Annotated in this window: 95 protein-coding genes and 2 pseudogenes (1 of these 97 only partly in view); 55 read left to right on the top strand and 42 right to left on the bottom strand. The window is 63.2% G+C overall.

The features are described 5' to 3' along the window. The first annotated feature begins 151 nt into the window (after window positions 1–151). Both A4C63_RS17330 and A4C63_RS17325 read left to right on the top strand, forming a co-directional pair. Window positions 152–397 (top strand): type II toxin-antitoxin system Phd/YefM family antitoxin, encoded by a 246-nt coding sequence (locus A4C63_RS17330; RefSeq protein ID WP_063913757.1) that lies wholly within the window; start codon window positions 152–154, stop codon window positions 395–397. After that, window positions 387–668 carry a type II toxin-antitoxin system RelE/ParE family toxin gene (locus tag A4C63_RS17325; RefSeq protein WP_063913756.1) on the top strand — a complete coding sequence of 94 codons (282 nt, stop codon included), beginning with the start codon at window positions 387–389 and terminating at the stop codon, window positions 666–668. The genes A4C63_RS17330 and A4C63_RS17325 overlap by 11 nt, the downstream gene beginning before the upstream one ends. Window positions 669–740: 72 nt before the next feature. Here the strand turns inward: A4C63_RS17325 and A4C63_RS17320 are convergent, their stop codons facing one another. Both A4C63_RS17320 and A4C63_RS17315 read right to left on the bottom strand, forming a co-directional pair. Next, window positions 741–1136, bottom strand: coding sequence for a hypothetical protein (locus tag A4C63_RS17320; protein ID WP_063913755.1), 396 nt, complete (start codon window positions 1134–1136; stop codon window positions 741–743). Between the two features lie 88 nt (window positions 1137–1224). Beyond that, window positions 1225–2133, bottom strand: coding sequence for a LysR family transcriptional regulator (locus A4C63_RS17315; RefSeq protein WP_063913754.1), 909 nt, complete (start codon window positions 2131–2133; stop codon window positions 1225–1227). A 291-nt stretch (window positions 2134–2424) separates the two neighbouring features. Here A4C63_RS17315 and A4C63_RS17310 point away from each other — a divergent pair, with 291 nt between their 5' ends. The 3 genes from A4C63_RS17310 to A4C63_RS17300 are packed head-to-tail and all read left to right on the top strand — an operon-like array spanning window position 2425 to window position 6022. Continuing rightward, window positions 2425–3729 (top strand): MFS transporter, encoded by a 1305-nt coding sequence (locus A4C63_RS17310; RefSeq protein ID WP_063913753.1) that lies wholly within the window; start codon window positions 2425–2427, stop codon window positions 3727–3729. Between the two features lie 29 nt (window positions 3730–3758). After that, the gene (locus tag A4C63_RS17305) at window positions 3759–5000 is read left to right on the top strand and encodes a Zn-dependent hydrolase (protein WP_063913787.1); all 1242 of its coding nucleotides are present in this window, start codon (window positions 3759–3761) and stop codon (window positions 4998–5000) included. Further along, window positions 5000–6022 (top strand): histone deacetylase family protein, encoded by a 1023-nt coding sequence (locus A4C63_RS17300; protein ID WP_063913752.1) that lies wholly within the window; start codon window positions 5000–5002, stop codon window positions 6020–6022. The genes A4C63_RS17305 and A4C63_RS17300 overlap by 1 nt, the downstream gene beginning before the upstream one ends. Before the next feature lie 101 nt (window positions 6023–6123). Here A4C63_RS17300 and A4C63_RS25850 read toward each other — a convergent pair whose 3' ends face one another. From A4C63_RS25850 to A4C63_RS17290, 3 genes are all read right to left on the bottom strand, one after another. Beyond that, entirely contained in the window at window positions 6124–6390 is a 267-nt protein-coding gene (locus A4C63_RS25850) for a hypothetical protein (protein ID WP_082888361.1), read from the bottom strand. Then, window positions 6387–8123 (bottom strand): S-type pyocin domain-containing protein, encoded by a 1737-nt coding sequence (locus A4C63_RS25845; RefSeq protein ID WP_156510890.1) that lies wholly within the window; start codon window positions 8121–8123, stop codon window positions 6387–6389. Before A4C63_RS25845 ends, A4C63_RS25850 begins: the two co-directional genes overlap by 4 nt. 571 nt (window positions 8124–8694) lie before the next feature. After that, window positions 8695–10119, bottom strand: coding sequence for a PLP-dependent aminotransferase family protein (locus A4C63_RS17290; protein ID WP_063913751.1), 1425 nt, complete (start codon window positions 10117–10119; stop codon window positions 8695–8697). 323 nt (window positions 10120–10442) lie between these two features. Between A4C63_RS17290 and A4C63_RS17285 the strand changes: the two genes are divergently transcribed. Both A4C63_RS17285 and tam read left to right on the top strand, forming a co-directional pair. Beyond that, window positions 10443–11852 carry an amino acid permease gene (locus A4C63_RS17285; protein ID WP_025338600.1) on the top strand — a complete coding sequence of 470 codons (1410 nt, stop codon included), beginning with the start codon at window positions 10443–10445 and terminating at the stop codon, window positions 11850–11852. 174 nt (window positions 11853–12026) lie between these two features. After that, entirely contained in the window at window positions 12027–12803 is a 777-nt protein-coding gene (gene tam, locus A4C63_RS17280; protein WP_063913750.1) for a trans-aconitate 2-methyltransferase, read from the top strand. On the opposite strand, the gene A4C63_RS17275 is transcribed toward tam, so the two are convergent. Both A4C63_RS17275 and A4C63_RS17270 read right to left on the bottom strand, forming a co-directional pair. Beyond that, entirely contained in the window at window positions 12793–13164 is a 372-nt protein-coding gene (locus A4C63_RS17275; protein ID WP_063913749.1) for a DUF2784 domain-containing protein, read from the bottom strand. The two genes, tam and A4C63_RS17275, sit on opposite strands and share 11 nt — an antisense overlap. Before the next feature lie 157 nt (window positions 13165–13321). Further along, on the bottom strand, window positions 13322–14191 hold the full coding sequence (locus A4C63_RS17270; RefSeq protein WP_063913748.1) for a LysR substrate-binding domain-containing protein: 870 nt from the start codon (window positions 14189–14191) through the stop codon (window positions 13322–13324). Window positions 14192–14434: 243 nt separating this feature from the next. On the opposite strand from A4C63_RS17270, the gene A4C63_RS17265 reads away from it, so the two are divergent. The 5 genes from A4C63_RS17265 to A4C63_RS17245 all read left to right on the top strand — a co-directional run bounded on the left by A4C63_RS17265 (window position 14435) and on the right by A4C63_RS17245 (window position 20644). Continuing rightward, window positions 14435–15751, top strand: coding sequence for an MFS transporter (locus tag A4C63_RS17265; protein ID WP_063913747.1), 1317 nt, complete (start codon window positions 14435–14437; stop codon window positions 15749–15751). 15 nt (window positions 15752–15766) lie between these two features. Then, a complete protein-coding gene (locus tag A4C63_RS17260) occupies window positions 15767–17158 on the top strand; it encodes an FAD-dependent oxidoreductase (protein ID WP_063913746.1) in 1392 nt (463 codons plus the stop codon). A 97-nt stretch (window positions 17159–17255) separates the two neighbouring features. Then, window positions 17256–17966: a YebC/PmpR family DNA-binding transcriptional regulator gene (locus A4C63_RS17255; protein ID WP_063913745.1), complete on the top strand. Its 711-nt coding sequence runs from the start codon at window positions 17256–17258 to the stop codon at window positions 17964–17966. 139 nt (window positions 17967–18105) lie between these two features. After that, window positions 18106–19050, top strand: coding sequence for a LysR family transcriptional regulator (locus A4C63_RS17250; protein ID WP_063913744.1), 945 nt, complete (start codon window positions 18106–18108; stop codon window positions 19048–19050). 181 nt (window positions 19051–19231) lie between these two features. Beyond that, complete coding sequence (locus A4C63_RS17245) at window positions 19232–20644, top strand: DOPA decarboxylase (protein ID WP_063913743.1); 1413 nt, start codon at window positions 19232–19234, stop codon at window positions 20642–20644. Between the two features lie 136 nt (window positions 20645–20780). On the opposite strand, the gene A4C63_RS17240 is transcribed toward A4C63_RS17245, so the two are convergent. After that, entirely contained in the window at window positions 20781–22154 is a 1374-nt protein-coding gene (locus tag A4C63_RS17240) for an MFS transporter (RefSeq protein WP_063913742.1), read from the bottom strand. A gap of 288 nt (window positions 22155–22442) precedes the next feature. Here A4C63_RS17240 and quiC point away from each other — a divergent pair, with 288 nt between their 5' ends. Then, window positions 22443–24350: a 3-dehydroshikimate dehydratase QuiC gene (quiC, locus tag A4C63_RS17235; RefSeq protein WP_063913741.1), complete on the top strand. Its 1908-nt coding sequence runs from the start codon at window positions 22443–22445 to the stop codon at window positions 24348–24350. A 69-nt stretch (window positions 24351–24419) separates the two neighbouring features. Here quiC and A4C63_RS17230 read toward each other — a convergent pair whose 3' ends face one another. The 5 genes from A4C63_RS17230 to A4C63_RS17210 all read right to left on the bottom strand — a co-directional run bounded on the left by A4C63_RS17230 (window position 24420) and on the right by A4C63_RS17210 (window position 30695). Then, on the bottom strand, window positions 24420–25088 hold the full coding sequence (locus A4C63_RS17230) for a bifunctional 2-polyprenyl-6-hydroxyphenol methylase/3-demethylubiquinol 3-O-methyltransferase UbiG (protein ID WP_063913740.1): 669 nt from the start codon (window positions 25086–25088) through the stop codon (window positions 24420–24422). A 45-nt stretch (window positions 25089–25133) separates the two neighbouring features. Continuing rightward, window positions 25134–25997 (bottom strand): sensor domain-containing diguanylate cyclase, encoded by an 864-nt coding sequence (locus tag A4C63_RS17225; protein ID WP_063913739.1) that lies wholly within the window; start codon window positions 25995–25997, stop codon window positions 25134–25136. A gap of 285 nt (window positions 25998–26282) precedes the next feature. Beyond that, window positions 26283–27611 carry a TolC family outer membrane protein gene (locus A4C63_RS17220; RefSeq protein WP_063913738.1) on the bottom strand — a complete coding sequence of 443 codons (1329 nt, stop codon included), beginning with the start codon at window positions 27609–27611 and terminating at the stop codon, window positions 26283–26285. Beyond that, window positions 27612–28952 (bottom strand): HlyD family type I secretion periplasmic adaptor subunit, encoded by a 1341-nt coding sequence (locus tag A4C63_RS17215; RefSeq protein WP_063913737.1) that lies wholly within the window; start codon window positions 28950–28952, stop codon window positions 27612–27614. A gap of 6 nt (window positions 28953–28958) precedes the next feature. Then, window positions 28959–30695: a type I secretion system permease/ATPase gene (locus A4C63_RS17210; protein ID WP_063913736.1), complete on the bottom strand. Its 1737-nt coding sequence runs from the start codon at window positions 30693–30695 to the stop codon at window positions 28959–28961. A gap of 545 nt (window positions 30696–31240) precedes the next feature. Between A4C63_RS17210 and A4C63_RS17205 the strand changes: the two are divergent. Further along, window positions 31241–41925: pseudogene (locus A4C63_RS17205) on the top strand (peroxidase family protein). A 153-nt stretch (window positions 41926–42078) separates the two neighbouring features. Here A4C63_RS17205 and ttdB read toward each other — a convergent pair. Genes ttdB through A4C63_RS17190 form a run of 3 tightly spaced genes read right to left on the bottom strand, consistent with a single transcriptional unit; the run spans window position 42079 to window position 44968 of the window. After that, window positions 42079–42687 carry a L(+)-tartrate dehydratase subunit beta gene (gene ttdB, locus A4C63_RS17200; RefSeq protein WP_019097988.1) on the bottom strand — a complete coding sequence of 203 codons (609 nt, stop codon included), beginning with the start codon at window positions 42685–42687 and terminating at the stop codon, window positions 42079–42081. Continuing rightward, window positions 42684–43583: a L(+)-tartrate dehydratase subunit alpha gene (gene ttdA / locus A4C63_RS17195; protein ID WP_082888357.1), complete on the bottom strand. Its 900-nt coding sequence runs from the start codon at window positions 43581–43583 to the stop codon at window positions 42684–42686. Before ttdA ends, ttdB begins: the two co-directional genes overlap by 4 nt. Window positions 43584–43636: 53 nt before the next feature. Next, window positions 43637–44968, bottom strand: coding sequence for a dicarboxylate/amino acid:cation symporter (locus tag A4C63_RS17190; protein ID WP_063913735.1), 1332 nt, complete (start codon window positions 44966–44968; stop codon window positions 43637–43639). A 196-nt stretch (window positions 44969–45164) separates the two neighbouring features. Here A4C63_RS17190 and A4C63_RS17185 point away from each other — a divergent pair, with 196 nt between their 5' ends. Further along, a complete protein-coding gene (locus tag A4C63_RS17185; protein ID WP_063913734.1) occupies window positions 45165–46076 on the top strand; it encodes a LysR substrate-binding domain-containing protein in 912 nt (303 codons plus the stop codon). 38 nt (window positions 46077–46114) lie between these two features. Here the strand turns inward: A4C63_RS17185 and A4C63_RS17180 are convergent, their stop codons facing one another. From A4C63_RS17180 to A4C63_RS17155, 6 genes are all read right to left on the bottom strand, one after another. Next, window positions 46115–47020, bottom strand: coding sequence for a MurR/RpiR family transcriptional regulator (locus A4C63_RS17180; protein WP_046613995.1), 906 nt, complete (start codon window positions 47018–47020; stop codon window positions 46115–46117). Window positions 47021–47099: 79 nt separating this feature from the next. Next, the gene (locus A4C63_RS17175) at window positions 47100–47864 is read right to left on the bottom strand and encodes an ABC transporter ATP-binding protein (RefSeq protein ID WP_063913733.1); all 765 of its coding nucleotides are present in this window, start codon (window positions 47862–47864) and stop codon (window positions 47100–47102) included. 19 nt (window positions 47865–47883) lie between these two features. After that, complete coding sequence (locus A4C63_RS17170) at window positions 47884–48996, bottom strand: succinylglutamate desuccinylase/aspartoacylase family protein (RefSeq protein WP_063913732.1); 1113 nt, start codon at window positions 48994–48996, stop codon at window positions 47884–47886. A 9-nt stretch (window positions 48997–49005) separates the two neighbouring features. Then, window positions 49006–49704: an ABC transporter permease gene (locus tag A4C63_RS17165; RefSeq protein WP_063913731.1), complete on the bottom strand. Its 699-nt coding sequence runs from the start codon at window positions 49702–49704 to the stop codon at window positions 49006–49008. A 13-nt stretch (window positions 49705–49717) separates the two neighbouring features. Further along, window positions 49718–50407, bottom strand: a complete 690-nt coding sequence (locus tag A4C63_RS17160) for an ABC transporter permease (RefSeq protein ID WP_063913730.1) — start codon at window positions 50405–50407, stop codon at window positions 49718–49720. A 25-nt stretch (window positions 50408–50432) separates the two neighbouring features. After that, window positions 50433–51209, bottom strand: a complete 777-nt coding sequence (locus tag A4C63_RS17155) for an ABC transporter substrate-binding protein (RefSeq protein WP_063913729.1) — start codon at window positions 51207–51209, stop codon at window positions 50433–50435. A gap of 284 nt (window positions 51210–51493) precedes the next feature. Here A4C63_RS17155 and A4C63_RS17150 point away from each other — a divergent pair, with 284 nt between their 5' ends. Next, window positions 51494–51979 carry an isochorismatase family cysteine hydrolase gene (locus tag A4C63_RS17150; RefSeq protein WP_063913728.1) on the top strand — a complete coding sequence of 162 codons (486 nt, stop codon included), beginning with the start codon at window positions 51494–51496 and terminating at the stop codon, window positions 51977–51979. 426 nt (window positions 51980–52405) lie between these two features. On the opposite strand, the gene catA is transcribed toward A4C63_RS17150, so the two are convergent. Together catA and A4C63_RS17140 are read right to left on the bottom strand one after the other, a co-directional pair. Continuing rightward, complete coding sequence (gene catA / locus A4C63_RS17145) at window positions 52406–53305, bottom strand: catechol 1,2-dioxygenase (RefSeq protein ID WP_063913727.1); 900 nt, start codon at window positions 53303–53305, stop codon at window positions 52406–52408. Between the two features lie 166 nt (window positions 53306–53471). Further along, window positions 53472–55175: a sigma-54-dependent Fis family transcriptional regulator gene (locus A4C63_RS17140; RefSeq protein ID WP_063913726.1), complete on the bottom strand. Its 1704-nt coding sequence runs from the start codon at window positions 55173–55175 to the stop codon at window positions 53472–53474. Window positions 55176–55548: 373 nt separating this feature from the next. Here A4C63_RS17140 and A4C63_RS17135 point away from each other — a divergent pair, with 373 nt between their 5' ends. The 7 genes from A4C63_RS17135 to A4C63_RS17105 all read left to right on the top strand — a co-directional run bounded on the left by A4C63_RS17135 (window position 55549) and on the right by A4C63_RS17105 (window position 61144). Then, complete coding sequence (locus tag A4C63_RS17135; RefSeq protein WP_063913725.1) at window positions 55549–55806, top strand: phenol hydroxylase subunit; 258 nt, start codon at window positions 55549–55551, stop codon at window positions 55804–55806. A gap of 55 nt (window positions 55807–55861) precedes the next feature. Continuing rightward, on the top strand, window positions 55862–56857 hold the full coding sequence (locus tag A4C63_RS17130; protein WP_063913724.1) for an aromatic/alkene monooxygenase hydroxylase subunit beta: 996 nt from the start codon (window positions 55862–55864) through the stop codon (window positions 56855–56857). After that, window positions 56854–57123: an MmoB/DmpM family protein gene (locus tag A4C63_RS17125; RefSeq protein ID WP_019097310.1), complete on the top strand. Its 270-nt coding sequence runs from the start codon at window positions 56854–56856 to the stop codon at window positions 57121–57123. The genes A4C63_RS17130 and A4C63_RS17125 overlap by 4 nt, the downstream gene beginning before the upstream one ends. A 31-nt stretch (window positions 57124–57154) precedes the next feature. After that, a complete protein-coding gene (locus A4C63_RS17120) occupies window positions 57155–58669 on the top strand; it encodes an aromatic/alkene/methane monooxygenase hydroxylase/oxygenase subunit alpha (RefSeq protein WP_063913723.1) in 1515 nt (504 codons plus the stop codon). A gap of 65 nt (window positions 58670–58734) precedes the next feature. Then, the gene (locus tag A4C63_RS17115; protein ID WP_063913722.1) at window positions 58735–59094 is read left to right on the top strand and encodes a phenol hydroxylase subunit P4; all 360 of its coding nucleotides are present in this window, start codon (window positions 58735–58737) and stop codon (window positions 59092–59094) included. Window positions 59095–59105: 11 nt separating this feature from the next. Beyond that, the gene (locus A4C63_RS17110) at window positions 59106–60167 is read left to right on the top strand and encodes an NADH:ubiquinone reductase (Na(+)-transporting) subunit F (protein WP_063913721.1); all 1062 of its coding nucleotides are present in this window, start codon (window positions 59106–59108) and stop codon (window positions 60165–60167) included. A 77-nt stretch (window positions 60168–60244) separates the two neighbouring features. Next, window positions 60245–61144: a transporter gene (locus A4C63_RS17105; RefSeq protein ID WP_063913720.1), complete on the top strand. Its 900-nt coding sequence runs from the start codon at window positions 60245–60247 to the stop codon at window positions 61142–61144. A gap of 175 nt (window positions 61145–61319) precedes the next feature. Here A4C63_RS17105 and A4C63_RS17100 read toward each other — a convergent pair whose 3' ends face one another. Next, window positions 61320–62018, bottom strand: coding sequence for a pirin family protein (locus A4C63_RS17100; protein ID WP_063913719.1), 699 nt, complete (start codon window positions 62016–62018; stop codon window positions 61320–61322). Between the two features lie 175 nt (window positions 62019–62193). On the opposite strand from A4C63_RS17100, the gene A4C63_RS17095 reads away from it, so the two are divergent. After that, window positions 62194–64710: a UvrD-helicase domain-containing protein gene (locus tag A4C63_RS17095; protein WP_063913718.1), complete on the top strand. Its 2517-nt coding sequence runs from the start codon at window positions 62194–62196 to the stop codon at window positions 64708–64710. 7 nt (window positions 64711–64717) lie between these two features. Here A4C63_RS17095 and A4C63_RS17090 read toward each other — a convergent pair whose 3' ends face one another. Then, a complete protein-coding gene (locus A4C63_RS17090; protein WP_371106081.1) occupies window positions 64718–69592 on the bottom strand; it encodes an NEL-type E3 ubiquitin ligase domain-containing protein in 4875 nt (1624 codons plus the stop codon). A 253-nt stretch (window positions 69593–69845) separates the two neighbouring features. Between A4C63_RS17090 and A4C63_RS17085 the strand changes: the two genes are divergently transcribed. From A4C63_RS17085 to A4C63_RS17070, 4 genes are all read left to right on the top strand, one after another. After that, window positions 69846–70772: an alpha/beta fold hydrolase gene (locus tag A4C63_RS17085; RefSeq protein ID WP_063913717.1), complete on the top strand. Its 927-nt coding sequence runs from the start codon at window positions 69846–69848 to the stop codon at window positions 70770–70772. A gap of 227 nt (window positions 70773–70999) precedes the next feature. Further along, a complete protein-coding gene (locus A4C63_RS17080) occupies window positions 71000–71425 on the top strand; it encodes a VOC family protein (protein ID WP_063913716.1) in 426 nt (141 codons plus the stop codon). Then, a complete protein-coding gene (locus tag A4C63_RS17075) occupies window positions 71422–72201 on the top strand; it encodes an alpha/beta fold hydrolase (RefSeq protein ID WP_063913715.1) in 780 nt (259 codons plus the stop codon). The genes A4C63_RS17080 and A4C63_RS17075 overlap by 4 nt, the downstream gene beginning before the upstream one ends. Window positions 72202–72324: 123 nt before the next feature. Then, complete coding sequence (locus tag A4C63_RS17070) at window positions 72325–73206, top strand: sterol desaturase family protein (protein ID WP_063913714.1); 882 nt, start codon at window positions 72325–72327, stop codon at window positions 73204–73206. Here the strand turns inward: A4C63_RS17070 and A4C63_RS17065 are convergent. After that, window positions 73189–73875: an AraC family transcriptional regulator gene (locus tag A4C63_RS17065; protein ID WP_063913713.1), complete on the bottom strand. Its 687-nt coding sequence runs from the start codon at window positions 73873–73875 to the stop codon at window positions 73189–73191. The genes A4C63_RS17070 and A4C63_RS17065 overlap by 18 nt on opposite strands. 197 nt (window positions 73876–74072) lie before the next feature. On the opposite strand from A4C63_RS17065, the gene A4C63_RS17060 reads away from it, so the two are divergent. After that, on the top strand, window positions 74073–75749 hold the full coding sequence (locus A4C63_RS17060) for an MFS transporter (RefSeq protein ID WP_063913712.1): 1677 nt from the start codon (window positions 74073–74075) through the stop codon (window positions 75747–75749). A gap of 128 nt (window positions 75750–75877) precedes the next feature. Here A4C63_RS17060 and A4C63_RS17055 read toward each other — a convergent pair whose 3' ends face one another. Then, complete coding sequence (locus A4C63_RS17055; protein WP_063913711.1) at window positions 75878–76447, bottom strand: hypothetical protein; 570 nt, start codon at window positions 76445–76447, stop codon at window positions 75878–75880. 111 nt (window positions 76448–76558) lie between these two features. On the opposite strand from A4C63_RS17055, the gene A4C63_RS17050 reads away from it, so the two are divergent. From A4C63_RS17050 to A4C63_RS17020, 7 genes are read left to right on the top strand one after another with little or no spacing between them, the layout of a single operon-like run. Then, a complete protein-coding gene (locus A4C63_RS17050) occupies window positions 76559–77236 on the top strand; it encodes a thermostable hemolysin (protein ID WP_063913710.1) in 678 nt (225 codons plus the stop codon). After that, window positions 77226–78686 carry an AMP-binding protein gene (locus A4C63_RS17045; protein ID WP_063913709.1) on the top strand — a complete coding sequence of 487 codons (1461 nt, stop codon included), beginning with the start codon at window positions 77226–77228 and terminating at the stop codon, window positions 78684–78686. Before A4C63_RS17050 ends, A4C63_RS17045 begins: the two co-directional genes overlap by 11 nt. A 14-nt stretch (window positions 78687–78700) precedes the next feature. Then, on the top strand, window positions 78701–79381 hold the full coding sequence (locus A4C63_RS17040) for a TenA family transcriptional regulator (RefSeq protein ID WP_063913708.1): 681 nt from the start codon (window positions 78701–78703) through the stop codon (window positions 79379–79381). Further along, on the top strand, window positions 79368–80174 hold the full coding sequence (locus tag A4C63_RS17035; RefSeq protein ID WP_063913707.1) for an SDR family oxidoreductase: 807 nt from the start codon (window positions 79368–79370) through the stop codon (window positions 80172–80174). The genes A4C63_RS17040 and A4C63_RS17035 overlap by 14 nt, the downstream gene beginning before the upstream one ends. Beyond that, on the top strand, window positions 80171–80812 hold the full coding sequence (locus A4C63_RS17030) for a tetratricopeptide repeat protein (RefSeq protein ID WP_063913706.1): 642 nt from the start codon (window positions 80171–80173) through the stop codon (window positions 80810–80812). Before A4C63_RS17035 ends, A4C63_RS17030 begins: the two co-directional genes overlap by 4 nt. 2 nt (window positions 80813–80814) lie before the next feature. Then, window positions 80815–81477: a response regulator gene (locus A4C63_RS17025; RefSeq protein WP_063913705.1), complete on the top strand. Its 663-nt coding sequence runs from the start codon at window positions 80815–80817 to the stop codon at window positions 81475–81477. Beyond that, window positions 81474–82841, top strand: a complete 1368-nt coding sequence (locus tag A4C63_RS17020) for a sensor histidine kinase (RefSeq protein WP_063913704.1) — start codon at window positions 81474–81476, stop codon at window positions 82839–82841. Before A4C63_RS17025 ends, A4C63_RS17020 begins: the two co-directional genes overlap by 4 nt. 8 nt (window positions 82842–82849) lie before the next feature. On the opposite strand, the gene A4C63_RS17015 is transcribed toward A4C63_RS17020, so the two are convergent. After that, window positions 82850–83236 carry a VOC family protein gene (locus A4C63_RS17015; RefSeq protein ID WP_063913703.1) on the bottom strand — a complete coding sequence of 129 codons (387 nt, stop codon included), beginning with the start codon at window positions 83234–83236 and terminating at the stop codon, window positions 82850–82852. 227 nt (window positions 83237–83463) lie between these two features. Here A4C63_RS17015 and A4C63_RS17010 point away from each other — a divergent pair, with 227 nt between their 5' ends. Further along, window positions 83464–83649 (top strand): hypothetical protein, encoded by a 186-nt coding sequence (locus A4C63_RS17010; RefSeq protein WP_063913702.1) that lies wholly within the window; start codon window positions 83464–83466, stop codon window positions 83647–83649. A gap of 150 nt (window positions 83650–83799) precedes the next feature. Next, a complete protein-coding gene (locus A4C63_RS17005; protein ID WP_063913701.1) occupies window positions 83800–84705 on the top strand; it encodes a LysR family transcriptional regulator in 906 nt (301 codons plus the stop codon). Window positions 84706–84752: 47 nt separating this feature from the next. Here the strand turns inward: A4C63_RS17005 and A4C63_RS17000 are convergent, their stop codons facing one another. Beyond that, window positions 84753–85226, bottom strand: a complete 474-nt coding sequence (locus tag A4C63_RS17000) for a YMGG-like glycine zipper-containing protein (protein WP_063913700.1) — start codon at window positions 85224–85226, stop codon at window positions 84753–84755. A 151-nt stretch (window positions 85227–85377) separates the two neighbouring features. On the opposite strand from A4C63_RS17000, the gene A4C63_RS16995 reads away from it, so the two are divergent. Genes A4C63_RS16995 through A4C63_RS16980 form a run of 4 tightly spaced genes read left to right on the top strand, consistent with a single transcriptional unit; the run spans window position 85378 to window position 88787 of the window. Further along, a complete protein-coding gene (locus tag A4C63_RS16995; protein ID WP_063913699.1) occupies window positions 85378–85974 on the top strand; it encodes a paraquat-inducible protein A in 597 nt (198 codons plus the stop codon). Then, window positions 85971–86615 (top strand): paraquat-inducible protein A, encoded by a 645-nt coding sequence (locus A4C63_RS16990; RefSeq protein WP_063913698.1) that lies wholly within the window; start codon window positions 85971–85973, stop codon window positions 86613–86615. The genes A4C63_RS16995 and A4C63_RS16990 overlap by 4 nt, the downstream gene beginning before the upstream one ends. Then, window positions 86599–88239: an intermembrane transport protein PqiB gene (locus tag A4C63_RS16985; protein ID WP_063913697.1), complete on the top strand. Its 1641-nt coding sequence runs from the start codon at window positions 86599–86601 to the stop codon at window positions 88237–88239. Before A4C63_RS16990 ends, A4C63_RS16985 begins: the two co-directional genes overlap by 17 nt. An 11-nt stretch (window positions 88240–88250) precedes the next feature. After that, on the top strand, window positions 88251–88787 hold the full coding sequence (locus A4C63_RS16980) for a membrane integrity-associated transporter subunit PqiC (protein WP_063913696.1): 537 nt from the start codon (window positions 88251–88253) through the stop codon (window positions 88785–88787). Between the two features lie 89 nt (window positions 88788–88876). Here the strand turns inward: A4C63_RS16980 and A4C63_RS16975 are convergent, their stop codons facing one another. Then, on the bottom strand, window positions 88877–90655 hold the full coding sequence (locus tag A4C63_RS16975; protein ID WP_082888355.1) for a phosphoethanolamine transferase CptA: 1779 nt from the start codon (window positions 90653–90655) through the stop codon (window positions 88877–88879). Between the two features lie 154 nt (window positions 90656–90809). On the opposite strand from A4C63_RS16975, the gene A4C63_RS25100 reads away from it, so the two are divergent. Continuing rightward, entirely contained in the window at window positions 90810–90968 is a 159-nt protein-coding gene (locus A4C63_RS25100; RefSeq protein ID WP_064506462.1) for a DUF2986 domain-containing protein, read from the top strand. A gap of 160 nt (window positions 90969–91128) precedes the next feature. On the opposite strand, the gene A4C63_RS16970 is transcribed toward A4C63_RS25100, so the two are convergent. From A4C63_RS16970 to A4C63_RS16965, 3 genes are all read right to left on the bottom strand, one after another. After that, window positions 91129–91479: a hypothetical protein gene (locus A4C63_RS16970; RefSeq protein WP_063913694.1), complete on the bottom strand. Its 351-nt coding sequence runs from the start codon at window positions 91477–91479 to the stop codon at window positions 91129–91131. A 208-nt stretch (window positions 91480–91687) separates the two neighbouring features. Then, window positions 91688–91948, bottom strand: coding sequence for a hypothetical protein (locus tag A4C63_RS26370; RefSeq protein WP_156510889.1), 261 nt, complete (start codon window positions 91946–91948; stop codon window positions 91688–91690). Between the two features lie 40 nt (window positions 91949–91988). Then, window positions 91989–93395, bottom strand: coding sequence for a PLP-dependent aminotransferase family protein (locus A4C63_RS16965; protein ID WP_063913693.1), 1407 nt, complete (start codon window positions 93393–93395; stop codon window positions 91989–91991). 168 nt (window positions 93396–93563) lie between these two features. Here A4C63_RS16965 and A4C63_RS16960 point away from each other — a divergent pair, with 168 nt between their 5' ends. The 5 genes from A4C63_RS16960 (at window position 93564) to pssA (ending at window position 99953) form a co-directional block, all read left to right on the top strand. After that, the gene (locus A4C63_RS16960) at window positions 93564–95576 is read left to right on the top strand and encodes a DUF2849 domain-containing protein (protein ID WP_063913692.1); all 2013 of its coding nucleotides are present in this window, start codon (window positions 93564–93566) and stop codon (window positions 95574–95576) included. After that, window positions 95566–96042: a DUF934 domain-containing protein gene (locus A4C63_RS16955; protein WP_063913691.1), complete on the top strand. Its 477-nt coding sequence runs from the start codon at window positions 95566–95568 to the stop codon at window positions 96040–96042. The genes A4C63_RS16960 and A4C63_RS16955 overlap by 11 nt, the downstream gene beginning before the upstream one ends. 2 nt (window positions 96043–96044) lie before the next feature. After that, entirely contained in the window at window positions 96045–97466 is a 1422-nt protein-coding gene (locus A4C63_RS16950; protein ID WP_063913690.1) for a cytochrome ubiquinol oxidase subunit I, read from the top strand. Window positions 97467–97480: 14 nt separating this feature from the next. Further along, on the top strand, window positions 97481–98488 hold the full coding sequence (gene cydB, locus A4C63_RS16945; RefSeq protein ID WP_063913689.1) for a cytochrome d ubiquinol oxidase subunit II: 1008 nt from the start codon (window positions 97481–97483) through the stop codon (window positions 98486–98488). 136 nt (window positions 98489–98624) lie between these two features. Further along, window positions 98625–99953 (top strand): CDP-diacylglycerol--serine O-phosphatidyltransferase, encoded by a 1329-nt coding sequence (gene pssA, locus A4C63_RS16940; protein WP_082888354.1) that lies wholly within the window; start codon window positions 98625–98627, stop codon window positions 99951–99953. Window positions 99954–100175: 222 nt separating this feature from the next. On the opposite strand, the gene A4C63_RS16935 is transcribed toward pssA, so the two are convergent. Further along, window positions 100176–101135: a DMT family transporter gene (locus A4C63_RS16935; RefSeq protein ID WP_063913688.1), complete on the bottom strand. Its 960-nt coding sequence runs from the start codon at window positions 101133–101135 to the stop codon at window positions 100176–100178. A 102-nt stretch (window positions 101136–101237) separates the two neighbouring features. On the opposite strand from A4C63_RS16935, the gene A4C63_RS16930 reads away from it, so the two are divergent. Then, the gene (locus A4C63_RS16930; RefSeq protein WP_063913687.1) at window positions 101238–102179 is read left to right on the top strand and encodes a LysR substrate-binding domain-containing protein; all 942 of its coding nucleotides are present in this window, start codon (window positions 101238–101240) and stop codon (window positions 102177–102179) included. Here the strand turns inward: A4C63_RS16930 and A4C63_RS16925 are convergent. Then, window positions 102124–102471 (bottom strand): hypothetical protein, encoded by a 348-nt coding sequence (locus A4C63_RS16925; RefSeq protein WP_063913782.1) that lies wholly within the window; start codon window positions 102469–102471, stop codon window positions 102124–102126. The two genes, A4C63_RS16930 and A4C63_RS16925, sit on opposite strands and share 56 nt — an antisense overlap. 307 nt (window positions 102472–102778) lie before the next feature. Between A4C63_RS16925 and A4C63_RS16920 the strand changes: the two genes are divergently transcribed. Then, on the top strand, window positions 102779–103924 hold the full coding sequence (locus tag A4C63_RS16920; protein WP_063913686.1) for a GGDEF domain-containing protein: 1146 nt from the start codon (window positions 102779–102781) through the stop codon (window positions 103922–103924). A 177-nt stretch (window positions 103925–104101) separates the two neighbouring features. On the opposite strand, the gene ppnN is transcribed toward A4C63_RS16920, so the two are convergent. Together ppnN and A4C63_RS16910 are read right to left on the bottom strand one after the other, a co-directional pair. Next, entirely contained in the window at window positions 104102–105475 is a 1374-nt protein-coding gene (ppnN, locus tag A4C63_RS16915) for a nucleotide 5'-monophosphate nucleosidase PpnN (protein ID WP_063913685.1), read from the bottom strand. Window positions 105476–105623: 148 nt separating this feature from the next. Next, on the bottom strand, window positions 105624–106685 hold the full coding sequence (locus A4C63_RS16910; protein WP_063913684.1) for a YeiH family protein: 1062 nt from the start codon (window positions 106683–106685) through the stop codon (window positions 105624–105626). 111 nt (window positions 106686–106796) lie between these two features. On the opposite strand from A4C63_RS16910, the gene A4C63_RS16905 reads away from it, so the two are divergent. Then, window positions 106797–107684, top strand: a complete 888-nt coding sequence (locus tag A4C63_RS16905; RefSeq protein WP_063913683.1) for a LysR family transcriptional regulator — start codon at window positions 106797–106799, stop codon at window positions 107682–107684. 132 nt (window positions 107685–107816) lie between these two features. Then, complete coding sequence (locus A4C63_RS16900; RefSeq protein WP_063913682.1) at window positions 107817–109295, top strand: S41 family peptidase; 1479 nt, start codon at window positions 107817–107819, stop codon at window positions 109293–109295. A gap of 27 nt (window positions 109296–109322) precedes the next feature. On the opposite strand, the gene pncB is transcribed toward A4C63_RS16900, so the two are convergent. Together pncB and A4C63_RS16890 are read right to left on the bottom strand one after the other, a co-directional pair. After that, window positions 109323–110522, bottom strand: coding sequence for a nicotinate phosphoribosyltransferase (gene pncB, locus A4C63_RS16895; RefSeq protein ID WP_063913681.1), 1200 nt, complete (start codon window positions 110520–110522; stop codon window positions 109323–109325). Next, window positions 110519–111169, bottom strand: a complete 651-nt coding sequence (locus A4C63_RS16890; protein WP_063913680.1) for an isochorismatase family protein — start codon at window positions 111167–111169, stop codon at window positions 110519–110521. Before A4C63_RS16890 ends, pncB begins: the two co-directional genes overlap by 4 nt. 141 nt (window positions 111170–111310) lie before the next feature. On the opposite strand from A4C63_RS16890, the gene A4C63_RS16885 reads away from it, so the two are divergent. Together A4C63_RS16885 and A4C63_RS25825 are read left to right on the top strand one after the other, a co-directional pair. Then, window positions 111311–112015, top strand: coding sequence for an NUDIX domain-containing protein (locus tag A4C63_RS16885; RefSeq protein ID WP_063913679.1), 705 nt, complete (start codon window positions 111311–111313; stop codon window positions 112013–112015). A gap of 157 nt (window positions 112016–112172) precedes the next feature. Further along, window positions 112173–113063, top strand: a complete 891-nt coding sequence (locus A4C63_RS25825; RefSeq protein WP_082888352.1) for an RHS repeat-associated core domain-containing protein — start codon at window positions 112173–112175, stop codon at window positions 113061–113063. Between the two features lie 87 nt (window positions 113064–113150). On the opposite strand, the pseudogene A4C63_RS16880 reads toward A4C63_RS25825, so the two are convergent. Together A4C63_RS16880 and A4C63_RS16875 are read right to left on the bottom strand one after the other, a co-directional pair. Further along, window positions 113151–113486: pseudogene (locus A4C63_RS16880) on the bottom strand (EamA family transporter); the annotation flags it as partial. Window positions 113487–113736: 250 nt separating this feature from the next. Continuing rightward, window positions 113737–114330, bottom strand: coding sequence for a cupin domain-containing protein (locus tag A4C63_RS16875; protein WP_025338781.1), 594 nt, complete (start codon window positions 114328–114330; stop codon window positions 113737–113739). Between the two features lie 346 nt (window positions 114331–114676). Here A4C63_RS16875 and glnT point away from each other — a divergent pair, with 346 nt between their 5' ends. Next, window positions 114677–115343 carry the 5' end (the start) of a type III glutamate--ammonia ligase gene (glnT, locus tag A4C63_RS16870; RefSeq protein ID WP_063913677.1) on the top strand. The gene runs 668 nt beyond the window's last position, so 667 of the gene's 1335 nt are visible here — the first part of the coding sequence; its start codon is at window positions 114677–114679; its stop codon lies off the right edge, out of view.

Here is a 115343-nt window from a genome sequence, read left to right as displayed (position 1 = left end):
ACAAGCCTTCGCGCGGACTTTTGCAGGGGCGGCCTTGTGCCGCGAAGGCCCGCAACGCGGCCCCGGCGATGTCAGTGCGAAGCTGCAATCGAGGTGCTTGTTTGTGTCCTATATATGAACCAAAATATGGCTCTCTATTGAGGGTGCAAACATGCAAAACATATTCGCTGACGTGGCTGTAAGCGTGTCGGAACTGAAAAAGAACCCATCCGCGGTGATGACCGGCGCTGCGGGTATGCCCGTCGCCGTGCTCAATCACAACCGCGTGATGGGTTACATGGTGCCGGCCGAACTGTACGAGGCCATGATGGAACGCTTGGAAGATCTCGAATTGAGCGAACTGGCAAAGTCGAGGTTGGGTGAACAAGGCGTACCGGTATCCCTGGATGACCTATAAACTCGAATTCCTGCCTTCGGCAATGAAAGAGTGGGGCAAGCTAGGCCACACCGTGCGCGAACAGATCAAGAAAAAACTCGCCGAGCGCCTGCAGTCACCCAAGGTACAGGCCGACGCGCTGTGTGACCTGCCGAACCACTACAAAATCAAGCTCAAGGCCTCTGGATATCGCCTCGTCTATCGAGTCGAGGACGAGCGTATCGTTGTAGTGGTGGTATCGGTTGGCAAGCGCGAGCGTAGCGAGGTGTATCGATCCGCTCAGAAGCGGTAAACATCATCAGTGGTGTAGCCATCCTGCAAACGCCGCGCGCTACGAATGCGCTTCGCTTACCGTTCCTCGTTGCTATTCCATCAGCATCACAGCGTTGGCGTATTTTTCCTGGTCCGGTGTGAACGTTGTCAGCATGCCGGTGTGATTACAGGTCAGGGTGAGCTCTGTTCGCGTATCGATGAACAGATCCTCGCCGCGAAGGCCCTGCCATTGCGCCAGGTACTTGAACGAACCGTACTTCATCGGTTTCTTCAATGCGCGATCATGGCCACCTTTCCAACCTAGCACCGGGAGTGCGCCATCGGCGCAGTGCCGGGCAAGTTCTGGTTGGGCCAACGCCCGCTCACGGCCAATCTCCCAGCAGCGGATCAAGCCCTCGTCGGGTCCTTTCCATGCTTCTTCCCAGGTGATCAAGGGGCGGATGGGGTGATGAATAGGGCGCTTGATGATCCCGGTAGTTCGATCCATGACTGAGATTGTCCGTAATGTTCAGTTGGCCTGGATGCTACTAATTGGCCATCATTGTGTCCAGTGCTGGCCCGCCTCACCTCTGTGTTCAGTCAAGGCTTTGCTGCAACGCCTCGATAAACACCTCTTCCGCGCGGCTGAAGCGCTGCTCCCTGTTCCACAACAGGTGGATATCCACATCGGCAATCCCTTCCTGCGGCGGCAGCTTCCACAGCAACCCGGCGTCTACATCCGGTGCCACCACATGCTCGGGCAGGCAACCTATGCCAAACCCGGCAATCACCAGCCGGCGCACTTCTTCAAGGCTGGGGGACGAGGCCACGATCCGCCCGGCAAACCCTTGCTGGTCGCGGAAAATGGTCAGTGGCGACAGCATGCCGCCAATCTGGTCACTGGTGAAACTGACGAAGTTCTCCCGCTGCAGGTCGCCTTCGTCCTGGCCGAACAGGGCATGGTGCTTGCCACAGAAGAACGCATAGCGCTGGCGCAGGAATAATCGTTGCTCTAGCCGTGGCTGCGCACGCCGGTTCAGGCTGAGGCCTGCCGTGGCGGTTTTTTCCTGCAGGGCGGCGACGATGTCGGAGCTGCGCATCACGTCGATCTCCAGCTCCACCCGCGGGTGCTGGCGGTGGAAGTCGGCGAGGAAGTCGTCGAAGCGTTCATTGACGATGCGGCTGATCATCAGCAGGCGTACCTTGCCCACCAGTTCGTCCGCCGGCTGCTCCAGCAAGCCGCCGATCTGCGACATCTGCCCATAGACCTCGCCGGCCAGCTGGAACAGCTGCTCGCCCATTTCGGTCAGAACGAAACGCGGCCCGCGGCGCGCGATAAGCTGGCGGCCGAGCTGCTCTTCCAGGCGCTTGAGTGCCTGGCTCACTGCCGGCTGGGTGAGGTGCAGGCGGGCGGCGGCGCGGCTGATGGACAGCTCCTGGCCGATGACCCGGAAGGTGCGCAGCAGGTTCCAGTCGAGGCGGTCGTTGAGCAGGCGGTCGGGCATGGCGGGGCTCGATAATAAGCAAGGCTAATAGTGCGAATAATAAATAGAAAATTGACTAATCATAGCCCCGAGCCGATAAATCGCAGGTATTGAGGCCTGTTGCATCGGTGCTGGCTTCTTCGCGGGTAAACCCGCTCCCACAGGTACTGCAGCGCTTGCAGACCTTGTGCAATCCCTGTGGGAGCGGGTTTACCCGCGAAGAAGCCAACACCAGACCAGCAGGCCAAGCGCCACAAGAGCGCCACCGTGCCCCCGACAACTCCTGCCAGAACAACAAGCAAAGGAGCCCCCATGAAGCCCACCGCTTCCCCCCAACCACGCCGTGCCGCCGCCGCCGCATTCATCGGCACCATGATCGAGTGGTACGACTTCTACATCTACGCCACTGCCGCCGCCCTGGTGTTCGGCGCGCTGTTCTTCCCCTCCGACAACAGCCTGTTCAGCACCATGGCCGCGTTCGGCACCTTCGCCGTCGGCTTCTTCGCCCGGCCGCTGGGTGGCATCGTCTTTGGCCATGTGGGTGACCGTATCGGCCGCAAGAAGTCGCTGGTCATCACCTTGCTGATGATGGGCATCGTCACCGTGGGCATCGGCCTGCTGCCGACCTACGCGCAAATCGGCGCCACCGCGCCGGTACTGCTGATCCTGCTGCGCATCGTCCAGGGCATTGCCGTGGGCGGCGAATGGGGCGGGGCGGTGCTGATGGCCGGCGAGCATGCGCCCAAGGGCCGGCGCAACTTCTTTGCCTCGTTCGCCCAGTTGGGCAGCCCGGCGGGCCTGATCCTGTCGCTGCTGGCCTTCGGCGCGGTCACCCGCCTGCCGGAAGCAGACCTGATGAGCTGGGGCTGGCGTGTGCCGTTCCTGGCTAGCGCGCTGTTGCTGCTGGTGGGCCTGGCAATCCGCCTGGGGGTGAACGAATCGCCCGAGTTCATCGCCAGCCGCGAGCAGGCGCAAAAGGCCCGGCGCAAGGAGCAGGCTCCGGCATTCGAAGTGCTGCGCACGGCCTGGCGCCCGCTGTTGCTGTGCATCGGTGCCAATACCCTGGGCATTGCCGGGGTCTACTTCACCAACACCTTCATGATCAGTTACACCACCCAGCAATTGCACCTGGAGCGTTCGTTGATCCTGGAGTGCCTGTTCTTCGTGGCGATCATCCAGTTCTGCGTGCAGCCGCTGGCCGCGTGGTTGTCGGAAAAGATCGGCGCTACCCGCTTCCTGGCCTTGGTCGCGTTGCTGGCCATGGCCTCGCCATACCCGATGTTCGTGCTGGTCAGCTCTGGCAAAGGCCCGCTGATCGTGCTCGGCATCGCCCTGGCAGCCGCGTGCATGGCGTCGTTCTACGCGGTAATCGCCGGCTACGTCAGCGGCATGTTCGACACCCGCGTGCGCTACACCGCCATTTCCCTGGCCTACCAGATCTGCGGCGCCATCGCTGGCGGCCTGACCCCGCTGATCGGCACCTGGTTGGCCCACACCTTCAGCGGTCAGTGGTGGCCGATGGCGCTGTTCTACACCCTGATCGCCACTATCTCGTTGGTTTGCGTGCTCGCCCTGGCGCGCCAGTACGCCCGTAGCCAGCGCCTGGAACTGGCTTGATCGAACCGTTTATTCTGGAGTACCCGCACATGTTGAAAAGCAATGGCGAACGCCTGTGGGCGAGCCTGATGGACATGGCCGAAATTGGCGCCACCGCCCGTGGCGGCAGCTGTCGCCTGGCTCTGAGCGACCAGGACAAGGCTGGCCGTGAACTGTTCAGCCACTGGTGCCGCGAAGCCGGCCTGACGCTGGCTGTGGATGCCATCGGCAACCTGTTCGCTCGCCGTGCTGGCAGCGACCCGGATGCAGCACCGGTGATGATGGGCAGCCACCTCGACACCCAACCTGAGGGCGGCCGTTTCGATGGTGTCTACGGTGTGCTGGCAGGGCTCGAAGTTGTACGCCGGCTCAATGACCTGAACATCCGGACGCGCAAACCGCTGGAAATCGCCGTATGGACCAACGAGGAGGGCGCCCGCTTCACCCCGGCCATGTTCGGTTCGGCGGTGTTCACCGGCGCCCTCGCGCTGGACGAAGCGCTGGCCATTCGCGACGCTGATGGCATCAGTGTCGCCGACGAGCTGAAACGCACCGGTTACGCCGGCCAGCGCCCGCTGGGTGGCCAGGTCGATGCCTATTTCGAGGCGCATATCGAGCAAGGCCCGATCCTCGAAGACAACGCCAAGGCCATTGGCGTTGTCAGCGGCGGGCAGGCCATCCGTTGGCTGGACGTGACCGTCGAGGGCATGGCGGCGCACGCCGGTACCACGCCGATGCCGCTGCGCAAGGATGCCCTGTACGGCACCGCACAGATGATCCAGGCCGTCGAGCAACTGGCCGCCGACTTCGCGCCGCAAGGCCTGACCACCGTGGGCGAACTCTCCATCGCCAAGTCCTCGCGCAATACCATCCCCGGCGTGCTGCGCTTCACGGTCGACCTGCGTCACCACCGCGATGAAGCTATCGAGGCCATGGAGCGTGACCTGACCCTGAAGCTGCAAGCCATCGCCAACCAGCGCGGCCTGCAGGTGCGTATCGAGCGCCACTGGGTCAGCCCGGCCACGCCGTTCGACGCTGACTGCGTAGCCGCCGTGCAGCAGGCGGTGGATGGTCTCGGTTATGCCCAGCAGTCGATCATCAGCGGCGCCGGCCACGACGCCATCCTGCTGGCCCGCTACTGCCCGACCGCCATGGTGTTCATCCCCTGTGTCGGCGGCCTGAGCCACAACGAAGCCGAAGACGTACTGCCCGACGACGCCCGCCAGGGTGCCGATGTACTGCTCAACGCCGTGCTGGCCCGCGCGGGCCGTATCGAACAAGGAGATGCCTGATGCGTTGCTACTTCCACCCCGAACAACTGATGCACCACCCACGCAGCTACTACTCGCGTGGTGCCATGCGCACTCCGCAGGAGGTGCCCGAGCGTGCCCAGCGCCTGCTGCAGGCGGCCAAGGACCTCGGCTTCGACATCCGCCAGCCCGACGATGCCGGTCTGGCGCCGCTCAAGGCAGTGCATGGCGAGGCCTACCTGGCCTTCCTCGAAGAAGCCCATGCGCGCTGGAAGGAAGTGCCCGAGGAGTGGGGCGACGAGGTCATGTCGAACATCTTCGTGCGTGAACCCAACGCCCTGCGCGGCATCCTCGCCCAGGCAGGGCGCTACCTGGCTGATGGTAGTTGCCCTGTCGGTGAAAACACCTGGCGTTCGGCCTATTGGTCTGCGCAAAGCGCGGTGGCCGGGGCAAAGGCCATTCTTGATGGGGAACCGGCGGCCTACGCCCTGTGCCGGCCTCCTGGGCACCATGCGCGGTTCGATGCTGCGGGTGGTTTCTGCTACATCAACAATGCTGCCGTTGCTGCCCAGGCCTTGCGCAGCCGCTACAGCCGCGTGGCCATTCTCGATACCGACATGCACCATGGGCAGGGGATTCAGGAGATCTTCTACGACCGCCGTGATGTGCTGTATGTGTCGGTGCATGGTGACCCGACCAACTTTTACCCGGGTGTGGCCGGGTTCGAGGATGAGCGTGGCAGTGGTGCGGGGGAGGGGTACAACCTGAACTTGCCGATGGCGCATGGCGCTAGCGAAGCGGACTTCATGAGCCAGTTGGAGATCGCGCTGGCAGCGGTGAAGGACTTTGGCGCCGAGGTGCTGGTGTTGTCGCTGGGGTTCGATATCTACGAACTGGACCCGCAGAGCAAGGTGGCGGTGACGACGGAAGGGTTTGCGGTATTGGGCGAGCGGATTCGGGCGTTGCGCTTGCCGTGTCTGATCGTGCAGGAAGGGGGGTATCACCTGGAGAGCCTGGAGGCGAATGCGCAGGCGTTTTTTGCTGATAAAGCAGATTGGCGATAAGTGCTATATGCCGGCAGCTGTGTTGTCGCTGCCGGCGTCTGTGATGATACTCGGTCTCGGTGAACGAGGATGTACGTGCTGGGCTGTGGAATCAGTTCTGCTTATAGCTCATATCTTTTTTGGGTCAAAAATTCAGGCTCTCGCCAGTTTGGACCTTTGATATAGCCATTTCCACCACGCTGTATCAAACCTTCGTCACTCATTTTCTTAATCAGGTTAATGAGTTGTAGGCAGTCGCCAATGTTCACCCATCCATTTCGATTGTATAGATTGTCGAGCCGTGGATGAGAAATGCCATTTTGCCTGACAAGCCACAGAATGATATCGGCGGGGCTTTCGTTGGTGATTATTTCGCTAATAGTGTTCATCTGTTCTCTCGCGCGATCTGCTGGTCATCTGCTTCAATTGCTTCTGGTGTGTAAAGCAGTTCGGGCTCCGAGGTGAGTTGGTAGTCTTCCAGTGTTGCGGCGTGTGTATTGTTCCATGCTTCACCATCATCGTTCGGCCTGATTTTATCTGGTATTTCAAGGCTGCGGAAGCGCTCCAACTCCCTTATCTCATGTGTGTAAAAGCGCTTGTCGGTGTCCGTTTCTTGCAACTTGCCCTGTAGGATTTTTTCCAGCCTGTCGATCATGATGTCATTTGCATCGGAAGGGTCGAAGCGGCTTGTGTGTAATTTGACTAATTCGATGCCTGTCGCTGTGATTTTGACCTCGCGCCAATCAAGTCGCTCGATAGGTCCTCCCGCTTTGTCTGGATTATAAGGTCGCCCGCTATAAGTGCCTATGGTTGTTGCGTCGGGATAGGGAGAATTGAAAACTACGTACAGTGGTGGCAGACCAGATTCTGGCGGGAAGCAGTAAATACAGTCTTTATAATTTGGTGGTTCATAGGCAGGGAGCGGTGTCGCTTCTATCCATGCGGGTCTGAGATTGACACCCTCATAGGGGTCCGACGGTATCGGGTCACTGGGGGTTGTAGTTGACGACCCGTTCTCGGTATGAATGGGGAAGCTGAGCCTGATTGGAAAATCACTCGATGGAATCGATGTGTAGCTATTGCTTGCTTTGTCCATGATCAGAGGGCGTACGGGTACCTCTTGTTCCGCATGTGTAGCATGTGCATTTCCCGTAAGTGTGTACGTATCGAGATCGGCATGAATCCGGAGCGGGGATTCGAAAGTCCCGTGTTTAAGCGCAATGTCATGAATGTTGGCAGGTAGATCAGGAATGAGTAGTTCAGCAGGCACGCTCAGGGCTGATTCATGATACAAATCTGCGTTCCCTAGTTCAGCTGAATAAAAAAACGTCCCAATGCCCAGTCTGAAAATTGGGGTTGCAGTAAGGCCAAACCTTTTGAGTGCCTGTATTCCGCTAAATAGTGCGCTTTCAAGGTATTCGGTTGTTGAAAGGTTGGTTAATGTGGAGCTCAGTTGTATTGTGGGCTTAAGGTTTAAGGTGATGGATTTGCTGTTGTTGTCTTTGGTGCGATTTTCTTGCAAACTTTTTATTGCTCCAGGGTGGAACTCTTTGAATTCCTTTTGGACCTTCTCAAGGCAGCGTCTTAGTATTATTTCAATTTGCGCTGCGGTAGCGGCGCTCATTAGGGTGTATAGGTCTTCCTCAACTAAATAGAAATATTCTTCATCCTTGATTAATTCGTCTATGCCAGTTTCAAAATACAGGGCTGCGTCATCGACACTTGGGGTGTAGATGTCTTGTGCCCTGTACCGATTAAGGGGGTGTGGTATTCGTTTTTCGATTTTATTATAAAGGAATAGTAGAAATTTCTTTTTGGAATAAAGTTTGTTCGTTTGGTCTTGGTGGGATTGATTTATAACTGAGTAGTTTTTGATCAGATATTTCTCGAGTCCAGGGGTGCCGGCTGGGCGAGTGGCCTCGATTTCGTTTATTGCGTTTATCGCAATGGTCGCTGCGTTGGCTAAAAGCACTTCTTTTGAAAGCGAGGCTATGTTTGGCGGTGCTATAGGCAGTGTGCATGGAAGGCCCCATGAAAGGATGTTTTCGAAGTCATAGGTGAACGGTGCGGCAGAGTATATTTCCTGCAACTCAGCGCTCGTTAAGGTTTTTCGAGTGGTCACGTCTATTTCCAATGTGGCAGATCTGAGACGGAAAGTATTGGAGCGTTCGCCGTAGGGGCAGCAGATGGAATTAATGCAGGGCTACCGGCCTGCGTTAGAGCCTTTGACTACAAGAAGCAGGTGCAGGAAAGTGAATGGTGTGGGGAGCGGGTTTGAACTGTGTGATCAAAGAAGTTAAGAAAAAGTGTCGTGCCAGAGCGCCAAGTGTCAGGGAGACTTGGGGACGAGAGGAGCAAGCGTGAAAGGGTGATGGAGCTAACAGGTGCATGCCACAACATCTTCAGCGCCTGTGAGACCGAGCGCCGCCCGCGCGGCGCATCGCGAGCGAAGCTCGCTCCTACATTTGTTTCGGGCCAGTCATGCCTGTGATGGCGGCGCGCGACCGCCTTGTTTGTACCCTTTGATATCGAGCCATGCGCCAAGGCGGTCGCGCGCGCTTGGCACAGGATTCATTGGCCCGAAACAAATGTAGGAGCGAGCTTCGCTCGCGATGCGCCGCGCGGGCGGCGCTCGGTCTCACAGGCGCTGAAAACCTCCCGGCGAACACCCCCGCCGCAAACACCTGATCCCCCTACACCCCACCCCGCCGCACATGCTTCACCAACACCTTCTCCAGCAACTCCCACATCGCCGGCTCGGTACTGAACGCCACGTTGAAGCGCATCCACCCGGTCGCCTTGGCATCGACCATGAACAGCTGCCCAGGCCCCAACATGATGCCTTTCTCCAACGCATCATCCAGCAACGCCGCGCTGTCCGGAATCGCCGGGTGGCGGGTCCAGATATACATCCCTTCATCCGACTCGATGAACAATTCGAAACCCAACCGATGCAGGTGCCGGCCAACTTCCTGGTGCGCTTCGGCCAAGCGCTGGCGCAGGCGTTTGAGGTGCTTGCGCCAGCGCCCGTCGATGATCGCGGCATACACCACACGCTCCATCACTTGCGAGGTGGTCAGGCCCGAGCGCATCTTCAGGTGCAGCAGCTTCTGCATCAGTTCGGGGTTGGCCAGCATGTAGCCAACGCGCACATTGGGCGAGATGCTCTTGGAGTAGCTGCCCACGTACACCACCTGCTGCAGGTGGTCGAGGCTGGCCAGGCACGGCTGCGGCTCGGCGACCATGTCGGCGTACAGGTTGTTCTCCACCAGGCGGAAACCGTGCTGGCTGGCCAGTTGCAGCAGGCGGTGCAGCTGCGGCAGCGGCGTGCGCGAGCAGGTCGGGCTGTGCAGGTGCGGCTGGGTGAAGAACGCAGTGGGGCGGTGATGGCTGAGCAACTGCTCCAGCTGGTTCAGGTCGTAGCCGGCCGGTGTGCGCGGCACGCCGACCAGGGTCGCGCCCTGGGTACGCAGGATGCTCATCAGGTTGGGGTAGCCGGGGTCGTCCACCAGCACCACGTCGCCCGGGCGCACTAGCGTACGCGCGGCCAGGTCCAGGGCCTGGCTGGCGCCGTGGGTGAGCATCAGTTGCGCCGGGTTGGCGACGATCGACAGTTCCTGCTGCAGGTTCTGTGCGGTCAGCGCGCGCAGCTCCGGCAGGCCCATGGGGTCGCCGTAGCCCGACAGCTCCAGCGGGCTGCCGGCCACCTGGCGCAGGCCGCGGCGCAGGCCGTCTTCGTACATCCAGTCGTTGGGCAGCCAGCCGCACCCCGGCTTGAACGGCAACTGGCGGATTTCGAAGATCTGCTGCAGGTACCACTCGGAGTTGAACGTTGGTCGACTGGTGTCGGCCTCGGCATTGTGCTGGTCCAGCAATTCACCCGCCGCGCGGTTGACGAAGAACCCCGCATTGCCCCGGCTCACCAGCAGGCCTTGGGCGACCAGACGGTCGTAGGCCTCGACCACGGTGAAGGTGCTCACCGAATAGCTCGCGGCAAAGGCGCGGATCGAGGGGACCTTGGCGCCTGGCTTGAGGGTCTGGTTGTCGATCAGCTCGCGCAGCCCGTCGATGATCTGGTTCACCAGCGGGGTCGAGGAGTCTGGATGTAATTCGAACATTCGGGGCCTTCAGGGTGCGTATCGCCCGGCGTTTGCAGGGTGTATTGCATGGGCGACCTGTACAGTGCAGTGCGAGTTTCATGCCACTGTGCATGGCTCTCTGCGTCGGACATTTTTACATTAGGTGTCAGATATCGCCACCTAAAGCATGTTCAGTTCGCCCCAGGCGCCTGCCCTGGGGCGCGTCAGCAGGCCGCCATGGAGGGCCTGCGTGTGTTCGCTCACACCATCCTGCGCGCATTAGCACTGATGTACGTGAAACCGCCAGCCATCGGGGTTTCACAGTTTTCCTTGGATAAAAAGAAGCACGGGGTACACAACTGATGGACGCAACATCCACAACCACCACCGCGAAAAGCGGGCACGAGAGCAAGCTCAGTGCCTCGCTCAAGTCGCGCCACCTGACGATGATGTCGATCGCCGGGGTTATCGGCGGCGCCTTGTTCGTCGGTTCCGGCAGCGTGATTCACAGCGCCGGCCCAGCCGCTGTCCTGGCCTACCTGGCAGGCGGCATCCTGGTGGTACTGATCATGCGCATGCTGGGTGAAATGGCGACTTCCTCGCCAGACACCGGTTCGTTCTCCACCTACGCCGATCGCGCCATCGGCCGTTGGGCCGGTTTCACCATCGGCTGGCTGTACTGGTGGTACTGGGTCATCCTCATGGCCTGGGAAGCTTATGTGGCGGGCAAGATCCTGCATGGTTTCTTCCCCGACGTCAGCGTCAACGTGTTCGTGCTGGCCACGACCCTGTTGCTGATCACCGTCAACTTCTTCAACGTCAAGCACTACGGTGAGTTCGAGTTCTGGTTCGCCTTGATCAAGGTGATCGCGATCGTCTGCTTCCTGATCGTGTGTACCGCTGCCGTGCTGAACATCTGGCAGTTCGGTGAAGTGCGTGGTATCAGCCACCTCACCGCCGAAGGTTTCATGCCCAACGGCATCACCACCGTGATCGGTGCCTTGCTTGGGGTGATGTTCGCCTTCCTCGGCGCAGAAATCGTCACCATCGCCGCTTCCGAAGCCAAGGACCCGGCCGCGCAGATCGTCAAGGCGACCAACTCGGTGGTCTGGCGTGTGTGCCTGTTCTACGTGGGTTCGATCTTCCTGATCGTCTGCCTGGTACCGTGGAACGACCCGCACCTGGGCGTTTCCGGCTACGGCGCCTACCGCCGCACCCTGGAACTGCTGGGCGTGCCGTATGCCGAGTTGCTGATGAACTTCGTGGTGCTGACCTCGGTGAGCAGCTGCCTGATCTCGGGCCACTACACTGCTTCGCGCATGCTGTTCTCCCTGGCCCAGCGTGGCGACGCGCCGTCGTTCTTCAAGATCACCCGCGCCGGCACCGGTGTACCGGTGTACGCGATCATGGGGTCGTGCGCCGTGGCCGTGGTGTGTGCGCTGATCAACTTCAGCGAGACCCTGCGCCCGAAAGACGTGCTGGAAACCTTGATGAACACCACCGGCATGATCGCCCTGCTGGTGTACCTGGTGATTGCCTTCTCGCAGCTGCGCATGCGCCGCAAGCTGATTGCCGAAGGCAAGGAAGTGCGCCTGAAGATGTGGCTGTTCCCGTGGCTGACCTACCTGGTGATCGCGTTCATCGTGGCCGCCCTGGTGACCATGGCCTTCATGCCTGACTACCAGATCCTGGTGATCTCCACCGGTATCGCCGCGGCAATCGTGGTGGCGATGGGTGTGGTGCACCAGATCCGTACTGGCAAGCAGCACTAAGCGTCACGCGCTTCTTAAAACGGCCGGCTCCCTGGGGGGACCCGGCCGTTTTGTGTTGTTGGGCCAGGGTTTTCCCTCGGACTTCTGGCGTTTTGCTTGTTGGACCGCGTCAGACCTATCAGAACAGGGCAGATGGCATATGCTGAACACATTGCCCGCCCAAAGGAGCTTCACATGGCCTGGTCCGCCACCCAGTATTCCCAGTTCGAAGACGAACGCACGCGCGCCGTGCGCGACCTGCTCGCCGCCGTGCCGCCACGCCCGGTACGCCACGCCACCGACCTGGGCTGTGGCCCCGGCAACTCCACCGAGGTGCTGCTGCAGCGTTACCCGGATGCCCAGGTGACGGCCCTGGACAGCGACCCGGACATGATCGACAAGGCCCGCGAGCGCAAACGGCTGTGCATCCCCCGCGTGCGCACGGTCATTGGTGACATTGCAGGCTGGTCCGCCCCCGAACCGCAGGACCTGATCCTGGCCAATGCCTCGCTGCAATGGGTACCTGACCATGCCTCGCTGTATCCGCACCTGGTGCGCCAGCTGAGCGAAGGTGCCAGCCTGGCCGTGCAGACCCCGGACAACCTCGACGAGCCGGCCCACCGGCAACTGCGCGAAATCGCCAGCCAGGGTCCCTGGGCGGCGAAGTTCGCCGATTTCCAGCTGCCGCCACGGCACAACGCGGCGTTCTACTACGACCTGCTCAGCCCGCTGTGTGCGCGGGTGGATGTGTGGCGTACCACCTACCATCACCCGTTGGCCGGCGGCGCCGAAGCCGTGGTGGAATGGTTCAAGGGTTCTGCCTTGCGTCCGTATCTGGGGCGGTTGGAGGCGCAGGAGCAGGTGGATTTCCTGCAGATGTACCTGCAGGCGATGCAGCGCGACTACCCGCCGGCCACCGATGGCAAGGTGCTGTTGCCGTTCCCGCGGCTGTTCGTGATCGCTACCCGCTAGGGCGGTGCCAGCGCCAGGCCACGTAGCTGTAGATGCCGAGGTTGAGCAGCAGCACGAAAGTGCCCAGCAGCAGCTGGATGTGCGGGGTCAGCCCGGCGGGGTAGATCAATGGCCAGATGTAGTGCTCGACGAAGCCGCCCTGATAGCCCGCGTCACCGGCAGCGCTGCGCATGCGGTTTTCCCAGGTGGTCAGCGGGCAGCCCAGGTGCAGGCATTCTACCGCCAGGCCCCAGGTCAGGGCCGGCAGGTGCAGCAACAGGGCAGGGCGCCAGCGCAGCACCAGCAGGCCGCCGAACAGCACCAGCAGGATGAAGGCCAGGTGCAGCAGGACCAGGGTGTCGGCGGCAAGGCGGTAGAGCATGAGGAGTTGTTTTGTGAATTGAGTTCTTCCCAGCATAGATGGGTTGCCTGTACTGGCCTCTTCGCGGGTAAACCCGCTCCCACAGGTACTCCACGGAACCTGAGAACTGTGGGGGATCTGTGGGAGCGGGTTTACCCGCGAAGAGGCCGGCACAGGCTTACAACCCTTCCTCCACCATCTGCAGGAAGGTCGCCACCACCCGCCGCGTGCGCTGTTCACTCAGGCACACCAGTGTCTCGGTCAGGTGCCGCTGGCAATCGACGATCGGCAACGCACACACCCGCGCATCCGCACCAAACTCCGCCGCCGATACCACCCCCACACCAATCCCCACCACCACCGCTTCCCGCGCCGCTTCCCGGCCTTCCACCTGGATCGCCGGGCGAATCCGCAGCCCGGCCCGTTGCATCTCTTCTTCCAGCGTCTGCCGCGTCACCGACCCGGGCTCGCGCAGCACCAGCGGCATATCGTCCAGATCCGCCAGGCTGATCGCGCCACGGCTGGCCCATGGGTGCTGGTGGGAGACGAACGCCACCATCGGGTCGCGACGCAGCGGCAGGCAGTGCAGCCGCTCATCGTCGACGTCCCGCCCCAGCAGGGCCAGGTCGGCCTGGTAGCTGAACAGCCGGGCCAGCGACTCGTCGGTGTTGCCGGTCTCGATCTTCACCTGGATGCCCGGGTAGCGCTGGCAGAAGCGGGCGATCTGCGGCAGCACGTGCACTGGCGCATCCACTGCCAGTACCAGGCTGCCGGTGTGCAGCGCACGCGAATCCTGCAGCAGTTCATGGGCTTCGGCCTCGCAGGCGAACAGGCGCTGGCTGATACCCAGCAGGCGCTCGCCGAGGTCGGTGAGCTGCACCGAGCGCTTGTTGCGGTGGAACAGCAACACGCCGAAGCGCTCCTCCAGTTTGCGCACCTGGTCCGACACCGCGGGCTGGGTAAGAAACAGCTTCTCGGCGGCGCGGGTAAAGCTGCCGTGAACTGCCACGGCATGGAAGGCCTTGAGTTGTGCGTGGGAAACCGACATGACGACCTCAGTAACAAGCTGGGCTTATGTGTGAAATACGATAAATCGATTTTATTTATCTTACTGCAACTGTTTCCATGCATGTCAGCCCGACGCAGGCACCACAAGCGCCGCCAGGGCCATGGCGCCCACACGGTGCCATCTGACCCGATGACAGCCTCGTCATCGCTGTGCGTAACACAAGAACAAGACAGGCGTTTCTTCACATTCTGCCGGCACACTTGAGCAAGAGGTCAGACTTACATGAACCAATCCCTAGCCGCGTTCAAACGCTGGCGCATCCAGATTTTTGCCATTACCTGGCTGGCCTACGCCGCCTTCTACTTCACCCGCAAGGCCTTCTCGGTGGCCAAGCTGGGCATCGCTGAAGACCCCAACTTCATGCTCGACAAGGCCGCCATGGCCAACCTCGACGCCATCTACCTGGCCGCCTACGCCGTGGGCCAGTTCACCTGGGGCATGCTTGCCGACCGCTTCGGCCCGCGCGTGGTGGTGCTTGGCGGCCTGCTGATTTCTGCTGCCGCGGCGGTGGTGATGGGCAGTTACGCCACGTTCCCGATCTTCGCCACCTGCATGCTGGTACAGGGCCTGGCGCAATCCACCGGCTGGGCCGGGTTGTGCAAGAACATCGGCAGCTTCTTCCCCGCGTCGCAGCGTGGGCGGGTGCTGGGCCTGTGGAGTTCCTGCTATGCCTTTGGCGGCCTGGTGGCCTCGCCGTTCGCCGGCTGGTGGGCCTATACCCTGATCGGTACCTGGCACGCGGCGTTCTTCTCCAGTGCTGCGGTGGTGGCGCTGGTGGCCGTGCTGTTCTTCTTCCTGCAGCGCAACAAGCCTGAAGACGTTGGCCTGCCGGCGGTTGAGCCCGAGCCGCAGAGCATGGCCCCGGCCGGCAACCTGTGTAGCGTGTGGGCGCCGCTGAAGGAGATCCTGCGCAACCGCACGGTGCTGACCCTGGGGCTGGCGTACTTCCTGTTGAAGCCGGCGCGCTACGCCATCCTGCTGTGGGGGCCGGTGATCGTCTTCGAGCAGATGCCTTCGGTAGGCAAGGTGGGTGCAGCGATCATCCCGACAGCCTTCGAACTGGCCGGGCTGCTCGGCCCGATCATCATCGGCCTGGCCTCCGACAAGCTGTTCGGCGCCCGGCGCATGCCGGCCTGTGTCATCAGCCTGCTGCTGCTGACCGTGGCCCTGGCGGCATTCATGGCGGCCATGCACACCGGCAGCGTGATCCTGGTGGTGGCCCTGCTGTTCGTCATGGGCCTGACCCTGTACGGGCCGGACTCGATGATCAGCGGCGCTGCGGCCATCGACTTCGGCACCGCCAAGGCCGGTGCCACCGCAGCGGGTTTCGTCAACGGCTGCGGCTCGGTGGGGGCGGTACTGGGCGGGCTGCTACCGGGTTACTTCGATGGTGTCACGGTGTTCATCGTGTTTGCCGGCTGCGCGCTGTTCTCGGCGCTGGTGCTGCTGCCGCACTGGAACAGCCGCCCGGCCAGCGCTGTGCAAAGCACCGATGTGGCACCGAATACCAGCATGGCAATCAAGCCACTGCGTACCTGAAAGGAAAGCGAGCGAATGAGACCCTTCTGGCTGCAACAGGCCCTGGATTCGGCACAGGAAGCGGTATGCCCGCCGCTGCGAGGCGATGCCCGTTGCGATGTATGCATCGTCGGTGGCGGCTACACCGGCCTATGGACCGCACTGATGCTCAAGGAGGCGGTGCCGGCCCTGGATATCGTGCTGATCGAGGCCGATATCTGCGGCGCCGGTGCCAGTGGCCGCAACGGTGGTTGCGCGTTGTCCTGGTCGGCCAAGTACTTCACCCTCGAGCGCCTGTTCGGGGTGGCCGAGGCGGTGCGCCTGGTGCGCGAGTCGGAACGCAGCATCGATGAAATTGGCGCGTTCTGCGCGGCCAATGGCATCGACTGCGACTACCGCCTGGACGGCACGCTGTACACCGCCACCAATGCCGCCCAGGTCGGCGCCACCGACGCGGTGATCGCTGCGCTGGAGCACAAGGGGATCAATTCGTTTCGCCGCCTGCCGCTGCCGCAGGTGCAGCGTCTGGCGGGTTCGGTGCGGCACCTGGAAGGCTGGTTCTCGCCAGCCGCGGCCACGGTGCAGCCGGGCAAGCTGGTGCGCGGCCTGCGCCGGGTGGCCTTGCAGCGCGGCGTACGCATTCATGAGGGCACCGCCATGACTGGCCTGGAGCACGGCGCCCCGGTGCAGGTGCGCACGGCTCATGGCTCGGTGCGCGCCGACCGCGTGGTATTGGGCCTGAATGCCTGGATGGCGCGGGCCTTCCCGCAGTTCGAACGCAGCGTGGCGATTGTTTCCAGCGACATGGTGATCACCGAACCGTGCCCCGAGCTGCTGCGCCAGATTGGCCTGGACAGCGGCATCAGCGTGCTCGATTCGCGGATTTTCGTGCATTACTACCACAACACCTCCGATGGTCGGCTGATGCTCGGCAAGGGCGGCAATACCTTCGCCTATGGCGGACGCATGTTGCCGGTATTCGACCAGCCGTCGCCGTACCGGCCACTGCTGCGTGAAAGCCTGGGCGGGTTTTTCCCGGCGCTGGCCGAGGTGCCACTGGCGGCCAGCTGGAACGGGCCGTCCGATCGCTCGGTGACCGGTTTGCCGTTCTTTGGCCGGCTGGACGGGCAGGGCAACGTATTCTATGGCTTTGGTTACTCCGGCAGTGGTGTCGGGCCGTGCCACATGGGCGGGCAGATTCTTTCGTCGCTGGCGCTGGGGCTGGACAACCCGTGGACCCGTTCGCCGCTGGTCAAGGGGCCGCTGGGGCTGTTCCCCCCCGAGCCGATCCGCTACCTGGGTTCGCTGATGGTGCGCAATGCCATCCGCCGCAAGGAGCGGGCCGAGGACCACGGTTTACGTCCGCGCCGGCTGGACGTGCGCTTGGCGCGGTTTGCCGCGGCGGCAGGCAAGGCGGACAAAGGCTGATGAGATTTCTTGTCGAACACAGGCCTGAGGGCGTATAAACTGCACCCACTTTTGGCCGGTCGCTTCCTGAACCGGCCGCTGAAACAAGAGAGTCGACATGGGCGCACAGTGGAAAGCCAAACATAAAGAAGCCGCGGCCAACGCCAAAGGCAAGATCATGGGCAAGCTGTCCAAAGAGATCCAGATCGCTGCCAAGGCCGGTGCCGACCCGGACATGAACCCGCGCCTGCGCCTGGCCATCGAACAGGCCAAGAAGGCCTCGATGACCCGCGAGACCCTGGAGCGCGCAATCCGCAAGGGCGCGGGTCTGGACGGCGATGCCGTGCAGTATTCGGCGGTAAGCTACGAAGGCTTCGCTCCGCACCAGGTACCGCTGATCGTCGAGTGCCTGACCGACAACGTCAACCGTACCGTCGCGCAAATCCGCGTGCTGTTCCGCAAGGGCCAGCTGGGTGCCAGCGGTTCGGTGGCCTGGGACTTCAACCATGTCGGCCTGATCGAAGCCACCCCGAACGGCGACGCCGACCCGGAAATGGCGGCCATTGAAGCCGGTGCCCAGGACTTCGAGGAAGGCGACGAAGAGGGTTCGACCCTGTTCATCACCGACACCACCGACCTGGACGCGGTGCAGAAAGCCCTGCCGGAGCATGGCTTTACCGTGACTTCGGCGAAGATTGGTTACACCCCGAAAAACCCGGTGAGCGCGGCCAGCCTGAGTGCTGAAGCGCTGGCCGAGGTGGAAGCGTTCCTCGAGGCGATCGACGAGAACGATGATGTGCAGAACGTGTATGTCGGCCTGACTGACTGATCTGCATATCCGGGGCCGCTTTGCGGCCCTTTCGCGACGCAAGGCCGCTCCCACAGTGGAACACATACTCCATGTGGGAGCGGCCTTGTGTCGCGAAACGAGGGCAAAGCCCTCGCCAGCGGTCTGGAGCCGAACCCCGATGAACCCCACCTTCGCCTCCCTCAGCCTCGCCCACCTGCGCACCCTCGACCACCTGCTGCAGCTGAAGAACCTCAGCCACGCCGCCGAGCGTCTGGGCGTCAGCCAGTCCGCCCTTAGCCGTCAGCTGGCCCACCTGCGCGAAGCCTTCGACGACCCGTTGCTGGTTCGCCAGGGCCGCGGTTACGTGCTCAGCGAACACGCCGAAGCCCTGGTCGAACCCCTGCGCCAGGTTCTCGAAGAGCTGCACGCCCTGCGCCAGCCCGCAGTATTCGACCCGGCGCGTTGCGAGCGGCGCTTCTGCCTGGCAGCGTCCGACTATGTGGCCGAGCACATGCTGCCGCTGCTGGTGGCGGCGCTGGAGCGCGAAGCGCCGGGCGTATCGCTGGAGTACCGTACCTGGCAGGCCGGCCAGTACGCCTTGCTGGCCAGCGGTGAGATCGACCTGGCGACCACCTTGTTCGACGAGTCGCCACCCAACCTGCACGGGCGCCTGTTGGGCGAAGACCGCGCGGTGTGCCTGATGCGCCACGACCACCCGCTGGTCGCCCACGGTGCGCTCAGCCAGGCCGACTACCTGGCGCACAAGCATGTGCGTATTTCCGGCGGTGGTGACAAGGACAGCTTCATTGACCGCCACCTGCGGGCCCAGGGCCTGCAACGGCGGGTCAGCCTGGAGGTGCCGTTCTTCTCCGCCACCGTGCAGGTGATCGCCAACAGCCAGGCGCTGGCCACCGTCCCCGAGCACATCGCCCGGCAGCTGTGTCGCCTGCATGACCTGGCCTGGCGGCCGCTGGGTTTCATCGACCACAGCCAGCGCTACTGGGTGGTGTGGCACCAGCGCCTGCAGGCCTCGGCCGAGCACCGCTGGTTGCGCAACCGGGTGTTCGAGTTGTGGCGCCAGTCGCAGTTTGGTGTGCAGGGCGGGCATGCGGGTTTGCCATAACAGGTATGCGCGAAGCGGGGTTATTCACTTCGGGATAGGTGCCTAGACTGGGGGCATTGTGTTGCCTGTACCGGCCTCTTCGCGGGCACGCCCGCTCCTACAGGTACTGCATCGCCTGGAGGAGCGGGCGTGCCCGCGAAGAGGCCAGTACAGGCAGCGAACAACCCACAGGAGACCCCAGGTGACCCCCGAACAATTCCGCCAGTACGGCCACCAACTGATCGACCTTATCGCCGATTACCGCCAAACCGTTGGCGAGCGCCCGGTCATGGCCCAGGTCGAGCCCGGCTATCTCAAGGCCGCCTTGCCCGCACAGGCCCCTCAGCAAGGTGAACCTTTCGCAGCGATCCTCGACGACGTCAATCAGTTGGTCATGCCTGGCCTGTCCCATTGGCAGCACCCGGACTTCTACGGTTATTTCCCCTCCAACGGCACCCTGTCGTCGGTCCTCGGTGACTTCCTCAGCACCGGCCTTGGCGTGCTGGGCCTGTCGTGGCAGTCCAGCCCGGCCCTGAGCGAGCTGGAGGAAACTACCCTCGACTGGCTGCGTCAGCTGCTCGGCCTGTCTGGCCAATGGAGCGGGGTGATCCAGGACACCGCATCCACCAGCACCCTGGTGGCGCTGATCTGTGCGCGCGAACGCGCCAGCGACTACGCACTGGTGCGCGGCGGCCTGCAAGCCCAGGCCAGACCACTGATCGTCTATGTCAGCGCCCACGCCCACAGCTCGGTGGACAAGGCAGCACTGCTGGCCGGTTTTGGCCGTGACAACATCCGCCTGATCCCGACCGACGAACGCTACGCCATGCGCCCGCAAGCACTGCAGGCGGCGATCGAGCAGGACCTGGCCGCCGGCAACCAGCCCTGCGCCGTGGTCGCCACCACCGGCACCACTGCCACCACGGCCCTCGACCCGCTGCGCCCGATCGGCGAGATCGCCCAGGCCCATGGCCTGTGGCTGCATGTGGACTCGGCCATGGCCGGCTCGGCGATGATCCTGCCGGAATGCCGCTGGATGTGGGACGGCATCGAGCTGGCCGACTCGCTGGTGGTCAATGCGCACAAGTGGCTGGGCGTGGCTTTCGATTGCTCGATCTACTACGTGCGCGACCCGCAGCACCTGATCCGGGTCATGAGCACCAACCCCAGCTACCTGCAGTCGGCGGTGGATAGCGAGGTGAAGAACCTGCGTGACTGGGGTATCCCGCTGGGCCGCCGGTTCCGCGCGTTGAAGCTGTGGTTCATGCTGCGCAGCGAGGGCGTAGAGGCGTTGCAGGCACGACTGCGGCGTGACCTGGACAATGCCCAATGGCTGGTCGGGCAGGTTGCGGCGGCTGGGGAGTGGGAGGTACTGGCGCCGGTGCAGTTGCAGACGTTGTGCATTCGCCATCGGCCGGCGGGGCTTGAAGGGGAGGCGCTGGATGCGCATACCAAGGGCTGGGCAGAGCGGTTGAATGCGTCCGGGGATGCCTATGTGACGCCGGCGACGCTGGATGGGCGGTGGATGGTGCGGGTGTCGATTGGCGCATTGCCGACCGAGCGGGAGCATGTCGAACAGCTCTGGGCGCGCCTGCAGGAAGTGGTCAAGGGCTGAAACTGCCGGGGCCGCGTTGCGGCCCATTCGCGGGCAAGCCCGCTCCTACAGGGACTGCATCGGCCTCAGGCTTGATGCGACCCTGTGGGAGCGGGCTTGCCCGCGAATGGGCTGCAGAGCAGCCCCCTGCAATCGATCAGTGGCTCACTGCCTGAAAGCTACCTTTACGGCTAGCTTCATAGGTGGTCTTGTCCATCGGCTTGGCATCGGGGTTACCCAGGTCTTCCATCGCCAGGCGATGGGTTTCCGGGGCAATGTACGCTGCCAGGGCGCACACGCAGGTGATGAAGAACGCCAGCCCACCAACCACCAGCGGGATGTTGTCCGAGCCGGGTGGGGCAACCAGGGCGAACAGCGCTGGCAGCATGGCGGTCAGCATGGTGCCGATGTTCTGTGCGATGGCCATGGCCGAAACACGGTAGCGGGTGTGGAACAGCTCTGGGTAGAAGCTGGGGAATACCGCGTTATAACCCTGGTAGACCATGCCCCACATGACGATCGACGAGGCGAACGCCAGCGGTACGTTCTGGATGCTGATCGCATACAGGTAGAGGAACGCCAGCAGGCCCGAGCCCAGGCAACCGGCGATCATGGTCGGGCGACGGCCGATCTTGTCGGACAGGTTACCTACAAACGGGATCACCAGCACCGCGACGATGTTGCCGACTACCGGAATCCACAGGTACACGCTCTTGTCGAAGCCGATGCCATAGGCCGGCTGTACCGCGTAGGCCGCACCGAAGATGGTGGCCACCACCGGGATCACGTTCATCAGCGCCATGAACATCACCAGCACCATGTGCTTCCAGCTGTGGCGGAAGGCCTCGCTGATCGGCGACTTGGCGACTTTGTCCTGCTTCTCTTCCTTCACGAACGCCGGGGTTTCGTGCACTTCCTTACGGATGATGAAGCCGGCAATCAGCACGATGGCGCTCATCAGGAATGGAATGCGCCAGCCCCAGTCGTTGAAGGCTTCGCTGGGCATGAAGTAGGCCAGTGGCAGGAACACGGCCGCCGCCAGCACCTGGCCAGCCTGCACGCCTTGCAGGGTGAAGCTGGCGTAGTAGCCCCGTCGGCCGAATGGAGCATGTTCCATGATCATCGAACTGGCACCGGAAATTTCACCAGCCACGGCAAAGCCCTGGATCAGACGCAGCACCACCAGCAAGGCCGGGGCGAGCAGGCCGATGTCGTGGTAGGTGGGCAGCAGGCCCACGGCCATGGTCGACAGACCCATCAGGAACATGCACAGCAACAGTACGTTCTTGCGGCCGCGGGTGTCACCCCAGTGGCCCAGCACGAAGGCGCCGAACGGGCGCGCCAGGTAACCCACGCCGTAGGTGGCCAGCGAGGCAATGATGGCCATTTTCGGATCAGTGTTAGGGAAGAAGATCTGCGGGAAAATCAGTGCAGCGGCCTGGGCGTAGATGAAAAAGTCGTAGTACTCGAGTGCCGAGCCTATCCATCCACTGGCGGTCGCTTTCTTGGCTTGAGAGCTGGAGTGAGCCATCGTTGTCTCCGTTGTTATTGTTGTTAGCGCAGGTTCCGCCGGAGGTTAGCCAAGGCAGGAGGCAGTGGTCGGTGTGCCTGCGTCTGTGGTTCATGTTGACCACGGGCCAGCGGACTGGCAATTCGCTAAAACGGGTATTGTGCGATAATCGAACGCAAAACTAACCATTCCGTACAAAGAGATTGAAGCGACGACTCTACCTGCGAATAATCGATCGTGCCATAAACTGTGACAGTGTTTTTTTACCTGTCTGGCACCGTCTCCCTCTAACAACAAGGAACTCCCGCCATGCAGCGTTCGATCGCTACCGTGTCCTTGAGCGGCACCCTGCCGGAAAAGCTCGAAGCCATCGCCGCCGCCGGTTTTGACGGCGTCGAGATCTTCGAAAACGACCTGCTCTATTACGCTGGCAGCCCGCGCCAGGTGCGGCAGATGTGCGCTGACCTGGGGATTGCCATCACCCTGTTCCAGCCGTTTCGCGACTTTGAAGGCTGCCGCCGCGACCGCCTGCAGAAAAACCTCGACCGCGCCGAGCGCAAATTCGACCTGATGCAGGAACTGGGCACCGATCTGGTGCTGGTGTGCAGCAACGTCCAGGCCGATGCCCTGGGCGAAGAACAGCTGTTGGTCGACGACCTGCGCCTGCTGGCCGAGCACGCTGGCAAACGCGGCCTGCGCATTGGCTACGAAGCCCTGGCCTGGGGCCGCCACGTCAACACCTACCAGCAAGTCTGGAACCTGGTGCGCCAGGCTGACCACCCGGCCCTCGGGGTGATCCTCGACAGCTTCCACACCTTGTCGCTCAAGGGCGACCCGAGCGCGATCGGCGATATCCCCGGCGACAAGATCTTCTTCGTGCAAATGGCCGATGCGCCGATCCTGGCCATGGATGTGCTGGAGTGGAGCCGCCACTTCCGCTGCTTCCCGGGGCAGGGCGAGATGGACATGGCCGGTTTCCTGGCGCCAATCCTCGCCACTGGCTACCGCGGGCCGCTGTCGCTGGAAATCTTCAACGACGGCTTCCGCGCTGCACCGCCCCGGCAGAATGCCGCCGACGGCCTGCGTTCGCTGCTGTACCTCGAGGAGCAGACTCGCCTGCGCCTGGAGCAGGAAGGCACGCCGATCGAACCCGGTGTGCTGTTCACCCCACCGGCGGCCAGTGCCTATGACGGTGTGGAGTTCCTCGAATTCGCGGTCGACGAGGCCGTCGGCGCGCGCCTGGGTAGCTGGCTGAAGCGCCTGGGCTTTGCCGAAGCCGGCAAGCACCGCAGCAAAGAGGTGCAGTTGCTGCGCCAGGGTGATATCAACATTGTGCTGAACGCCGAACCCTATTCCTTCGGCCACAACTTCTTCGAGGCCCACGGGCCGTCGCTGTGCGCCACCGCACTGCGGGTCAAGGACCAGCAAGCTGCCCTGAAACGTGCCACCGCCTACCGTGGCCAGCCGTTCCGCGGCCTGGTCGGGCCTAACGAGTGCGAAGTGCCGGCGGTACGTGCGCCGGATGGCAGCCTGCTGTACCTGGTAGAGCAGGGCACGGCTGGCCAGACCCTGTACGACACCGACTTCAGCCTGGACAAGAACGCCACGGCCACCGGCGGCCTGCGCCGCATCGACCACATGGCCCTGGCCCTGCCGGCCGAGTCGCTGGACAGCTGGGTGCTGTTCTACAAGAGCCTGTTCGACTTCGCTGCCGACGACGAAGTGGTGCTGCCGGACCCTTACGGCCTGGTCAAGAGCCGCGCACTGCGCAGCCAGTGCGGCACCTTGCGCCTGCCGCTGAACATCTCGGAAAACCGCAATACCGCCATCGCCCATGCGCTGTCCAGCTACCGAGGTTCGGGGGTGCACCACATTGCCTTCGATTGCGACGACATCTTCCGCGAAGTGGCGCGGGCCAAACTGGCTGGCGTACCGCTGCTGGAGATCCCGCTGAACTACTACGACGACCTGGCGGCGCGTTTCGATTTCGACGACGAATTCCTCAGCGAACTGGCCTACTACAACGTGCTGTACGACCGCGATGCCCAGGGTGGCGAGCTGTTCCACGTGTACACCGAGCCGTTCGAAGAGCGTTTCTTCTTCGAGATCATCCAGCGCAAGGGGGGGTATGCCGGTTACGGTGCGGCCAACGTCGCGGTGCGCCTGGCGGCCATGGCCAAGGCCCGCAGCGGGGCGGTGCGCAAGCCGGTCCTCTGACCCCAGCGCGGTCCCTGTAGGAGCGGCCTTGTGTCGTGATGGGCCGTTCCTACACCGACCGCGTATGCTTCAAGGGCGCTCGGCCACCAACAGCAGCGACTGCGGCAGCGCACTCTGTGGGTGCTGTGGCTCCTGCAAACCGACCAGCCGCAACCCCGCCATGTCCAGCGCGTTCAGCCAGCTGGCCAGGGTGCGGAAGTACCAAGGCATCACGTGCCAATCCCCGGCAAGCCCGGCAAACGACTCCTCCCGCCAGCCATCCTGGTAATTCCCATCCGCCACACTCCATGGGTGCAGGGTCTGGATCACCAGCGCACCGCCTGGCACCAGCAACGCATTCATCGCCGCCAGCAGCGGGATGATGTCCTGCTGCAACAGGGCGAAGTTGGCACAAACCAGGTCATAGTCCTTGCCAACATAGGCCTGGGCATCGGCCAGCTGTGCATAGCTGGCCAGGTGCACCTCGGCGGAACCCGCAGCGCGCGCGGCATCCACCAGCGCCCGGTCACCATCCACACCTACCGCCTCGACACCACGGTCGCCCAGCGCCCGCAGCAGCCAGCCTTCACCACAGCCCAGGTCGAGCACGCGTTCGGGTTGGCGACCAAGGATGGCCAGCAGGATGGCCTGGTCGGTGACCTGGCGGCGGCTCTCGATTGCGCCACTGCGCACCGCATCGATCCAGGCCTGGGCGTTGTGCTGCCAGCTATCGAGCAAGGTATCTTCAGGGTTGCGCATGGTCATCTCCGTTGTGGTCGATTCCACCAGCTGCCGCCAGAGCGATCAGCTGGCCGCAGCGCGCTGTCGCTTGACCCGGTACATATCGCCATCAGCATGGCGCAGCAGCATGTCGGCATCGTTGCCGTCCTCGGGGAAACAGGCCACGCCAATGCTGCAGGAGGGCGCGTCGATGCCCGCAAACTCGGCACCGAGAGGCTCGGCCATGGCTGCCAGGATGCGTGCAACCTGCTCGGCAATGGACTCTGGTGACGCGTAGTCGGTCAGCAGCACGGTGAACTCGTCGCCGCCCATTCGCGCCACTGTATCGGTCGTACCCACACAGCCTTCCAGGCGCCGTGCCAGGGTGCACAGTACCCGGTCGCCCACGCTGTGCCCGTGGTTATCGTTGATGTCCTTGAAGTCATTGATATCGATGAACAGCAACGCCAGCGGGTGGCTGTGGCGCCGGGCCGCGGCAAGGGCGGTGTCCAGCCGCTCATTGAACATGGCCCGGTTGGCCAGGCGGGTGAGGGGGTCATGGTGGGCCAGGAAGCGCAGTTCCTCCTCGGCCTGGCGTTGGGCGGTGATATCCCGCGCCACACCGATGCGGGCATCGGCTTCATCGGACCAGCAGGCCGCCCACAGGATATGCACGATCCCGCCATCCTTGCGGATGTATCGGTTGCGGAAGTCGTAATGGGGTTGGCCGTTCATCACCCGGACGATCGATGCGCGCGTGATCGCCAGGTCGTCAGGGTGCATATAGTCGGTGATCGGGGTGCCGATCAGTTCGCAGGCCTGGTAGCCCAGCAGCGCCTCGCAGGCATCGCTGACGAAAACGATCTGGTTGTCCCTGTCGACCACGAACACCGTGTCCAGCATCAGGTGGATCAGCCTGGGGTATAACGCTTGTAGGTCGACGGGCATAGGTCAGGGCGTCCGCGGCGGGGTGACCGATCATAGCCTGAAATGGAACAAAATGCGGTAGGCGCCGCTATGGGAGCGGGCATGCCCGCGAACACCGGCGCAGCCGGTGCCATCCACCGCGTCGCCTGCTTCGCGGGCATGCCCGCTCTCATAGAACAACACATAAATCATTGATTTAGCGGGGCTCTGTGGGAGCGGGCGTGCCCGCGAAACGGCCAACGCGGTCTATGGCACCGGCTACGCCGGTGTTCGCGGGCACGCCTGCTCCCACAGTGCTGGCGATTGTCAGTTGCTCACCACCAGTTCCGGCCCGAGGTAATCGTTGATCTGCTGGATATCGTCATCCCCCAGGCTACCCACCGACGACGCCAGGCGCAGCCGCGACATCAGGTAGTTCAACTTCGCCTCGAACAGGTCGTGGCGGGCGTCATACAGCAACTCTTCAGCATTGAGCACATCGGAGTTGGTGCTGGTGCCGCCTTCCTTGAAGCCTTTGCGGGCCGAAAGCAGCGAGCGTTCGTTGGACGCCACGGCCTTTTCCAGCGCCTGAATGCGCAAGGCGCCACTCTGCACGCCGCGGTACTCACGAGTGGTGTCGGAAATCACTTCCTGGCGCGTAGCGTCCAGTTCATCCAGGGCCTTGGAACTGTTGGCGCTGGCCTGGCGGGTGAGGGCGCTGGTGCTGCCACCGCTGTATAGCGGAATGTTCAGCTCCAGCCCGATCGAGCTGTAGTGGTTGCGCTGGTTCAGTTCGGAAATCGACTGGCTGCTGCCAGCGGTATAGCCCGCCACGAAATCCAGGGTCGGCCAGTGCCCGGCGCGGGCGCGGTTCACTTCTTCTTCGGCCAGCTCGTAGCTGTGCCGGCGCGCATGAATCAACGGGCTGTCGGTCTGCGCCTTGACCAGCCAGTCCTGCAGGTTGCCCGGTATCAGCGGCGGCGTGTTGAAGCCTGGCTGCAAGGTGGTCAGCGACTGCGGGGTTTCACCGATGTATTCCTCCAGCTTGCGGCGAGCGTTGACCAGGTTGTCCTCGGCTTCGATCAGGTCGGCCTCGGCCAGGTCGCGGCGGGCTACCGACTCGTCGACGTCGGTGATGGTGCCGGCACCCAGCTCCTTGCGCCGCTTTGCCGACGCCAGTTGCTCTTCGAAGGCGTTCAGCTTGGCCTTGGCCAGGGTGATGGTTTCGCTGGCCAGCAGCACGTCGAAGTAGGCGTCGGCCAGGCGCACCGCAGCGTCCTGGCTCTTGGCGTCGAACACCGCCACGCTGTAGTCGGCACGTTGCTGGCCCTGACGGTATTCGGCCATCTTCTGCTTGTTGAACAGCGGTTGGCGCAAACGCACGTTGGCGCCCTTGGAGTCATAGTCCAGGTCGCTGTCCCGGCCACTCTGCCGCTGGCTGCCATTGACCTTGTTGAAGTAGCCCGCCGCGTTGATCTGCGGCAGCAGGCCGGCCTGGCCGATGGCGCGGTTCTCGCTGCCGGCTTCTTTCTCGTGCACCGCGGCGCGGTAGATCGGACCCTGGTACTGCAGCAGGTCCCAGGCTTGTTTCAGGTCCATGGCACTGGCCTGTGCGGACAACCCCAACAGGCAAAACATCAGGCACCGGTGATTCATTCACTGCTCCTTGAACGAAGCGTCCACGCGTTCGAGCATCGGCTTTAGCAGGTAGCTTAGCAGGTTGCGCTCGCCGGTCTTGATGGTGACGGTGGCCGGCATGCCGGGGCGGATGTGGTTGCTACCCAACAGGCCCATGCCGTCCTGCGTCACCTCCACCTGCGCCAGGTAGAACGGCTGTTTGCTTTCTTCGTCCATCAGGCGGTCGGCGGAGATGGTCTTGACCCGACCCGGGATGTTCGGCGTCCGCGCATGGTTGAAGGCCGGGAAGGCCAGGTCCACGTTCAGGCCCGGGACCATCTTGTCGATGGCCTGTACCGGGATCATCGCGTCGACCTGCAGCGGCTGGTCGAGCGGCACCACTTCCATGATCTTGGCCCCAGGCTGGATGATGCCGCCGACCGTGGCAATGCTCAGGGCCTGGACCATGCCGTCGATCGGCGAGCGGATCACCGTGTGGGTCACTTCGTAGTCCAGCGCGCGCAGGCGGTCGGCCAAGGTGGTGTTCTCCTTGGCGGTATCGGTCAGTTGCGACTCCACTTCCTTGAGGTAGTCGTGCTGGCGTTGCAGCATGCGCAGCTTGATCTCGGTGGCCTGGCTGCGCGTGCGGGCAATGTTGTTGAGGTTTTCGGCCTGGCCGGCGGACAGGTCGGCATTGTTGCGCTCCAGCTCCAGCAGGCGGTTACGTGGCACGTAGCCTTCGGCGGCCAGCACGCGGGTGCCTTGCAGTTCCTGGTTGAGGAAGCCAATCTGCGAGGCACGGGCGCCGTACACCTGCTGCAGGCCCTTGAGCTGTACCGCAGTGGCGGCCAGGTTTTCCTCGAGGATGCTCAGTTCACCGGCAAGGCCCGCGCGGCGGGTGTCCAGCAGGCGCTGTTGCAGGTCCATGGCTGCCAGCAGGCGCGGGTCGTTGCCATAGTGCTTGAGCAAGGCAGGGTCGAAGGTAATCGTGTCGCGGCCATCGCGCTCGGCTTCCAGGCGGTTTTCCACGGTCTTGCTGACGATGTACTGGGCACTGACTGCGCCCTGTTCGGCCACCGCGCGCAGGGCGTCGAGGCGTACCACCTCCTGGCCTTGCTTCACCATATCGCCTTCGCGCACCAGGATTGCCTCGACCGTGCCGCCGGTCAGGTGCTGTACTGCCTTGCGGTTGCTGGTGACCTTGACCGTGCCGGTGGCGACCACCCCGGCATCCAGTGGTGCCAGGCACGACCACAGCAGGAAACCGCCAAAGCCGGCGATGACCATCCATACGCCCCAGCGTGCCGGTCGGCCCATGTCCAGGTCGATCCCGTTGCGGGCCTCGGCAGGAATCAATTCGGTGTGTTGAGTCATCTGCATGATCGGTCACTCCCGTGCTTTTACCGAAGCCAACGGCGCAGCGGTTGCCGCCGGGATCACGCTGGCCTTGCGCAGCGCCGCAAACACTTCGTCGCGGCTGCCGAGCATGTGTACAGCGCCGTCACGCAGCATCAGCACCTTGTCGACCGCGCACAGCACATTGGGCCGGTGAGAAATCAGGATTACCGTGGCACCGCGCGCCTTGAGTTCGGCCAGCGCATCGACCAGGGCCTTTTCGCCAACGTCATCGAGGTTGGCGTTGGGCTCGTCCAGCACTATCAGGTTCGGCTCGCCATACAGCGCACGGGCCAGGGCGATGCGTTGCTTCTGGCCACCGGACAGCGGGCTGCCGTCGGCTGCCAGACGAGTGTCGTAGCCCTGCGGGAAGCGCAGGATCATTTCGTGCACCCCGCTGCTGCGGGCAGCGCGGATCACCGCCTCGCTGTCCACTTCGGCGAAGCGTGCGATGTTCTCGGCGATGGTGCCCTCGAACAACTCAACGTCCTGCGGCAGGTACCCGATCCACGGCCCCAGTTCGGCTTTGTTCCAGGTGAAGATATCGGCACCGTCCAGGCGTACCTTGCCGGCCTGGGTCGGCCAAACGCCTACCAGCAGGCGGGCGAGGGTGGACTTGCCGGAGGCCGAAGGGCCGATGATGCCCAGGCTTTCACCCGGGACCAGGCTGAAGCTGACCCCACGCACGATGTTGTTGCTGGTGCCGGGGGCGCCAGCGATCACGTTTTCCACGGCCAGCATGCCCAGTGGCCGCTGCAGTGACATGCTTGGTGGCCGTTGCGGGTAGTCGTGCAGCAGCTCGTTGAGCCGGCCCCAGGCGGAACGACAGCCCAGCAGTTGCTTCCACGCGGCGATCACCTGCTCTACCGGGGCCAGGGCACGGCCGGTAAGGATCGAGCAGGCGATCATCATGCCGGGGGTGATCTTGCCTTCGATCGCCAGCAGTGCGCCGGCGCCGAGGATTACCGACTGCAAGGTAATGCGCACGAAGCGCCCGGTGCTGCTGATCAGCGCGGCGCGGTCGGAGGCCAGGGTCTGCATCTGCAGGATGCGCAAGTGGCCCTGGTACCAGCGCTTGCCGATCGCCGGCAACATGCCCATGGCTTCGATCACTTCGGCGTTGCGCAGGTTGTTGTTGGCGTAGCTGGCCGACGACATGGCCGCCTGGTTGGCCTCGGCCAAGGGTTTTTGCGTGGCCTTTTCGGTGAGGTAGGCCAGGCCCACCAGAATCAGCGAGCCGATCAGCGTGACCAGCCCCAGCAGTGGGTGGATCAGGTAGCTGACCAGCAGGTAGATCGGCGTCCAGGGGGCATCGAAGAAGGCGAACAGGCCGTTGCCGGTCAGAAACTGCCGCACCTGCGCCAGGTCCTGCAGGGCCTGGGCCGGGTTGCCGCCGGCGCGGCTCAGGTTGCGCTCGAAGGCGGCACTGAAGATGCGTCGGTTGAGGTCCATGTCGAGGAAGTTGCCCACCCGGATCAGCACGCGGGTGCGGACCATCTCCAGGGCCGACATCAGCATGAACAAGCCGATCACCAGCAGAGTAAGCATCGTCAGGGTGGTGACGTTGCGGCTGACCAAAGCGCGGTCGTACACCTGCAACATATAAATTGCTGGCGTCAACATCATGACGTTTATGACGCCGCTGAAGGCGGCCAAGGCGAAAAAGCTGCGGCGCAGGCGGAACAGCACGTCGGCCAGCTCGGAATGAGTGCGTGGTGGCTTGTGCATCGGGGCCCTCCCTTTATCACAAATCGGGAAGCCCTTGCGGCGCCCCGTACAGCGGTAGTCGTGGCTTCTGGTTGGCTCGCAGGCGGATCGCTCTTATGGCGAATGGTCCAAAACGCTGCGCTGCTCCCACATGCTGGAGCGTAGGTTGCAGCGACACACAGAGTAATATCGTTTCGCTCTATAAAGTCTTTGAACTTTTCATAAGTGCCAACAAAACAGCTATTTGCATCGCATTATCATCGGGAGATGAATTTTTCGACGGGATATTGACAAGCTTTTCGCCTGCGACTTTAGTCTGAAGTATTCGGACCCTGTGCGAGCTGGGGTCGATGCATGTGCGTTACAGCTGTATCGCATGTTTAACAAGGCTCCCCGGACAACGGGTGCCGGCTTGCGAATGATGAGGGCAGCGGAGCCAGCACAAGAGTGTTGTGCCCTTTGCGCCTGGAACACCGAACCAGTATCTGCGCACGTCAACACTGACTGGGCGCGGGAAGGACCCTGTTGCCCTGTGTCATCTCCCGACAGATCGAGGGCAATTTGAAATGGCCAATTTCAGCAAGTCGGACCTTGAATTCATCCTCCAACAGATTTTCATCGCCGAAGCCCACGCCGATGGTGCGAACCTGATCGACCTGCTGCCCAACAGCCAGGTACCGTTCGGCCTGCGCACCGTGGACGGCAGCTATAACAACCTGGTGACCGGGCAGAGTGAATTCGGTGCCTCCGACAACTCGTTCCTGCGTTTGCTCAGCCCCTCCTTCAGCGGCGATTATGCGGGCACCGGCACGGTCACCGATTCGCAACCACGCACCATCAGCAACCTGATCGTCGACCAGACGGCGAACAACCCGGCTGCGGTGGAGGCCAATGGCGGTGCTGCTCCGGTGAGCAGCCCCGGCATCGATGGGGTGTTCGGAACCGCTGACGACACGCAAGTGTTCTTCATCCCCAACGTTTCGCCCGACGTCGGCCTGACCGCCGGCTTCAACGCCTGGATGACCTTCTTCGGCCAGTTCTTCGACCACGGTCTGGATCTGGTCACCAAGAGCAGCACCGACTTTGTGTTCATTCCGCTGCAGCCGGACGACCCGCTGTTCGACCCCAACAGCCCGACCAACTTCATGGTGCTGCCGCGCGCCGTGCGTACCGCTGGCGCCGATGGCGTGGTGGGCACCGCCGACGATGGCCAGACCAACACCACTTCGCCGTTCGTCGACCAGAGCCAGACCTACAGCTCGCACCCCTCGCACCAGGTGTTCCTGCGTGAATACACGCTCAACGCCGCAGGCGACCCGGTAGCCACCGGACGGCTGATCACCAACCGTGATCTGGGCCCCGATGGCCGCTTTGGCACCAGCGACGATGGCAGTGGCGAAAGCGGTGGCATGGCCACCTGGGCAGTGGTCAAGGCCCAGGCCCGCGACCTGCTCGGCATCAACCTGACCGACGCCGACGTGCACAGCGTGCCACTGCTGGCCACCGACCCCTACGGCAACTTCGTGCGCGGGCCCAACGGCATGCCGCAGGTGGTGATGCGCGTGAGCAATGGTGCCGACGGCATCGCCGGTACCGCCGACGACGTCACCACCTTGGTCGAAGGCAACCGCGACGCGCCCATCAGCCTGGCCAATGCCGTGAGCACCGGGCATGGCTTCCTTGACGACATCGCCCACAACGCCGCGCCGGTCATCGTGAATGGTGTGCTGCAGGCCGACGCCGATACTGCCGTCGGTAACGCGCAGCCAGTGGGGCCAGGTGGCAACAACCTGACCTACGACAACGAACTGCTCGACGCCCACTACATCGCAGGCGACGGCCGGGTCAACGAGAACATCGGCCTGACCGCCGTGCACCACGTGTTCCACTCCGAGCACAACCGCCTGGTGCAGCAGACCAAGGACACCCTGCTGGCCTCCGGTGACCTGGCGTTCCTCAACCAGTGGCTGATCGATGATGTCGCTGCCATCCCCACCACGCCCGCTGAAATCGCCGCGCTGGTATGGGACGGTGAGCGGCTGTTCCAGGCCGCCAAGTTCGGCACCGAAATGCAGTATCAGCACCTGGTGTTCGAAGAGTTCGCCCGCACCATCCAGCCGCAGATCGACGAGTTCCTGGCCCCCAACGGCTACGATACCTCGATCAACCCGGCCATCCTCGCCGAGTTCGCCCACGTGGTGTATCGGTTCGGTCACTCGATGCTGACCGAGACCGTCGACCGCTTCGACCCGGCGTTCAACCCGGTGTCGGCCGACCCGAACAACCCCGACCAGCAGCTTGGCCTGATCGCCGCCTTCCTCAACCCGCTGGCATTCGCCGGCAGTGGCGCAACCGCTGATGAAGCGGCCGGCGCGATCATCCGCGGCGTCACCCGCCAGCTGGGCAACGAAATCGACGAGTTCGTCACCGAAGCCCTGCGCAACAACCTGCTTGGCCTGCCGCTCGACCTGCCGGCGCTGAACATCGCCCGTGGCCGCGACACCGGCATCCCCACCCTGAACGAGGCGCGCCGCGAGTTCTATGCTGCAACCGGCGACAGCCAGCTCAAGCCGTACATCAGCTGGGTCGATTTCGGCGACCACCTCAAGCACCCGGCGTCGCTGATCAACTTCATCGCCGCCTACGGCACCCACGCCAGCATCACCGGGGCAACCACCCTGGCCGATAAACGCGCCGCGGCCGTGGCGCTGGTGCTTGGCGGTGCCGGCGCGCCAGCGGACCGCCTGGACTTCCTCAACGGCACTGGCGCCTATGCCAGCGTGACATTGGCCGGCGCGGACGGTATCGCCGGCACCGCCGACGACATCAGTGGAGTGACCGTTACCGGCGTCGATGACATCGACTTCTGGGTCGGTGGCCTGGCCGAGAAGAAAATGCCATTCGGCGGCATGCTCGGTTCCAGCTTCAACTTCGTCTTCGAAACCCAGCTGGAAGCCCTGCAGAACGGCGACCGGTTCTACTACCTGTCGCGTACCGCGGGCATGAACTTCGGCACCGAACTGGAGAACAACTCCTTCGCCAAGCTGATCATGGCCAACTCGGATGTGACTCACCTGTCCAACACTGTGTTCCTCACCCCAACCTTCACGCTCGAGGTGAACCAGGCCAACCAGTTCACCGGGCTGGGCGCCGATGGCCGGGCCGACCCGACCGGCGGGATCATGATCAACGGCGTGGAGATCGTACCGCTGGTAATCCGCGACAATCCCGATACCGTGGGCAGCGACACCAACTACCTGCACTACACCGGTGAAGACCATGTAGTACTGGGCGGCACCTCCGGCAACGACATCATCATCTCCGGCGAAGGCGACGATACTGTCTACGGCGACGCCGGTAACGACACGCTTGAAGGTGGCGCCGGCAACGATGCGGTACTGGGTGGCGCAGGTGACGACATCATCACCGACTCGTTTGGCGACAACCGTCTGGAAGGCAACGACGGCAACGATGTGATCGTCGCCGGCAGCATGCTGGCGGCCGGCAACCTGATCCTGGGTGGCAACGGCCAGGACTTCATCGTCACCACCGAAGACATCACCACCACCTTTGGCGGCCAGGGTGATGACTTCATCCTCGGCGCCAAGACCAACCTGCCACCTACCGGCAACGAGGGTGACGACTGGATCGAGAAGGGCACCCAGGACGGTGCGCCCGGCGACAACTTTGCGCCGCTGCTGGGTGATGAAGTGGTCGGCAACGACATCTTCGTCGGTGGCGGTGGCTTCGACGAAATGATCGGCGAGGGCGGCGACGACATCTTCGTCGGCAGTGACGCCCAGGACAAGATGGACGGCATGTCCGGTTTCGACTGGGTTACCAACAAGAATGACCAGGTTGGCGTCACCGTCGACCTGACCCTGGCCGCCCTGGCTCAGCCCCATGGCAACGCACCGAACCAGAACGCTGGCGTGTTCAACCCGGTCGGCGCCTCGCCGGCCTCCATCCTCGACCGCTTTGCCGAGGTCGAGGGCGTGTCCGGTTCGAACTTCGCCGACGTGCTCAAGGGCGACAACGTCGATGCCGTGACCATTGTCAACCATGGCGGTGCCACCGGCAGCGCCTTGACCAACGTCGCGTTGATCCGCGGCTTGCAACAGTTCCTGGCCGATGCCGGGTTGCCGACCACGGGCTTTGCCACCGGCAACATCATGCTCGGCGGCAATGGCAGCGACCTGATCGAAGGCCGCGGCGGCGATGACCTGATCGACGGCGACAAATGGCTCAACGTGCGCATCGCGGTGTATGCCGCCGATGACGTCAATCATACCGGCCCTGAAATCGCCAGCTTCGACAGCATGGTCGACATGATTCCGTTCATGCTCGACCGTACCTACAACCCTGGCCAGCTCAAGGCCGTGCGGGAAATCCTGCCCGGCACCTCGACGGGGGGCGCGGCGTTCGACACGGCGGTGTTCTCGGGGATTCAGAGCGAATACACGGTGACGCAGAACACCAAAGGTACGCTCGACACTTCCGATGATGTCTGGACGGTGACCGACAACGTGGCTGGCCGCGACGGCGTCGATACCCTTCTGCATATCGAGCGCTTGCAGTTCGCCGACAGCCAGCGGGTGCTGGTTGAGGGGCTGAATGCGCAGCCTACCGGCAGCCCGGCCATTACTGACGGCAACGGCGGTGCGATTACCGTGGGCGATGTCCTTACGGTAAACGTCGCCGGTGTGCTGGATGCCGACAACATCAGCGCCGGTAACCCGCAGGGTACGCTCGCCGACCGTTCGGTGTCGTACTACTGGCAGTTCGAGGCCACCCCGGGCAGTGGTGTGTTCGAGGACATCATCCTGCTGCCAGCCGGCGACCTGGCGTTCCAGAGCGCCGACGGCACCACATTCAAGGTGTCGCCAGACCTGGCCGGGCTAGCCCTGCGGGTCAAGGCGATCTACCAGGACGCCCACGGCACTACCGAAGTGCTGTTCTCCCAGCCCACCGCCGTGGTGCAGCCGGGCGCGCCTGTGGTAGTGACACCGGCCACGCCGGTGGTGGATGCCACTGCAGGCGGTGCCGGTCTGCACATGGTGCGCTCCGACCTCAACTTCATCCTCGACCAGATCAAGATCGCCGAGGCCGACGCCAACGGGGCAGACATCCTTTCGTTGCTGCCCAACATCCGTGCGCCGCTGGGCCTGCGGGCGGTGGATGGCTCGAACAACAACCTGATGAACCTCAACGGCATCAACAACACCGAGTTCGGTGCCGCCGACAATGTCTTCCCGCGCTTGACCGATCCGGTGTTCAACCCGGCCGAAGGTGCGCCTGCGGGCTTCTTCGGCCCTGGCTCGCCGGCCATTCCGGGCTCGTCGTACCAGCAGACCAGCGGCCCGGTATTCGACTCGCAGCCGCGCACCATCAGCAACCTGGTCGTCGACCAGACCTCCAATAACCCGGCGGCCTATGCCACCGCGTATGATCCGGGTGCCGACGGCGTGCTCAACTTCGGTGCCGTTGGCAACGACGACGTGCTCAAGGACGGTGTGCGCATCGTCGCCAGCCCGGGCCTGGACGGCCAGTTCGGCACCGCTGACGACCATGATGTGTACCTGTTCGAGAACACCGCCGCCGATGCTGGGCTGTCCGCCCCGTTCAACGCCTGGATGACCTTCTTCGGGCAGTTCTTCGACCACGGCCTGGACCTGGTGACCAAGGGCGGTTCGGGTACCATCTACATCCCGCTGCAGCCGGATGACCCGCTGTACGTGGAGGGTGGTTTCACCAACTTCATGGTGGTGACCCGGGCCACCAATCTGCCTGGCGCGGACGGCGTGCTGGGCACGGCCGACGATATTCACGAGCATACCAACACCACCACCCCGTTCGTGGACCAGAACCAGACCTACAGCTCGCATCCTTCGCACCAGGTGTTCCTGCGCTCTTATCTGATGACCGACGCTGGCCCGGTTGCCACTGGCCGGTTGATCACAAACCGTGACCTGGGTGCAGATGGCAAGTACGGTACCGCGGACGATACGGAAATCGGTGGCATGGCGACCTGGAAAGTGGTCAAGGCCCAGGCCCGTGACCTGCTTGGCATCAACCTGACCGATGCCGATGTCGACAACGTGCCGCTGCTGGCTACCGACGCCTACGGCAACTTCATCAAGGGGCCGAACGGCTTCCCGATGGTGGTGATGAAAGGGGCTGACGGCATTGCCGGCACTGCCGATGACGAGCAGATCGAGGGCAACCCGCTGGCGCCGATCGACCTGACCAACGCCGTACGCACCGGTCACCAGTTCCTTGCCGACATTGCCCACAATGCCGTGCCGGTGTTCAGTAATGGCGTGCTGGTACCTGATGCCGATACCGATGCGGGCAATGCCGTGCCAGTGAACCCGCAGACCGGTGCCAACCTGGCCTACGACAACGAACTGCTCGATGCGCACTACATCGCCGGCGACGGTCGGGTCAACGAGAACATCGGCCTGACCGCCGTGCATGCGATCTTCCACTCCGAGCACAACCGGCTGGTGGCACAGACCAAGGACACCGTGCTCGACTCGGGTGACCTGGCCTTCATCAACGAGTGGCTGCTCAACCCGCTGACCGCGCTGCCGGCCAACCAGGCCGAGATCGACGCGCTGGTGTGGAATGGCGAGCGCCTGTTCCAGGCGGCCAAGTTCGGTACCGAGATGCAGTATCAGCACCTGGTGTTCGAGGAGTTCGCCCGTACCGTGCAACCACGGGTCGACCTGTTCTTCGCCCCGACTCAGGTGTATGACGTCGACCTCGATGCGTCGATCGTGGCCGAGTTCGCCCACACCGTGTACCGCTTCGGCCACTCGATGCTGACCGAGACCGTCGACCGCTTCAACGTCGACTTCACCGTCATCGGCGACCCGGCCAGCGCCAACCCCGACCAGCAACTGGGCTTGATCGCGGCGTTCCTCAACCCGCTGGCGTATGCCGCCAGTGGCGTCACCCCCGAGGATGCCACCAGCGCCATCGTGCGCGGGGTCACCCGCCAGGCCGGTAACGAAATCGACGAGTTCGTCACCGAGGCGCTGCGCAACAACCTGCTCGGCCTGCCGCTGGACCTGCCGGCGATCAACATCGCCCGTGGCCGCGACGTCGGCATCCCTTCGCTGAACGCTGTGCGCCGCGAAATCTACGCGCAAACCGGCGATACCCAGCTCAAGCCGTACACCAGCTGGGTAGACCTGGTGCAGCACCTGAAGCATCCGGAGTCGCTGATCAACTTCATCGCCGCCTACGGCACCCACAGCACCATCACCGGGGCCACCACGTTGCTGGAAAAACGCGCGGCGGCCATGGCCTTGGTGTTCGGCGGTGACGGTGCGCCAGCCGATCGCCTGGACTTCCTCAACAGCACCGGCGCCTACGCCAATGTCACTCTGCCTGGCAAGGATGGCGTGCTCGGCACTGCCGATGACCTGAGGGCGGTGACCGTGACCGGGGTCGATGCCATCGACCTGTGGATCGGCGGCCTGGCTGAAGCGAAAACCCCGTTCGGTGGCATGCTTGGCACTACCTTCAACTTCGTGTTCGAGAACCAGTTGGAGAAACTGCAGGATGGCGACCGCTTCTACTACCTGGAGCGCACCGCTGGCCTGTCGATGAACGCCGAGCTGGAAAGCAACTCGTTCGCCAAGCTGATCATGGCCAACACCTCGGCCACCCACCTGCCGGGCCTGGTGTTCTCCGACCCGGGCTTCTACCTGGAAGTGGACCAGAGCAAGCAGTTCAACGAAGGCCTGGGCAGCGCCGACCCACTGGGCGAAAATGGCGAGCAGGTGGTGTTCCGCGACAGCCCGCTGACGGCAGGCCCGGACACCAACTACATCCGCTATGCCGGTGCCGAGCACATCGTGCTGGGCGGCACTGATGGTGATGACATCCTGGTGTCCAGCGAGGGTGACGACACGGTCTGGGGCGATGGTGGCAACGACCGCATCGAGGGTGGCGACGGCAACGACCAGCTGCGTGGTGGTACCGGCGACGACATCATCAGCGACATGGGTGGTGACGACAATATCCAGGGCGGCGACGGCAACGATGTGCTGCACGGCGGTAATGGCATCAACCTGATTATCGGTGGTTTCGGCAACGACTTCATCGTCACCGGTGAGGACGCTTCCGAGGCCATTGGCGGCCAGGGCAATGACTTTATCCTGGGCAGCAAGGCCAACGAGCAGGACATGGGTAACGAAGGCGACGACTGGATCGAGAAGGGCACCTCGGACGGTGCACCTGGCGACAACTTCGACCCGCTTGGCAACGACCCGATCATCGGCAACGACGTGTTCATCGGTGGCAACGAGAACGACAAGTTCAACGGTGAAGGCGGCGACGACATCATGGTCGGCAGCCTGGGCTTCGGTGACCGCTACATCGGTGGCTCCGGTTACGACTGGGCAACCTTCAAGGACCTGGCCCAGGGCGTGACCATCGACTACAGCGACCGCTTCTTCGATGTGCCGCCGGTACCGGGCTCGGGTGCGTCTGCGCTGGTGCGCTTCGACATCATGGAAGGCCTGTCGGGCTCGGCCCATGGCGACTTCCTGCGCGGTGACAACGAAAATGCCGCCAGCCTGCCAACCAATGGCGCCACGGGCAGCGTGCTGACCAACATCAGCCTGATCGACGGCCTGGCCGGCCTGCTGGCTGCCGGGGCGACGTTCTACGATGGTGGCAACATCATCCTCGGCGGCAGTGGCAGCGACCTGATCGAAGGCCGCGGTGGCGACGACATCCTCGACGGTGACAAGTGGCTGAACGTGCGCATCAGCGTGCGCGCCAACAGCGACGGCACCGGCCCGGAAATCGCCAGCTACGACAGCATGGCGCCGATGGTGCCGCTGATGCTCAATGGCACCTACAACCCGGGCCAGCTGGTGATCATCCGCGAAATCCTCAACGGCACCGACAGCTATGACACTGCGGTGTTCTCGGGGGTAGCCACCGACTACAGCGTGGTGGTCGACGGCAACTCGGTGATCGTCACCGACCTGGTGGCCGGGCGTGATGGTGTCGACCACCTGACCGGTATCGAGCGCCTGCAGTTCTCCGACAGCTCGCAGGCCTCCGGCGTGGGCACTGCCGTCAACGCCGGCCCGACGGGCCACCTGGCGATCCTCGACGCTGCCACCGGTCTGCGTAACGACACGTCGGTCAGCGGCCAGCTGCTGCGGGTGAGCAACGTGGCGGTGCACGATGCCGACAACGTCGGCGCAGGCAATGCCAGCGGTGCCGTCAACGGCCCGATTGCCTACTACTGGCAGGTCGAGCGCCTGCCGGGCTCGGGGGTGTACGAAGACATCACCTTCGTCGCCGCCGGCGAGGTCTCGCGGGCGATCGGCAGCACCTACCGGGTGACCGATGATGTAGCGGGCCTGAACATCCGCGTACGCGGGGTGTACCAGGACACCAAGGGCACGCTGGAAATCGTCGATTCGTCGCCGAACAGCGCACCGACCGCCGGGCCGACCGTGACCGGGTTGCTGGTGCAGAACCAAACCCTCACCGCCAACACGGCAACCATCGTCGATGCCGACGGGCTGAGCAACCCGCAGTTCACCTTCCAGTGGCAGTCCAACCGGGGCCTGGGCTGGGTCAATATTGCCGGTGCCATCAGCAGCACCTTTGTCCTCACCCAGGAACAGGTGGGGCAGAACATGCGGGTGTTGGTGAGCTACGTGGATGACGTCGGCGTACATGAAAGCATCGCCTCCGACATCCTCGATCCGGTGGCCAACGTCAACGATGCGCCCACCGGTGCCGTGCTGATCAGCGACACCACGCCCGTTCAGGGGCAGACGCTGACGGCACTTACCGGCACTATTGCCGACCTGGACGGGCTGGGTACATTCAGCTTCCAGTGGCAGCAAGGTACGGGCGGCGTCTTCAGCGACATCATTGGTGCCACTGCGGCCACCTTCACCCCGGGCCTCGACCAGGGAGGCCAGCAATTGCAGGTGATCGTGCGCTACACCGACGGCTTCGGCGCGCAGGAGTCAGTCACCTCTGCGGCGACTGCTGCAGTGCCAGGGTTGACGCTGGTCGGCACCAATGGTGCCGATATCCTGATCGGGAGCGCGGGTAATGACGTGATCTCTGGCCTGGACGGTGCCGATCAGCTGTTCGGCGGGCTTGGCAACGACATCCTCAACGGCGGGCTTGGCGCCGATGCCATGACCGGCGGTGGTGGCAACGACACCTTCGTGGTCGACAACGTCGGCGACACGGTGAGCGAAGCGCTTAACGGCGGTGTCGACCTGGTGCAGACCAGCCTGGCCAGCTACACCTTGGGTGCCAACGTTGAAAACCTGACCTATACCGGGGTGGGCAACTTCATCGGCGGCGGTAATGCGCTGGACAACGTCATTACCGGTGGCGGTGGCAACGACCGGCTCAATGGCGGTGCAGGTGCGGACCGGCTAGTGGGTGGTCTCGGCAACGACACCTACGTGGTGGATAACGTTGGGGATCTGGTGTTCGAGGATGCGGGGGCCGGTACGGATGACGTGCGTACCACGCTGGCCAACTATGTCCTGCGTTCCAACGTCGAAAACCTGACCTATATCGGGGTGGGCAACTTCATCGGTGGTGGCAACACGCTGGACAACATCCTCTTCGGCGGCGCTGGCAACGACCAGCTCAATGGTGGTGCGGGTGCGGATCGGCTGGTGGGTGGTCTCGGCAATGACACTTACGTAGTGGATAGCACTGGGGATCTGGTGTTCGAGGCCACGGGGGCAGGTACGGACAGTGTGCGTACCACCCTAGGCAGCTACACCCTGGGTGCCAATGTCGAAAACGCCTGGACGGCGGTCTTGGCGACGACATCCTCAATGGTGGTGCAGGCAGTGACACGCTGTTCGGTGGTGGAGGCAACGACACGCTGCTTGGTGGCAGCGGCAACGACTTCCTCAACGGCGCAGCAGGCGATGATACGGTCAACGGCGGCGCGGGCGATGACACCATGATGGCCACTGATGGCAATGATGTCTTCCAGTTCGCCGCGGGCTTCGGCAATGACCTGATCATCAACTTCGACAGTAACGCGACCGGCGGCCAGGACAGGCTGGATATCACCGCCTTCAACATCACCGCAGCCACCTTTGCTGCCAACGTCACCATCACCGATGTCGGTGCGGATACGCTGGTCAGCATCGGTGCTACCGACTCCATCCGCCTGGTGGGAGTGGCGGATGCAACCACTGTGACTACAGCGGACTTCAACCTGGCAGGTTGAGGGCTTGAGGGGTACGCGCCAAGGGCCGCTTTGCGGCCCATTCGCGGGCAAGCCCGCTCCCACAGGGGTATCACCAGGCCTGAGGGCAGTGATATCCCTGTGGGAGCGGGCTTGCCCGCGAATGGGCCACAAAGTGGCCCCTGTCGCACGCGGTTATTTGATGAACCGCACCTGGCTGTTGATCTTCTCGATCACCGCCCCCTTGCGCTCGTTGAAGCGGGCCTTGTTCTGCTCGAACAGGTTGTTGCCCTTGGTGTCGATGGAGATGATCAACGGGCCGAACTCGCGCACGCGGTTCACCCACAGCGTCTCCGGCATGCCCAGGTCCTGCCATTCCGCGCGCTCGATCTCTTCCACCTGGGTCGCCGCCAGCACCGCGCAACCGCCTGGGAACACTGCATGCACTGCCTTGTTCTCAAGGCAACCGGTAGTGGTCTCCGGGCCCATGCCGCCCTTGCCGACAATCAGCTTGACGCCGGTCTGCTCGATGAACTGCTTTTCGAACTTTTCCATGCGCATGCTGGTGGTCGGGCCAATGGAGACCATCTCGAAGCTGCCATCGTCCTTCTTCCTGACGATGGGGCCTGCGTGGAAAATCGCGCCGCCACGCAGGTCGACCGGCAGTTCGCGGCCCAGTTCGATGAGTCGACGGTGGGCAACGTCGCGGCAGGTCACCAGTTGCCCGGTGAGGTAGACCACATCGCCCACGTTGAGGCTGGCCAGGTCTTCGTCGCTGATAGGCGTGCTCAGGATCTTTTTCACAGTACTACCCCGTCGTGCGAGAGGATGTCATAGGTCAGGTCGGCATTGATGCGGATCTTGCCGCGGCGGTGTGCCCAGCAACCGGTGGACACCGCCACGCCAATGGTCGAGGGGTGGCGGGCCGAAGACTCGATGTTCACGCCCATCACGCTGCTGTTGCCGGTCAGGCCCTGCGGGCCGATGCCGATTTCGTTCAGGCCGTCCTCCAGCAGCTTTTCCATCATCGCCGCGCTTTCGTTGGGGTGGCTGGAGTCCACTTCGCGCAGGATGGCCTTCTTCGACAGGCGTGCCGCTGTCTCCACCGAGGTCGATACCCCTACACCCACCAGCAGCGGCGGGCAGGCGTTGACACCACGCGAGGTGATGACATCGAAGACAAACTCGGTCACCCCTTCATAGCCTTGCCCCGGCATCAGCACCTTGGCCGAGCCCGGCAGCGTACAGCCGCCACCGGCCATGTACACGTCGACGATGGCGTAGTCGGCATCGGGGATGATTTCCCAATCCAGCCACGGGATTTTCGAGCCGGTGTTGGTGCCGGTGTTCTTCTCGATGAAGGTTTCCACCGCATTGTGGCGCAGCGGACCCTGGATGGTGGCCTCCTTGGTGGCGTTCTCGAGGATGCTTTCCATCTCGCCCAGCAGCGGGAAGCGTGCGCCGGCCGAGACGAAGTACTGGATCACGCCGGTGTCCTGGCAACTGGGGCGGTTGAGCTTGTCGGCGTATTCCTGGTTGTCGGCCATCGAGTCGTACACGGCGATGGCCAGCGGGTTGGTTTCGGCGGCGCGCAACTTGGCGGTCTTCTCCTTGACGTCGCGCGGCAGGCGCTTGCCGATATAGGCGGTGAACTTGGCCATCACGTCGGTAAGCGATGACATGGCTGTTTCTTTGTCCATGATTATTTCCTCACTGCATCACAAGGCGGGTTCTTTTTGCTGTTATCGAAAGGTCAGGGTGCGGGTGTGCCGGCCTCCATGCGGGCAAGGGCAGGGTGCGGCACAGCGGCCTCGGGTTCGGCCGGCAGCTGGCCGCCCAGGGCCTGGGCCATGCGCTGCTTGTCCAGCGCACCCACCCAGTTGGCGATGGCCACGGTGCCGACCGCGTTGCCGATGGTGTTGGTGATGGCACGGGCTTCGGACATGAAGCGGTCCACGCCCAGCAACAGGACCATGCCGGCCACCGGGATGTTGTCCATGGTCGCCAGGGTCGCAGCGAGGGTGATGAAGCCCGAGCCGGTTACGCCTGCAGAGCCTTTGGAAGTGAGCAGCAGCACGCCGAGCACGATCAGTTGGTCCATCAGGGTCAATGGTGTGTTGGTGGCCTGGGCGATGAAGATGGCGGCCATGGTGTAGTAGATGCACTGGCCGTCCGGGTTGAAGGTAAGGCCCGAGGGGATCACCAGGCCGACCACCGGCTTGGACACGCCAACCTTTTCCAGCTTGTTCATCAGTTGCGGCACCACCGACTCGGATGAGCTGGTACCCAGTACCGTGAACAGCTCTTCCTTGAGGTACTTGAGGAACCTCCACAGGTTGAAGCCGCACAGCCGGGCAATGGCGCCCAGCACCACCACCACGAACAGCAAGCAGGTCAGGTACATGGTCGCCATCAGCTTGCCCAGCGAAACGATCGAGCCCAGCCCGTACTTGCCCACGGTGAAGGCCATGGCCCCGCAGGCGGCAAGGGGGGCCACGCGCATGATCATGCCAACGATGAAGAACATGCCGTGGGAGAACGCTTCCAGCACATCGACCATCGGCTTACCGCGAGGGCCCAGGTGGGAGAGGGCAATGCCGAACAGGGTGCTGAACAGCAGGATCGGCAGGATCTCGTTTTTGGCGAAGGCATCGGTCACGCTGCCGGGTATCACATGCAGCAGGAAGTCGATGAAGCCACCGCTGTTGCCGGCTGCCGCGGCGGTGTAGGTGGAGATGCTCTTGGCATCGAGGGTGGCGGGGTCGACGTTCATGCCCTGGCCGGGCTGCACGATATTGACCACCACCAGCCCCAGTACCAGGGCAAAGGTGGACAGCACTTCGAAGTAGATCAGCGCGCGTACCCCGACGCGGCCGAGTTCCTTCATGTTTTCCATCTTGGCGATGCCCAGCACCACCGTGGCGAAGATGATCGGGGCGAAGACCATCTTGATCAGTTTGATGAAGGCATCACCAACGGGCTTCAGGTCAGCGCCAACCTGTGGCCAGAACACCCCGATCAGCACCCCGAGGGTTACGCCGATCAATACCTGTACATAGAGCTTGCCGAACAATCGCTTGGCCATTGCCGTCTCCGAATTATTGTTGTGAGTCGGATTTATCTGGCGGCCGGGCTGATCGTGAGGGTGCAGGTCACACCTGGCCTTGGCGGCCGAAGAGCCCAGCTTTTTGGGTGGTTAATCACGCAGGACAAAAGGTAATGGTTTTTCAAAAATGCTGTAATACAATGAAATTCAACTCATTGTTTCCCTCAGGTTAATTATGAATCCGGTATCGGAACTGGCTTTCTTCACCCAGCTGATCAGGGTGGGTAGCCTGGCGGGCACCGCTCGCGAACTGAACCTGACCCCGCCCGCGGTCTCCAAGCGCCTGGCACAGCTGGAGCAGCGCCTGGGTGTGCGCCTGCTCAACCGCACCACGCGCAGCATCAGCCTTACCGCCGAGGGCGAGACTTACCTGGTGAATGCCAAGCGCATACTGGGCGAGATCGAGGAAATGGAGCGGCAGGTGTCCAGCAGCCGTGCCGAGCCCAAGGGCTTGCTACGGGTCAATGCGCCGCTGGGCTTTGGCCGTACCCATGTGGGGCCGGCGGTGTCGTCGTTTGCCAAGCGCTACCCCGAGGTGGAGGTGCAACTGCACCTGACCGATCGCCCCATCGCCTTGCCGAACGACGCCATCGACGTGGCCATCCGCTTTGGCGAGCTGCCCGACTCGCGGTTGATCGCCCGCAAGATCGCGGCCAACCGCCGCCGATTGTGCGCCTCGCCCGGCTACCTGGAAGCCCACGGTACCCCCGAAGCGCCAAAGGACCTGGCCAGCCACAACTGCATCGTGTTGCGCCAGAACGATGCCGCGTTCGGAATCTGGCGGCTCAGCCGCGGCAAGCAGAGCGAGTCGGTGAAGGTGCATGGCAGCCTGAGCACCAACGATGGCGAGGTCGCCCTGAACTGGGCGCTGGATGGGCAGGGCATCCTGCTGCGGGCGGAATGGAACCTGGCCGATCACCTGCGAAGCGGGCGCCTGGTGGAAGTACTGGGCGAATACCAGACGCCGCCTGCGGATATCTATGCGGTGTACCTGGAGCGCCTGAACCTGTCGGCCAAGGTGTCGTGCTTCATCGAGCACTTGCGGGCGTTCTTCCGCCAGGGCGACAGCCTGGCGGTGTGGCAGTAAGGCCGCTCAGGAACGATCCGGCCCCAATCAGGCAGTGACTACTTTCTTGAAGCCTTGCCGCTGGGCACATGCAGGTAGGACATCACGCTTTCTGTCAACTCTGTCGCCAGCTTCACCGCTTCCTTGTTGCGCGCCATGGCGCCGGCTACCAGCCCTTCTATAAGTGCCAGCACGGCAATGTTGGAGCTGGTAAGCACCGGATGATCGGCGGGCGCGAACAACACGTGGTGAGCGATGGCTGTCAGGGGGGAAGCGGGCGAATCGGTAATCGCCAGCACCGTGGCATTGCGTTCGCGGGCAAAACGCGACAGCTGAAGGGTGTCCTGGGAGTAGCGGGGCAGGGTAATCGCCAGCAGCACATCCTGCTCGGTGATGGCAGCCAGACGGTAGGCGGCATTCTCGTTGCCCCCCTCCATGCTGATGGCACAGGTGTCCTTACAGAACGGTACCAGCGTCGAGGCCGCGAGGCCGGCCATGTAGACACTGTTGCCGAAACCCAGCACGTAGACTTTGCGTGCCGCAATCAGGTTGCTGACGAAGGCTTCGAACGCATCGGCCTGGTTGTTGCTGGCGGCAGTGGCCAGGTTGCTGCTGGCGCTCTGGATCTGCTCATGCAGCCCAAAATCGCCACCGGGCCGCTGGGCCAACTCATTGCGCAGTTTGTCCACGGGCGAGACCATTTGCTGCAAGGTCGTCACCAGCTCGGCTTTCATGCCGCTGTAGCCGCCCAGTTGCAGGGCCTTGGCCAGGCGATTGACGGCCGCTGGCGAAGTGCCGGTGGCTTGGGCCATGTCTTCGATGGTCAGGGTCGCTGCCTTCAGCGGGTGACGCAGGATGTAATCGGCGACCTTGCGCAGCGAAGGCGGCAGGTCGGTCAGGCTCTCCGACAACTTGCGCATGACTGGCGAGGCGTACACGGTGGTGTTTTTCGAATTGCTCGGCATGCGGCTCAACACTCCCTGAATGAGTGCCGTAGTGTATCCCAAGGCTTCCCCGGCAGCAGCCGGGGAAGCCTGTGGAGGCTTACTTGAGGCTGCCGGCAAGGAATTGCTGCAAGCGTTCGGACTGCGGACGAGCGAGTATCTCGCGCGGATCGCCACGCTCCAGGGCCAGCCCCTGATGCAGGAACATGACCTGGTTGGAGACTTCGCGAGCGAAGCCCATTTCATGGGTGACCACCACCATGGTCCGGCCTTCCTGGGCCAGCTCCTGCATGACCTTCAGCACCTCGCCGACCAGTTCCGGGTCGAGCGCCGAGGTCGGTTCATCGAACAGCATCACCTCCGGCTCCATGGCCAGGGCCCGGGCGATCGCCACGCGTTGCTGTTCGCCACCGGACATGTGTGCCGGGTAGGCGCTTCGGCGATGGCTGACGCCGACCTTGTGCAGGTAGTACTCGGCTTTCTCACTGGCATCCTTGCGGCTCATGCCCAGCACATGCACCGGGGCTTCCATGACGTTGTCCAGGGCGCTCATGTGTGACCAGAGATTGAAATGCTGAAAGACCATGCTCAGCCGTGAGCGCAGGCGCTGCAGTTGTTTCGGGTCAGCGGCCCGCAACCCGGCGCGTGGGCAGGTACGCAACTTCAGGCGTTCGCCATTGACCATGATCTGCCCGGCATTGGGTTGCTCGAGCAGGTTGATACAGCGCAGGAAGGTGCTTTTGCCCGAGCCGCTGGAGCCGATGATGCTGATCACGTCGCCTGCCTTGGCCTGCAGCGAAACGCCCTTGAGTACCTGGTGGTTGCCGTAGCTTTTGTGCAGGTCCTGAATTTCCAGTTTGTTCATCGATGGGTACTCGTTGGTATCAGTCGCTGAGCAAGCGACCATGGCGAATGGGCAGGTTGCCAGCGACTTTCGCCAGCCAGAGGCCCGGTTGGGCGAAGCGAAGGCGTTCGCGGGCATAGAGAATGCCGTCGGTGGTGGCCCTGACTACGCTGTGGCGGTCACTGAGCGGGTCGATGACTTCGAACAGTGGGTCGCCGGTTCGAACCTGCGCACCCAGAGGTTGCAGATAGCTGACTACGCCGGGGTGTTCGGCATAGGCGTACTGGGCGCCGGCAAACGGTGTGGCCTGGCAGCAATGAGTCGGTGCCTCCGGCCATGGGCCGCTGACCAAGCCCTGGTCGGCCAGGTAGGCAAGAATGTGCTCTGCGTCGGCTTGGCAACGTTCTCGCTCGGTATCGGCCATGCCGCGCAGCTCGATGGTGGTGGCGATACAGGCCAACGGGATGTTTGCCTGCGTAAAATGCTCGGCCAGCTTCACCCATGGCAGCGCACAGGCTTCGTCGAACGCATTGCCGCCAGCATCCTCGGCCAGCAATGCAGCTTCAGCACCCAGGCGTGCCGCTAGCGAGCGCAAGCGGGGCCAGTTTTGCGGCAGTGCATACAGCAGCATCACCGATTCGAAATCACAGTGCAGGTCCAGCACCACATCGGCGTCGCACGCATGCTGCAGAAGCAGGCGACGAAGGCCTTCGAGCTCCGATGGCGCAGCAGGCAAGTCGTCGAGGATGTCGAGCATGGTGCGGCGAATGATGGCCACGTTGGCCTCGCCATCCTCGCCTAGATGGCCCTCCAGGCGCCTTACAAGCGCTTCGGTCAGTGCCGGAAAATCGCGGTTGAAGTTCTTGCCGCTGCTGAACTCGAAACGGCCTTGATGGGTGGCCTGGAACATCTGGCCGATACCGATCGGGTTGGCCAGTGGCACCAGTTCTATCACGCCCGTGAGTCGGCCTTGGGCTTCCAGCTCGGCCAAACGGGCCTTCAATGCCACCGCCACGCGCATGCCGGGCAGTTCGTCAGCGTGCAGAGTGGCCTGGATATAAGCTTTGCGCGGGCCGTTGCCGAAGCGGAAGAGGCGCAGAGTGCGCTGGGTACCGCAGGCACTCCAGGGCAGGATATGGTCGATTTGCTGCATGGATGCTCCTCAGTGCTTGCGTGGGGCCAGGTACTTCAGCCAGCGGCGCTCGGCCAGCTTGAACAGGCGAACCAGCAGGAACGTCAGGGCCAGGTAGATCAGCCCCGCAGTAATGAATGCCTCGAACGGAAGGTAGTAACGAGCGTTGAAGGTTTTTGCCGCGCCTGTGATATCGACCAGGGTGACGATCGAAGCCAGGCTGGTGGTCTGTAGCATCATCAGCACTTCGTTGCTGTACTGCGGCAGCGATCGACGCAGGGCCGACGGCAGCAGGATGCGCCGGTACAAGGCCAGGCGCGACATGCCCATGGCACGTGCGGCTTCAACTTCGCCGCGCGGCGTGGCCCGCAGGCTACCGGCCAGCAACTCGGCGCTGTAGGCGCTGGTGTTGAGGGCGAACGCCAGGCAGGTGCAGAAGGTTGCGCTGGACAGGTACGGCCAGAGCGGGCTCTGACGCACAAGTTCGAACTGAGCCAGGCCGTAGTACACCAGAAACAACTGCACCAGCATCGGTGTGCCACGAATGACATAGGTGTAGAGCCAGGCCGGGTAGCGCAGCAGGCAGGAATGCGAAACGCGCATCAGTGCCAGCGGGATAGCCAGTGCCAGGCCGCAGGCCAGGGAAATCAGCAGCACCTTCAGGGTCAGCGCAATGCCGTTCAGGTACAGCGGCAGGTTCTGCCAGATAAGTGGGTAGTCAAGCATCATGCAAACCTTCCCTTCATAGTTCGGCGGCTTTGAAGCCGAACGAGTAACGCTTTTCCACGCTGCGCAGCAGCACCAGCGACAGGCTGGTCAGCAGCAGGTAGAGCCCTGCCACGGTGAGGAAGAACGTGAACGGTTCATGGGTGGCATCGGCTGCGTTCTTGGCCTTGAACATCATGTCCTGCAGGCCTATCACGGAAATCAGCGCAGTCGACTTGATCAAGACCAGCCAGTTGTTGGTGAAACCCGGCAGCGCCAGGCGCACCAGCTGCGGCACGCTGATCCGCCAGAACACCTGCAGGCTGCCCATGCCATAAGCGGCCCCTGCTTCGGCCTGGCCCTTGGGAATGGCGAGAAAGGCCCCGCGAAAGGTCTCCGAAAGATAGGCACCGAAAATGAAACCCATGGTGCAGACCCCGGCGATGAACGGGTTGATGTCGATGTACTGCTCGTAGCCCAGCGCCAGCGCAAGACGGTTGATCAGGTCCTGTCCGCCATAGAACACCAGCAGAATCAGGACCAGGTCAGGAATACCGCGCACTGCCGTGGTGTAGATCTCGCCCAGGGCTGCCAACCAGCGCAGTGGTGACAGCCGGCAGGCGGCGCCGGCCAGGCCGAGGCTGATGGCCAGGGCCATCGCCATCAGGGCCAGGCTGATGCTTAACCACGCGCCATCGAGAATGCTCGAACCGTAGCCGTGAAGCATGATGAAAGTCCTCGTCAGCCGGGGGTTATTGGCCGTAGATATCGAACGGGAAGTACTTGCTCTGCACTTGCTGGTAGGTCCCGTTGGCGCGAATGGCGGCAATGGCGGCGTTCAAGCGCGCCAGGTTGGCGCTGTCCCCCTTGCGCACGGCAATCCCCGCACCCCGACCGAAGTACCGGGGGTCGTTGATATCCGGACCGACAAGCGCAAAACCTTGGCCGGTGGGCGTCTTGATGAAGCTCTCTTCGGTATTGACGATGTCGGCGAGGGTGGCATCCAGCCGTCCCGCGGCCAGGTCGAGGAAAGCTTCGTTCTGCGAGGCGTAGCGCACGACCTCGACACCTGCATCCTCCAGCTGCTCGGTAGCGAAGCGGTCATAGGTGGAGGCACGCTGTACGCCGAGCTTCTTGCCTTTGAGGTCCTGCGTCGGGTCGCTGATCTGGCTGCCGGACTTCATCGCGAACTTGCCCGGGGTGTGGTAGTACTTGTCGGTGAAGTCGACGGACTTGAGCCGATCTTCAGTAATCGACATTGACGACAGCACGGCGTCAATCTTGCGCACCTTCAACGACGGGATCATCCCGTCGAACTCCTGGATCACCCACTGACATTTGACTTGCATCTGCGCGCACAGGGCGTTGCCGATGTCGTAGTCAAAGCCGGCAAGTTCGCCTTCGGGGGTGCGGTAGGAGAAGGGCGGATATGCCACTTCGATCCCGATGCGCAGGCTGCCTTCGTCAGCCTGGGCCAGTGCGCTGCAGGCACAGAGTGCCAATGCGCCTAGAAGTCCGGTCTTGTTCATATTATTGACTCCGGTGGATAGGGCAGTACCGGGCTGAGCCCGTTGTGGGGCTCGGTTCGGCATGAAGAAAAATGACATGTTTAATTTCACAAATCAATATCAATGAAAATATTTGTGTCAGCCTGGCGACTGCCGGTCATCCGGCGTACACGGAGGTGGGTGCGAAGATGGCTGCTGCGTGAGGCGCGAGGCTGGCCTGGCGTATCGTGTCCTGGCTCGCTGGGCGACCACGGCACTTGCATCACGCTATACTCCGCGCCTTTTGCCAGCACCGGAATCCGCCCATGCGCCAGGTTTTGCTCATCGTCGATGTCCAGTCCACCTTCAGCCCGCCCGAGTGGTTGGTCGATGGCCTGCGCCGGTTGTCGGCCAACATCCCCACCATTGCCTCGGTCGAGTTGCACGATGAACAGGTCACGCCGTTCGAGCGCCAGCTCGGCTGGCACCCGGCGGCGGAGGACGAGAGCCTGGTCGAAGCCGACCAGGTGTTCGTCAAGCATGGCTACGGGCAGAGCGCAGAGGCCATCGAGTACATCCGGCAACTGGGTGTGGAGCGGGTGCTGGTATGTGGGCTGCAGACCGAAACTTGCGTGCTGGCCGCCGGTTTTGCCCTGTTCGATGCGGGGCTGATGCCCACCTTGGTCACCGACATGACGGTAGGGTCTTCGCTGGACAGGTCGGGCAAGCTGGGGATCGAGCTTTGGCAGCATCACTTCCGCCAGGTCACCACCTCGGCCGAGGTGCTCGCCGAACTGGCCCTACGAGGCTAAGGCATGCAGGCATCATGCGGGCATGCATCTGGGCTGTGCTGTCACGTAGAGAACTGAATTCGCAAGCGGTCTGTGGGAGCGGCTTTAGCCGCGAAGAATCCAACGCGGAGCCTGGCACCGGCTGTGCCGGTGTTCGCGGCTAAAGCCGCTCCCACAGGGTCCCTGCTAATTCAATGAGTCGTGTGCAGTTCTGTGGGACATGGCCCAGTCTTTTGGGCTGCGCTGTCACGTAGAGAACTGAATTCGCAAGCGGTCTGTGGGAGCGGCTTTAGCCGCGAAGAATCCAACGCGGAGCCTGGCACCGGCTGTGCCGGTGTTCGCGGCTAAAGCCGCTCCCACAGGGTCCCTGCTAATTCAATGAGTCGTGTGCAGTTCTGTGGGAGCGGCCTTGTGTCGCGAAAGGGCTGCAAAGCAGCCCCGGCAATCTCAAGCCGTTTGCAAGGCCCGCGGCCGCTGGCTGCGTTGCTCATCATCCGCATGCGCTGCCGGCTGCAGGCAGAAGTCGAACACCACCCGCGCCACACCGCCTTCGAGCCGTTCCACCTCGCCCACCAACCCGTCGCGGGTAGCATGGGCAAAGTCATCCCACAGGTACGCGTCACCCGCCAGGTTGATCTGTGTGGTCAGGTGCCGGTACCCCGGTGCACTGATGAAGAAGTGGATATGCGCAGGGCGCTGGCCATGCCGGCCCAACTGGTCCAGGCAGGCCTGGGTCGGGCCATCGGCCGGGCAGCCGTAGCCGCTGGGGACGATGCTGTGGGCGCGGTAGCGGCCTTGGGCGTCGGTGACAATGCGGCGGCGCAGGTTATAGGCCGACTGGTCGGAATCGAAGTAGGAATACAGGCCTTGGGTATTGGCGTGCCACACGTCGACGATAGCCCCGGCCAGCGGCTGGCCGGCCAGGTCCAGCACCTGGCCTTCAAGCAGCATCGGCTGGCCAGGGTCACAGCCGTCGTCCAGCCGCGCCTCGCCTTCGCACAGCGGCGCACCGGCCACGTACAGCGGACCTTCGATGGTGCGCGGGGTGCCGCCGGTATGCCCGGCCTGGCTGTCGCGGGCATCGCTGAGCAGGTCGAGGAAGTGCTCCAGGCCAAGGCCGGCCATCAGCAGTCCGGCTTCGTTGCGGCTGCCCAAGCGGTTGAGGTAGTCGACAGCGGTCCAGAATTCGTCGTCGCTGATCGCCAGGTCTTCGATCAGCTTCGCGCTGTCCTGCAGTATACGCAGCACAATCTGCTTCAGGCGTGGGTTGCCCTGGTCGTTGCCAACGCCTGCCGCTTTCGCGAAGAAGGCTTGTACTTCGGGGGAATGGGAAATCGCTACAGTCATGGTTGCCTCACCGGTCGTTGTTGTTATTGCGGTGCAAGGCTCAAGGCAAATGCGATGCCATGTTTATAACTGTTTGATATAAAAGATTTTTTTGTTTTTTAGGTACCGATCGCCGGCGCGCGCTCGATCATATGATCAATCCGCGCCAGCGCAATTGCGCAAATGCTCAAGGCTTGTCGGTCACGCTTTCGCCTGGTGATTTCTTCAGCCGATAGGCCAGGGCCGGGCGGGTCATGCCGAGCAGGCGCGCGGCTTCCGAGACGTTCTGCCGGCAGCGCTGCATGGCTTCCTGCATCAGCGCTTCCTCGACGGCATCCAGGCCGGTGCCGCTGTCGAGAATCTGTGCCACCCAGCCGGGCGCGGCCTGGTCACTGGCCGCCACCAGCCGACCATCGCTGCCCAGGCCGATGCTGTCGGTGGCCGGTGGCGCATGCGGGAACAGTGCATCCAGGCCGATGCTCTGGTTCTCGTCGGTGATGATCACACCGCGCTCCATGAGGTTTTCCAGCTCGCGGATGTTGCCCGGCCAGTCGTACTGCAGGCACACCTGCAAGGCCCGGTCGCTGAGGCCACGGGTCTTCTTGCCGTAGCTCTGGTGCAGGCGGCCGAGGAAGTGCTCGATCAGCAGCGGGATGTCTTCGCGGCGCTCGCGCAGCGCCGGGATATGCACCGGGAACACGTTCAGGCGGTAGAACAGGTCGGCGCGAAAACGCCCGTCCTTGACCGCCTGTTCGAGGTTCTCGTGGGTGGCGGCGATCACCCGTACATCCACCGGCCGCGTGCGGCTGTCACCCACCCGTTCCAGCTCGCCTTCCTGCAGTACGCGCAACAGGCTGGCCTGCGCGCGCGGCGTGAGCTCGACGATTTCATCGAGGAACAGGGTGCCGCCGTTGGCCCGCTCGAAGCGGCCCATGCGCGCCTGCTGGGCGCCGGTGTAGGCACCTTTCTCGACGCCGAACAGCTCGGCCTCGATCAGGTCGGGCGGGATGGTCGCGCAGTTCAGCGCCACGAACGCCGCGCCGGCGCGCTCGCTGCGCAGGTGCAGGCTGCGGGCGATCACCTCCTTGCCGACCCCGGTTTCGCCCAGCAGCAGCACCGAGGCCTTGCCCGGGGCCACCTTGTCGGTCAGTGCACAGCAGCGCCGGTACACCGCCGACTGGCCGATGCCGTAGAACTGTCCCGACTCGTACTGCAGACGCTGGCGCAGGTTGGCCACCTGCACCTGCAGCGATTGCAGCTCGTCGATCACCGGGTCGCTCTGGAAGTAGCGCAGGAAAGTCTCGGCATCTTCCCACTGTTCCACCGGCTTGCCGATGATGCGGCATTCGCTGCCACCGCAGCCGCGGCAGCTGACTTCCTTGTAAAGCACCTGGCGACCGAGGAAGAACGAGCTGTAGCTGATCGCGTAACCCAGCAGCATCCAGCACACCGGCTGTTCGGAATGCAGGCCTTCGGACTGGCAGTTTTCCACCTCGAAGGAGTCCTGCCACTCGATGTCGGCGTAGAAGTGGCCGCTGTCCATGTCGATTTCCAGCTGTAGCGGGCGCACCTTGACCATGCCCTTGAGCGAGTGCAGCTGCGGGCCGATGAAGAACATCTCCACCGGGTTGCCGTTGGGGCGCAGCTTGCGCGCCAGTTCGGCGTCCTTCAACCCCGACTGGTAGCCCAGGCGCAGGAAGAAGCCCTTGGCCCGCTCCACACCGAGCATTTCGATCAGCTCGCGGCGCATGCTGGCCATGGTCGCGGCCTGCACCAGCAGCATGCGCTGCTCGTCCAGCCAGATCTTGCCTTCGGTGCCGAGGAACCGCACCCGTTCGGTGAGGTCCTTCAGCGCCGGTGCAGGTTCCGGCGCCCTGTACTGGGTAATCATTCGCTTGCGCCCCTTGCTTGTAGTTGTATGGGGAGGTGGCGTGCGCCCGCTCAGGCAAGGCGGGTACTGGGCACGCCGGGACGACCGCGGCGCTGCAGGCAAGGCTCGGGTCGCTCTTTTACTAAACCGCCTGAAAGCGGCGCAAAAGTCAATCGCCGGCCTTGTTCGCCATTTGCTCGAAGCGCCCTGGCCCGATTGAGCAAATGATCAATCGGGCCGGCGGTGGCGCGCCGGCCGCACAGGGGTTGGTCAACCCATCCATGATTTAAAAATTTTTTAAAAACAATTGCTTATGTCTTGGCTTTGCGGTTTTTCAAGCGCCTGGCACAGCCGTTGCTCTTGCCCTTGGCACGTCCAACTGGAGCACCCGCGCATGACCCCAGCCACCACACCCTTCGAGCAGATGCCGCGCTACGTCCGCGTACGCAGCGAGCCGGACTCCACCTTTGTCGAGTTCGACTTTGCCATCGGTTACCCGGACCTGTTCGTCGAACTGGTCCTGCCGCGTACGGCCTTCGCCAGCTTCTGCGCCAGCAACCGGGTCCGCCACATGGACGCTGCGATGGCCGCCGCCGTCGATGCCGACATGCAGAAGTGGCGCTATGGCGAAAGCCGCGACGAGGACGAATGAAGCGCCGTTTGTCGGCACGTTGCATCCCCACAACAACAAGTACAGGACGCCTTGCATGAGTATCGAGATCAAGACGGCCACGGTCGAGCCGATCCGCCAGACCTTCAGCCATACCCGCCGCCGTTTCGGCGACAAGCCGGCCAGCCGCTACCAAGAAGCCAGTTTCGACATCGAAGCGGCCACCAACTTCCACTACCGCCCGCTGTGGCAGCCCGACAAGCTGCTCAACGACCCCAGCCGCACCGCGCTGCAGATGGCCGACTGGTACGCCGTCAGCGACCCGCGCCAGTACTACTACGGCACGTACGTGCAGGCCCGGGCGCGCATGCAGGAAAACGCCGAGCACAGCTTTGCCTTCTGTGAAAAGCGCGAGCTGCTGGCCAGCCTGCCGGCGGCAACCCGTGCCCTGGTCGCACGCCTGCTGCTGCCGCTGCGCCACGCCGAACTGGGCGCCAACATGAACAACAGCGGCATCGCCGCCGACGCCTTCGGCACCAGCGTCACCCAGATGCACATGTTCCAGGCCATGGACCGCCTGGCCATCGCCCAGTACCTGTCGCGCATCGGCCTGCTGCTGGAGGACGACGGCCTGGCACTGCTGGCCGAGGCCAAGCAGCGCTGGCTGGACGAGCCGGCCTGGCAAGGGGTGCGGCGCTATGTCGAGGACAGCCTGGTGATACGCGACTGGTTCGAGCTGAGCCTGGCGCAGAACCTGGTCAGCGACGGCCTGGTGTACCCGTTGCTGTTCGAACACTTCGATGCGCAGCTGGTGGCCGCCGGGGCAGGGCAACTGGGCATGCTCACCGAGTTCATGCGCCTGTGGTTCGCCGAGAGCCAGCGCTGGGTCGATGCGCTGGTCAAGACCGCGGTCGCCGAGAGCCCGCACAACCGCCAGCTGATCGAAGGTTGGGTCAGCCAATGGCGCGGGCGAGCCGTGCAAGCGCTGCTGCCGCTGGCCGAGGCCGGCCCCGGCCGCGACGCGCTGGATGCCTGCGACAGCGCCTTTGGCGCACGCCTGAAAAAACTCGGCCTCAGTGGAGACGCCGCATGACTTCCCTCGTCTACATCGCCTTCCAGGACAACGACAGCGCCCGCTACATCGTCGAGGCCATCACCCAGGACAATCCCCACGCCCAGGTGCAGCACCAGCCGGCGATGATCCGCGTGCAGGCCGAAGGGCGCCTGGAAATCCACCGGGCCACGGTGGAAGAAAAAATCGGCCGTGAATGGGACGTGCAGGAAATGCTGATCGACGTGATCACCCTGGGTGGCAACGTCGAGGAAGACGAAGACTGCTTCGCCCTGCACTGGAACTGATCCGCACAACGACAAGAACCCGGAGACCACCATGGCCGCCAAGCGCCTCAACCAGAAAGACAAGTACCGCTGCCTGACCCGAGACCTGGGCTGGGAGCCGAGCTACCAGAGCAAGGACGCCATCTACCCCTACGAGCGGTTCGAAGGTATCAAGATCACCGACTGGGACAAGTGGGAAGACCCGTTCCGCCTGACCATGGACGCCTACTGGAAATACCAGGCCGAGAAAGAGAAGAAGCTGTACGCCATCTTCGATGCCTTTGCCCAGAACAACGGCCACCAGAACATCTCCGACGCCCGTTACGTCAATGCCCTGAAGTTGTTCCTGAGCGGTGTCACGCCCCTGGAGTACCAGGCCTACCAAGGCTTCGCCCGGGTCGGCCGGCACTTTGGCGGCGCCGGTGCGCGGGTGGCCTGCCAGATGCAGGCCATCGACGAGCTGCGCCACGTGCAGACCCAGGTGCACGCCATGAGCCACTACAACAAGCACTTCAACGGCCTGCATGACTTTGCCCACATGCACGACCGGGTGTGGTTCCTGTCGGTGCCCAAGTCGTTCTTCGAGGATGCGCGCACGGCTGGCCCGTTCGAGTTCCTCACTGCCATTTCGTTCTCGTTCGAGTACGTGCTGACCAACCTGCTGTTCGTGCCGTTCATGTCGGGCGCGGCGTTCAATGGCGACATGGCCACGGTCACCTTTGGCTTCTCGGCGCAGTCCGACGAGGCCAGGCACATGACCCTGGGCCTGGAGGTGATCAAGTTCCTGCTGGAACAGCACGAGGACAACGTGCCCATCGTGCAGCGCTGGATCGACAAGTGGTTCTGGCGTGGCTATCGGTTGCTGACCCTGGTCGGGATGATGATGGACTACATGCTGCCGAACAAGGTGATGTCCTGGGCCGAAGCCTGGGAGGTGTACTTCGAGCAGGCCGGCGGCGCGCTGTTCAAGGACCTGGAACGCTACGGCATTCGCCCGCCCAAGTATGTCGAGCAGACCACCATCGGCAAGGAACACATCAGCCACCAGGCCTGGTCGATCTTCTACCAGTACAGCCAGGCCACCAACTTTCACACCTGGATCCCCACCGACGAGGAACTGGACTGGCTGTCGGCCAAGTACCCGGACACCTTCGACCGCTACTACCGGCCACGCTACGAGCACTGGCGCGAACTGCAGGCGCGCGGCGAGCGCTTCTACAACCCGACGCTGCCGATGCTGTGCCAGGTGTGCCAGATTCCGCTGGCCTTCACCGAGCCGGATGCGCCCACGCAGCTGAGCCACCGCAGCCTGGTGCATGAAGGCGAGCGTTACCACTTCTGCTCTGATGGCTGCTGCGACATCTTCGCCTTCGAACCGGAAAAGTACGTGCAGGCCTGGCTGCCGGTGCACCAGATCCTGCAGGGCAACTGCGGTGGCGGCGATGTCGAGGCAGTGGTGCGCGACTACTACAACATCGCCCCCGGGCAGGACAACTTCGAGTACCAGGGCTCACCCGAACAGCAGCGCTGGCAGGCCGTGCAGGGCACCGAGCGCCAGGCCGGCTGAGCCACTGAAGCGCCAGGGCGCCGTTGCAGCGCCCTGGCCCCGACAAGAACAAGAGGAACATTGCCATGCCCGTGACCGCCATCGGCACCTACACTGCCCAACCCCTGGACCGCCAGGCCAACTTCCACGGCGCCCAGCTGGTGTACCTGTGCTGGGAAAACCACTTGCTGTTCTGCGCACCCTTCACCCTGCCGGTGGACCCGGCGCAACCCTTCGCCGCCTTCATCGAGCAGGTAGTCAAGCCGGCCATTGCCCTGCACCCGGATGCCGCCCGGGTCGACTTTACCGTGGCGCGCTGGCGCCTGGACGAGCAGCCGTTCAGCCCTGACCTGGCCTGTGGCCTGGCCGCCAACGGTATCGCCCACAAGAGCCTGCTGCACCTGCATACCCCTGGCCTCGATGGCCTGGGCGGCAGCCATAACTGAGGAATGCTGCCATGAGCTACCAAGTCACCATCGAACCCACCGGCGAACAGATTGAAGTGGAGGAGGGCCAGACCATCCTCGAGGCCGCCCTGCGCCAGGGCGTGTGGCTGCCGTTTGCCTGCGGTCACGGCACCTGTGCCACCTGCAAGTGCCAGGTGCTCGAAGGCGAAGTCGACCTGGGGGCGGCCTCGTCATTTGCGCTGATGGACATGGAGCGCGACGAGGGCAAGGTACTGGCCTGCTGCGCCATCCCGCAGAGCGACCTGGTGATCGAAGCCGACATCGATGTCGACCCGGACTTCGCCGGCCTGCCAGTGCAGGACTACCGCGCCGTGGTCACCCGGCTGGTGGAATTGTCGCCGACCATCCGCGGTGTTCACCTCAAGCTCGACCGGCCGATGGCCTTCCAGGCCGGGCAGTACGTGAACCTGCAACTGCCGGGCATCGAAGGCACCCGGGCGTTCTCCCTGGCCAACCCGCCGCAGCAGGCCGACGAGTTGGAGCTGCATGTGCGCCTGGTGGAAGGCGGCGTGGCTACCGGGCACATCCACCGGCAGCTCAAGGTGGGCGACGCACTGGAGCTGTCCGGCCCTTACGGGCAGTTCTTCGTGCGCAGCTCGCAGCCGGGGGACCTGATTTTCATCGCTGGTGGTTCGGGGCTGTCCAGCCCGCAGTCGATGATCCTCGACCTGCTGGCGCGTGGCGACACCCGGCGCATCACCCTGTTCCAGGGCGCCCGCACCCGTGCCGAGCTGTACAACCGCGAGCTGTTCGAGGCGCTGGCTACCCGGCATGCCAATTTCAGCTACGTGCCGGCCCTCAGCCAGGCCGCCGAGGACGTGCAGTGGCAAGGTGTGCGCGGCTACGTGCACGACGCGGCCAGGCAGCATTTCGAGGGCCGCTTCAACGGTCACAAGGCCTACCTTTGCGGCCCGCCACCGATGATCGATGCGGCCATCACTTGCCTGATGCAGGGGCGCCTGTTCGAGCGCGACATCTTCATGGAGCGCTTCTACAGCGCCGCAGACGGCGCCGCCGACGGCCAGCGTTCGGCCCTGTTCAAGCGCATCTGAACCCTTTGCTGCCCGGCTCCCTGACCTGCGGGGGGCCTGCGTGCACCCGACCGATAACAACAACAAAGGTTGACCCGATGAACCCGACCCTAGCGAACCTGCTTCGCCTTGCCGTGTGCGCCTCGTTGTTTGGCGCTGCCAACCTGTCCCATGCCACCGAAGGGGGCGGCACCTCGTACCCGCTGGGTGCCGAAAACTACATGTCCGGCGCCATGCCGCCGCCGGGCTTCTATGGCCAGCTGTTCGTCAACCATTACGAAGCCGACAACCTGCGTGGCAACGACGGGCGCAAGCTGCCGGTGGACTTTCGCGTGCGCGCCAACGCCATCGTGCCGCGGCTGATCTGGGTGAGTGACTACACGGTGCTGGGCGCCAGCCTGGCGCTGCATGCGATCGTGCCGCTGGTGGACGTCAAGGTGTCGCTCAATGGTCAGTCGCAGCACAACAGTGGCTTGGGCGACGTGATCTTCGGCCCGGCGCTGGGCTTTCACCACAGCGACAAGTTCCACAGCATCCTGGCTTTCGACATGATTGCCCCCACCGGCCGCTACGACAAGGATGACCTGGCCAACCCCGGGCGCAACTACTGGGTGTTCGAGCCGGTGTATGCGATGAGCTATGTCGACCCGGCCGGGCTCAACCTGGATGCCAAGGTGATGTACGACTTCAACCGCCGCAACCCGGCCACCGATTACCGCTCGGGCCAGGAATTTCATGTGGACTATGCCGTGGGTTGGGGGCTTTGGAATGGTTGGGTGCTGGGGGTAGGGGGGTATTACTACCGGCAGACGACAGACGACAATCAGGATGGCGAGCGCATCGACGACAACAAAGGGCGCAGCTTTGCCGTTGGCCCGTCGATCAAGTACAGCGGCAAGGATGGCTGGTTCGTGACGGCGAAATGGTCGAAGGAAACCGGAGTGCGCAACCGTGCACAGGGTGATGCCTACTGGTTGAAGCTGACCTTGCCCTTCTGAAAAGGGGCTGCTGTACAGCCCATAGCCGCGGTTCGTCGCCACCACAAGCCAGCTCCCACAGGGACCGTACAGGCCTTACATCAATTTTCAGGCCTGCATGGTTCCTGTGTTAGCTGGCTTGCCGGCGATGAGGCCAGTGCAGGCAGTACAAGGCAACCTGAACTGGCCCGATCCATCAGGCCACATCCACCAGTACGATCTCGCTGTCCTCGATGGCGGTCACCCGCAGCACCTCCTCCTGCTCGATCGCCACACCATCGCGCGCCTTGGCCCGCAGCCCGTTGACCTCCACCAGCCCCTTGGCCGGCACCAGGTAACCCCGGCGTGCGGCATCGAAGCGGTACTCGGCAGTTTCACCGGCACGCAGGGTGGCAGCCACCAATCGCGCATCGGTGCGGATCTGCAGGCTGTCTTCATCGCCCGCGCGGCCGCTGGCCAGGGTCACGAAGCCTTCGCCACGCTCACCTTTGGGGAACGGCCGGGTACCCCACTGCGGTGCTTCACCGGTGCGCTCCGGCACGATCCAGATCTGGAAAATACGCGTGTCGACGTCTTCCAGGTTGTACTCGCTGTGCACGATGCCGGTACCGGCGCTCATCACTTGCACGTCACCGGCTTCGGTGCGGCCTTTGTTACCCAGGCTGTCCTGGTGGCTGATCGCGCCTTCACGCACATAGGTGATGATTTCCATGTCGCGGTGCGGGTGCGGCGGGAAGCCGCTGCCGGCAGCGATCAGGTCGTCGTTCCATACCCGCAGGTTACCCCAGTGCATGCGCGCCGGGTCGTAGTACTCGGCAAACGAGAAATGGTGGTGGGCATCGAGCCAGCCATGGTTGGCGTGGCCGAGGCTTTCGAAAGGTCGCAGTTGCAGCATGGTCGTGCTCCTTGAATCAGTGGAATGACGCCATGATGCGCTAAAGAAACATCGAAAATAAGCGTAAATATCGGCTTAAAATTATCAGTAAATTAGATTTGTCTGGGTGGGGTGTTTTATCCGCTTCATCGCCTAATCCACTGATCTGCAAGCATTCGCTGGCGATTTTTTGTCGATGCGGCGAACATGCCCGCTGATTTTGTTTTTCAACGGAGTGACCGTGGCCCACGAGCAACCCCAGGCCCCCGCCGACCTTACCCCTCCTGCCCAGCTGCCCTGGTTGCGCCGCCTGGCGGCCCGCCTGCTTGGGCGTGGCCTGACCCGCCTGCAGGCCCAGCACCGCGACTCCTGGTTCCTCGGCCACGCCAGCGGCCAGCGCAGTGGCCATGCCGATGGCGTGCGTGAAGGGTTCGAGCGGGGGCGGGTGGAAGGCTATGAGGCCGGGCGCCAGGTGCTGGTAATCCGCGATACCCGCCCCGACACCGCCGCCGTGCCGGGCCAGGATGACAACCTGTTCGATGACTGGCGCCTGCCTCTGACTGCCGAGCTGAAAAAGCGCTTCAAGGCCGATGTCGCCCAGCGCCTGCCCGCCGAGGCCCAACCCAGCGCCGCGCAATGGAAGCTGATTTTCAGCGATACGCCGTCCACCTGCGTGGTGGCCGGGGCCGGGGCGGGCAAGTCCACCTCGCTGGTACTGCGTATCCTGCTGTTGCGTCATTACCTGGGCTATGAGCTGGATGCGATGACGGTGGTCACCTTCACCCGCGAGTCGCGCAAGGACTTCATCAAGCGCCTTTTGCAGGTGTTCGCGCTATGGCAGGTCAACTTGCAACCGGTGCAGGCCCGCGAGCTGGTGCGCACCTTCCATTCGCGCATCCTGCCGCTGGTGCGCAGCCTGCCTGGCTTTGGCCAGGTGCGCGCGTTCGAGACGCTGGGCAACGAGATGCCTGCCGGGCGTGAGGCCGAGGCCGAGAGCAACCCGTTCGACCTGCGCCTGAACGATGCCCAGCGCCAGCAACTGAACCAGTGCTACAGCACCCTGCTGGGCGAAAGCCCACGTTTTGCCGAGCTGGTTGGCCTGTTGCGCAGCGAAGCCCTGCAGCTGAAACCGCTGGACCCCAATAACCCCGATGTGCAGAAGCGCGCGCAGGTAACCCAGCTGGCTGCCCAGCGCGACGAAGAGCTGTGCGACGTGATCGAGGATCTGTGGTTCGCCGCCGGCGCCTGGCCGATCAAAGGCATCGAACCCTGTCGCGAGACCATCGAGATCCGTGGCAGCCGCTTCCATGTGCATGGCCGTCTGGCCGGCCAGGGGCCTTTGCTCGTGCTGGGCTTCGACCCGGCGGAAAGCGCGCAGTACCAGCGCCCCGGCGCCAAGCTGGCGGTGCGCGCCGAGTGGGCGGTCAAACGCACCCTGTTGCAGGCCTTCTGCGACCAGCCGCTGATCTGGCTCGACAACTACGCCATGGCCCGGCGCCTGGCAGCCTCGCTGGCCGGTGATGCCGTGGCCGGCCCTGGTTTTGAATACAAGGTCAAGGGCGAGCTGGCCCCGGCGCCGCTGCTCGATGCCTTTGTCGGAGCGGCGAACTTCATCGAGAACCTGGGCCTGGAGGTGAACACGGCCGTGGCGGCGATGAGCTTCCCTTCCGGCGACAGCGATGCGCTGTTCTTCGAGGCCCTGGCCCTGTACTGGAAGGCCCTGGAGGTGCACCTGCTGGACCAGTCGCCGCCGGTGATGAGCTACAACCGCATGTTCGCTTTGTTCGGCGAGAACAACCCGGAAAACCTGCAACTGCTGCCCGACCCGTTGCTGCGGCCGCTGGCGCACCTGATGATCGACGAATTCCAGGACGTGTCGCCGCAGATCGTCAGCTGGCTGCGCGCCAGCCTCGCCGAGATCCGCCGGCGCGGCCCGGCGATGCACACCGGGCGCAATGCCCGGCATTCGTCACTGCTGTGCGTGGGCGACGACTGGCAGTCGATCTACGGCTGGCGTGGCAGTTCGCCCAAGTACTTCATGGAGTTCACCAAGGCCTTCCCGTCGCCGGTCAACACGCGGGTGATGCTGGTCGACAACTACCGTTGCCAGCAACAAGTGATCGATGCGGCCGAACACTTGGTCAAGGGCACCCCGACGATTGCCGGCAAGAAAGCCCGCGCCAGTGGCCCGGCGGCCGAGGTGCCGGGCTCGCCGGTCAAGGTGTTCGACCGAGACGAGGCCGCCTTGGGTGAAACGCTGATCGAGCACTACCAGCGTGGCGAGACGGTGATGATGCTGTACCGCAAGGGCAGCGACAGGGCGCTGATGAACGACCACCTGCAAAGCGTGCTGCAAGCCGAGGCCGCGTTGCCCGCCGAGCACCGCCGGCTGCGCCAGTTGACCTACCACAGTGCCAAGGGCTTGCAGGCCGATGCAGTGTTCATGCTGGGCGACTGCCAGTACCTGACCAGCTCGCCCTACAAGAACCAGGTGTATCGCCAGGCCGGGCTGGGCAAGGCCGGTGATGCTCAACCCTTCGATACCGCGCAGAAAGAAGAGGTGCAGCGCCTGGCCTACGTGGCGGTAACCCGCGCGGTCAGACACTGCTATTGGCATGTGGAGGCAGCCAACGCAGAGGCGGCGGCCGCGCCTCGTGCGTCTAGCCAGGTGGATGGGCGGCAGGCCTTCTTCGAAGACCTGCGGGGTCATTGATCAGCGTTCAGGTACCGAGGACTTCCGTTTGCCGGGTAAGGCTCAGCAACAGCCCGGCTTCCACCTGTTGCTGTTCGTGGGTCAAGGCGTTCGTGGCCTTGACATAGGCGGCCTCATTGAGAGGAACCCGACGTAGCGTGCCGTTTTCGTCCAGCGCTGGGGCAGGCATTTCCGGGGCCAATGCACGTAATATCGCGTTGTCCAGGTGAGTGATCGGCTCCTGGCTTTCATCCAGGCAATAAAAGAGGTAATCGAGGCCCGGGCGCCAGAAGTCGGTAATGGCTTCGAACTGGCTGGCATATTGGCGCTTCAGGTAGTCAACCCAGACCGGCTGTTCGGTCATCCACTGCTGTCGGGCGGTGGTGTCGGCATCGAGTTTGCGCACGGCATCGTGCACGTTGTCGATGATTTGCTGGTTGATCCTTGCGGTATCCCGATAGAGCATGCCACTGCTGGGTTCGGGGAAATCAAGCTTCTCGGCCAAGGACTGGCGCAGTGCCAGGCGGACTTCGATATCATCGACCAGGCCCGTGGCCAGTTCTGTATCGGGGAAAGCCGCCGGTACATCCAGTACGTCATGCGCCGGTAACTGCTCGGCCGTGGCATTTTCCTGCAGCGCCTGCTTGCGCAAGGTGCGTTGCAGGCTGATGCGATCGGCCAGTTCGTTGACTTTCTCGCGACGATACAGCTTGCGGTAAAGGTCGAACAGCGGCTTGGCCGTGTCCCGTGCCTGCCCTGACGCCTGGTAGGCCAGCAGCTCCACCTCCAGGGCGCTGAATGCATCGGCGCCGGCATCACCGCAAGTAGGGGGGAAGGCTTGCGCCACCTCGTTCAGCCGCTCGCGCAGCGCCGTTTCCTCGTGAGCCTGCTCCAACAGCGTCCACACTCGTCTTTGCAAGTCTTCCGGATCTCTTCGTGCTTCCACCGAATTGGCCAGGCGCTCAAACACCGCTTGCAGGTCGCCATGGTCGTCGTGATCGAACAGGTCGGACCACAGCTGATTCTGATGGTCGGTCGCAGAATCGCGCCAGAGTCCTTGCCACTCTGGCCTTTCGGGCTCTTGCTCGTAGATATTGACGCCGCTGGCTCGCAGGCGTCTGGCCGACTCGGCTTCGAGATTGTTGTAGTTGAACAGCCAGCGGCGCTCAGGCAGGCGGGCGGCGACATCCCGCGCATAGGGGCTGCGCAGGATGCTTGCCAGGTCCGGAACATGGCGAATGCGGTTGGATGAGAGTTCCAGGTAGCGTAACTGGTACTGTGACTGGCTCATCAGGGTGGTCAGGCCAGTGGGCAATGCCTGCAGATCGCTGTTGTACAGGTTCAGGTGCTGCAGCCGCGCCATGTAGCTTACATCAGGCGCATGCTGCAGCGGGTTGAAGTCCAGGTCCAGTCGCTGCAGGTGGATCATGTCCTGGAAGCGCGTGGCGAGGTTTTCATCGAGCGTGATGCGATTGTGCCCCAGCCGCAGGACCTCCAGTGACCGGCGGCAGAGGAACGTCAATGTTGCCTGATCCAGTGTCAGTTGGTTGCGGCGCAGATTCAGCTGGCGCAGGCCTGGCATCGCAGCCAGCACCCGCTGTGCGGTGGGTGAGAGGGTAGCAAGGGCGTTGCCGGTCAGGTCCAGCGTGCGCAGCCTGGGCACCGACGCAAGTGCCTGGAGCAGCGATTCTGCGTCGATATTCGGGTTGCCCGTCACTTCCAGCACTTGCAGGTTGGGGAAGCATGACAGGAACGCGGTGTTCAGTCGCTGCAGCTCCAGCCCGATCAGCCTGAGTTCACGGATATGGGGCAGGCGGGCCGTGATCGCTGGCAACTCGGATAAATGCATTCGTTCCAGGATGAGCCTGCCCTGGTTGCCAGGTTCCTCCCGCCGCCAGGCATTCTTGAGCAGTCCCGCAAATTCTTGTCGCTCAAACAGTTCAATGCTGTGCGTGCTAGAGCACCATCTATCCAAGTCCTGCTTCAGATTGCTCCATTCTGTCTGCAGTCGCCGGATCTCCGACCCCAGGTCACCGCTCTGGCCCAGTTCGACCTGCAGTGCACTGATCTGGCTGCTGCTCAGTGAGGGGAAAAGTGACTTGAGCCGACGTGTTGCGGCGCTTGCGCTGAGCGGGGCTGCACCTCGACCACTGAGCGGGTAACCGATTTGCCCATGTGCCAGGCGCATGGGCGAACGAAAGCCTGGCTTGATGGGCTGTTGACCAAGCAGCGTGGCGCAGCCAGGGCGGTCGGCGAGGGCGCTAGCCAGCAGCTCGGCGTCGCTTGCTTGCGGCTGCCTGGCTGCCAATGCGTCACGCAGCAGTTGGCTGTCGGCGTTGCTCAGGCCTGGTCGATAGAGACCAAGCAAGGCACGATCGAGGCGGGCGCGGGCTTGCAGGTAGCGGGCTTCTTCAGCCACGCGCAAGGGCACACGGCCACTCTTCATGCGCTCGCGTTCGGTGCTGCCGGCATGCGTGACGAGCTCTTCCAGGGCATTGTCAGGCAAACCGGGAAACTGGCGGCCCAGGGTCTGCGCTTCGTCGCCAAGCGACGGTCGGTGGCTTTCCAGCATGCTCGCGAAGACTTCGCTACGACGCGCTGTCAGGCGGTTGGCCAATAGCTCGCTCAGGGCGCTCGGACGCTGCTCTGCTGCAGTATCTGGCAGTAGCTGTTGTATGGCGTCTTCGGCCATCCCTGCCAGTACAATCTCGCTCATTTTGCCTTCGTCGAGCTCTGAGCGGCCGATCTCGATCTGCAACGTGTCGGGTTTTGGCTGCGTGCCGAAGTAGACTGCCTCTCCCCATTTTTCGGCACCGGTGAAGACTTTCAGTCTGTAGCGCGCTGGCCAGCCAGGCAGGCGCACCAGTTCCGGCAGCGCGAAGTTCATGTGTGCAGCCAAGGGCAGGCCATGACGTACCCGGGTGATGATGCTCTGTACGTCGTTGTCCAGTCGCAGGCGCAGCATGGCATCGGCCAGCAAGGCCGGCGGCGGAGACCCGGTGATCTGGTTGCGGCGTAAAGTGGAAGCATCGACTTCGGTAATACGCAACGCGGTAAGACGCTCCGATGCATCCAGCCCTTGGCTGAACCGGCCCAGCTCCTCAAGCAACTGCGTATCGTCCCATTCGAGCGGGTTGTCGTGGGCCAATTGCCAGCGCTGGTCACCCAGGTAGCGTAAAACCGGGGTGTAGGCATCGGGGTCGTTCGGGTGGCGCACACGCCACTGTCCGTTGGTTTCGAACACCTCATACAGTTTGCCTTGAAGCCGGACATGGGGTTTGTCATCGATGCTGTAGAGCCCTTCGGAATTCGGCTGTACATCGACCGGCAACGTGTTCAAGGTGCTGTAAGGACTCATGTCGGGGTGCCAAAGCCGTTCGCGGCCATCTTTCCAGACACTGTTCAACGCATCGACGAACCCTGATGCCTTGAGCGCCTGGCTGCCGACGGCGAAACCGGCAATCACGGCCGCATTGATGGCCAGTGACTCCAGTTGCTGCAGCGCTTCCTGGGTATCGCCTTCTTCCCAGGCTTCGAAACCGATGAACACCGAATCCATGAGATCGTAGGCAAATACCCCAAGCATCACGGCATCCAGCCCAGGCACGAAGAAGGCGGCCACATTGAGCATGTTCATGCCTGCGTCAAGCCAATGCTGCAGCCGTTCCTTGCGTGCCTTGGCGTCGGCATCGGCGGTCGGCACCGCGATCGTTCTGGCATCTGCCTTGAGGCGGCGCTTGTGGTCTTTGTAAAGCACTTGCCAGATAGGGAGGGCCAGGCTCGTCCGGCTGAAGTGCAGCTCAGGCTTTTCCTTGGGTTTGCGCGTTGAAGCGCTTTGCTCGAACAGCGCATTTTCGAGCTTGCGGCCAAGTTCGACCTGGCGGTCCTTGTAAGCGAAGCTGATCAAGTGGTGGCGAAACGTGGTTTGCAGCAGGCGTTGACGTACGTGAGCGCCGGCCTCTCGCAAGGAAGCAAATTCCCTCACCGGGTGTTGGGTATCCTGGGGAATGTAGAGCATGCAGGGGTTGCTCTGGTCGGCTTCATCGGGGCCTATCAGCAGTACGTCATGAATCGGGATGCCGAACAGGCTGAAGCGCCAGCAATGAAGCTTGTGATCGCCGTAGCGCGGCGTGCTTTCGTTGTCGCATAGCTGTACCAGGGCGTCGCGACCTTTGAGCGTCAACAGGTTCTTGAGATAAGCGACCATTGCTTCGGCTTTCAATGCCTGCCGGCTTGCATCGGTCCACAGCTGCTCGATCGTGGCCTTAGTTGGGCCTTCATAAATGCTCTGCAAGTGGTCTTGGTACTGTTGGCCCAGGTCCAGGCTGCGGCAAAGGCTGACGAAAGCTTTGAGTTCGAGACCGGAAAGTGAAGTGTCGTTCTTCGGGCCAACGGTCAGGGCGTCGAATGGCCCCACCTCCCCAGGGCCTTCGAAGTTATGCAGTGCAGCTTCCAGCAACGAACGCCTCTGTGGCGGCCCGTCGCGGCACTCGATGTACGAGTCGTCACCGTCGATTGAAATTTCGAGGCCGGGAGGATTCTGCAACGTGATGAATCTCTTGAACGGTTGGTGCAGATACTGGGCTTCGTCAACATTGACATTCTGACCCAGTCGGCTCTCCAGCAAGGGTTTGCAGAATTCGCTTATTTGCCTGAAGTCCTTGAGCGCGACTCGCAGTGCCTTGAAGCCGGCATCGCGAGAGTCAATCAGCTGCCGAACCTGTGCTTGATCTTCATCGCTAGCTGCAGCGTACCAAGCGTAAGGCGAGCCGTTTTCGTCGAGGTAGTCCTTGCGCATGCTCTGCACGACGCGGCGGGTGTGGTCGGGGTGCATCGTTCGGGCCCAGGCAGGCAGGTTACGGACAATCTGGGCCTGATGGAAAGACACCGGGGTGGTGGACATGCTGAATGCTCCGTGGTCAATGGAGGCATCAGTCGACAGGTTTCGCCTCGGCATGCGGTGGTATTTAGTTGAATGCACAGGTCGGTCCTGTGCACGAGAGCGTCGGTAGGGGAGCAGCGCGGGCAGGGCTGGTGGGAGATGGTGGAGTACGGCATGGCGTAGGCATGCTGTATGGGTGACGCCGGCGCATGGGGTGGGGCCGGCGCCATGTGATGCCTGGCCATAGGTCGGCATTCTGTCAGGGAGAACTACGATGCATTCGCTGTGCAGTCCCAAGGATTACCTGCTGGACCTCAACGGTATTGAGATAGCGGTACGGACCTGGGGGCCGGAAGACGGCATCCCGGTGTTGGCCGTGCATGGCTGGCTGGATAATGCGGCCTCGTTCGAACGCCTGGGGCCGTTGTTGGAGGGCTGCTTCGTGGTAGCTCCCGACCTGGTCGGCCACGGCCGTTCGGACCATCGCCGCCACGACAGTGGCTACTACCTGTGGGAACATGCCGAGGACATGCTGGCGGTGACCGACAGCCTGGGCCTGGCGCAATTTCATGTGTTGGCGCATGGCATGGGTACCGGGGTGGCGTCGCTGCTGGCGGCCATGACCAGCGGTATCGCCAGCATGACCTTCCTCGACGGCATGGGTGCACCATTCACGGTGGCCGAGGATGACCGCGTGCAACACCTGGCCCGGGCCTATCGGCTCAAGCGTATGGTGCAGCGCAGCCAGTTGCAGGGCTTTGCCGAGCCGGCCGTCGGCCGTTTCGAGGACCTGGAAACGGCCCTGGAGCAACGCCGCGAGCGCCTGGACACCGAGTTGTCGGAAGGGGCAGCGCGGCTGCTGGCGCTGCGTGACCTGCTGCAGTTGGGCGAGGGTTATTGCTGGCGCCACGACCCGCGCCTGGTGCTGCCCGAGCCCATGCCGCTGACCGAGCGCGAAGCCTGCGACCTGCTCAGCCAGATCCGTTGCCCGTTGTACCTGCTGTTCGGCCGCCAGGGGGCATTCACCGGTGAGGCCTTTAACCGGCGTCAGGCGGCCTTGCCCAGCCAGGCGAAGATCTCCTGGCATCCGGGCGGGCACCACTTCCACCTGGATGCACCGGACCGGGCGCTGGTCGACCAATTGTTGCGCATCCTGGCCCGTCATGAAGGGGACGTGCTGCAACGGTTGGTGAACGAGTAGGTGAACCTGGTCATGCCGTGCGGACCTGGGCTATGGTGGCTGTGGGAGCGGCTTTAGCCGCGCACACCGGCGCAGCCGGTGCCATACAACGCGCTGGATTCTTCGCAACTGAAGCCGCTGCCACAGGGTACGTGGACCGCTTGCGAATCGAGTTCTTTGCGTGACAGCGCAGCCCAAAGGGCTGGGCGATCCTCTACAGGAATCCAGCAGCCACAAGGAGCCCCGGCATGCGACCGTTCGCCATCAAGCACATCGACCACCTCGTCCTGCGGGTCAGCGACCTGCCGCGCAGCATTGCCTTCTACACCGAGCTGCTCGGCTGCACGGTCAGCCGCGTGCGTGAAGACCTGGGTATGGTCCACCTGGCTACCGGCACGGCGATGATCGACCTGGTGACCCTGGACGGCCCCCTGGGGCAGCCTGGTGGGGCGGCGCCGCGGGCTGAGGGGCGCAACCTGCACCATTTCTGCCTGCGCATCGAGCCGTTCGACGAGCCGGCACTGACGGCCTACCTGCAAACCGCGGGGGTCAAGGTCGAACCTGCCGAAAAGCGCTATGGCGCTGAAGGCGAGGGCCTGTCGCTGTACTGCTACGACCCGGACGGTAACCAGGTCGAGCTGAAAGGGCCGGTACCGGCAGCGGAGGCGCCATGAGTAACCTGCACACCCGCGAGCACTGGATCGACACCGCGCAAGGCAAGCTGTTCGCCCAGGAATGGGCGCCACTGCAGGCGCAGGGCGCGCCGATCGTCCTGCTGCATGATTCGCTGGGTTGCGTCGCCTTGTGGCGCGAGTTCCCGGCGCAGCTTGCGCAAACCACCGGGCACCGGGTAATCGCCTACGATCGCCTGGGCTTTGGCCGCTCCGACGTCCACCCGGGCAGGTTGCGCCTGGGCTTTGTCGAGGACGAGGCGCAGCAGGGGTTCACGGCGCTGCGCGCGTATTTTGGCATTGGCGATTTCATTGTCTTCGGCCACAGCGTTGGCGGCGGCATGGCTGTGGCCTGTGCGGCGGCGTTCGCCAGCCAGTGTGCGGGGCTGATTACCGAATCGGCACAGGCGTTTGTCGAGGCTCGTACCCTTGAAGGCATTCGCGTGGCCGACCGGCAGTTTGCCGAACCCGGGCAGTTGCAACGGCTGGAGCGCTACCATGGCGGCAAGGCCGAGTGGGTATTGCGCGCCTGGGTGGACAACTGGCTGGCCGAGGACTTTGCCGGCTGGAGCCTGGATGCCGTGCTGGCGCAGGTACGCTGCCCGCTATTGAGCCTGCATGGCGATAACGACGAGTTCGGCTCGCCTGCACATCCCGAACGGCTGGTGGCGCTGGCTGGCGGGCCGGGGGTGATGCGGCTGCTGCAGGGCTGTGGGCATGTACCGCACCGAGAGCAGGCTGAGCGGGTATTGGCAGAGGTCGTACAGTTCTTGCGCTAAACGTTCGCTTGAAACTGGCTACGGTCCCTGTAGGCGCGCGTGGGGCTTACATGCGCCGTTCGTTCAAGCGCCCACCTTGCCCCTGGGCCAACACTGGCGGCTCCAACTTGCCTGGAGCCACCCATGCGTATCCTCTACGCCCCATTGTTCTTCTTCGGTTTCATCGCCGCTGCACTGGCGCTGGCAACCCGCCCGCTGTGGCTGTTGCCACTGCTGGCCAGCGCTGTGTTGCTGTCATTCACCTGCGAATGGCTCATCCCTTACAAGACCGCCTGGAACCAGACGCAAGGCGAGGGTCGACGTGACCTTTGCCATGCCTTGGTCAACGAGTGCCTGACCCTCTCCAGCGTGGCATCCATCCCACTGCTGGCCAGCTGCCTCCCGGCAACCGACCTGTGGCCCGTCCATTGGCCGCTGGCCTTGCAGTTGCTGTTGGCAATCGTGGTAGCGGACCTGGGCATCACCCTGGTGCATTACGCCAGCCACCGCAGCCCGCTGCTGTGGCGGCTGCATGCGGTACACCACAGCGTTACCCGGCTGTACGGCTTCAACGGCTTGCTGAAACACCCCGTGCACCAACTGCTCGAAACCCTGGGCGGGACTCTGCCGTTGCTGGTGCTCGGCCTGCCTGTCGAGGTGGCTACACTGCTGGCGTTCAGCGTGTCGATCCAGTTGTTGCTGCAGCACGGCAACGTGGACATGCGCATCGGCGGCTTGCGTCATGTGTTCGCCTGGGCGCCGGTGCACCGCCTGCACCACCTGAAGTACGGCACCACCGGTGACGTCAACTTCGCACTGTTCTTCCCGCTATGGGACCGTCTGCTTGGCACGGTGCTGTACTTGCCAGGCTACGCGCTGGCAGATGACGACATGGGGATCGGTGACCGGCCGGATTATCCGCAGGCCTACCTGGCGCAACTGCGTGAGCCTTGGGTGAGCGGCGATGCGCAACCACCGGCCCTGCTGCCGGCAGCACTGCGCCAGGCGTTAGCCGAACGTGCGTAGGCGCAGTCGACGCAAGGCGGTGCCGGGGGGCATGCCGAACTGACGGCGCACGCTGCGGGTAAAATGCGCCGAGTCGGCAAACCCTGCCAGCAGTGCTGCTTCGGTCAGGCTGGCGCCGCCCAACGCCAATTGCAGGGCCACGCGCAGGCGCTGCCACAGCACCAGGCGCCGTACCGACAGCTCCAGCGTGCCGCTGAACAGGCGCTCCAACTGGCTGATCGACAGCGCGGCGGTACTGGCCAGTTCGTAGGCCGGCAGGGCCCGTTCGTCCAGCGCACGGATGCGCTTGAGTGCTTTGCTCAGACGCGGGTCGAGCGGGCGGCGGGGCCACTGCCGCAGGCACTCGGCCAGTTGCTCAGGGCTGTTGCCGGCTTGCTCGCAGACCTGTGCCAGGTCTGCCACGTCGAACGCCAGGGGCTCGGCGAACAAGGTAAGGCAGGGTATGCCATGGCTGAGGATGGCGTGTGGTTGCTGCGACGGGATGACCACCTGCTGGCCGCTATAGCGCTGCTCGCCCAGGCATACCTCGACATCCGCACCGAGGCCGATCAATACCTGGTGCGCGTAATGCGCGTGGCTGTCGGTTTTGCCTAGCGTGGTCAGCAGCAGGCAGTGATCGCCCGCCAACCAGATATCGCCTTGCCAGCCCTGTGTCGCCTTATCGTTCATGCAGCCCTCTTGTGCGCCTGGTCGTGCCAGTGGATATCCCGGCAAAGCCTATTATGCTTCAGTTATCTTGCTGCGATCCGAGGCGATCTGCCTTGTCGTGCTTCGCGTAACCAAAGCAAGCCCCCAGGGCCTGGGTGCGATGGTGAAAAAGATTTGAGGTGCTCCCGGCCTGCATAACGACAAGACGGAGGCACCCCATGGCGGTTCTAGACAGCGCATCCACGGGCAGCGCGCCCCAACGCGGTATCACCCGGGAGGAGCGCAAGGTCATCTTCGCCTCGTCCCTGGGTACGGTCTTCGAATGGTACGACTTCTACCTGTACGGCTCACTGGCGGCGATCATCGCCAAGCACTTCTTTGCCGGGGTCAATGAAACCACCTCGTTCATCTTCGCCTTGCTGGCCTTTGCCGCCGGCTTTGCCGTGCGGCCATTCGGTGCCATTGTGTTCGGCCGCCTGGGCGACATGATCGGGCGCAAGTACACCTTCCTCATCACCATCGTCATCATGGGCCTGTCCACCGCCGTGGTGGGCCTGCTACCCAGCTACACCACGATCGGCGTGGCCGCGCCGATCATCCTGGTTACCCTGCGCCTGCTTCAGGGCCTGGCATTGGGTGGCGAGTACGGCGGCGCGGCCACCTACGTGGCCGAACATGCACCCAAGGGCAGGCGCGGCTTTTTCACCGCCTGGATCCAGACCACGGCCACCCTGGGGCTGTTCCTCTCGCTGCTGGTGATCATGGCCTGCCGCACAGCCATGGGTAACGAGGTGTTCGAAGCCTGGGGCTGGCGGGTGCCGTTCCTGCTGTCGATCCTGCTGCTGGTGATTTCGGTGTACATCCGCATGCAACTCAACGAGTCGCCGGTGTTCATGAAGATGAAGGCCGAGGGCAAGGCGTCCAAGGCGCCGCTGACCGAATCGTTCGCCCGCTGGGACAACCTCAAGGTGGTGATCATGTCGCTGCTCGGCGGTACCGCCGGCCAGGCCGTGGTGTGGTACACCGGGCAGTTCTATGCGCTGTTCTTCCTGTTGCAGATGCTCAAGATCGAGCCACAAACCGCCAACCTGCTGATCGCCGGTTCGCTGCTGATCGGCACGCCGTTCTTCATCTTCTTCGGCAGCCTGTCCGACCGCATCGGTCGCAAGAAAATCATCATGGCCGGCTGCATCATCGCCGCGCTGACCTACTTCCCGATCTTCAAGGCACTGACCCAATACGGCAATCCGGACGTGTTCGTCGCCCAGGAGCAGAACCCGGTAGTGGTGATGGCCGATCCTGGCCAGTGCGCGTTCCAGTTCGACCCGGTGGGCAAGGCCAAATTCACCAGTTCGTGCGATATCGCCAAGAGCCTGCTGGCCAGGCGGGCCATCCCCTACAGCAACGAAGCGGCCGAACCTGGCAGCGTGGCGCAAATCCGCATTGGTGAACGGGTCCTGCCGAGCTTTGATGGCAGCAGCCTGGCGGCCGCGGACTTCAAGGCGCAGAGCGACGCCTTTACCGCGACCTTGAGCGGGGCGTTGAAAGAGGCGGGCTACCCGGAGAAGGCCGACCCGGCGAAGATCCACTACCCGATGGTGCTGTTGCTGCTGACCCTGCTGGTGGTCTACGTGACCATGGTCTACGGGCCGATCGCCGCCTGGCTGGTGGAGCTGTTCCCGGCGCGAATCCGCTACACCTCGATGTCGCTGCCTTACCACATCGGCAACGGCTGGTTCGGCGGTTTCCTGCCGACGGTGGCGTTTGCCATGGTGGCGGCGACCGGGGATATCTATTACGGCTTGTGGTACCCGATCGTGATTGCGGTGATGACGGCGGTGTTGGGGATTTTCTTCCTGCCGGAGACCAAGGACCGGGATATCACCCACACCTGAAGGTGGAGGCTGCCAGTACCGGCCTCTTCGCGGGCTTGCCCGCTTCCACAGGTACGCACAGGCTTCGAGAACTGTGCAGTACCTGTGGGAGCGGGTTCACCCGCGAAGAGGCCGGTACTGGCAACCCATCAGTCGTAGTAGCCACGCAGCCCAAAGGCATACCCGGTATCCACCCCCACAGCCTCGCCCCGGCCCCAGCGCTTCTTCAACACGAACTCGAACGCCGGTTCGTACAACCCGTCCCGCACCAGCGCACCCGCCAGCACCTCCACGTCATACCAGCCATTGTCCAGCTCGATGATCGGCCGCCCCGGCACCTGGTAGCGCGCCATCAGGTCACCCAGTGTCTTGGGCGTGAAGTGTTGCAGGATGCGCCAGGTGTACAGCATCAGTGCACCGTGCTCGACCTGCAACACATAGCCATTGCGGCGGTGCTTGAGGCGGCTGCCGGGTTCGCACAGGGCCGGGGTGTAGCTGTCCAGGGTGAACAGGATGCGGTAGGGCAGGTTGTCGATCCCGGCCAGCGGCAGCACGATACCTTCGCGCACGGCCTGGTCGCCGCTGTCGCCGTGGGTGAACGCATGGGCCAGGTCGTCGGGCAGTTCATGTTCTTGCTTGAAGCGCTCAAGCAACTGGATATCGCCGAGCAGAAAGTAGTCGATCAGGTCGTTTAGCACTTCGCTGAATTCGTGGCGCATCTGTTTTCCTTGTTGGTGCGCATGAGGGCAATGGCAAATGTAGCACTTCAGATTGGCTTCAGATTGCCCCCGGATACTGCCCCCAACACCTGACCTGAAAGGGGGACAGCCATGACCCAGGCAGACAGCTCCAGCCTGTTTCCACTGGCTATTGGTAGCCACGGCGATCGCCTTGCCCACTTGACGCTGAAACTCCCGGGGGAACCTGGGCGCGACGAGCTGGAGCAGTTCATTCACGCCCGCTTTGCCTGCGCGCACCACGCCGACGTGCAGCACTACCTGCCCGAGCTGCTCGGCCTGCATGACAGCCATGGGCGCTTGATGGCCGCCGCCGGCATACGCCTGGCCAGCAGTGGCCCGACCTTCATCGAGCGTTACCTGGATGAACCGCTGGAGGTGGCCGTGACTCGACTGTCGGCCAGCCCGGTGAGCCGTGCGCAGTTGGTCGAAGTGGGTAACCTGGCCGCGCTCAGCGCCGGCAGTGCGCGGATCATGATCATTGCCGTGACCTGGTTGCTGGCCGCACGCGGCTTGCAGTGGGTGGCCTTCACCGGGGCCGCGACCCTGGTCAACAGCTTTCATCGCCTGGGCCTGGTGCCCACGGCGCTGGCCGTGGCCGACCCGGGTCGGCTGAACGGCGACGCCGGCAGTTGGGGCAGTTACTACGCGCAGCACCCGCAGGTGTTCGTCGGCAGCATCGGCTACGGCCATGAAGCCCTGGCCCGCGGCGGAGTGTTCGAGCGGTTGGGTTTGCCCGCGAGCGTGCAGGAGGCCGGCCATGCCGCATGAATGCCAGCTGTTCAGGGAAGTGTTGCAACTGCATGCCCGCCACCGAGGGGCGCAACCGGCGTTGCTGGGCCTTGCCGGGCCATTCACCTATCAACAGTTGCTGGACGAGGTCGAACACCGCCAGGCCTGGTTGAGCGCGCAGCCACCGGGCACCTTCGCCCTGGCCCTGGAGAATGGCCCCGAGGCGCTGTTCTGGGACCTGGCGGCGCTGTTCGCGGCGCGCCCCATCGTCATCCTGCCGGCGTTCTTCAGCAGTGCCCAGCGGCGCCACTGCCTGGCGCAGAGCGGGGCGGTGCTGGCGCTGGCCGATGAGGCCTTCGCTGACGACTTGCACGCCAGCGGCTTCAGTGCCGGTGAGCGCTTCTGGAGCCGGCCGCCGCCAGCGAGCGCGCCCTTGCCACCGGGTACCGCGAAGATTACCTATACCTCCGGCAGCACCGGTGCACCCAAGGGCGTATGCCTGAGCGCCGATGCGATGCTGCGGGTAGCGCGTGAACTGGAGGCCGCCAGCCGGCCTACGGCGCCGGGCAAGTACCTGGCGGTCTTGCCCCTGGCAGTGCTGCTGGAAAACCTGGGCCTGTACGCGGCCCTGCTAGCCGGGGCGAGCATTGCCCTGTACCCGCAGGCGCAGCTGGGTTTTCGCGGTGCCAGCCAGGTCGACTTCAAGCAGTTGCTGGGCGCCATCGCCTTGAGTGGTGCCGAAAGCCTGATCCTGGTGCCGCAACTGCTGCTTGGGTTGGTCACCGCGATCGAACGCGGCCTGATGCGAGTTGGCCCGTTGCGCTTCGTGGCGGTGGGCGGCGCGCGGGTGGCGCCGAGCCTGCTGGCCCGTGCCGAGGCCATCGGGCTGCCGGTGTTCGAGGGCTATGGCTTGTCCGAATGCGCCTCGGTGGTATGCCTCAACCGCCCCGGCGGCCAGCGCCCGGGCAGTGTCGGGCGGCCGCTGCCGCATGTGCAGGTGCGCATTGCCGAAGATGGCGAGGTGCAGGTAGCCGGCTCGGCGTTGCTCGGCTACCTGGGCGAGCCACCCTTCAGCGAGCCGTGGTTGTCGACCGGTGACCTGGGGCACTTCGACAACGACGGCTTTCTGTATCTGGCCGGCCGCAAGAAGCACCAGTACAGCACCAGCTTCGGGCGCAACGTAAACCCCGAGTGGGTCGAGGCCGAACTGACCCAGGGCGGGGTGATCGCCCAGGCGTTCGTTCACGGTGAGGGCTTGGCGCACAACCTGGCGCTGCTCTGGCCGCTGGACCCGCAGGCCGATGATCACACCCTGGAACAGGCCGTCCGCCAGGCCAATGCCGGGCTGCCGGACTATGCCCGGGTACATGCCTGGCGGCGCTTGCCCGAGCCCTTGAGTGCCGCCGGGCAAACCCTGACCGCCAATGGCCGGCCACGCCGCGAACAGATCCTGCGGTGTTACCAGTCTTTGCTATCCGACCTTCAATGAGCGACGAGGTTGCCATGCTTTTCTTCGATATGCTGCAACAGGAAACCGCCGACGAGCGTACGGCATTGTTCAACGTCCCGGTCATCCGCGACGCGCTGGCCGGCAAGGCCAGCCTCGAGGCCTATGTGGCCTTCCTCACCCAGGCCTACCACCACGTGCGGCACACCGTACCATTGATGATGGCCTGCGGCGCCCGGTTGCCGGCGCGGCTGGAGTGGCTGCGCGGTGCAGTGTGCGAGTACATCGAGGAGGAGTACGGCCACGAGCGCTGGATTCTCGATGACATCGCCGCCTGCGGTGGCGATCCGCAGCAAGTGGCGGGCGGCCGCCCGGCGTTGCCCATCGAGCTGATGGTGGCATTTCTCTACGACCAGATTGCCCGTGGTAACCCGGTCGGGCTGTTCGGCATGGTCAATGTGCTCGAAGGCACCAGTATTGCCCTGGCCACCCAGGCTGCCGGTACCCTGCAGAGCAGCCTTGGCCTGCCGGACCAGGCATTCAGCTACCTGAGTTCCCACGGCGCCCTGGACCAGGACCACATGGCCACCTACCGCGGGCTGATGAACCGACTGGACCAGCCCGAGGACCAGCAGGCGGTAATCCACGCCGCCAAGGTTGTGTATCGCCTCTACACCGCCATGTTCGAAGGGCTGCCGCGTGCCGCGCAGCAGGAGGCACAGCATGCGCTTGCCTGATTGCGTGGCGGTGCTCACCGGCGCCAGTGGTGGCATCGGCCTGGAACTGGCGGACCAGCTGTGCAGCGCCGGCGCCCGGGTGCTGGCGGTAAGCCGGCAACAGGGCAAGCTGGCCGAGCTGATGGTGCGCTACCCTGGGCAACTGCTTTGGCAGCAGGCCGACCTGCGCAGCGCCGAAGGCCGCCGCGACGTGCTGGAAGCGGCGCGGGCGATGGGCGGTTGCAACCTGTTGATCAACGCCGCCGGGGTCAACCGTTTCGCCATGCTCGAACAGATGGACGAGGCGGCTCTGGACGAGTTGTTCGATCTCAACATCAAGGCCGCCGTGCAGCTTACCCGCCTGTGCCTGCCGCTGCTGCGCGAGCAACCCAGTGCGCTGGTGGTGAACGTGGGTTCGATCTACGGCTCGATCGGCTACCCCGGCTATGCCACCTACTGCGCCAGCAAGTTTGCCTTGCGCGGGTTTTCCGAGGCGCTGCGCCGCGAGCTGGCCGACACTTCGGTGAACGTGCTATATGCCGCACCGCGCACCACCCACACGACGATGAACAGTAGCGCTGCGCAGGCCCTGAACCAGGCGCTGAAGGTGGGCGTCGATGACCCGCAGGATGTCGCCCGGGCAGTGCTCGATGCCGTGCAGGCCGAGCGCAGCGAACTGTACCTGGGCTGGCCGGAAAAACTTTTCGTGCGCCTTAACGGCATGCTGCCGGGCGTGGTCGACCGCGCCCTGCGCAAACAACTGCCGCTGATCCGTCGCTACAGCACCTGGCACAGCAAGGAGTCGAGCAAATGAAGCGTCTGATACTGGCCAGCCTGCTGGCCATCGCCCCGTTCACCTGGGCCCTCGACCAGAACGGAGCCCAGCAACTCAATGCCATCCAGCAGCGCTGGGCGGTAATACGCTACAACCTGCCCGAAGCCCAGCGTGCCGGGGCGTTCGAGGCCCTGGCGGTGCAGTCGGCGGCGTTGGTGCGCCAGCATCCGGGCTCGGCCGAACCGCTGATCTGGGACGGCATCGTCAACAGCAGCTGGGCCGGTGCCACCGGCGGGCTGGGCGCGCTTGGCAAGGTCAAGGCCGCCCGTACCAGCCTGGAAAAGGCCCTGGCCATGGACCCCAAGGCGCTGCAGGGCTCGGCCTACACCAGCCTGGGTGCGCTGTACGACCAGGTGCCCGGCTGGCCGCTGAGCTTCGGCGACCAGGCCAAGGCCGAGGCCATGCTGCGCCAGGCGTTGGCGATCAACCCCGATGGTATCGACAGCAACTACTTCTGGGCCGATCATCTGTACCGGCAGAACCGCTACGACGAAGCCCGCGCCGCTTTGCAAAAGGCGTTGCAGGCACCGCCCCGGCCCGGCCGGGAGCTGGCTGACCAGGGCCGCCGCGGTGAAATAGATGCTTTACTCAAAGCGATCAAGGACAAACAGGATTGAGCATGCGCCTGCTGCTGGTTGAAGACGACGCCGCGCTGGGGGAGGGTATCTGTGACGGCCTGCGCCGCGAGGGCTATACCCTCGACTGGCTGCAGGATGGCGCCAGCGCCTTGCATGCCCTGTGCCACGAGGAGTTCGACCTGGCCATCCTCGACCTGGGCTTGCCGCGCCTGGACGGCATCGAGCTGCTGCGGCGCCTGCGCGCGGCCGGGAAGAGCCTGCCGGTGCTGGTGCTGACCGCCCGCGACGCCACCGACGACCGCATCGCCGGGCTGGATGCCGGCGCCGACGACTACCTGGTGAAACCCTTCGACCTCAACGAACTCAAGGCCCGCCTGCGAGCCCTGCTGCGGCGCAGCAGCGGCCGCGCCCAAGTGTTGATAGAGCATGCCGGGGTGTGTCTGGACCCGGTCAGCCAGCAGGTGCGGTACCTGGGCCAGCCGGTGGTGCTCACGCCCAAGGAATACCTGTTGCTGCACGAGTTGCTGGCCCAGCCGGGCAAGGTGTTCACCCGCGAGCGGTTGACCCAGTTGCTGTATGGCTGGGATGAAGAGCCGGAGAGCAATACCCTGGAAGTGAACATCTACCAACTGCGCAAAAAGTTGTTCAACGGCCTGATTCGTACCGTACGCGGGATCGGCTATCTGGTGGAAGTCAAGGCATGAGCTCGCTGCGTCAACGCACCTTGTGGCGGGTGATGCTGCTGTTGCTTGGCGGCAGCGGATTGTTGGCGCTGTATAACTACCACGACAGCCGCCACGAAATTAACGAGGTGTACGATGCCCACCTGGCGCAGAACGCGCGGCTGCTGCAGGGCATCATGAGCCTGCCGGTGCAGGGACAGAGCCGTGACGAGTTATACCGCGCCTTCGACGAGGCCTTGAGCAAGGCCGGGCAGGACAAGGTGGGGCACCGCTATGAGAGCAAGCTGGCCTTCCAGGTATGGGCCGACGACAACGGCTTGCTGGTGCACACGCCCAGCGCCCCGCAGCTGGGGCAGCCGCCCCGGGCGCCGGGGTTTGCCGACATGGTGGTGGATGGGCACCGTTGGCGCAGTTTCGTCTTGCCGGTGCCGGAAAAACACTGGGTAATCTGGGTGGGTGAGCGCAACGACGTGCGTGACGACCTGATCGAACGCATCGTGCGGCACACGCTGTTGCCATTCCTGTTCGGCAGCCTGGCCCTGGCCTTGCTGGTGTGGGCGGCCATTGGCTGGGGGCTGCGGCCGTTGCAGAACATGGCCAGGGTGATCCGCGCCCGCCACGCCGATTCACTCGAGCCGTTGCAGCTGGTACCGCTGCCGAAGGAACTGGAGCCGATGCAGGCGGCGATCAACCGCCTGCTTGGGCAGATCGACGACCTGCTGCGCCGCGAGCACCGTTTCATCGCCGACGCCGCCCACGAGATGCGCACGCCCTTGGCCGTCCTGCGCCTGCATGCGCAGAACGCCCTCAATGCAGCCAGCGAGGCCGAGCGGGACAAGGCTCTGCAGTTCCTGATGGGCGGTGTCGACCGCCTTGCCCGGGTGGTCAATCAGTTGCTGACCCTGGCCCGCCTGGAGCCGCGGCCAGGCCAGCGTGCCTGGCAGCAGGTGGACCTGGAGGGTGTGGTGGCCGAAACCCTGGCCGAGCTGACCCCATGGATTCTGGAGCGCGGGCTGGAGCCTTCGCTGGATATCGCAGCAGGCGACTACCACGTGCACACCGACGCTGGCGCGCTGGGCATTGCCTTGCAGAATTTGATGACCAATGCCGTGGACCATTCGCCAGCGGGGGGGAGGGTCACCGTGACGCTGCAGCGTGACGGGCAAGCCCTGCTGATCAGCGTCGACGACGAAGGGCCGGGCATCGCCGTGGCAGACCAGCAGCGGGTGTTCGAGCGTTTCTACAGCAAAGGCTCGACCAATGGCGCCGGGCTGGGGTTGTCGATCGTCAGTACCATCATGAAGCACCTTGGTGGCAGTGTGCAGTTGCGCAATCAGCTACCACACGGGTTGCGCGCCACCCTGCGCCTGCCCGTGGGGCCGTAAACGCACATCTAGTGCTTCTGGGCGATCTGGATCAGGTTGCCGCAGGTGTCATCGAACACCGCTACGGTGACGGGCCCCCTAGGGGTGGGCGGCTGGGTGAACTGCACACCCGCCGCGCACAGCCGGGTGTATTCGGCCTGGATGTCACGCACACCGAACGAGGTGGCGGGGATGCCGTCCTGCCTGAGCGCGGCCTTGTATGCCTTGGCGGCCGGGTGCGCGTCGGGCTCCAGCAGCAGCTCGACGCCGTTGGGGTCGTTGGGGGAGGTGAGGGTCAGCCAGCGGTGTCGGCCCATGGGGATGTCGTGCTTGGGCTCGAAACCGAGTATGTAGTGGTAGAAAGCCAGGGCTTTGGCCTGGTCGTCGACGAGGATGCTGGTGACTACGATCTTCATAAACGCACACCGTATGCCTGGGGTCGATGAGTATCAGTAAAGCCGTTCGGGGGTATTTGACCAGTGCCAGCGCTCGGGCAGGGGGGGTACCTTTGCCAGGAACATGCGCTGCTACAGCTGATCGCGTTGACGGGTCTGGTGGGGCTGGCTGTGTTTCCAAGTGGGCTGCGAGCTGAACGGGCATTAACGTTGGTCGGGCTTAATCAACCAAGCCAGGAGTCATGACCATGCAAGAAGAATCGATGAATGAACTGCCAGCCCGCGATGACCACGATCGACTGGATCACCCGGAACCTCAGGAGACACTGTCCAGACGCAAGCGTGGGGTAGGCCCGGTGGTCGGCATGGCATGCGCGCCAGGGTACAAACTGATCGGCGACGACTGTGTACCGACGAATGTCGACTTCGAGTAATACGCAAGGGGGGCGCAAGGCGTCCCCCTACAAAAAACCTGCCCAAGCCATAGGTAAATCCTTCCTCACCCAGCCCCCACCCACCCACAGCCAAGGGTAAAGTGTCAGGCATGATCCCAGCGCGCCCAGACCGGCGCCAGAGAGGTGCCCGTGGCGGCCTACACATTGCGACAACTCAAGTACTTCGTCACCACGGTGGAGGCCGGCAGCGTTGCCGAGGCTTCACGCCAGCTGTACATCGCCCAGCCGTCCATCTCCACGGCCATCAAGAGCCTGGAGGAAAGCTTCGGCGTGCAGCTGTTCATCCGCCACCATGCCCAGGGTGTGTCGCTGACGCCCAGCGGCAAGCGCTTCTATGCCAAGACCAAGTCGCTGCTGCAGATGGCCCACGAATTCGAGCAGAACGCCCTGGCCGACAACGACACCGTGGCCGGGCAAATCGACATCGGCTGCTTCGAAACCGTGGCACCGCTGTATCTGCCGCGTCTGATCGCCGGCTTTCGCCAGCGTTACCCGGGGGTGGATATCCGCCTGCGCGACGGCGAGCAGCAGGACCTGATCCAGGGCCTGACTGCCGGTACCTTCGACCTGGCGTTTCTCTACGAGCATGACCTGGACGGTACCATCGAGGCCGAGCCGCTGATGCCACCGCAGAAGCCCTATGTGCTGCTGCCCGAGAACCACCGCTTCGCCGGCCAGGCCCAGGTATCGCTGCGCGACCTGTGCCCGGAGCCGATGATCCTGCTGGATGTGGCCCCCAGCCGCACCTACTTCGTCAGCCTGTTCAACGAAATGGGCCTGACGCCCAACATCGTCTTCAGCTCGCCGTCGATCGAGATGGTGCGCGGCATGGTCGGGCAGGGTTTCGGCTTTTCGCTGCTGGTGACGCGACCGCATTCGGAGTACACCTACGACGGGCAACGCCTGGCCATGCTGGATATCGCCGAGCCGGTGGCACTGTCGGGGTTGGCGGCAGCGTGGTTGAAGCGGGTGCAACTGACCAAGCCGGCGCAGCTGTTCGTCGAGTTCTGCCGGGAAGAACTGGCCAGGTTCTGAAACAGGCACGCCATGCTTCTCCTGCCGAAGCATGGCGTGCCTGCTGATCAGGGACTGACCTGGTAGCCGCGCCCCTGCAGGCACCCGGCGTAGGCACTGGCATGGGCCTGGGCTTTCGCTTCGTCCTGGCCGCGGCGGTCCTGGCGGCGGTCCTGACGCTGGCGCATGCCACCGACCGCAGCACCGGCGGCGGCTACCTCACCGGCGCGGTTCTGCCGGTATTGTTCCTTGGCATCGTCACCGACCCGGTCATACAGCTCGTCGTGCTGGTTGCCGCGCACCTGCGCGCCCGCAGCACCGGCAACCGCGCCGGCAGCGGCACCGCGTACGCGGCCACCGACATGGGGGTCGCTGGAGGTTGCGGCACTGTTCGCGGCATTGGTCGCGACGGTATTGCAATCATTGATATCCAGTTGCATCTGCTGGCTGCTCTGGCCCTTGAGCGGCACCACCGACTGCGCCTGGGCTGCCGATGCCGCGCACAGCAGCACCAGCAGGTAACTCCACGTGAACGTACGCATGGCAAACCTCCAGCGGGTGGGGATCCCGCTTCACAGGATAGTTCGCCTTTGCTGTCAAGGATGGCAGTTTTGCCTGGATGGTCTAAACCGGATATCAGATGTGGTCCGCCTGCATATCACGGCCCGAATCCGGGTTACCTGTGGAAACTCCATGAGCCAGACCCAGCACCTGATCATCTGTGAGTACTGCGACACGGTGTACCACCGTGCGCCGCTGCTCAAGCACCAGCGCGCCGTTTGCCAGCGCTGTGGAGGGGTGCTGTACCGGTACACCTCGCTGACCGTACAGCAGCGGCTGGCCCTGAGTGTGACGGGTGGCATCCTGCTGGTGTTCGCCAACTTCTACCCGGTGATGACCATCGGCATGCAAGGGCTGACCCACTCGGCGACGTTATGGGACTCGGTGCAGATCCTCAGCCACGGCAGTATCACCTTCATCGCCCTGGTCATGGCCTTGTCGATCATCTTTGCGCCGGTGCTGCAGATTGCCCTGTTGTGCTGGCTATTGAGTTTCGCCCTGGCCGGCCAGCGTGCCCCCGGTTTTGCCCTGTGCATGCGCAGCCTGGAGAGCCTGCGGCCGTGGAGCATGCTGGAGGTGTGCCTGCTGGGGGCGATGGTGGCGGTGATCAAGCTGGCGGGGTTGCTCGATGTGATTCCCGGCATCGGCCTGCTGGCCCTGGCCGCGTTGAGCATGCTGATCATCCATATCGCCGGCAAGGACATCCGCGACTTGTGGGAACAGGTATGAATACCCCGGCCAACGCCGACGACCTGGGCCTGTGCCTGTGCCATGGCTGCGGCAAGGCCTGCGAACTGGGCAGCGGCGCGCACGCCTGCGACCGCTGTGGTGCCGCCATTCACCGGCGCAAGGCCAATGCCATCAGCCGCGGCTGGGCGTTTCTGCTGGCGGCGCTGATTTTCTACATCCCCGCCAACCTGCTACCGGTGATGCACACCGAAATGCTTGGTAGCGGCAGCGAAAGCACCATTGGTGGTGGCGTGCTGGAGTTCTGGGAGGCCGGTGCCTGGGACATCGCGTTGATCATCTTCATCGCCAGTGTGGGCGTACCGGCCATCAAGTTCTTCTCGCTCGGCCTGTTGCTGTTCACCGCCCAACGCGGTTCCACCTGGGCCTGCCGGCAGCGCTCGCAGCTGTACCGCTTCGTCGAGTTGATCGGTTACTGGTCGATGCTCGATGTGATGGTGGTGGCACTGGTGGCGGCACTGGTGCAGCTGCGCGGGCTGGGCACCATCGAGCCGCGGGTGGGCATTCTGTTTTTCGGCATGGTGGTGGTACTGACCATGTTTTCTGCGATGAGCTTCGATCCACGCCTGATCTGGGATCGCCGTGTCAACGAGGGAGGCCGTATTGATGGTGCAACAGACTGACAAGCGCGAGGGCGCGGGGCAGGTTGAAGTGCACACCCGGCGCTGGAGTGTGTCGCTGGTATGGATCGTGCCGATATTGGCGATCCTGATCGGCGCTTCGCTGGTGGTGCGCAACTGGATGCAGCAGGGCCCGGTCATCGCCATTTCCTTCCACTCCGGGGAAGGGCTGGTGGCGCACAAGACCCAGGTCAAGTACCGCAGCGTGGTGATTGGCGAAGTCACCACGGTGGAACTGGCCGACGACAAGAAGAGCGTGGTCGCCAAGGTCCAGTTATCCAACGACGCTCGCGGTTTTGCCACTCAGGGTGCGCGCTTCTGGGTGGTGCGGCCACGCATTGGGGTGGGCGGCGTGTCCGGCGTGGACACACTGTTGTCGGGCAGTTTCATCGGGGCGGATTCCGGCGAATCGAAAGTGCCGGAGAAGTCCTTCGTCGGCCTGGAGCTGCCACCGCCGATCACCTATGACGAAAAGGGCAAGCGCTTTGTCCTTACCGCCAGCGACCTGGGGTCGCTGGATATTGGCTCATCGATCTACTACCGCAAGATCCCGGTGGGTGAGGTGGTGTCCTTTGCCCTGCAGGGCGATGGCAAGGGCGTGGAGATTGGCATATTCGTGCAGGCCCCCTACGACAGCTTCGTCAGCGCCGATACCCGCTTCTGGAACGCCAGTGGTGTCGACATGCAGATCGGTGCCAACGGCCTGAAGATCGATACCGAATCGTTGTCGTCGATCCTGGTGGGCGGGCTGGCCTTTGGCTCGCCCGACTTCGCCCCGCAAGCCGAGCCCGCTGCCGATCAGGCGCGCTTTCAGCTGTTTGCCGACCGCGACACCGCCCTGGCACCGCCCAGTGGCCAGGCGCAGTACCTGCAATTGCGCTTCGACCAGGCCATGCGCGGGCTGTCGGTGGGAGCCCCGGTGGAGTTCAAGGGGGTGGAGTTTGGCCGGGTCACCTCGGTCAAGCTTGACTACGATGCCACCCGGCAGACCTTCCCGGTGGTGGTCGATGCGGTTATCTACCCACAGCGGTTGGGGCCGGTGCACCGCAAGATGCTGACCGTGTTCAAGCATGCCGAAGGCGACGTGGACGGCGCACGGCGGCTGATCGGCACCTTCGTCGAGCACGGGCTGCGGGCCCAGGCGCGCAGCGGCAACCTGATCACCGGGCAGATGTTCATTTCCCTGGACTTCTACCCGGATGCCCCCAAGGTGGCCTTCGACAAGACCGCCGACCCCATCACCATCCCCACATTGCCAGGCAGCCTGGAGCAGTTGCAGGAACAGCTGCAGCGAGTGGTGGAACGCATCAGCAAACTGCCGCTGGAGAGTATCGCCAACAACCTGGACGGCAGCCTGCGTGAGCTGCGCGCCAGTCTCAAGCAGTTCAATGGTCAGACGCTGCCGGACGTGAAGGTGGCGCTGGACGAAGTGCACAAAACCCTGCGCACGGCCAATTCGGCCATTTCCGAGGACTCGCCGCAGCGCGAGCGGATGGGTGAAACCCTGGATGAACTGGAGCGCATGTCGCGTTCGTTGCGTGACCTTGCCGATTACCTGGGCCGGCACCCCGAATCGCTGATACGTGGCCGGCCGAAAGCGGCCAGTGCCGCAGACCTTGAACCCTGAGGAGACAGCCGATGCATCGACTGCGCAATATGTGTGGCGCCAGCCTGCTGGCCGTGCTGTGGGGCTGCAGCAGTACCCCGAACAACTATCACACGCTGGTACCGAGCGAGCCAGTGCGCGACAGCGGCCAGCGCATCCAGGTGGCGAGGGTGGCCGTGCCGCCGCAGGTGGACCGCCCGCAGTTGGTAGTGCGGCAAGGGCAGAGCGGCCTGGCCATCCTCGAGACGGAGTGGTGGGGGGCCAACCTGGTGGATGAATTCCGTAGCGCCTTGCAGGACCAGTTGGGCGGGCCAGTGGGGGGCGGCAAGGCGTCGCTGCGGGTAGATGTGCAGCGCTTCGATACCGTGCCGGGGCGCTACGCCTCGCTGGAAACGGTATGGCGCCTGACGCGCCCGGGTGAGGCCGAGCTGACCTGCCGTACCTCGCTGCAGACGCCGGCGGACAACAGCATTGCCAGCCTGGTCAACGCCCACCAGGTCAACCTGCGCAAACTGGCCGAGGCGGTGCGGGGGAGTGCCCGCCAGGGCAGCTGTGCACAGCCTGCCTGAAGGGCTGACCGATGCATGGTACTTGTGGGAGCGGCCTTGTGTCGCGAAAGGGGCGCAAAGCGCCCCCGGAAATTTCAACTACAAAACAATCAGTTCAGGCTGCCAGCATTCTGTGTCTTGCCACTACTGACCGACTGCTGCCCCCGCTCTGCCTTGTCCAGCGGCAGCTGGTCGAATTCGCGCAAGCCGTCCTTGCGGTACGGGTCGCCAATCCAGCGCGGTGCCACCACGAACTGCGGGTTGACCAGGCTCTTGGCCGGTTCGTAACGGTCATAGCTCAGCCCGGCCAGGTCGGACAGGGTATGGATCAGGTGCGAGCTGCTGTAGGGGCGGTCGGCCATCGCCTGCAAGTCGCGCGGGTGCTCGGCCTGCCAGCTGGGCGAAGTCCACAGCAGGAACGGGATGGTGTACATCGGCCGGGTTGGCGCGCCTTCGTTGCGCCCCAGGCGGTCGTGGTTGCCAGAGCTGTACACATCTTCGCCGTGGTCGGACAGGTACAGCAGGAAACCATTGGGGGTATTGGCCGAGTAATGCTTGATCAGGCTCGATACCACGTAATCGTTGTAGCGCACCGCGTTGTCGTAGAAGTTGTAGGTTTCCACCTGGTCGGCCGTCAGCTTGGCGGGTACCCCCTGGCGGTCGTTGAAGTGCGCGTAGTCGTTCGGGTAGCGGTAGCGATAGTCCATGTGTGTACCCAGCAGGTGCACGATGATGAACTTGTTCGGCGCCGGGTCCTGCAGGGCCTTCTCGAACGGTGCCAGCACCACGTCGTCGTACTGGCTGGCATTCTGGTTGCGCTGGTTGTTCAGGTACACCGGCGCGTCCGTCTGCTGCGAGAAGGTGGTCAGCATGGTGTTGCGCTTGGTCATGGTCTGCTGGTTGGTGATCCAGAAGGTCTTGTAGCCGGCCTGTTTCATCAGGTTGATCAGCGACGGGTCGGTGAGGAAGCGGTCCGGGTTCTGCTCGTCGCCGAAGGTGAGAATCTGTTGCATCACTTCAATGGTGTACGGGCGTGGCGATACCACGTTGCGGAATACCGTCAGGCTCTTGTCGCTGGCGGCCAGTGCGTCGAGGTTGGGCGTGGTGTCGCGGTTGTAGCCGTACAGGTGCATGTGCTCGCGGGTGGTGGACTCGCCCAGCACCAGCACCAGCGTGCGTGGCGCTGCACCGCTGCTGTCATGCAGGTTTTGCAGGGGGGGCAGCGCAGCGTTCTGGGCCAGCAGCTCCTGCATGTTGTCCAGCTGCTGGCGGTACTGGCGGTAGCCGACCAGCAGTTGCCAAGGCACGGCGGGTTCCATGCGCTGCTGCACCTTTTCGGCCGCATCGGCGAAGCTGCGCTGCTGGGTCACCATCTGTTTGTAGAACGGGTACACCAGGTTGGCCAGCAGCAACAAGGCGACCACCGGCAGGCGGCTGCGCAGTGGCAGGCTGACCGGGCGTACGCGCTTCCACAGCAGCACCGCCACCAGGGTGTACAGCAGCAATGCCAGGCCCAGCCAGACGCTGAAGTACTGGCTGAAGTACTCACCGGCCTCGGCGGTGTTGGACTCGAACATCACGAAGATGACGCTTTGCGAGAACTCCTGGCGATAGATGCCGAAGTAGCTCAGACCCACCAGCGAAGCGGCCCACAGCACCAGGCCGATGACCGCGGCAGTGGCACGGGTGAAGCGTGGCAGCAGCAGCACCGGGGCCAGCCACAGGCTGCTGAGGAAGAATGCATCGCGAAAGCCGGCAAACCCGGTGGTACCACTGAACAGCAGCAACGCCTGGGTCACGCCCGAGAAGTACCAGAAAAACAGCAAAAGCCAGCCCAGGCCGGCCCAGTCCACGCGCTTGGGCGAGGAGGGGGATGGAGTGTGTGACACGTATGCCTCGTCGTAGCTTGGCGGCCAGCGGATGTGCCCGTGACCGGAAAGGGCGTGACGCTAATCTGCCGGGTGTGAAAATAACGTCAACGAGACGCTGGCCCGGGCAAGGTATGATGTGTTCAGCCAAACCAGACTGACAGGTCGAGTGAGAATGAACCGTCGCAAGAAGATCAAGCAGCTATTGCAGGCGCATGCCAAGAAGGCCAGCGCCAAACTGGCGCCGCGCAAGCCCAAGTACATTTGCAAGGCCGACCGTTTGAAGATGGAGGCTGAGGCTGCAGCGGATACCCCAGGCGTTACGGAGAACTGATGCCTGTCACGCACCCCTGTGGGAGCGGCCTTGTGTCGCGATAGGGCCGCAGAGTGGCCCCAGGTTCCAGCATTACGGCAACCAATGCTGGGGCTGCTGCGCAGCCCTTTCGCGACACCAGGCCGCTCCCACATCGAGCGCGCCAATTGCGGATCAACGATCAACGGCGGTAGTAACGATAATCGTCATGGTAGCGGTGGTGCATGGCCCGATCATGGCGGCGCTCCCAGTCGCGGCGGCGTTCCCAGTCTCGCCGGCGTTCCCAATCACGGCGGGCTTGCTCGCGGCGCCACTGTTCGCGGCGCCAGTCGCTGCGGTGGTCATGCCAGCGGTCGTCATCGTGGGCCAGCAGCGTGGCCGGCTGTGCATCGGCCACACTGGCCACCCTGGACCAGGGGTTGCCGGCAGGCTGCAACGGTGATTGAACCGCCGGAGTCGCCGCTACGGGCGCCTTCATTTGTGTTGCCGACGCCGTGCCCATCGCCGCGAACGAGAACAGGCCGAGCAGCATCAACCTTGCGACATGTATTTTCATGAGCGAAGCCAACCTCTGATAACAATTGAGCCATCTGGCCAGCAGGTGGTCGGCGAACCTTGTCTCGCGTCCCGCTACCTTTCTGTGCCTCCCACATAGACCGGAAAACGGGAAAAAGTTCGCAGCGGCAACAAGTTGTACAACTTTTGCACCTCAGCCCCGCGACCCTTTGCCAAGGGGCCGCTCACTTGGCGCGCGCTTTCTGCAGCATGTCCTCAAGCAAGGCAATCAGCGCGTCCGGGTCCATCTCGGTAAAGGTTTCATGGGAGGTTTCAATGATCATCCGGGCGAAGGCCGGGCTGTATTCGAGCGCTTCCTCCTGATCGGCTGCCGGGGCTATCGGCTTGTCGTCGCCGGTTCGATGATTGAAAGGGCGGGCAAGGCCGCCCCTACAGGGAAAACGCGATCCCTTGCAGGAGCGGCCTTGTGTCGCGATGGGCTGCAAAGCAGCCGCAAAATCTCACCGGCAACATCTAGCCAGCCTTCTACACAAAAGCCCGCCCCCCACGCCGACGGTCTTCCTTCAGCAACCCCTCCACCTTGCGTAACGCCTGGCCCAGCGCAGCCTGGTCCGGCGCGCCGCCCAGCGAGATACGCACGGCATCCGGCCCTTGCGTCGCCACGCTGAACGAATCCGCGCCGGCCACACTTACCCCCACATCATCCAGGGCATGGGTAAACCGCTCCTGGTGCCAGTGCGCCGGCAGTGGCAACCACAGGTGCAGCCCGGTGGGGTGCGCCTGGAACTCATGGCTCAGCAGTGTGCGCGCCAGCTGCTGGCGAGCGCGGGCTTCACGCTGGATCTCCTGCACCAGCTCCCTGGCCGTGCCGCTGCGAATCCACTGCTCGACCAGCGCCAGCAGCAGGGCCGAGCAGCCCATGCTTGATGCCCGCAGGCCCCTGAGCAGGCCTTGCCCGTCATCGCCACGCGGCGGCAGCACGAAGGCGGTGCGCAGGCTCGGCCACAGGCACTTGGACAGAGACGCCAGGTAATAGGTGTTGGCACCGCCGGTCAGGCAGGTGATGGGCGCAGGCGCGTCGTCGAGCAGGTAGCGATAGGGGTCATCTTCGATCAGCGTGATCCCCTGTTCGAGTACCACCTTGGCAATCGCCTGGCGTCTGGCCGCGTGCATGGTGTGCGCGGTGGGGTTGTGGAAGGTGGGGTTGAGGTACAGCAGACGCGCGCCGCTTTCCCGGCAGGCTTGCTCCAGGTGGCCAGGACACATGCCGTCTGCGTCAGCGGCCACCGCGACAATGCGCAGCCCCAGTTGCCGGGCGGCCAGCAACAGGCCGGGGTAGGTCAGCGGGTCGCAGAGGATAGCGTCGCCGGCCCGGGCATGGGCACTGAGGATGGCGAAGATGGCCGCCTGCGAGCCGGAGCACAGTGTCAGGGCACTGCTGTTCAGATCGCCCAGCGCCGGCTTCAGCCAACCTTGGCCGGCCTGCAGCAGCGAGCGGGTGGTCGGTTCGTCCTGGTAAGGCGACAGCGCTTCGATGCGGTTGCGCTGCAGCACCTGCCCGAGCCCGGCGCTCACCAGTTGGGCCATCGAGCCATTGGCCGGCTGCGGCGGGATGTTCATGGTCAGGTCGACGCCGGCCAGGCTGGGCACTTCGCTGGCACCCAGGATGAAGGAGCCGCGGCCACTGTACGAGGCAATTAGGCCGCGGTTGCGGGCTTCGGCATAGGCCCGGGTCACTGTGGTCAGGTCGACACCCAGGTGTGCAGCCAGCACACGCTGCGGCGGAATCTGCTCACCTCTCTGCAACATCCCCGACTGTATGGATTCTGCGAGCATGTCTGCAATCTGTATGTATCTTGGGCCTGCTTTTGGCTTGAAAGGCCTTGTCCAGCGTGTTTGAGCAGCTTCTGTTGGCGCATCGGCAAGAGGCATGGGCATTCCTCCCGGTTGTCACTCCATACACTTAGGAATATCATGACATACGGTTGTTAATTAATCCATACAATATGGAAAGCGTATGGCTATATTGATGTGCACCGGAATGGCGCGGCAGGGTTGCAACGATAAGCGCTTCCGGGCTGCCAGTCATGGAGATGTTCGATGAATGACTGTCATCTGATCTGCGCCAATCGTCTCGACGATGGCGCTGTCGTCTGGCTCGATACCGGGCATGAGTGGGTGGAAACGCTGCAACAGGCCGGCACCTTCGACGCGCAGGCCCTGGCGCCGGCAACCCTCGCCGCCGAAGCGGCGGTACTGGCCAACCAGGTGGTCGCACCGACGCCTTGCGAAGCCTGGGTGGTCGACGGCCTGCTGCAGCCGAAAAGCCTGCGTGAACAGCTGCGCTCGCGTGGCCCGTCGGTACGCAGTGACCTCGGCAAGCAGGCTGCCGGCATGCCGCCAGGTAATGAGCACGTTGCTGTGCGCCCGGTCCTGCCCGTCGAGGCGGGGCAGGCAGGGGTGTACCGTTATGATCCGTTCGAGCGTGAGTTTCTCAAGGAGCGCGCCCGCCAGTTCGAGCAGCAGGTCGCCCGTCGCCTGAGTGGCGAGCTGGACGAAGAGGCATTCAAGGTCTATCGGCTGATGAATGGGCTGTACCTGCAATTGCACGGCTACATGCTGCGCGTGGCCATCCCCTATGGCACCTTGAGCGCGCTGCAGCTGCGCCAGCTGGCCTATGTGGCGCGCACCTATGACAAAGGCTATGGCCACCTCACCACCCGGCAGAACATCCAGTTCAACTGGCCGCGCCTGGCCGATACCCCAGAGATCCTGTCGGTGCTGGCCGATGCCGACCTGCATTGCATCCAGACCAGCGGCAACTGCATCCGCAACGTCACCACCGACCATTTTGCCGGGGCTGCCGAGGATGAAGTGCTGGACCCGCGGGTGCATGCCGAGATCCTGCGCCAGTGGTCCACCGACCACCCGGAGTTCACCTACCTGCCACGCAAGTTCAAGATCGCCATCACCGGCAGCCCCAGGGACCGCGCCGCCGTACGTTTCCATGACATCGGCATCCTGGCGCAGCGCAACGTGCAGGGTGAGGTCGGCTTCCAGGTGTATGCCGGTGGTGGCCTGGGGCGTACCCCTATCGTCGGCACCCGGGTGCGGGAATGGCTGCCGGAGCGCGAACTGCTGCGCTATGTCGAGGCCATCCTGCGGGTGTACAACGCCCTGGGGCGGCGTGACAACCTGTACAAGGCACGCATCAAGATCCTGGTGCGCGAGCTCAAGCCCGGCCGCTTCATCGAGATGATCGAACAAGAGTTCGCCAGCCTGCCGACCGACCACCAATACCTGGAGCCGGCCATCGTCCAGGGCATTCATGCCCGTTTCGTGCAGCCGGCCTTCGAGGCGCTGCCCGGGCTGTGCGACAGCTTCCTGCGCGCGCGGGCGGATGACACCGCGTTCGCCAGCTGGGTGCGCACCAACACCCACCCGCACAAGCAGTGTGGCTACATCAGCGCAGTCATCTCGCTGAAACCGCCGGGTGGCATCCCGGGTGATATCAGTGCCGAGGAAATGCTCACCCTGGCCGACCTGGCCGAGGCCTACTCGCTGAACGAGATTCGTGTCTCCCACGAGCAGAACCTGGTGCTGCCGCACATCCGCCAGGGCGACCTGTACAGCGTGTGGCAGGCCCTGCGCCAGGCCGGCCTGGCGACCAGCAACATTGGTTTGTTGTCCGACTCCATCGCCTGCCCGGGCATGGACTACTGCAGCCTGGCCACCGCCCGTTCGGTGCCGGTCGCCCAGCGCATCGCCTTGCGTTTCGACGCTGCCCGGCAACAGGAGATTGGCGAGCTCAAGCTCAACGTCTCCGGGTGCATCAATGCCTGTGCCCACCACCATGTGGCACACATCGGCATCCTCGGCCTGGACAAGGCCGGCCACGAAAACTACCAGATCACCCTGGGCGGCAGTGCCGAAGAAGACGCTGCGGTCGGGACCATCCTCGGTCGCTCGGTGCCCTTTGAGGAGGTGCCCGACATCGTCGAAGCGATCATCGGCCTCTACCTGCAATTGCGCGAGGACGGCGAGCGCTTCCTCGATACCTACCGTCGCGTGGGGATCGAGCCGTTCAAGGAGGTGCTGCGTGATGCTCGTTGATCGTGATGGCCTGGTCCAGGCCGATACCTGGCGCTACCTGGGCAGCGAAGAACTGCCGACCTACGCCACGCGAACGGTGTTGCGCCCGCAGCAATGGGACGACTACCACATGCGTTTCGGCCAACCGGCCGAGGGCCTGTGGCTGGCCGCCGACCAGGATCCGGCGCAGCTGCTGCCATTGCTCGGGCACCTGGCGTTGATCGTGGTCGAGTTCGCCAAATCCCGTGATGGCCGTGGCTTCACCCTCGCCAGGCTGCTGCGCGAGCGTCACGGCTTTGGCGGTGACCTGCGCGCCGCCGGGCCATTGCTGCCCGATCAGTTCGCCATGTTGCTCCAGTGCGGGTTCACCAGCGTACTCGTTTCGGCCGCCGTGCCGGCGCAGCGCTGGCAGGACGCCGCGGCTGCCCATCGGCAGGCCCGGCCACGCACCCTGCTGGAGCGTCTTTCCCAACGGAGTGAGGCATAGCCATGTTCAGCCTGACAGCCTTGGAGCTGGCCCGTATACAGTTCGGGTTCACCATCACCTTTCACATCATCTTTCCGGCCATCACCATTGGCCTGGCGGCATTCCTGGCGGTACTGGAAGGCCTGTGGTTGTGGAAAAGAGACAACGCCTACCTCGACCTGTACCACTTCTGGTCGAAAATCTTCGCCGTCAACTTCGCCATGGGCGTGGTCTCGGGGCTGGTCATGGCCTACCAGTTCGGCACCAATTGGAGCTTCTACTCGCAGTTCGCCGGTAGCATCACCGGCCCATTACTCACCTACGAGGTGCTGACGGCGTTCTTCCTCGAAGCGGGCTTCCTCGGGGTGATGTTGTTCGGTTGGCACAAGGTTGGCCGCGGCCTGCACTTTTTCGCCACCGTGATGGTCGCCGTGGGCACGATGATTTCCGCCACCTGGATCCTTGCCTCGAACAGTTGGATGCAAACGCCGCAAGGGCACGAAGTGATCAATGGCGTGGTGGTGCCCGTGGACTGGTTCGCCATCATCTTCAACCCGTCGTTCCCGTACCGCCTGGCACACATGGTGACCGCCGCGATGCTATCGACTGCGCTGTTTGTCGGTGCCTCGGCGGCCTGGCACCTGTTGCGCGGCACGCGTACACCGGCGGTACGGCGGATGTTCTCGATGGCCCTGTGGATGCTGCTGTTCACCGCGCCGCTGCAGGTACTGATCGGTGACATGCACGGCCTGAACACGCTCAAGCACCAGCCGGCGAAGATCGCCGCGGTGGAGGGCCACTGGAGCAATACCCCCGGGCAGGGCGTGCCGCTGATCCTGTTCGGCATCCCCGACATGGACGCTGAAACCACCCGCTACAAGGTCGAAATCCCCAACCTGGCCAGCCTGATTCTGACCCACAGCCTGCACGGGCAGATTCCTGCCCTGAAGGACTTCCCGAAAGAGGACCGGCCCAACTCGGCCATCCTGTTCTGGTGCTTCCGGGTCATGGTTGGGCTGGGGCTGTTGATGGTCATGCTTGGACTGTATGGCGCCTGGTCGCGTTGGCGCGGTCGGTTGTACGAGTCCCGGCTGCTGGCGCGGTTTGCCCTGTGGATGGGGCCTTCGGGCCTGGTGGCCTTGCTGGCCGGCTGGTACGTCACCGAAATTGGCCGCCAACCCTGGGTGGTCTACGGCCTTATGCGCACCAAGGACGCCGTCTCGGACCACTCGGCATTGACCCTGTCGGTGGGCCTGGTGGTGCTTGTTGTGATGTACCTGGGGGTGTTCGGCACCGGCGTCGCCTACATGTTGCGCCTGGTACGCAAGGGACCGGAGGTGCACGACGACCATCCGCAACCGGTGACCGCCAACCAGCGGCCTGCCCGCCCATTGTCGGCGGTGGACGACCCGCTGTATTCCCATTCGCCCAATCACACTGACTGACGGGAGACGCTGTCATGGGTATTGATCTTCCGCTGATCTGGTTCCTGATCATCGGCTTTGGCGTGATGATGTACGTCATCATGGACGGGTTCGACCTTGGTATCGGCATCCTGTTCCCGTTCATCACCGACCGCGACCAACGCGACACCATGGTCAACACCGTGGCGCCGGTGTGGGATGGCAATGAAACCTGGCTGGTGCTGGGTGGGGCAGGGTTGATGGCGGCCTTCCCCAAGGTCTACGCCATTTTGCTCAGCGCGCTGTACATCCCCGCGCTTGGGTTGCTGGCCGGGCTGATCTGGCGTGGTGTGTCGTTCGAGTTCCGCTTCAAGGCCGATGAAGCGCACAAGCCGTTCTGGGACCGGGCGTTCATGGCCGGGTCGTACGCCGCAGCGTTCTTCCAGGGGGTGATGCTGGGCGCGTTCATCGAGGGGCACTCGATAGTCGATGGCGTAGCCACCAACGGCTTGATGAGCTGGCTGACACCGTTCAACGTGTTTTGCGGGGTAGGGGTGGTGGTGGCGTATGCATTGCTGGGCGCGACCTGGCTGGTGCTGAAGACCGAAGGCCGCCTGCAGGCCAGCATCATCCGGGCGTGCTCGCCGATTACCCTGGCGACGGTGGCGGTGATGCTGATCGTCAGCATCTGGACACCGCTGAGCCACCCGGCGATCTTCGACCGCTGGTTCAGCCTGCCGAACTTCTGGTTCTTCCTACCAGTACCGGTACTGGTGCTGGTGGCCACCTGGGCGATCCTCAGGTCGTTGCGCGGGGTGCCGCATGCCGGGCCTTTCGTCTGGTCGCTGGTGCTGGTGTTCCTGGGCTATACCGGTCTGGTGATCAGCATCTGGCCGTACGTGCTGCCGCCCAGCCTGACCATCTGGGAGGCCGCGGCGCCGCCGCAGAGCCTGGGCTTTGCCCTGGTCGGGGCGTTGCTGATCATCCCGTTCATCCTCGGTTACTCGGCCTGGTCGTATTACGTGTTTCGCGGCAAGGTCAAGGACGGCGAGGGGTACCATTGAGGCCTGGCCGCTGGTGCTGGTTTCATTTGTGGGAGCGGGCTGCGAAGCAGCCCCATGCTCTCCGGGGGCTGGACCATTTCGATCTTCCTGTGCAAGCTGATGTACGACAGTGATTGCACACAGAAGGTGATCGTTTGTGAACCCCGAATCCATGCTGGCGGCATTGCCAGGCTTCGCCATGGCGGCCGAGTCCATCCAGGTGCTGCCCGATGCCAAGGCCTACCGCGTCTGCCTGCTCGAGCGCATCCTTGCCGCAACCCGGCGCATCGTCATCGTCGCGCTGTACCTGCAGGAAGACGAGGCCGGCCAGGAAGTGCTGGATGCCCTGTACCAGGCCAAGGCCGCGCGGCCAGAGCTGGAAATCACCATCGTGGTCGACTGGTTCCGTGCCCGGCGCGGCCTGCTGGGCGCCGGGCGCCAGCCGGGTAATGCCGCCTGGTACCAGGCCCAGCGCCAGCACCATGGGCTGGACATCGTCATCCACGGCGTACCGGTGCAGACCCGCGAGCTGTTCGGCGTGTTGCATCTGAAGGGCAGCATCATCGATGACTGCGTGATCTATACCGGCGCCAGCCTGAACAACGTGTACCTGCACCGTTTCGACCGCTACCGACTGGACCGCTACCACCTGTTCCAGTCACCGGCGCTGGCCGACGCCATGGTCGACCTGGTGCGACGCCTGCTGCACCACTCCGCCACACCGCGCCTCGACCTGCCGGCGCCACCCTCCACCCGCAGCCTGCGCGGCGACATCCGGCGCTTGCGCGCGCGGCTGCGGCGCATGGCCTATGAGGCACCCGCCAGCGTGGCGGGGCAGGGCCTGCGGGTGATCCCGCTGTTGGGTGTGGGCCGTGGCAACCCGCTGAACCGTGCGTTGTGCGCCCTGCTGGCGGCGGCGCGTACGCAGGTCATCATCAGCACGCCGTATTTCAACCCGCCCCGGGTGCTGATGCGCGAGCTCGACCATGCCCTGGCGCGTGGCGTGCGGGTGGAGCTGATCGTTGGTGACCGTACGGCCAACGACTTCTATATCGCCCCCGGCGAGCCGTTCAGTGCCAGCGGCGCGCTGCCCTACCTGTACGAAGACAACCTGCGCGCCTTCACCCGACGTCGCCACGCCGCGATTGCCAGCGGCCAGCTGCAGGTGCGGATCTGGAACGATCCCGGGCATACCTTCCATGCCAAGGGCGTGTGGATCGACCAGCGTTATTCGCTGCTGACTGGTAACAACCTGAACCCGCGCGGCTTCAACCTGGACCTGGAGAACGGCCTGCTGATCGATGACCCGCAGGGGCAATGGCTGGCGCCACGGGAAGCAGAGTTGGCCGAACTGCGCCGGCATGCGCCCAAGATTGGCTCGGCAGAGGCGCTGGGTGGCAAGACCGAGCACCCCAAGGAGGTGCGCAAGTTCCTGCGGCGGCTGCGCTATAGCCGGTTGGAACCGCTGATCAAGCGGGTGCTCTGAGGGTAGTTGTGGGAGCAACTGTCTTGCTCAAAATTTCAAGGCACACGCGGTCACTGAGGGAGCGGGCGTGCCCGCGAAACGGCCAACGCGGTCTATGGCACCGGCTACGCCGGTGTTCGCGGGCACGCCCGCTCCCACAGGTAATGTGACACGCTCTCGAACATTGTTCCCTGTGCGACAGCGCAGCCCAAAGGGCTGGGCAATCTCCCACAGGGATGGCATTCAGGCTGCGGCACCTTTGGCCTCAGGCACCTTTGTTTCCTGTTTGCCCCGCGGCTTGAGCCGCGACACCGCAAACAGCACCACCGCCAACCCGACGACCTGGTACAGCGAAATCTCCTCGCTCAGGATCGCCCAGGATGCCAGCACCGTCAGCACCGGTCCCAGGTTGCCCACTGCCGCGGTATGGGTCGGCCCCAGGCGCTGTATCGCCAGCGCCACCCAGTAGATCGGCAACACCGTGGAAAACACCGCCATCAACCCGGCATTGGCCCACACTGTGCCCGGCAACTGCCACAACTGCCCGACCGGCGCCACCACCAGGTAATGCGCCAGCACCATCAGCGACGACGCAGTGCCGCACAGCCCGGCCAGGCGCATCGAGCCCATGCGCTTGAGCATCATCCCGGTACCGGAGTAATACAGCGCGTAGGTCACCGCACTGGCGAACACCCACAGCGAGCCTAGCACCACCTGCTGGCCAGCCCCGGCCACGCTGACGGCGTGGACAAAGGCGATGCCCAGCCCCAGGTAGCACAGGCCCATGGCCGACAAGGTACGCAGGCTTGGCCGTTCACGCAGGGCGATGGCCTGGAACACCAGCACCAGGGTCGGGTAGGTGAACAGGATCAGCCGCTCCAGCCCGGCACTGATGTACTGCAGGCCATAGAAGTCGAACAGACTGGCCAGGTAGTAGCCCAACAGCCCGAGCATCGCGACGCGCAGCCCATCGCCCAGGTTGAGCGGTGCGCTGCCCTGACCACGGCTGGCCCATATCAGCCAGGCGAACAGCGGCAGCGACAGCCCCATGCGCAGGGCCAGCAGGCTGATGGCGTCCACCGGCCCCGCGGCATAGGCGAGCTTGACGAAGATGGCCTTGAAGCTGAAGCCCAGGGCCGCCAGCACGGCGTACAGGGCGCCGCTTTGCAGCTGGCGCTGGATCAGGCTGCGGAATGCGTTCATGGGGTACCTGTGGCAGAAGAAAGGCAAGGCTTATTCTGAACAGAAGGCCGTCGCGCTAGAATCGCTTTTTAGCGAACAGGGTATTCGTTTTTGGAGAAGGCCATGCCATTCGACCTGACTGACCTGCGCCTGCTGCTGGCCATTGCGGCCACGGGCAGCCTGAGCAAGGCGGCTGCGACCTTTCCGGTGGCCGTGTCGGCCGCCAGCAATCGCCTGCGTTTGCTGGAAGAGCGTTGTGGCCTGGCACTGTTCATCCGCAAGGCCGATGGCATGCAGTTGACGCCTTCCGGTCGCCTGGTGCTGGAGGGCGCACGCAGCGTGCTCGGTGAGGCGCACAAGCTGCAGGAAACCTTGCAGCAACTGTCTGGCGAGCACCGCATCACCTTGCGCCTGGCGGCCTCCACGGTGTCCAACAGCACACTGCTGCCGGCGGTATTAGGGCCGTTTCTGGCAGACTACCCGGAAGTCGACCTGCAACTGATGGAACACAAGAGTGTGGATGTACTGCGGGTGGTGGTGGCCAACGAGTGCGAGATCGGGGTGTACGACGGCATTCTGCCCAGCGAGGGGGTGGTATCGCTGCCGTTTCGCACCGAGCGGCTGGTAATGCTGGTGCCCGCCGACCATCCCCTGGCCGGGCGCGAACAGTTGCGCCTGGTCGATGCCCTGGGCTACGCGTTCATCTGCCTGCCGGGTGGGCGGCCCATGCAGCGTTTTGTCGAGGAGCTGGCAATGAACCTGGCCATGCCGCTGAAGGTGCGCGTGCGAGCACCCAGTTTCGAGGCCATCGCGCAACTTGTGGCGCAGCGCGCAGGCGTGGCCATGCTGCCCGAAACAGCCGCCGTGCGTGCCGAGCAGGAGCTGTCGGTGCGTCGGGTGGCCCTGGCGGAAAGCTGGGCCACCCTGGAGCTACGCCTGTGTTTCCGCGACTGGGAGCGCCTGAGCTCACATGGGCGGCAACTGGTGAGCTTCTTGTCCGGGCAACGGCTTACTGCGCCGGGGTCAGGCGAATACCACTCACCTGCACCTGATCACCGGGTTTGAAGCGGGCATTGGGCGAGCGATAGCGCTGGGTGCTGCCGTCGTCGTGGCGCACCACGTAGGCCGCGTCGCTGCGCCCGCTGCCTTGTTGCACGGCGGCGCCGCCAAATGCCCCCAGGGCAGCGCCGGCAATGGCACCGAACGGGCCGCCGAGCGCAGCGCCGACCATCAGGCCGCTGACGCCGCCGGCGCCATAGCCCACTGTGTTGTCGGGGCTTTCCGAGAGCACCTCGTCGGCGCAGGCGGGCAGGGCGATGGACAGGGACATCGCCAGAGGGAGGAGGATATTTTTCATGATGGTCATTTCCGCAAGGCAGGTAGTGGCGAAAGAGAATGGTTCAGCTTTCGTGCCAGCTGGGCAGCCCTTGCAGGTGGGCGTGTTGCGCTAGTGCGTTGTCATTACGACAGCGTTTTTTGTGGTGCAAATGACACACTGATGTCGATATGACATTTCTCCCGCACGGGCGTTGGCCAGGGCTGGGCTATCATTTGCAGGCTGGTGTGTGAGGCTCCTCTGAAAAGTCATCACGAGCGCATACAATCGAGCCTTTTCCTCGCTAACCAGATAGGCCAATCCGTATATGGCGCTTGATCCACCCACGATGCTGACTATCTCGATCGCCCTGGCTGCCGCAGCTGCTTTGTACCTGGCGATCGAGTGGCGCAGCGTTCGCGAGCCGTCGCTGCTGTTCTGGAGCGCAGGCTTTGCCACCATCACGATGGGTTCCACCCTGGCCTTGCTGCGCGGCATCGGCTTGATGCTGATCGGTATCTGGTTCGCCAACGGCTTGCTGGTGGTGGCGCACTGGTTCTTCCTGGTGGGGGTGTTGCGCTTCACCCAGGTGCGGCTGTCGCGTATCTGGTTATCGGTCGTCCTGGTGTGGTTTGCCTTGCTGCTGTTGCCTGTGGGGCCGCAGTGGTCGAAGGTGATGCTGATGGTCAACTCGTTGCTGGTAGCGCTGTTGACGCTCAAGGCCAGTTGGCTGTTGCGGCCGCATGGCAAGTCGCTGAGTGTTGGCGCTGTGCAGTTGCGCTATGTATTGCTGGTTCACGGCTTGTTCTATGTGGCCAAGGGGATCATTGCGATCACACCGGGTACGCTGATTGACCTGGCCACCTTCGGCGGGCTGATCATTCAGGTGTCCTTGGTCGAAGGCGCGATGGCGATCATGCTGATTGCCTTGTCGATGACCGGCACTGTGCGCTACCGGCGCGAGGCGCGGATTGCCCGGCTGGCAGCCCGTGATCCGTTGACTGCGCTGTACAACCGGCGCGCGCTGGAGGTGCGGGCGGGGCCTTTCTTCAAGGAAGTGAGCCCGGCTCAGCCCGGGGCCTTGCTGCTGATCGACATCGACAATTTCAAGCTGGTCAACGACCTGCACGGGCATGTTGCAGGGGACCGCTTGCTGATTGCCTTGAGCGAGATGATCCGCACGGTGCTGCCCGAGCGCTCGCTGGCGGCGCGGCTGGGCGGTGATGAGTTCGTCATTCTGCTGTGTGGTGCGAGCAGCGAGCGGGTCATGGAGCTGGGTGGGTTGTTACGCGAGCAGTTCCAGCAGTTTGCCAGCAAGGCGGTGCCTACGCCGCAGCCGGTCACCTTGAGTATCGGCGCCAACCTGTTCGACCAGCCGCCGGCGAGCCTAGCGGCGTTGATCGAGCAGGGGGATGTGGCGTTGTACCAGTCCAAGCGCGGAGGGCGCGACAGTATCCGCTTCGTCGAACGGCCGATGGCCGACCTAAGCCAGTAGCAGTTTTGCCTTTGCCTTTGCCTTTGCTTCAAAGCGCGCGACAGTTCAGGCACCGCCGATTGCGACTTCAGGAGGCCGAGCGAAGGGCTCCTGAAGTCGCAATCGGCGGTGCCTGAACTGTCGCGCGCTTAGAAGCAAAGGCCGAAGCAACAGCAAAGCAACAGCAAGAATGGCGAATCAGGTCACCACCTGGTAGCACGGCACATACGCCGCGCCGCCGGGCAGCTTCATCCGGTGCTGGTCGACGAACGCCTGCAACAGCCGGCCCAGTGGGTCCAGCACGGCGCTGTCGCCGCGGATCTGATACGGCCCGTGTTCCTCGATCAGGCGGATGCCCTTGTCCTTCACGTTGCCGGCGACGATGCCGGAAAACGCCCGGCGCAGGTTGGCGGCCAGTTCGTGGGCCGGCAGTTCGCGGCGCAGGTCCAGGTCGGCCATGGCCTGGTGGGTCGGGTCGAACGGGCGCTGGAAGCTCTCCTCGATCTTCAGTAGCCAGTTGAAGTGGAAGGCATCGTTGCGCTCGCGGCGGAACTGCTTCACCGCCTTGAGCCCTTCGACCATGTGCCGGGCGACTTCCGCCGGGTCGTCGATGATGATCTCGTACAAGCGGTGCGCCGCTTCACCCAGGGTGGCGCCCACGAAGGCGTGCAACTGTTGCAGGTACGGCTCGGCGCTGCGCGGGCCGGTGAGTACCACCGGGAACGGCAGGTTCTGGTTGTCCGGGTGCATGAGGATACCTAGCAGGTAGAGGAACTCCTCGGCCGTGCCGGCACCCCCCGGGAAGATGATGATGCCGTGGCCGACACGGACGAAGGCCTCCAGGCGCTTCTCGATGTCCGGCAGAATCACCAGTTCGTTGACGATCGGGTTGGGCGCTTCGGCGGCGATGATGCCCGGCTCGGTAAGGCCCAGGTAGCGGCTGCCGTGCATGCGCTGCTTGGCGTGGGCAATGGTGGCCCCCTTCATCGGGCCCTTCATCACGCCCGGGCCGCAGCCGGTGCACACGTCCAGCTTGCGCAGGCCCAGCTCGTGGCCGACCTTCTTGGTGTACTGGTATTCCTCGCTGCTGATTGAATGGCCACCCCAGCACACCACCATCTTCGGCTCCACGCCCGGGCGCAGGGTGCGGGCGTTGCGCAGCAGGTGGAAGACATAGTCGGTGATGCCCTGGGAACTTTCCAGGTCGATGCGCTGGCTGGCCAGCTCGCTTTCGGTGTAGACGATGTCGCGCAGGGCGCTGAACAGCATTTCACGGGTACTGGCGATCATTTCGCCATCGACGAAGGCGTCGGCCGGGGCATTCAGCAGCTCCAGGCGCACGCCGCGATCCTGTTGATGAATACGCACCTCGAAGTCCTGATAGGCCTCGAGGATGGTCTTGGCATTGTCGACATGGGCGCCGGTGTTGAGGATGGCCAGGGCGCACTGGCGGAACAGGGTGTAAAGGCTACCGGTACCGACTTCACTCAGTTGCTGCACTTCACGTTGTGACAGCGTCTCCAGGCTGCCTTTGGGGCTGACGGATGCATTGATGACATGGCGTTGAGGCATCTAAGTCTTTCCTGTGCGGGTAAAACATCCTTCTTTGACAACACCATACCGAGAAATGCGGGCGGCAACGAGGGGGGCGTGGAAAAAGCTTGAGACCCGGTTGGCTTCTTCGCGGGCCAGCCCGCGGAGAAGCCAACCGGGTCTCAAGTCAGCCCAACAGCTTCTGCACACCCAGGGTAATCGCCAGCCCACCCCCCACCAGCCAAAGGTTGAGAATCGCCCCGGTCGCCAGCGCCCGTGGCCCGGCCTGGCGAATCTGGCTGAAGCGCGTCTCCATTCCCAGCGCGGTCATGGCCATGGTCAGGGCAAAGGTATCCAGGCTGTTGACCGTCTGCGTCACGCTACCCGGCAGCACTTGCAGCGAATTCACCAGCACCAGCGCGAGGAAGCCGAAGGCGAACCAGGGCATGGCGATGCGCCCGTTGCCCTGTGCCTGGCCCGGCTGGCGCGCGCGGCTGATCCAGAGGCCCACCACCAGGAGTACCGGTACCAGCAACATCACCCGGGTCATCTTGACGATGGTGGCGATATGCGTGGCCTCGGGGCTGACGTTGCTGGCCGCACCGACCACCTGGGCCACCTCGTGAATGGTGCCACCCAGGAACAGCCCGGCGCCCATGGTGCCCAGGTGCAGCCAGCCGGCATTGATCGCCAATGGGTAGAGGAACATCGACAGGGTGCCGAACAGCACCACGCTACCAACCGCCATGGCGCTTTTGTGCGGGGCACTGCGCAGGGCCGATTCGAAGGCCAGTACCGCGGCGGCGCCGCAGATGGCACTGCCGGCCGCGGTCAGCAAGGCGGTATCGCGGTCCAGCTTGAACAGCTTCATGCCGCACCACAGGCCGATCAGCAGGGTGCTGGACACCACCAGTAGCGACACGATAAGCCCAGACCAGCCGACTTCGGCAATTTCCTGCAGGCTCACCCGCAGGCCGAAGAAGGCCACGGCAATGCGCAGCAGGCCGCGGGCGGAAAAGTTGATGCCCGCTGCCCAGCTCGCCGGTACGCCGTCACGCAGTGCATTGCCATACAGCGCACCGGCGACGATACCGACGATCAGCGGGCTGATGCCCAGGTTGGCGATGGCGGGCAGGGCGGCCAGCTGGGTGACCGCAAGCGCGAACAGCGCGACGAACAGGATGCCATTGAGCCGCCCTCGGGTGGAGAGGGTAGGTGCAAAGGCGGGGTTGGACGGAACCGTGGCCATGTGAGTCCTCCGGAAAGGTATTTCGACATGGCTTACGTTAATCTGGTTATAAGCTTATAAAAAATCGTAATTTAGGATGGCAAATATCCGTATAGCTGATATTTTTCAATCATGACCCCAGAACAACTGATAACGTTCGCCACCGTCGCCGAGCACGGCAACATCAGCCATGCGGCCCAGGCCCTGCACCTGTCGCAGCCAGCGGTGTCTGGCCAGCTCAAGCTGCTGCAGGAGGCCTTTGGCGAGCCCCTCTATCAGCGCGCCGGTCGTGGTGTACGGCTGACAGCAGCCGGCGAGCAGTTGCTGGCCCATGCCGAGCGCCTGCGCGAAACCTTCCGCCAGGCCCAGGCATTGCGCGAGGCCATGCGCGGGCTGGAACGCGGTACCTTGCGCATCGGCGCCAGTACCACGCCGGCCAGTTACCTGCTGCCCTACCTGATTGCCGATTTCCATGCCCGCTACCCGGAGGTGCTGGTGAGCACTTCCAACGGCAATACGGCGGAAATCGTCGCTGCGCTGGACAGCGTCGATATCGCTCTGATCGAAGGGCCGCCTGGGCAGGAACTGCCATTGGGCACGGCGGTGACAGCGTGGCGGGAAGACGAGATCGTGGCCATCGTGCCGCGTGGTCATCCGCTGGCGGGCAGTGGCCAGCAGACGCTGGCATCGCTGGGGGCCTACCCGTTGGTGCTGCGCGAGAGCGGCTCGGGTGTGCGGCAGATTGTCGAGCGGGCATTTGCCCGCAGTGGCGTGGCGATGCGCGTGGCGCTGGAGATTGCCGGGGTGGAAGGGGTGAAGGAGGCAGTGCGGGCCGGGATGGGGATCGGTTTTGTGTCGGCGATGTCGATCCGGCATGAGGATGGGGCGTTGCAACGCTTGCAGGTTGTGCCGCAGGCGTTGGTGCGGCGGTTTTCCATTCTGGTGCCGCATGCCGCTACCCCGTCGCGGGCGGCGGCGCGGTTTCTCGAGTTGTGTGTTGGCCTGCAAGAGGTGGGGTAACTGCACCGGGCTCTTCGCGGGCTCGCCCGCTCTTACAGGTACTGCACCCAAGAGCCGTGAGAAACCTGTGGGAGCGGGCAAGCCCGCGAAGAGGCCAGAACAGGCACCATCAAGCCACATGAAGACATTGATATGAACGTTGTCAAAAGAGTTTTAACTGTTGTCCTCGCCGGCGTCGGCGTCGGCGTCGGCGTCGGCGTTGTCGGTTCGGTGTTTGCTGATGATTCTCCCAAGGGTGGATTAGTCGACATGGCAGTGAGAGACCTTTCTGCCGTTCACCAACTGATCGTTTCCTCTCACCCAGGCGCCATAGATCAAGAAAATAAAGTTTTTACTGACTGGGTTGAGCGAGGTTATCAGGAGGCCAAACAGTTGGCCTTGCGTGTCCGCTCGGAAAGGGATGCTCAAGCCGTTCTGGGTTTCTATGTTTCAGGGTTCAAGGACGGCCATGTAGGCGTTTATCAATCCAGAAAAGGGAAGTCTTCCTGGGCCGGTTTCATGCTGGATATGCGAGGTGAGGATCTTGTTGTCGGTCGTGTGGCAAAGGCGTGGCCTGTCCCTTTGCCTCCAATCGGTTCGAAAATTATCTCATGTGACGGCAAGACAGTTCGGGAAATATTGGGTAATGAAATATCGCCCTACGTAGATCGCCGGTTGAATCTGAAATCGACCTGGGGGCACTTGGCTAAATATTTGACCGTTGATGATGCGGACTATCCAGTGCTTGCCAGAAAACGGGCAGCCAATTGTCTGGCTGTTTTGCCGGGAGGAGTACAGCAGCATTTTGCTTTGGCATGGCAGGAGGACCGTGGGCAACTAAAGGATTTCCTGACTCGGCCTCAACCACCTCAGACCCTGAGAAACCTCGGTGGCGGGCGCTATTGGGTGCACGCATCGAATTTCGCACCTTCGACACCCGAGAACGCGGCCCTCGAAAAAATGCTCGACACGCTCGGGACTCTCGATGATGCCAAGCTGGTTGTACTTGATACACGTGGCAATCGCGGTGGTAACAGCTTGGTCGGGGCCAGGATCCTGTCTGCTTTATTGGGTGAACAGTTTGTTGAAAGCCTGAGTCAGTCCTCACGTTCGTATGCAATGTGGCGGGTCTCTCCTCTTGCGCTTGCAACACTGAATAGCGCTTTGGCCGGCATGGAAAGCGATTACGGAAAAAACAGCGATGCCTACAAATTTGTTTCAGGTATGCATGAGTCGATGAGCGCTGCGCTTGTGAAGCGCGAGGACTGGTTAAGACAGCCAGAGACGTCTTCGATCGATCAAGACCGTTTTAAGGATTCCAGTCCAAAACCATTCAAAGGTCAGCTTGTGCTGGTGACGGACTCATTCTGTTCAAGTGCCTGCCTGGATTTTGCAGATGCAGTTCTGGCCGTTCCTGGAACGACCCATTTTGGGCTGTCAACGAGTGGTGACACCTTGTATATCGATATTGGCTCCCATGTCTTGCCAAGCGGGGCTCAGTTCTGGCTGCCCTTGAAGGTCTGGAGAGGGCGAGTGCGGGGGAATAATCAAAGTTATGACCCGCAATATGTTTTCGATGGCGACATCAATGACACTCCAGCCGTTCAAAAGTGGGTGCTGAGCTACTTTTGAACCGCGAAGAGGCCAGCACAGGCACCCTCAATCCACCTGAAAGACATGCTTCAGATAGGCCACGAAGTTCTCATCCCGGCACTGTGTCTTGCCCGGGCTGTCGGAAATCTTGGCCACCGGTGCGCCATTGCACGCTGTCATCTTGATCACGATGTTCATCGGCTCCACCCTCGGGATATCGCAGGTCAGTCTGGTACCAATGCCAAAGCTCACATTGATCCGCTCATGCAGTGCCCGGTACAGCCCCAGCGCCTTGGCAAAATCCAGCCCGTCGGAAAAGATCAGGGTCTTGCTCTTCGGGTCGATCCCCAGCCGCTCATAGTGGGCAATGGCCTTTTCCGCCCAGGCCAGCGGGTCGCCCGAATCGTGCCGCAGGCCATCGAACAGCTTGGCGAAGTACAGGTCGAAATCGCCCAGGAACGCGTCCATGGTGATGCAGTCGGTCAGGGCGATGCCCAGCAGCCCCCGGTACTCCCGCACCCAGCATTCCAGCGCGGCAGCCTGGCTGTCGAGCAAGCGTGGGCCGAGCTGCTGGTGGGCCATGAACCACTCATGGGCCATGGTGCCGATCGGCTTGAGCTGGTATTCACGGGCCAGGTGCACGTTGCTGGTACCAACGAATCGGCCCGGGAAGTCACGCTTGAGAATGTGCACCACCTCTTCCTGCACCCGGTAGGAGAAGCGCCGCCGGGTACCGAAGTCGGCCAGTTGGAAACCGGCCAGTTCATCGGCGCTGGCCTCGGCCTTGAGCCAGTCGAGGTTCTGGTACAGGCGCTCGCGGACTTGCTCGATCACCACCTCGCGATAACGGTAGCGGTTGCGCACCTCGCTGATGATCGCCAGCAGCGGGATCTCGTAGAGAATCACGTGTAACCACGGCCCGCGCACGCGAATCGCCAGTTGCCCGGCATCATCCAGGCCTACCTGTACATAACGCAGGTTGAAGCGGAACAGACTGAGAAAACGGATGAAGTCCGGCTTGATGAACGGGATCTTCTCCAGGTAGGCGAGCTGGTCGTGAGTGACGCTGACATCGGCCAGTTGCTCGACCTGATAACGGATTTCCGCCAGGTAAGGTGCAAGGTTCTCGCCGTTACGGCAGCGGAACTCCCACTCCACCTCGGCGTTGGGGTAGTTGTGCAGCACCGCCTGCATCATGGTGATCTTGTAGAAGTCGGTGTCCAGCAGGTTCTGGATGATGCGCGGGCCGAAAACGCTGTCGCTCATGGGCGGTCTTCCTTGATCAGAGAGAGCTGGTGGTCGAGTGCGGCTTCGTCGCCGCAGAGGATCACGCCCTCGGCGGCCAGGGCGCCACACGCCTCGATGGCGCCTGCCTGGGTGAGGGCGCGGCAGGCCGGCAGGTACAACAGCACCTGGAAACCGGCCTGGCGCAATTGGCGGGCGGTGGTCCTGACGCAATAGTCCAGGGCCAGGCCACCGACGATCACTGCGCCCACCTGCTGAACCTTGAGGTACTCGATCACCCCAGTGGAGCGGCGCTCGGCCAGGTCGTGGTAGCAGGCGCCGTAGGGGTGCAGGTCGGGCTCGACGCCTTTCCACACGAAATAGTCGTAGTCGATGGGGGCAGGCAGGCCGGGCAGCAGCTCGAAGCCCAGTGTGCCGGGGACGCAGTGGCTGACCCAGGTCAAGTCTGCATTGGCCAGTTGCAGAGGTTGCAGCATGTGCGTGGGGTCGGCGACCACCCAGGCGGCATTGGCCGGGTGGGCGTCCTTGCTGCCCAGGCGCAGGTCGGCGCGCAACGCCATGGTGTTCAGATCTGCCGCGATTTCGTCACCTTCGGGGACGGGTAGCTCCTGCGGGACGTTGGCGGTGAAACCGTTTTGCGCGTCGACATCGAAACTGGCGATCTTCATGGCGGTGCTCCTCGCTGGAATGTGTATATAATTCATCTGGTGTATTAAGTGTGTCAAGCTTATTTCTAATATGGATGAAGGGCTTGTGTTACTTAGGAAACCTGGTGAAATATAGGGGCGTTCAAGAACGGAGCCACCCCTGTGAGTACCACCGAAGTCCTGGCCAGCGTCGATATCGTCGCCCTGCGCATGGCCGCCGAAACCCAGCATCTGCAAGTGTTGTTGCACCGCCGTGAGCGTGAGCCACATGCCGGCCAGTGGGCCTTGCCTGGGGTGATCGTCAATGGCCGCACCCCCGACACCAGCCTGGAAGCTGCCGCCGAACGCGCGTTGCGCGAGAAAGCCCAGGTCGTACCGTGCTACATGGAACAGGTGGGCACCGAGGGTAATGCGTTCCGCGACCCGCGTGGATGGTCAATCAGCACCTATTACATGGCATTGCTCGAACCGGGGCAGGTCGTCGAGGGCGAGCAACTGGCGTTTTTCGAGTTGGACAGCGTATTGGCGCGCAAGGTGCTGTTGCCCTTTGATCACAACCTGTTGGTGGAGCGTGCCCGTGAGCGGCTGGCGGCGAAGACGGTGTACAGCAGCCTGCCGCTGTACCTGCTGGCGGAGAAGTTCACTGTGCTGGATGCGCTAGGAGCGGTTCAGGCTTGCCTGGGGCAGGCGGTGAACAACACCTCGCTGCGCAAACGCCTGGAGCGTTTGCGCGAATTGGGGTGGGTGAGTGATACCGGAGAGAAAAACCAGCCGAGGCTGGGTAGGCCGCAGCAGTTGTATCGATATACGCCGCAGGGTGAGCGGGCGTTCATGTTTGATCGCAGTCTACTGCCCGAAGGTGCTTGAACTGGAGCGGCCTTGTGTCGCGATGGGCGGCTCCTGTTGGTGCTCGTGCTATTTCAGTTCAGTGCGCGATGCGGGTGAGTGACCTGATAAAAATGCTAGTTATCAAATACACGGTGTTTTATTAATCTGAAGGGGAGAGTTGACGGGACAGCTATAAATGAACAAGTCTGTTGGTATTGCACCTTCCACGCTTCTATTTTACGCAGAAAGCAAAATGATCTGCCAGCTTGACGCAAGAAAAATGCGGATGATGTATGCGGGCGATTGTCTCAGCGCTCAACTACAAGAGGCGACTATGTTGCTGCAAGTAGAGATAGCAAATACGGTGATTGCAGGCATGGCTGGCGAGTGTGTAGCGCCACAGTCGTATACGCCCTACGGGTTTTCGCCCATCCGCGATCTGGCTCCGATTGTCCAGTTTAATGGCGAATGGCATGATCCTCGAACAGGCAGTTACCCACTGGGGCAGGGGCACCGTTCATTCAGCTCAAAAAAAGGTCGATTTATCAGCCCTGATCAGCTGAGTCCATTTGGTAAAGGGGGACTGAATGCATATGCCTATTGTGCTGGAGACCCGGTTAATCACATTGACCCATCTGGTAGAGTGAATTTGAGAAAGCTGTTTGGGTTTACGCCAAAAACCGGATTGACTAAGGGGTTGAGAGAGGAAAAACTCTCATTCCTGAAAAAACATATCAAAAGCGAACATGAGACGAAGAAGGCTAATAAGTCATTTGGGGTTGGCAGGATGTTTGGGAGGGTTAGTGATGCTACCCTCAGAGAAATTGTACCAATGTACAATAAAAAAGGCTTTGAGAGGTTGGATGTTCAGGATGTTAGTCGTAAGATGGATGATCGCGCCTTGTATTATGTGAAAGATGACTTATATATAGAAGCGCGCAATATGCATGAGAGTTTCCAGCGTGCACTTGTGAGCAACGGATTTGCTTTGAGTTCCATAAGGAATGTGGTAGGGCCTACTTCTTCGAGCGGCGCGATTGTTGAAGAAATCCGTAGAACTCCTGGTATCAATGATCGTCGAGCATGAGGTTGAAAACCGGAATTTGCTTTTGCTCAGGCAATGACCCGGGGTTCACCGGGCAATTTGGCCACTAGTTGAAGTTTTGCGATTTACTCAATGCGCACACCGGCTGGCATCGCCTTGCCCTGCCGATGCCTTGCGCGCCGCCGCCAGAATGGTCGTCAGCACAATCAAGGCAGCCCCCGCCGCCATGCGCAGGCTCGGCTGCTCACCGAACAGCCACCAGGCGCCGATGATCGCGTACACCGGCTCCAGCGCGATGATCATGCCGGCCGTGCGCGCTTCCAGGCCTTCCAGGCTCTTGAAGAACAGGAACTGCGACAGACCGGTGCAGAACACGCCCATGCGGCGGTTGGCCACGGTCAGCAGGGCAAACGCCAGGCCCGAGCCCAGGCCTCAGAGCAGGCCGACGGTGCCTTTGTCGAGCATGGGCAACGCACAGGGCGTTACGGTGGCCGGTGGCAGCACCAGCTACGGGGATTGAAGTCGCGATCATGGCAGTCAAGTCTTCGCAATGTGGCGCGCGCAAACACTCCCGGCTGGCGCGGCGCGGGTCTCTGATACCACGGAGCGGGGCTGGTCGATGTGTGCATTACTTTGTAGGCACAGTTCTGAAGCCGATCGCGGGCGATGTGTGCTTGTATGATCGCGACACCGGTTGTTACCTTGCTGCGCCGCGTCACTCGTCGCCGTAGTTCATGATCGACAACAGGCGGATGGGTACCTGCACCAGTTGTTCGGGGCCGTGCGGGGTCTCGCCGTCGAAGGTCAGGCTGTCGCCGGCCTGCATGTGATAGAGCTGGTTGCCGTGGCGGTACACCAGTTCACCCTCCAGCAAGTGGAGGAACTCGGTGCCGGGGTGGGCGAAGGTCGGAAACTCTTCGCTGGCGTCGTCCATGGTCACCATGTACGCCTCAAAGTTCTTCTTCGGCCCCCTGGCGTGATTGAGCAAATGGTAGGTGTGGCCTTTCTCGGTACCGCGGCGCACTACTTCCAGCCCTTCACCGGCTTTCACCAGCAAGGCATTGCCGTCGGGCTGGTCATATTGGCTGAACAGCTTGGCCATCGGCATGCCCAGCACGTCGCACAGGCGGCTGAGAGTGTCGAGGCTGGTGGACACCTGGGCGTTCTCGATCTTGCTCAGCATGCCTTGGCTGATGCCGGCGATGCGTGCGACATCGGCGAGCTTGAGGGACTGGGCCTGGCGTTGACGCTTGATCTGCAGACCCAGGTACTGCTCCAGGCGAAGGCGCGGTTCGGTTTCGGTTGGCATCGAATGTCCTGCACGGTTTCAGTTCAAGAATAAATTTTTCGCACTGAGAAAGTGCGAAAGGCAACTGCATTGGCAGCTTCTTTCCTCGGGTGAAAACAAGTTTCCCATAAATGGAGCATGAAAATCTGCTTGGGTTTTGTGCTGCCTGTATCGGCCTCTTCGCGGGCAAGCCCGCTTCCACAGGGCTTTGCGGCGAACTCTGTGGGAGCGGGCATGCCCGCGAAGAGGCCCGCACAGACACCGCAAGGTTGCACCCTGAACAAAGTTGGCAAGCGCATTGCATTCTTGTGAGGAAAGTAAGTTTCTCGTGCGGAATCATTGCCCCTTGCCCAGGAGTGTTCAACCCATGTTGCCAGCAGAAACCCAGCGCACCCTCGATCAGCACGGCATCAAGTACGTGCTGGCACAGTTCGTCGATATCCATGGCTCGGCGAAGACCAAATCGGTGCCGGTATCGGGCCTGAAGATGGTGGCCGAGGAGGGCGCCGGCTTTGCCGGGTTCGCCATCTGCGGCATGGGCATGGAACCGCACGGCCCGGACTTCATGGCCCGCGGCGACCTTTCCACCTTGATCCCGGTCCCGTGGCAGCCGGGCTACGGCCGTGTGGTGTGTGTAGGCCACGTAAACGGCCAGCCCTGGCCCTACGACAGCCGCTACGTGTTGCAGCAGCAGGTGCAGCGCCTGGCCGACAAGGGCTGGACCCTGAACACCGGGCTGGAGCCCGAGTTCAGCCTGTTCCGCCGCGACGAGGATGGCAAGCTGCAACTGGTGGACGCCTCCGACAACCTCGACAAGCCGTGCTACGACTACAAGGGCCTGTCGCGCTCGCGGCTGTTCCTCGAGCGCCTGACCGAGGCGTTGCAGCCGGTGGGCTTCGACATCTACCAGATCGACCACGAGGACGCCAACGGCCAGTTCGAGATCAACTACACCTACAGCAACGCCATGGAGTCGGCCGACCGCTTCACCTTCTTCCGCATGGCCGCCGGCGAGATTGCCAACGACCTGGGCA

Source organism: Pseudomonas sp. p21, assembly GCF_001642705.1.
GTDB lineage: Bacteria > Pseudomonadota > Gammaproteobacteria > Pseudomonadales > Pseudomonadaceae > Aquipseudomonas.
Note: the sequence above shows the minus strand (reverse complement) of the source record. Positions and strands in the feature narration are given on the sequence as shown.

Coding starts and splice junctions, on each gene's coding strand:
- A4C63_RS17330 (WP_063913757.1), top strand. CDS start 152: ATGCAAAACATATTCGCTGACGTGGCTGTAAGCGTGTCGGAACTGAAA.
- A4C63_RS17325 (WP_063913756.1), top strand. CDS start 387: ATGACCTATAAACTCGAATTCCTGCCTTCGGCAATGAAAGAGTGGGGC.
- A4C63_RS17320 (WP_063913755.1), bottom strand. CDS start 1,136: ATGGATCGAACTACCGGGATCATCAAGCGCCCTATTCATCACCCCATC.
- A4C63_RS17315 (WP_063913754.1), bottom strand. CDS start 2,133: ATGCCCGACCGCCTGCTCAACGACCGCCTCGACTGGAACCTGCTGCGC.
- A4C63_RS17310 (WP_063913753.1), top strand. CDS start 2,425: ATGAAGCCCACCGCTTCCCCCCAACCACGCCGTGCCGCCGCCGCCGCA.
- A4C63_RS17305 (WP_063913787.1), top strand. CDS start 3,759: ATGTTGAAAAGCAATGGCGAACGCCTGTGGGCGAGCCTGATGGACATG.
- A4C63_RS17300 (WP_063913752.1), top strand. CDS start 5,000: ATGCGTTGCTACTTCCACCCCGAACAACTGATGCACCACCCACGCAGC.
- A4C63_RS25850 (WP_082888361.1), bottom strand. CDS start 6,390: ATGAACACTATTAGCGAAATAATCACCAACGAAAGCCCCGCCGATATC.
- A4C63_RS17290 (WP_063913751.1), bottom strand. CDS start 10,119: ATGTTCGAATTACATCCAGACTCCTCGACCCCGCTGGTGAACCAGATC.
- A4C63_RS17285 (WP_025338600.1), top strand. CDS start 10,443: ATGGACGCAACATCCACAACCACCACCGCGAAAAGCGGGCACGAGAGC.
- tam (WP_063913750.1), top strand. CDS start 12,027: ATGGCCTGGTCCGCCACCCAGTATTCCCAGTTCGAAGACGAACGCACG.
- A4C63_RS17275 (WP_063913749.1), bottom strand. CDS start 13,164: ATGCTCTACCGCCTTGCCGCCGACACCCTGGTCCTGCTGCACCTGGCC.
- A4C63_RS17270 (WP_063913748.1), bottom strand. CDS start 14,191: ATGTCGGTTTCCCACGCACAACTCAAGGCCTTCCATGCCGTGGCAGTT.
- A4C63_RS17265 (WP_063913747.1), top strand. CDS start 14,435: ATGAACCAATCCCTAGCCGCGTTCAAACGCTGGCGCATCCAGATTTTT.
- A4C63_RS17260 (WP_063913746.1), top strand. CDS start 15,767: ATGAGACCCTTCTGGCTGCAACAGGCCCTGGATTCGGCACAGGAAGCG.
- A4C63_RS17255 (WP_063913745.1), top strand. CDS start 17,256: ATGGGCGCACAGTGGAAAGCCAAACATAAAGAAGCCGCGGCCAACGCC.
- A4C63_RS17250 (WP_063913744.1), top strand. CDS start 18,106: ATGAACCCCACCTTCGCCTCCCTCAGCCTCGCCCACCTGCGCACCCTC.
- A4C63_RS17240 (WP_063913742.1), bottom strand. CDS start 22,154: ATGGCTCACTCCAGCTCTCAAGCCAAGAAAGCGACCGCCAGTGGATGG.
- quiC (WP_063913741.1), top strand. CDS start 22,443: ATGCAGCGTTCGATCGCTACCGTGTCCTTGAGCGGCACCCTGCCGGAA.
- A4C63_RS17230 (WP_063913740.1), bottom strand. CDS start 25,088: ATGCGCAACCCTGAAGATACCTTGCTCGATAGCTGGCAGCACAACGCC.
- A4C63_RS17225 (WP_063913739.1), bottom strand. CDS start 25,997: ATGCCCGTCGACCTACAAGCGTTATACCCCAGGCTGATCCACCTGATG.
- A4C63_RS17220 (WP_063913738.1), bottom strand. CDS start 27,611: ATGAATCACCGGTGCCTGATGTTTTGCCTGTTGGGGTTGTCCGCACAG.
- A4C63_RS17215 (WP_063913737.1), bottom strand. CDS start 28,952: ATGCAGATGACTCAACACACCGAATTGATTCCTGCCGAGGCCCGCAAC.
- A4C63_RS17210 (WP_063913736.1), bottom strand. CDS start 30,695: ATGCACAAGCCACCACGCACTCATTCCGAGCTGGCCGACGTGCTGTTC.
- ttdA (WP_082888357.1), bottom strand. CDS start 43,583: ATGGACAAAGAAACAGCCATGTCATCGCTTACCGACGTGATGGCCAAG.
- A4C63_RS17190 (WP_063913735.1), bottom strand. CDS start 44,968: ATGGCCAAGCGATTGTTCGGCAAGCTCTATGTACAGGTATTGATCGGC.
- A4C63_RS17185 (WP_063913734.1), top strand. CDS start 45,165: ATGAATCCGGTATCGGAACTGGCTTTCTTCACCCAGCTGATCAGGGTG.
- A4C63_RS17180 (WP_046613995.1), bottom strand. CDS start 47,020: ATGCCGAGCAATTCGAAAAACACCACCGTGTACGCCTCGCCAGTCATG.
- A4C63_RS17175 (WP_063913733.1), bottom strand. CDS start 47,864: ATGAACAAACTGGAAATTCAGGACCTGCACAAAAGCTACGGCAACCAC.
- A4C63_RS17170 (WP_063913732.1), bottom strand. CDS start 48,996: ATGCAGCAAATCGACCATATCCTGCCCTGGAGTGCCTGCGGTACCCAG.
- A4C63_RS17165 (WP_063913731.1), bottom strand. CDS start 49,704: ATGATGCTTGACTACCCACTTATCTGGCAGAACCTGCCGCTGTACCTG.
- A4C63_RS17160 (WP_063913730.1), bottom strand. CDS start 50,407: ATGCTTCACGGCTACGGTTCGAGCATTCTCGATGGCGCGTGGTTAAGC.
- A4C63_RS17155 (WP_063913729.1), bottom strand. CDS start 51,209: ATGAACAAGACCGGACTTCTAGGCGCATTGGCACTCTGTGCCTGCAGC.
- A4C63_RS17150 (WP_063913728.1), top strand. CDS start 51,494: ATGCGCCAGGTTTTGCTCATCGTCGATGTCCAGTCCACCTTCAGCCCG.
- catA (WP_063913727.1), bottom strand. CDS start 53,305: ATGACTGTAGCGATTTCCCATTCCCCCGAAGTACAAGCCTTCTTCGCG.
- A4C63_RS17140 (WP_063913726.1), bottom strand. CDS start 55,175: ATGATTACCCAGTACAGGGCGCCGGAACCTGCACCGGCGCTGAAGGAC.
- A4C63_RS17135 (WP_063913725.1), top strand. CDS start 55,549: ATGACCCCAGCCACCACACCCTTCGAGCAGATGCCGCGCTACGTCCGC.
- A4C63_RS17130 (WP_063913724.1), top strand. CDS start 55,862: ATGAGTATCGAGATCAAGACGGCCACGGTCGAGCCGATCCGCCAGACC.
- A4C63_RS17125 (WP_019097310.1), top strand. CDS start 56,854: ATGACTTCCCTCGTCTACATCGCCTTCCAGGACAACGACAGCGCCCGC.
- A4C63_RS17120 (WP_063913723.1), top strand. CDS start 57,155: ATGGCCGCCAAGCGCCTCAACCAGAAAGACAAGTACCGCTGCCTGACC.
- A4C63_RS17115 (WP_063913722.1), top strand. CDS start 58,735: ATGCCCGTGACCGCCATCGGCACCTACACTGCCCAACCCCTGGACCGC.
- A4C63_RS17110 (WP_063913721.1), top strand. CDS start 59,106: ATGAGCTACCAAGTCACCATCGAACCCACCGGCGAACAGATTGAAGTG.
- A4C63_RS17105 (WP_063913720.1), top strand. CDS start 60,245: ATGAACCCGACCCTAGCGAACCTGCTTCGCCTTGCCGTGTGCGCCTCG.
- A4C63_RS17100 (WP_063913719.1), bottom strand. CDS start 62,018: ATGCTGCAACTGCGACCTTTCGAAAGCCTCGGCCACGCCAACCATGGC.
- A4C63_RS17095 (WP_063913718.1), top strand. CDS start 62,194: ATGCGGCGAACATGCCCGCTGATTTTGTTTTTCAACGGAGTGACCGTG.
- A4C63_RS17090 (WP_371106081.1), bottom strand. CDS start 69,592: ATGTCCACCACCCCGGTGTCTTTCCATCAGGCCCAGATTGTCCGTAAC.
- A4C63_RS17085 (WP_063913717.1), top strand. CDS start 69,846: ATGCATTCGCTGTGCAGTCCCAAGGATTACCTGCTGGACCTCAACGGT.
- A4C63_RS17080 (WP_063913716.1), top strand. CDS start 71,000: ATGCGACCGTTCGCCATCAAGCACATCGACCACCTCGTCCTGCGGGTC.
- A4C63_RS17075 (WP_063913715.1), top strand. CDS start 71,422: ATGAGTAACCTGCACACCCGCGAGCACTGGATCGACACCGCGCAAGGC.
- A4C63_RS17070 (WP_063913714.1), top strand. CDS start 72,325: ATGCGTATCCTCTACGCCCCATTGTTCTTCTTCGGTTTCATCGCCGCT.
- A4C63_RS17065 (WP_063913713.1), bottom strand. CDS start 73,875: ATGAACGATAAGGCGACACAGGGCTGGCAAGGCGATATCTGGTTGGCG.
- A4C63_RS17060 (WP_063913712.1), top strand. CDS start 74,073: ATGGCGGTTCTAGACAGCGCATCCACGGGCAGCGCGCCCCAACGCGGT.
- A4C63_RS17055 (WP_063913711.1), bottom strand. CDS start 76,447: ATGCGCCACGAATTCAGCGAAGTGCTAAACGACCTGATCGACTACTTT.
- A4C63_RS17050 (WP_063913710.1), top strand. CDS start 76,559: ATGACCCAGGCAGACAGCTCCAGCCTGTTTCCACTGGCTATTGGTAGC.
- A4C63_RS17045 (WP_063913709.1), top strand. CDS start 77,226: ATGCCGCATGAATGCCAGCTGTTCAGGGAAGTGTTGCAACTGCATGCC.
- A4C63_RS17040 (WP_063913708.1), top strand. CDS start 78,701: ATGCTTTTCTTCGATATGCTGCAACAGGAAACCGCCGACGAGCGTACG.
- A4C63_RS17035 (WP_063913707.1), top strand. CDS start 79,368: ATGCGCTTGCCTGATTGCGTGGCGGTGCTCACCGGCGCCAGTGGTGGC.
- A4C63_RS17030 (WP_063913706.1), top strand. CDS start 80,171: ATGAAGCGTCTGATACTGGCCAGCCTGCTGGCCATCGCCCCGTTCACC.
- A4C63_RS17025 (WP_063913705.1), top strand. CDS start 80,815: ATGCGCCTGCTGCTGGTTGAAGACGACGCCGCGCTGGGGGAGGGTATC.
- A4C63_RS17020 (WP_063913704.1), top strand. CDS start 81,474: ATGAGCTCGCTGCGTCAACGCACCTTGTGGCGGGTGATGCTGCTGTTG.
- A4C63_RS17015 (WP_063913703.1), bottom strand. CDS start 83,236: ATGAAGATCGTAGTCACCAGCATCCTCGTCGACGACCAGGCCAAAGCC.
- A4C63_RS17010 (WP_063913702.1), top strand. CDS start 83,464: ATGCAAGAAGAATCGATGAATGAACTGCCAGCCCGCGATGACCACGAT.
- A4C63_RS17000 (WP_063913700.1), bottom strand. CDS start 85,226: ATGCGTACGTTCACGTGGAGTTACCTGCTGGTGCTGCTGTGCGCGGCA.
- A4C63_RS16995 (WP_063913699.1), top strand. CDS start 85,378: ATGAGCCAGACCCAGCACCTGATCATCTGTGAGTACTGCGACACGGTG.
- A4C63_RS16990 (WP_063913698.1), top strand. CDS start 85,971: ATGAATACCCCGGCCAACGCCGACGACCTGGGCCTGTGCCTGTGCCAT.
- A4C63_RS16985 (WP_063913697.1), top strand. CDS start 86,599: ATGGTGCAACAGACTGACAAGCGCGAGGGCGCGGGGCAGGTTGAAGTG.
- A4C63_RS16980 (WP_063913696.1), top strand. CDS start 88,251: ATGCATCGACTGCGCAATATGTGTGGCGCCAGCCTGCTGGCCGTGCTG.
- A4C63_RS25100 (WP_064506462.1), top strand. CDS start 90,810: ATGAACCGTCGCAAGAAGATCAAGCAGCTATTGCAGGCGCATGCCAAG.
- A4C63_RS16970 (WP_063913694.1), bottom strand. CDS start 91,479: ATGCTGCTCGGCCTGTTCTCGTTCGCGGCGATGGGCACGGCGTCGGCA.
- A4C63_RS16965 (WP_063913693.1), bottom strand. CDS start 93,395: ATGCCTCTTGCCGATGCGCCAACAGAAGCTGCTCAAACACGCTGGACA.
- A4C63_RS16960 (WP_063913692.1), top strand. CDS start 93,564: ATGAATGACTGTCATCTGATCTGCGCCAATCGTCTCGACGATGGCGCT.
- A4C63_RS16955 (WP_063913691.1), top strand. CDS start 95,566: ATGCTCGTTGATCGTGATGGCCTGGTCCAGGCCGATACCTGGCGCTAC.
- A4C63_RS16950 (WP_063913690.1), top strand. CDS start 96,045: ATGTTCAGCCTGACAGCCTTGGAGCTGGCCCGTATACAGTTCGGGTTC.
- cydB (WP_063913689.1), top strand. CDS start 97,481: ATGGGTATTGATCTTCCGCTGATCTGGTTCCTGATCATCGGCTTTGGC.
- A4C63_RS16935 (WP_063913688.1), bottom strand. CDS start 101,135: ATGAACGCATTCCGCAGCCTGATCCAGCGCCAGCTGCAAAGCGGCGCC.
- A4C63_RS16930 (WP_063913687.1), top strand. CDS start 101,238: ATGCCATTCGACCTGACTGACCTGCGCCTGCTGCTGGCCATTGCGGCC.
- A4C63_RS16925 (WP_063913782.1), bottom strand. CDS start 102,471: ATGAAAAATATCCTCCTCCCTCTGGCGATGTCCCTGTCCATCGCCCTG.
- A4C63_RS16920 (WP_063913686.1), top strand. CDS start 102,779: ATGCTGACTATCTCGATCGCCCTGGCTGCCGCAGCTGCTTTGTACCTG.
- ppnN (WP_063913685.1), bottom strand. CDS start 105,475: ATGCCTCAACGCCATGTCATCAATGCATCCGTCAGCCCCAAAGGCAGC.
- A4C63_RS16910 (WP_063913684.1), bottom strand. CDS start 106,685: ATGGCCACGGTTCCGTCCAACCCCGCCTTTGCACCTACCCTCTCCACC.
- A4C63_RS16905 (WP_063913683.1), top strand. CDS start 106,797: ATGACCCCAGAACAACTGATAACGTTCGCCACCGTCGCCGAGCACGGC.
- A4C63_RS16900 (WP_063913682.1), top strand. CDS start 107,817: ATGAACGTTGTCAAAAGAGTTTTAACTGTTGTCCTCGCCGGCGTCGGC.
- pncB (WP_063913681.1), bottom strand. CDS start 110,522: ATGAGCGACAGCGTTTTCGGCCCGCGCATCATCCAGAACCTGCTGGAC.
- A4C63_RS16890 (WP_063913680.1), bottom strand. CDS start 111,169: ATGAAGATCGCCAGTTTCGATGTCGACGCGCAAAACGGTTTCACCGCC.
- A4C63_RS25825 (WP_082888352.1), top strand. CDS start 112,173: ATGAACAAGTCTGTTGGTATTGCACCTTCCACGCTTCTATTTTACGCA.
- A4C63_RS16875 (WP_025338781.1), bottom strand. CDS start 114,330: ATGCCAACCGAAACCGAACCGCGCCTTCGCCTGGAGCAGTACCTGGGT.